Source organism: Streptomyces sp. SD15 (assembly GCF_054462255.1).
On the sequence record NZ_JBTLMO010000019.1, the window covers coordinates 55,762 to 160,830 of the forward strand.

Here is a 105,069-nt window from a genome sequence, read left to right on the forward strand (position 1 = left end):
ATCGTCGCCACGGTCCTCTTGAACCGGCGGCTGCCCCCCACCGGGTGGGTGGCCGTCGCGCTCGTGGTGGTGGGCCTCGGTGTGGCGCTCGCCGCCGCCGACCCCAGCGGTGACCGCACGTACGTACCGACCGACCGCTGGATTGCCGCCCTCGCCGTCTGCGCCGGCGTGATCGTCGTCCTCTCCGCCGCGGCGCTGCGCCGCCCCGAGGGCCGGGTCCGCGCGGCCTGCCTGGGTGCGGCCTGCGCGGTCAGTTACGCGATGACCGCGGCGCTGATGAAGGCGGTGACGCACATCCTGGACGACCATGGTGTGGCGGCGTTCTTCACCGCCTGGCAGACGTACGTCTTCGCCGTGGCCGGCGGCACCGCACTCTTCCTGCTGGAGAACGCGCTACAGGCGGGCCCGCTGGTCGCCTCCCAGCCGGCGATCACGCTCGGCGACGCGACGGTGAGCCTCGCGCTCGGCGTCACGCTGTACGGGGAGCATGTGCGCACCGGCTGGTGGCTGCTGCCGCAGCTGCTCGGCCTCGGACTGATCGCCACAGGCGTGGTGATGCTCGCCCGTATCCCGCTGACCGAGTCGGTCGTGACCGCCGAAAAGGCGCCCTAGTGCGAGCGAACCGGACGTTCTGGACCCTCCGAGCCCTTCGGGCGAGCGGGGGTCCAGGGGGCGCAGCGCCCCTGGCGGGGGTCCGGGGGCGGAGCCCCCAGGAAGGGATGGGACGGGTAGGGGCGGCGGGGGCGAACAAACTCGCCGCTCACGCCCGCGGATAGCGAGCCAACCACCCCGGCGACGACCCACCCGGCCCGTGCAACGCCGGCCCCTGCGTCATCTCCATCGCGAAGTCGTCCGCCAGGACCAGCATCGTGGGACGGCCCTCCAGCTCGGCCAGCCAGGCCGGCGGCAGGGCCGTCTCGCCGTGCAGCGCACCCACCAGCCCCCCGGTGAGGGCCCCCGCCGCCCCGGAGGGCCCACCGTGGTTCACCGCGAGGCACAGCCCGTGCCGGATGTCCTCACCGACCAGCGCGCAGTACACGGCGACGGCGAGCAGCCTCTCCGCCGTCCCCTCCCCCGCGAGTTCCTCGACCCGCCCCGCGCTGGGCATCCCCTGCCGTACGGCGCCCAGCGCGTGCTGGAGCGCGTCCGTGACGGGCTGCTGCCCCGGGCGCGCGGCGAGTATCGCCAGCGCGCGCTGCACGGCCGCGTCGAGGCTCTCGCCGCGGGCCAGCGCGTGCACGATGACGGCGTACGCGCCCGCCGCCAGGTACGCCGTGGGGTGCCCGTGCGTCTGCGCGGCGCACTCGACGGCGAGCTGCATCACGAGTTGCGGCTCCCAGCCGACGAGCAGCCCGAAGGGCGCGGAACGGGCGACGACCTCGGCGCCGAGCTCGCCGGGGTTCTTGGGCGCGTCCAGCGTGCCCATGGTCTCGTCGCCGAGGCCGGTCAGACATGCATGGGCGGGGTCGCGGCGGGCGTACAGCCACTCCTCGCGGGCCAGCCAGCCGTCGTCCTTGCGGCGCTCGTCCGGGCCCCAGTCGCTCTGGGTGGCCGCCCAGCGGCGGTAGGCCCGGTGGAGGTCGGTCGGCGGATGCCAGGCGCCGGTGTCGCGGCGTACCTGGGCGCGTATCAGCCCGTCGAGGGTGAACAGCGTGAGCTGCGTGAGGTCGGTGACGGCGCCGCGACGGCCGTATCCGAAGGCGAGATCGGCCAGGCCCTCGGCGCCGTACGCCTCCCGTATCTCCTCCAGGGTCAGCCCGTCGAGGGGCGAGCCCAGGGCGTCGCCGACGGCCGCGCCCAGCAGGGTTCCGCGCACCCTGCTGCGGAAGTCCTGCTGTTCGGCCCGGCCCCAGACGGCACCGGCTGTCGCACCCACCGAGACCTCCCAGGCACCGTCCGTACGTCCGACAGCTCAGCACTGTAACCGAACGGGAATGGTCGGCTGAGGGGGCGGATCGGTATGCGGGGTGTGGGTGAAGTGGCCGTAAATGGTCAGGTTTGGGCGCTTGTGGAGAGGTCCCGGCCGCGGCGATCAGCCGTACCAGGTGACATTGCAGACGCACACACACTCATGACGTGGTACGGCCAGGAAACCGATGAACCCCCGACCGCCGAGAATGTCGAATTCGCGCAACCCGCGTCCTGCTTCCTCGGTGATCAGGCCCTCGCATCGGGATGGCAGTCCCGTCGGGGGCCGATTCATGTGTGCGGTTGTGTCGCCGACGCTGCACCACGGAGTCCCTTGCGCGCCAGCGGAGTTGGTGATTTTCACCCCTGGTGTGAGCGTCGGGGACGGTGGGGGTCGGGTCGGCGCTCTCCCCGGTTCTTGGTTCTTTGGCGTCGGGCCCTACCAGGTCACGGTTCCGTGCGATCCGGCGCCAGTTCGGCCCACACCGTCTTGCCGTGAGCGGGCGCCTCGTCGACGCCCCAACGGTCCGCGTACGCCGCCACGATCCGCAGCCCCCGCCCCGCTTCCGCCTCGTCGCCCACCGGGTCCGGAATCCGCGGGACCCGGTCTCCCCGGGCGTCGGCCACCTCGATACGGAGGGCGCCGTCGGCGTGGAGCATGAGCGCGAGCCGGAAGTCCCGGCCCGGTACGCGGCGCCGCGCCTTGCTTGGCGAACTGCGCACTGATCGCCGCCATCGCCTCCGGCACGCTGCGCACGGTCTCGTCCGTGCAGGCGGTGAGCGCCTTGCGCTGCGCAGCCATGGCCTCCAGTTCACGGACCAGTGAGGACTTGCCCACTCCCGCCGTGCCGTGGACATGAAAGACGAAACTGTGCCGCTCGTCCTCCGGCGAGGTGTCGAAGTTGGCGCGGAAGAGGTCGAGCTCGCTGCGACGACCGACGAAACCCGCGCGTTTACGGCGCCCGATCAGCTCCTGCATCGACGGCCGCGTCGACCCCATCCGCCCCACCCCCGTAGCCGGTCCGACTGAATTCTGGCAGAGGACTCGAGCGCCCGGACAGACACTCGACGATTGACTTCGGAATACGTTCCGAAGTATCGTCGAGTCATGTCCACTCCCACGGTCGCCTTCTCTGAGCTCTCGAAGAACTCGAAGCGAGTCGCGGACACGCTGGACCGGACTCCGCGTGTACACATCACGCGTCGGGACGGCGAGGATCTCTACCTGACGACAGCACGCCATGACCAGCAGCGCGAGGAGACGGCGGACATCACGGCCCGCCTTCTCGCCGCCCTCGTGCGCAGCGATGCCGGCGAGCGGGCCATACTGCGGGCGCTTCCCTCAGTCTTCCCATGGGTTCGTCATCTGTCGGCGGACGAACTGAAGGAGTTCGTGGCCGAGCTCATCGACGCCACGTACGACGCGGCCCAGCTGGACGTCCATGGCAATCTCCACCGAGTCGTCGTCGAATGGCGCGCGACGGCACGTGTCCTCGCCGACCCCGAGCTCACCGCGCAGCTCACCCGTCGGCTGCCGGACGAGGACCACGGCGAGGTGACCGCGCCGTGAGCCCGAAGCGGGGCGACGACGTCGCGTCACCGCCGGTGGGCGAGGAGTGGCGCCTGCGATTCGCGACGAACGAGGCGGCGAAGGGATGGGGCGAGCTGGGCGCGGAGGCGCCGGGCAACACTCGGCGCTGCTTCGAGGCGCTGCGCAGCGACCCGCTGTCCCGAGCGGATCCCGACCGCCAGCACCGGCTGCGCGGTCGTCTGGCCACGGGCAACCTTGGCGGCCAGGAGTATCCCCAGTGGGAGTACGAGGTGACCGCGGGGGGTCGCGTGCGCTATCTCGTCGACGAAACACGCCGCACCGTCCACCTCGTGTACGCGTCCACCCGCCACCCCAAGGACAGCGAGTAGCTTGTTCCCGGGCGGGAGGCTCCAACTCCCGCACCAGGAACGTCATTCCGTAAGGCCACCCCTCATTCTGACCCAATGTGTACGGGACTTGGCGGGCCACTGCTCCCACCTCGCGCACCCTCCCCCTCACGGTAACCGTCGCCCTCTACATCACCCTCGTCGCCTTCGGGAACATCACGGACTTCGGCACCAACCAGCAGTTCGTCCGCCATGTCCTCGCGATGGACACGACCTTCAAGGACGACGATCTGATGTGGCGGGCCGTCACCTCGCACGCCTGGCAGGACGCGGCGTACGTCACGATCATCGTGTGGGAGACGATCGCCGCGCTCGTCCTCATCGCCGGGACGTATCTGTGGGCCCGCGCAACTATCCGCAGGCCCGGCGGATCTCCACCCTCGGCCTGCTGATGCTTCTGCTGCTCTTCGGCGCCGGGTTCATCGGCATCGGCGGCGAGTGGTTCGCCATGTGGCAGTCGGAGGACTGGAACGGGCTCGACGCCGCCACACGCGTCTTCATACTCAGCGGGATCGTGCTGCTGGTCATCCATCTGCCGTGGGGTGGAGCGGCGGGCTCGACCGACGACTGATCGCCCGGCCGCTACTTGACCACCGAGACCGCGGTCCCCTTCGCGCCGAACTCCCAGACGGCATCCCCGTCGGCGCTGGGCATGCGGATCGCCCCGGTCTGCACGCCCGCCGCGGGCTGGGGCGAGGAGCCGTCCTGCGCGTTGGAGAACGCGATGTTCACTCCGGACGCGACGGTGAAGTAGACGATGTTCTCGACCTTCGTACCGTCGGTGCCCGTGGTCGAAGGGAGTCTGGAGGAGACCGCGTACGTACCCGGTGCCGGGCTCACCGTGCCCGGCCACACCGCGAAGCTGCGCCGGGTGGTCTCGCCCGTGTCGACCAGCCACACCCGCCGCTGCGCGAGGGAGTAGACGATGCGCCGGCCCGTGCCCGAGCCGTCGGGTACGGCGGCCACCGCCGTCTTCTTGGGTGAGGCGGATGCGGAGGGCCGCGCGCTCGCCGACGCGGACGGCTTCGACTTGGCGGCGGAGGCGGTCGGGTGCACCCCCTGGTCGGCCTGCGCGGCGAGCGCGCCCACCGCTACGATCGCCGCCGCGGTCAGTCCGGTGACCCAGGCCCAGGAGGGAAGCCGTCGGGCAGGCACGGGCACGCAACTCCTCAGCGTCTGACCCCTCCACCGGGGGTCGGATCATCGTACTCCGACCCCCATGCGTACCCTTCCGTCACTCCAGAACCGGCAGCAGCTCCGGCAGATGCCCGTCCGACGCCGACGCGGCCCGCTGCCGCTCCTCGGACACCGCCCCGTACAGGGTGGTGCGCGGCTTCGCCGGACGCCCCGCCGCCTCCGCGACGGCGATGAGGTCCTTGACGGACTTGTACGAGCCGTAGGACGAGCCCGCCATCCGGGAGATGGTCTCCTCCATCAGGGTCCCGCCGAGGTCGTTGGCGCCGGAGCGCAGCATCTCCGCCGCGCCCTCCGCCCCCAGCTTCACCCAGCTGGTCTGGATGTTGGGGATGTGCGGGTGGAGGAGAAGGCGGGCCATCGCCGTCACCGCGCGGTTGTCGCGGACCGTGGGGCCCGGGCGGGAGATGCCCGCGAGGTACACCGGCGCGTTGGTGTGGATGAACGGGAGCGTCACGAACTCCGTGAAGCCGCCGGTCTGTTGCTGGATACGGGCGAGGGTGCGGAAGTGGCCGAGCCAGTGCCGGGGCTGGTCCACATGGCCGTACATCATCGTCGACGAGGACCGGATGCCCAACTCGTGCGCCGTCGTGACGACCTCGATCCAGGTTGCCGTGGGCAGCTTGCCCTTGGTGAGGACCCAGCGGACCTCGTCGTCGAGGATCTCGGCCGCCGTGCCGGGGATGGTGTCGAGCCCGGCCTCCTTCGCCGCGGTCAGCCACTCGCGGATGGACATCCCCGTACGTGTCGCGCCGTTGACGACCTCCATCGGGGAGAAGGCGTGCACATGCATGCCGGGGACACGCGCCTTCACCGCCTTCGCGATGTCGAAGTACGCCGTGCCCGGCAGGTCCGGGTGGATGCCGCCCTGCATGCAGACCTCTACGGCGCCCACGTCCCAGGCCTGTTGGGCGCGGTCGGCCACCTGGTCCAGCGACAGCGTGTAGGCGTCCGCGTCGGTGCGGCGCTGGGCGAAGGCGCAGAAGCGGCAGCCGGTGTAGCAGACGTTGGTGAAGTTGATGTTCCGGGTGACGATGTAGGTGACGTCGTCCCCGACGACGGACTTGCGCACGTCGTCCGCGATCCGGCAGAGGGCGTCGAGAGCCGGGCCGTCCGCGTGCAGAAGAGCCAGCGCCTCGTCGTCGGTCAGCCGGGTCGGGTCGTCGGCGGCCGTCGCCAGCGCGGCCCGTACATCCGTGTCGATGCGGGACGGCACCATGCCGGGCGCCGCCGCCTCGCGCAGCTCCTCCCAGTCGCCGTAGACGAGGTCGAAGTCGTCCCGGCGGTCGCCGGTGCGCCCGTCGGTGTCGATGGTGCGGTGCAGGTCGGTACGGCCGGACGCCGTGAAGGCCTCTTCCGGCTCCTGCCACGGATGCCCCTCGACGACGGCGTCCTGCCGCGCAAGCCCCGTCTCCGGGTCGGCCAGCGCCCGTACGTGCGGCAGCAGCCGCGGATCCAGCCAGGGCTCACCGCGCCGCACGAACTCGGGGTAGACGCACAGCCGTTCGCGCAGCTCGAAGCCGGCCTCCGCCGACTGCTCCCGCAGGAGGTCGATCTGCGGCCACGGGCGCTCGGGGTTGACGTGATCGATGGTGAGCGGCGAGACACCGCCCCAGTCGTCGATCCCCGCGCCGATGAGCCGCCCGTACTCGGAGTCCACCAGGTTCGGCGGCGCCTGGAGACAGGCCGCCGGTCCCATGATGTGCCGGGCCACGGCCACCGTGGCGACCAGCTCGTCCAGCTCCGCGTCGGGCATCCCCCGCATCGCCGTGTCCGGCTTGGCGCGGAAGTTCTGGATGATCAGCTCCTGGACGCCGTGGTAGGCGCGGGAGACTTTCCGCAGCGCGAACAGCGAGTCGGCGCGCTCCTCGTACGTCTCGCCGATGCCGATGAGGATCCCGCTGGTGAAGGGAACGGAGGACCGGCCCGCGTCCTCGAGCACCCGCAGCCGTACGGCGGGCTCCTTGTCCGGCGATCCGTAGTGCGGCCCGCCCGGCTCGCTCCACAGCCGGGTCGCCGTCGTCTCCAGCATCATGCCCATGCTCGGCGCGACGGGCTTGAGCCGCTGGAAGTCGGTCCACGACATGACCCCGGGGTTGAGGTGCGGGAGCAGCCCCGTCTCCTCCAGGATGCGGATGGAGATGGCCCGTACGTACGCGATCGTGTCGTCGTACCCGTGCGCGTCCAGCCACTCCCGGGCCTCGGGCCAGCGGTCCTCCGGCTTGTCGCCGAGGGTGATGAGGGCTTCCTTGCAGCCGAGTTCGGCGCCGCGCCGGGCGATGTCGAGTACCTCGTCCGGGGACATGAACATCCCGTGCCCCGCCCGGCGCAGCTTGCCCGGCACGGTCACGAAGGTGCAGTAGTGGCATGTGTCCCGGCACAGCCGGGTGAGCGGGATGAACACGCTCTTCGAGTACGTGATGACACCGGACCGGCCCGCCGCCTCGAGCCCCGCGTCACGCACCCGCGCGGCGGACGCGGCAAGGTCGTCGAGGTCCTCGCCGCGCGCCTGCAACAGCACCGCCGCCTCGTTGACGTCGAGCGCGACGCCGTCCCGCGCACGCCTCAGCGCGCGCCGCATGGAGTTCGCCGTCGGCCCGGTTCCGGGAGTCGCGGAAGTCGTCATCCTTCGAGCATACGTTTGCGGTGATCAGGCACTACAGAGCGTCGGCGTAATCCTCCGGCGCGGCAGTTCGTTACAGGTTGCCTCTGGCACGGCCTGGAAAGCTGCCGCTTCCTTTCCCTTGCGCCCCTGTTCACTCCCGAGGACCAGAGTGGTACGCCCCTCTTGCACCACTCCACCCATGTCAGGTCACTCACCCCACGACACCTTGGGAGCAGCAGCATGTGCGAGGACGACCACGGCCCAGGCAGACGCACTCTGTTCGTGACCGGAGCCGCCGCCGCGCTTACGTTGGGAAGCGTGAGCTTCGCGAGCGGCGCCGATGCGGCCGACGGTACCGGGACCCCGACGAGCGGTACCGAGACCCGGACGGTGAGCGGCACCCTGCCGACCGGTTCGCCGGACTTCGTGTACCTCCCGGTCGAGGTCCCGCGCGGTGTGCGGGAGATCCGCGTCGTGTACCGCTACGAGAGGCCCACCGTCCCGGCCGGCACCGCGGGCAACGCCCTCGACATCGGCCTCTTCGACGAGCGCGGCACGGAGCTGGGCGGTGAGGGCTTCCGCGGCTGGTCGGGCGGGGCGCGCACGGAGTTCTTCGTCCGCGCGGACGACGCGACACCGGGCTATATCCCGGGGGTCATCAAGTCCGGCACCTGGTACATCGCGCTCGGCCCGTACACGGTCGCGCCGCAGGGCCTGTCGTACGAGGTCACCATCACGCTCACGTACGGGGACCAGGACAAAACCCCCGCCCCGAAGTACCCCCCGTCGCGTGCGAAGGGCCGCGGCCGGGCCTGGTACCGCGGCGACTGCCACCTGCACTCCTGGTACTCGGACGGCCGCCGCACCCCCGCGGAGATCGCGGCGCTGGCCCGTGCCGCGGGCCTGGACTTCATCAACACGTCGGAGCACAACACCCACTCCTCCCACCCGCATTGGGCGGACCAGGCGGGCGACGACCTCCTGATCATGCTCGGCGAGGAGGTCACGACACGCAACGGCCATGTGCTGGCGCTCGGCACGGACCCCGGCACCTTCGTCGACTGGCGTTACCGAGCCCGCGACAACCGCTTTGCGCGCTTCGCCCGCCAGATCCATCGCGCCGGAGGCCTGGTCGTCCCGGCCCACCCACACGCCACCTGCATCGGCTGCGGCTGGAAGTTCGGGTTCGGGGAGGCGGACGCGGTCGAGGTGTGGAACGGCCCGTACACCCCGGACGACGAGGTGTCGCTCGCGGAGTGGGACAACACGCTCGTGGCCTCCGTCCGCTCCGGCTCCCGCTCCTGGCTCCCGGCGATGGGCAACAGCGACGCCCACCGCGACCCCGACCCGGTCGGCACCCCGCAGACGGTCGTCCTCGCCGACGACCTGACCCGCGAGGCCATCCAGGAGGGCCTCCGCGCGGGCCGCTCGTACGTGGCGGAGTCGAAGCTGGTCTCGGTTTCGTTCACGGCATCGGGCGCGCGGGGCGAACACGCGGGAATCGGCGGGCGGTTGAAGGTGGACAAGGAGTCTCCGGTCACCGTCCGCCTGGAGGCCACCGGCGCCCCCGGCTGCACGATCCGCTTCGTCACCGACCAAGGGGTGCTGTTCACGAGCGCGCCGCTGCCGGTGTCCGGGTCCGGGACGGTGGAGTGGAGTACGACGGCGTCGTACGCGGCGTACGTACGGGCGGAACTGCGGCATGAGGCGACGGCGGCACCGCTGCCGGGGGCGCTGGCGGCGTTCACGAACCCCATTTTCCTGGGGAAGTGAGCGGGCGGATCCGTGGCCGCCTGTCCTCCCTCGATGGGCAGGCGGCCACGGGTTCTGGGATCAGTGCCGGGGGGACGGCCGCCGCCCGGGTGTGCATCTCGGGCGGCGGCCGTAGCCGTCCGGTCCGTCGACCGCTATTCAACCAGTCGGTTGACAATGCCACAGGCTCGGCCGTAGGTTTATTCAACCGATTGGTTGAATATGCGAGGTGCGAGATGGCCACCGACCGGCTGTCCCGGGTGTTCTCCGCTCTGGCCGACCCGACCCGGCGCGACATCGTGGCCAGGCTGGCCGCCGGGGACGCCACGGTCAACGAACTGGCCGAGCCGTACGACGTGACCGTGCAGGCCGTGTCCAAGCACATCAGGGTCCTGGAAGACGCCGGTCTGGTCAGTCGCAGCAGGGACGCCCAGCGGCGGCCCTGCCGCCTGGAGGGAGAGGTCTTCGACCTGATGACGAGATGGATCGAGCGTTACCGGCGCGAGGCGGAGAACCGTTTCCGTCAGCTCGATGCCGTCCTCGAGCAGATGAAGGAACAGCCGGTGACGGGCACCCCGACGAAGGAGGCGGCATCATGAGCACCACGAAGGCGAACCGTCGGCACGAGACGCAGATCGTGGCCGACCCGGCTCTGCCCACCATCCTCATCATCCGGGAGTTCGACGCTTCGCCGGGGCGCGTGTTCCGGTCGTACACCGATCCTGACCTGGTCGTCCAGTGGCTCGGCCCGCGTCGGCTCACCATGCGGATCGACGAGTACGACACGCGCAGCGGTGGGTCGTACCGCTATGTGCATCGCGAGGACGACGGGACGGAGTACGGCTTCCGCGGCGTGTTCCACGAGGTACGCCTCAACGAGCGCATCGTGCAGACCTTCGCCTTCGACGGCTTCCCGGACGGCGTCAGCCTGGAGACAACCGCCTTCGAGGACCTCGGCAGTCGCACCCGGGTCACCACCAAATCCCTCATGGACTCCATCGAAGCCCGCGACTCGATGATCAAGAGCGGCATGCAACGCGGCGTCCGCGAAGGCCACGAGCGGCTTGACGAGCTGCTCAGCGGCCGCCAGAGCAACGCCGACCGACGTACCGAGATGGAAGGCTTGAGATCATGACGAAGGCAGCCGATGAGCACCGCACCGTCGCAGTGGTATTCACGGACCGCGTGCGCGGAGTGCGTCCCGGGGCATGGGACAACCCAGCGCCGTGCGAGGGGTGGGTCGCCCGGGATGTGGTGCGCCACCTTGTCGAGTGGTTCCCGGACTTCCTGAAGGCCGGCGCCGGAGTCGAACTGCCGAAAGGGCCGTCGGTGGACGACGACCCGGTGGCGGCCTGGAGGGTGCACAGCGACGGGGTGCAGGCCCTCCTCGACGATCCGGCCACGGCGCAGAGGATGCTGTCGAACCCGCACATCGGAGAGGTCCCGCTGGACCAGGCGGTCGACCGGTTCTACACCGCCGACGTCTTCATGCACACCTGGGACCTCGCGCGGGCCACCAGCCAGGAGGAGCGCCTCGACCCCGGCAGGTGCGCCCAGTTGCTCGACGGGATGCTGCCGCTCGACGACGTGCTCCGCAAGAGCGGGCAGTACGGACCACGGACCGAGGTACCCGAAAGCGCCGACGTACAGACTCGCTTGCTCGCCTTCATCGGCCGTAAGCCCTGAGTGTGTCTCGTGCTGCCCAAGAGGCGGGTGGCGGAACGGAGTTCGTAGAAGCCGCGCTTATCGAAGCCCTCGTCGCCATGCTCGGAGAGCGCAAGCGCGGGTGGTGGGAGGAGTACCGCGACATCCTCCCGCCCAAGTTGCTCGATCTGGCGGAGATCGAACACCACGGCACGAGCCTGTACGCCGCGCACAGCATGCACATCCCCGGCCTGCTTCAGACCGTCGACCACGCACGCGAGATCTACCGCCAGGCCGTGCCCGAGCTGTCCCCACCGGAGATCGAGCATCGAGTCTCATTCCGGGTCAAGCGCCAAGCCGTGCTCTACCGGGACCGTCCCGTCCCCTACCGGGCAGTGATCCACGAAGCGGCCCTGCGCATGAAGTTCGGCGGTCCGGATGTGGCACGCGCCCAACTTCAGCACCTGCTCAAGGTGAGCGAGCACGGCCACGTTTCAATCCGTGTGATCCCGTTCGACGCAGGCTCCTACCCCGGCTCGGGCCAGTCGGTGTTCTATGTGAGCGGCCCCGTACCGGCGCTCGACACAGCCCAGCTGGACCAGTCCCACGGCCCGGTGTTCATCGACTCCGAGGCCCAACTGGCTCAGTACCGGATGCTCCTCGACCGTCTGGAGGCTGCAGCCCTCGCCCCTTCGGAGTCCCAGGACCTCATCCACAACATCGCCCAACACCTGTGAAGGGACCGAAGATGCGCACCAGCACCTGGCAGAAGTCGTCCTACTGCGCCCAGGGCGAGGCCTGCCTCCATGTCGCCGCCCCCACCGCCAAAACGGTTCACCTCACCGAAAGCGGCGACCCCACCCACTCCATACTCTCGACCACCCCAGCCGCCTTCGGCGCCCTCCTCCGCATACTCAAGAACACGCACGGCTGATCGCCGGCCAAGCAGATGACCGCGCCGGTGACGTCCCAGCGGTCGGGCCGGAATCCGTCCGGGCGGCCAGACGGCCAGGACGGACAACAAGAGAGAACGCGCGCGCTGTCACAACGATCGGTCACGCGGTGTCTTGAGGCCGAACCCCCTTGAAGCGGAGGAGACACCATGACCGAGAACACCGATGTGGTCGTGATCGGCGGCGGATACGCGGGCGTCATGGCCGCCAATCGTCTGACGCAGCGCGACGACGTGACAGTGACGCTGATCAACCCGCGCCCGAGCTTCGTCGAGCGGATCCGCCTGCACCAACTGGTGGGCGGCTCCCACGACGCGGTCGTCGACTACCGAAAGGTGCTGACCGAGGGCGTTCGGCTGGTCGTCGACACCGTGACACGGATCGACACCTCCGAGCGCAGCGTGAGGTTGGCGACCGGCGGCACGGTCGGCTACGACTACCTGATCTACGCGGTGGGCAGTGGCAGCGCCGACCCGCGCGTGCCCGGAGCGGCCGAGTTCGCCTATCCGATCGCCGGCCTGGAGGAGGCGGAGCGGCTGCGGCCGGTCGTCGACGCCGCGCCTGCATCGGCCGCGGTGACGGTGGTCGGAGCCGGTCCGACCGGCATCGAGACCGCCGCCGAGCTGGCGGAGGAGGGCCGCACCGTGACCCTGGTGTGCGGCGAGGTGCTCGGCCCGTATCTGCATCCTCGGGGTCGACGCTCGGTTGCCAAGCGGCTGGCCAGGCTCGGTGTGACCGTGCTCGAAGGCCCCGACACGAAGGTGACGGCTGTGGCGCGCGATGCCGTGCGGCTCAGTGACGGCCGCGAGCTGCCGAGCCAGGTGACCATCTGGACCGCCGGGTTCGGTGTGCCGGACCTGGCCGCGCGCAGCGGGCTGAGCACCGACGCACTGGGCCGCCTGCTCACGGACGAGACGTTGACGAGCGTGGACGACGTGCGCATCGTCGCGGCCGGGGATTCGGCGGCGCCGTCGGACCTGCCGCTGCGGATGAGCTGCCAGGCCGCGATGCCGCTGGGCGCGCGGGCCGCCGACACGGTGCTCAGCCGGATCGCGGGTGAGCAGCCCTCGCCCCTCAACCAGGTGTTCGCCGGCCAGTGCATCAGCCTGGGCCGACGCGCCGGCATCTTCCAGTTCGCCCACAGGTACGACGTCGCGCTGTGGCTCCACATCGACGGTCGCCCTGGCGCGAGGCTCAAGGAGTTCGTGTGCAGGAGCATCGTCAAGCACCTGGCCGACGAGGCACACAAGCCCGGTTCGTACAGCTTGCACCGCGTCTCAGGAGGTGCCAAGCGCCGGCAGCTGCTGCAGGCCGAGCGCGACAAGGCGCCGGCCACCGCTGAACGGGCAGCCAAGGCGGTCCTCTGAGCAACGGATCGTCGGTCGCTCGGCGTGTCACAACGGTGGGCCGTCCGGTGTCTCCATGCCGGACGGCTTCCCAAGACACCGAAATCACCTGCACAAGGCAAGGAGGGATCCCATGAACGTCACTCTTTGGATCGCCACCGGACTGCTGGCCGCGGTCGCCCTGGCCGGCGGCATCAGCAAGGCGTTCGTGCCGAAGGAGAAACTGGCTGCGCAGCATGGCGGGGAATGGACCGAACGCGTCGGCGTCGGCTTCGTCAAGCGCCTGGGGGTCCTCGAGCTCCTCGCTGCGGTCGGTCTGATCCTGCCCGCCGTGCTCGACATCGCACCGGTCATGGTGCCGGTGACTGCCGTCTGCTGGGTTCTGCTCATGGTCGGCGCGATGATCACCCATGGCCGCCTAGGCCAGTTCAACTTCGTGATGCTGAACTCGGTCTATCTGGCGCTCGCGGCCTTCATCGCGTGGGGCCGCTTCGGCCTTGAGCCTTTCACCGGCTGACGAAAGAACCTTGCTGTGGATGCACGTTCAAAGGCCTTCGGCAACCAGGGCCGGCGGCGAAGGAGAGGGATCGAGATATGAGCGAGCACGCCACCGACCCGGCGACCGAGGCATTCGTCGCCCACCGCAACCTGCTCTTCACCGTCGCCTACGAGATGCTCGGATCGGCGGCCGACGCCGAAGACGTCCTCCAGGAAACCTGGCTGCGGTGGGTCAAGGTCGACCTGGAGCAGGTGCGCGACCAGCGTGCCTACCTGGTCCGGATCACGACCCGGCAGTCGCTCAACCGGCTGCGCACCATGACGCGCCGCAAGGAGACGTACGTCGGCCCGTGGTTGCCCGAGCCGCTGCTCACCGCCCCGGACGTGGCCGAGGACGTCGAGCTCGCCGAGAGCGTGTCGATGGCGCTGATGCTCGTTCTCGAGACGCTCTCGCCGACGGAGCGCGCCGTCTTCGTGCTGCGCGAGGTCTTCGATGTCAGCTACGACGAGATCGCGGCCGCCGTCGACAAGAGCCCCACGACCGTCCGCCAGATCGCGCACCGCGCCCGACGGCACGTCGATGCCCGCCGCCCTCGCCAGGTGGTCTCCCCCGGCGAGACCCGGGCGGCTCTGGAGTCGTTCCGGCGCGTACTCGAGACCGGGGACCCGCAGGGCCTCCTTGACGTGCTCGCCCCGGATGTCGTCCTGGTGAGCGACGGCGGCGGCATCAAGCAGGCCGCGCTGCGGCCGATCACCGGCGCCGACAAGGTGGCCCGCTTCATGGTCGGTGGTCTCGGCAAGCACGAGCACTCGATCACCGTCGCTCCCACCGTGGTCAACGGCAACCCGGCACTCCTCGTCCACCTGAACGGCGAGCTCGACGGCGTACTGGCGATCCGGGTCGAGGACGCCCGCGTCACCGGCCTCTACTACGTCCGCAACCCCGAGAAGCTGTCCCGCGTCGCATCCGAGACCCCGCTCACCCTGGGATGACTGTGCCCGTGCCCGCTTCGGCCGCTACTCGCCTACCCGCCCTCGTACAACCGCCGATGCCACCAGGCGTACGGCCGTCCGCTCCAGTCCGTCCAGTGGGCCGGATCGGGGTCCGGAAGCGTGCGGCGGCGGAACTCGGTGTCGAGAACCGTGAGCACTTCTCTCCATTCTGTTCGCGATTCTGTTCGCGCTCGCGGAGGGAGCGCCCGGACGACGTCCCCCAACGCGTCCATTGACCATCCCCGGCTGTCAAGGCAAGAGCAATAGGCGACTCACCCCGGCCAGACGATCGCCTGCGTCTCGCTGTACGCGTGCAGCGCGTACGAGCCCACGTCCCGTCCCACCCCGCTCTTCTTGAAGCCGCCGAACGGCGCCTCCATGTTGCGGCCGACCGTGTTCACGCCCACCCCGCCGGCCCGCAGCCGCCGGGCGACGCGGAAGGCGCGGGCCACGTCGCCGGACCAGACGTAGTCGATGAGGCCGTAGTCGGAGTCGTTGGCGAGGGCGATCGCCTCCTCCTCGTCGTCGAAGGGAAGGACGACGACGACCGGGCCGAAGATCTCCTCGCGGACCACCCGCATGTCCGGGGTGCAGTCCGCGAGGAGGGTGGGAGCGACATAGAAGCCGTGCTCCGGAGGGGGCCGGACGCCGCCCGTGACCACCCGTGCCCCCTCCTTCCGCCCGAGGTCGACGTACGCCTCCACCCGGTCCCGGTGCGCCGCCGAGATCACCGGCCCGACGACCGTCCCCGGCTCCCGCGGATCACCGACCGGCAACCGGCCCGCGTACGCCGCCAGTTGCTCGATCAGCCGGTCATGCAGACCCCGCTGCACCAGCACCCGCGTCGGCGCCGTACAGATCTGCCCGCTGTAGAACGAGAACGTCGTGCCGATCCCCGATACCGCCGACTCCACGTCCGCGTCGTCGAAGACGACCGCCGCGCCCTTCCCGCCCAGCTCCATCAGCTGCCGCTTCATGTCGCGCCCGCACACCTCGGCGATCCGCTGCCCGACCGCCGTCGAGCCGGTGAAGCTGACCATGTCGACGTCGCGGCAGTCCACGGCCGCCTCGCCGACCTCCGCGCGCGAACCACTCACCACGTTCACCACCCCCGGCGGAACGCCCGCCGCCTCCAGCGCCTCCGCCATCCGGTACACGGACAACGGGTCCTGCGGGGCGGGCTTCACGACCACCGTGTTGCCCATGGCGAGGGCGGGGGCGATCTTTCCGGCCGGGTTCGCCCAGGGGTTGTTGCAGGAGGTGACGCAGGTGACGACGCCGACCGGGTGGCGGACGGCGAGGGCGCCCATGACCGCCGCCTTCCCGAACGGCCCGGCCTCGTTGACCTGCGGGGGCAGCGGCTGCTCGACGGGCTCCACGCGCGCGTAGCGCCGGAAACGGGCCGCGCCCACCCCCACCTGCATCCCGCGCGCCGTCCCGGTCGTGGCGCCGCTCTCGGCCTGGGCGAGTTCGGCGTACGGGAGGAAGTTGCGCTGGATGACATCCGCCGCGCGGGCGAGTACCGCCGCGCGCTCCTGTGCCGACGTCCGGGACCACGCCTCGAAGGCCTCGCGGGCCGCGGCCGCCGCCGCGTACACCTGCTCCCGCGAGGCCTCCGGAGCCAGCCCGACGACCTCCTCGGTCGCCGGGTCGATCACCTCGTAATGTCCGTCGTCGGGCGGGACCCACGAGCCGCCGATGAACAACGACTGCGCGTCCCTCACCTGGTGCTCACCGTCTTCGTGTCCCGCCCGGAACGGAGCACCTTCCCGGGTACGGCCCCGGTCACCACGTCGTCCCGGATCGCCTCGACCCCGTTGACCCACACGGCCCGTATCCCGAGCGCCTTGGAGTCCAGCCGCGGGCTGTCTCCCGGCAGGTCGTGCACCAGGGTGGCCTTGCCGGCGTCGATCCGCTCCGGGTCGAAGAGCACGAGGTCCGCATGGAAGCCCTCCGCGACCCGCCCGCGCTCCCTCAGTCCGAAGAGCCGCGCCGGGTCGTCCGTCAGCATCCGCACGGCCTGCTCCAGCGTCGCCAGCTTCCGGCCGCGCAGACAGTCCCCGAGGAAGCGGGTCGTGTACGGGGCTCCGCACATGCGGTCCAGATGGGCGCCCGCGTCGGAGCCGCCGAGCAGGACGTCCTCGTGGCGCCAGGTCTCGGCGCGCAGCGCCCACGAGTCGGGGTCGTTGTCGGTGGGCATGGGCCACAGCACCGTGCGCAGTTCGTCGGCCGCGCAGATCTCGACGAGGCAGGCGAAGGGCTCCTGGCCGCGCTCGGCCGCGATGTCTTCGACGACCCGCCCGGTCAGGCCCTCGTTCGCCGCGCTGTACGTGTCCCCGACGACGTACCGCCCGAAGTTCGCGAGCCGCCGGAAGACGCCCGCCTCCTTGCTGTTCGCGCGTCGCAGCATCTCCGCCCGGACCTCCGGATCACGCAGCCGCGCGATCCGCTCCGGGACGGGCAGCCCCAGCACCTCGCCCCACCCGGGGATCAGGTTGAGCGCGCAGAAGGTGCCCAGGGACATGTTCATCGGGGTGAGGATCGGCATGGTGAGGGCCACCACCCGGCCGCCCGCCTTCCGCGCCCGCTCGCTCGCGACCAGCTGCCGGGGGACGCGCTCGGGTACGGCGGCGTCGATGGTCAGGACGTTCCAGTTCAGGGGCCGGCCCGCCGCCGCGCTCATCTCCACGAACAGATCGATCTCGTCGTCGCTGAACTGGTCGAGACACCCGGCCACGATCGCCTCGATCTGGGTGCCCTCGTGATCGCCGACGGCCCGCGAGAGTGCCAGCAGCTCCGCCGGTTTCGCATGCCGGGACGCGACCGGTTTCCCGTCCCCGTCGGAGTGCGTGGAGGACTGGGTGGTGGACAGGCCCCAGGCGCCGGCGGCCATCGCGTCGTGGAAGAGGGCGAGCATCCGCGACAGCTGCTCCTCGGTCGGCTGCCCGCCCACCGCGTCCGCGCCCATGACGTACCGCCGCAGCGCGCAATGCCCCACCATGAAGCCCGCGTTGACGGCGATCCGGCCCTCCAGGGCGTCCAGATACTCACCGAAGGTGTGCCAGCTCCAGGGCGCGCCCTCCTCCAGGGCGATCAGCGACATCCCTTCGACCTTGGACATCATGCGGCGCGTGTAGTCGGCGTCGCCGGGGCGGTCGGGGTTCAGGGGCGCGAGCGTGAAGCCGCAGTTGCCGCCCGCGACCGTCGTCACGCCGTGGTTGAGGGACGGGGTCGCGTACGGGTCCCAGAAGAGCTGGGCGTCGTAGTGCGTGTGCGGGTCGACGAAACCGGGGGCGAGGACGAGACCGGCGGCGTCCTCGCCGGTGCGGGACGACTCCGTCACCGTACCGATCACGGCGATACGGCCGTCGCGTATCCCCAGGTCCGCTGTGTACGCGGGCGCGCCCGTGCCGTCGACGACGGTCGCGCCCTTGATGACGTGGTCGAGCATGGCACGGCCCCCTAAGCCGCTTGGCGGAACCGGGTCGTCCGGTGCACCGGATCCGTATCGATCTTCGGAATCACGTGCTCGCCGATCAGTTTGATCGTCTGGAGCGTGTACTCGGGCGGCACCCCGACCGGCAGCCCGAAGGAGAGCTGGTCGGCGCCCGCCTGCTCCCACCGCTTGCACTGGGTGAGCACCTCGTCCGGGTCGCCGCAGATCAACAGCTCCTCCTCGATGAGGAGTTCGACGAACTCCTCGTTGTACTCGGGGAGCGTCTCGGGCCAGACGGGGAAGCCCTCGGGGCGCGGGAAGGTGTCGTGATAGCGGAAGACGAGGGAGGGGAGGTAGTGCAGTCCGCCGCCGACCGCGATCCGTATCGCCTCCTCGTGCGTCGGCGCGCAGATGGCGGTGGTCGTCACCATCACGTTGTCGTTGACGAAGTCCCCGATGGGCTCGGCGTCGACCACGGCGGTCTTGTACTGCTCCAGCACCCACTCCATGTCGGAGACCTTCTGCACGCTGAAGCCGAGCACGCCGAGCCCCTTCTTCGCGGCCATGGCGTACGAGGGCGGCGACCCGGCGGCGTACCACATGGCGGGGTGCGACTTCCCGTACGGCTTCGGCAGCACCTTGCGCGGCGGGAGCTGCCAGTGCTTGCCCTGGAACCCGACGTACTCGTCCTGGAGCCACATCTTCGGGAACTCGGCGATGGTCTCTTCCCAGATCTCCTTGGTGTGGTTCATGTCGGTGATGCCGGGCAGGAAGCCGAGGATCTCGTGGCTGCCCGCGCCCCGCCCGCTGCCGAACTCGAAACGGTTCTGGGAGAGATGGTCGAGCATGGCGACCTTCTCGGCGACCTTCACGGGGTGGTTGACCTGGGCGAGCGGGTTGAAGATGCCCGAGCCGAGGTGGATCCGCTCCGTCGCGTGCGCCAGATACCCGAGGTAGACGTCGTTCGCCGAGAGGTGCGAGTACTCCTCCAGGAAGTGGTGCTCGGACGCCCAGGCGTACTTGAAGCCGGACTTGTCCGCCTGGATGACGTACTCGGTCTCCTCCATCAGCGCCTTGTGCTCCGCGAGCGGGTCGGTCTCGGCGCGCTTGCCCACGTATCCCTGTACAAAGAGCCCGAATTCCAAGGAGGTTCACCGTCCCCAAGAGTGCCAAGAGTTCCAGGTAGTTCTATCTATCTGACGTATCGTCAGATTCACACAGCCGAACTGTTCCACCGCCTCCGTGAAGCGTCAATAGCTGATGGATCGTCAGAGAACGTCAGAGAACACTCACCCCCGCCAGCCACCCCCCGTCGATCACGAACGGCTGCCCCGTGATGTACGAGGAGTCCTCCCCGGTGAGGAAGAGGGCGAGGCGGGCCACCTCCTCCGGCCGCCCGATCCGCCCGAGCGGCACGAGCTTGCGGTACAGCTCGTCCAGCGCCGCCGAGGTCTCCTCGGTGTTCACGTCCGGGTCGAGCTGAGCCGGGTTGCTCATGGCCGTGTCGATGGCCCCCGGGCAGACGGCGTTGACGCGGATCTTCTTGGCGGCCAGTTCGAGGGCGGCGACGCGGGTCAGCCCGATGATGGCGTGCTTGGTCGCGGAGTAGGCGCCCACGCACGCCATGCCCGTGACCCCCGCGTACGAGGCCGTGTTGACGATCGTGCCCCCGCCGGCCGCCGCGATCTCGGGCGCGACGGTCTTGATGCCGAGGAAGACGCCGACCTGGTTGACCCGCACGATCTGCTGGAACTCGTCGAGGGGCGTGTCGACCAGCTCGTTGAAGCGCAGGATGCCGGCGTTGCTGACCAGCCCGTCGATCCGACCGTAGGCGTCCTTCGCCGCCGCCACGGCAGCGTGCCAGTCGCCCTCCTCGCTCACGTCGAGGTGGACGTAGCGCGCGCCGATCTCCTTGGCGAGGGCCTCCCCCTGGTCGTCGAGCACATCCGCGACGACGACCCGCGCCCCCTCCGCCACGAAGAGCCGCGCCTCCTGCTCACCCTGCCCGCGCGCCGCGCCCGTGATGAGAACGACGCGTCCGTCCAGCTTGCCCATGTCTCTCCTTCAGCCGAGGTGAGGTGCGACGTCGGCGCCGAACGCCGTTATCTGGTCGGTGAGTTCGGTACGGCTCCTGCTGCGGAACCGCACCTGGATCTGGTGCACACCCATCGCGCGATACGCCCGCAGCGACTCGGCGAGCGCCTCGGGCGCCCCGTGCAGCGTGCGCCGTCCGACGTCCCAGCCGGGGGTGCCGACGTACAGGGGCTCGGTGATGGCGCCGACGACGACGGGGGCGTCGACCCCCGCTTCCGCCCTGATCCGGTGCAGCTTGGCGATCTGCTCCGGCAGCCGCTCCCGCGGATCCCCCTGCGGCAGCCATCCGTCGCCCCGGACGGCGGCCCGGCGCACGGCGGCGGGCGAGGAGCCGCCCACCCACACGGGCACCCGCTCCTGCGCGGGCCGGGGCCGCTGCCCGAGCCCCTCGAAGTCGTACACCTTGCCGTGATGGACGGGGAATTCCTCCGGACCGAGCGCGGCTCGCAACGCGTCGATCGCCTCGTCGAGCACCGCCCCCCGCCGCTCGAAGTCGGCCCCCACCGCCTCGAACTCCTCCCGCACATGCCCGGCCCCGACCCCGAGGATCAGCCGGCCTCCGGAGAGGTGGTCGAGCGTCGCGTACTGCTTGGCCGTGACGAGCGGATGCCGCAGCCCGACGATCGCGACATGACTGAGCAGCCGTACGCGCCCGGTCACGCCCGCGAGGAAGGCGAGGGTGGCGACGGGGTCGTACCAGGTGGTGCCCATCGCGGGGGCGAGGCGGCGCGGGATGGCGACATGGTCGCAGCTCGCGACGTACGCGAAGCCTGCCCGGTCGGCGGCGCGGGCGATCTCGACGAGGTCGGCGGGGGTCCCGCTCGCTTCCCAGGGCTCGGCGTAGATCGTGCTCTGGGACTGGATCGGGAGCTGCATCCCATAGAGGAGCGGGCTCATGGCGCGACTCATGGCGCCCACAGCCCGTCCTGTGTCAGCCCGAGCAGCTCGATCGCGTTGCCCCGCACGATCCGCTCGACCACGTCCGCCTCGAGGTGCCCCATCTGGGCCTCGCCGACCTGCCTGGAGTCGGGCCAGGTGGAGTCGGAGTGGGGGTAGTCGGTCTCGTAGAGCACATTGCCGACCCCGATGGCGTCGAGGTTCCTCAGCCCGAAGGCGTCGTCGAAGAAGCAGCCGTAGACGTGCTCGGCGAAGAGCTCGGACGGCGGACGGTGGACCTTGTCGGCGACGCCGCCCCAGCCGCGGTTCTCCTCCCACACCACATCCGCGCGTTCAAGGATGTACGGGATCCAGCCGATCTGCCCCTCCGCGTACATGACCTTCAGGTTCGGGAAGCGTTCGAACTTCCCGCTCATCAGCCAGTCCACCATCGAGAAACAGCAGTTGGCGAAGGTGATGGTGGAGCCGACGGCGGGCGGCGCGTCGGCGGACGTCGACGGCATACGGCTGCTGGACCCGATATGCATGGCGACGACCGTGCCGGTCTCGTCGCAGGCCGCGAGGAAGGGGTCCCACTCGTCGGTGTGGACGGAGGGGAGCCCGAGGTGCGGCGGTATCTCGGAGAAGGCGACCGCGCGTACGCCACGGGCGGCATTGCGGCGTACTTCCTCCGCCGCGAGTACGGGGTCCCAGAGGGGGACGAGCGTGAGCGGAATGAGCCGGCCGTGCGCCGCCGGTCCGCACCACTCCTCCACCATCCAGTCGTTGTAGGCGCGCACCCCGAGCAGACCCAGCTCACGGTCCTTGGCCTCGGTGAACGTCTGCCCGCAGAACCGGGGGAAGGTGGGGAAACAGAGGGCGGACTGGACGTGGTTGACGTCCATGTCGGCGAGGCGCTGCGGGACGTCGTACGACCCCGGCCGCATCTGCTCGTACGTGATGACTTCGAGCCGTATCTCGTCCCTGTCGTAGCCGACGGCGGTGTCGAGGCGGGTGAGCGGCCGGTGCAGGTCCTCGTACACCCACCAGTCGCCGATCGGCCCGTCGTCGCCGGGCCTGCCCATCACCGGGGCGAACCTGCCGCCGAGGAAGGTCATTTCCTTCAGCGGTGCGCGGACTATGCGGGGCCCGGTGTCCTGGTACTTCGCCGGGAGCCGGTCCCGCCAGACGCCGGGCGGTTCCACGGTGTGGTCGTCGACGGAGATGATCTTCGGGAAGGTTTTCGGGGCGGTTTCCGGGACGGTCGGGAGTGTCTCGATGGTCTCCATACGGCTCACGGTAGCGCCGATCTGACGACCCGTCAGCTACCTGTCGGCTCCTCTCCCCGGGCATCCGGATCGATCGAGCCTGTGCGGTTGTGTGGGGAGACCGTGTGAGGACGTTGTGGTGTCCCGTGCGGCCGCCTGTGATCGCTGTCTCGCACAGCTGACGCATCCGCCATGAACAAGGCAAACTGGCCTCGTTGTACTGATGTATTGACGGCTCGGCAGGGGGACAGCGATGGACGGTGTGCCGCGAGTACCGAAGCAGCGGGGTCGCGAGGAATCGGCGGCCTTGCGCTTCAGCGTGCTCGGCCCGGTGCGCGCCTGGCGCGGGGAGGATCTCCTGCCGGCGGGGTCCCCGCAGCAACGCGCCCTGCTGGCGGTCCTCCTGCTCCGCGAGGGACGTACGGCCACGGCCGCGGAGCTGATCGACGCCCTGTGGGGGGACGAGCCCCCGCTCCAGGCACTGGCCACCGTCCGTACGTACGCGTCACGGCTCAGGAAGACGCTGGGACCCGAGATCCTGGTCAGCGAGTCCGGCGGTTACGCGATCCGGCTGTCCGGAAGCGGCGGCACACTGGACCTCGCGCTGGCCCAGGAACTCGCGGCCGACGCCGAGAAGGCTCGCAACGCCGGCGACCTCTGCCACGCCCGCGATGTGCTGAGGCGGGCGCTGAGCCTGTGGGAGGGGGAGCCGCTGGCAAACATGCCGGGCCCTTCCGCGGACACGCAGCGGGCGCGCCTGGAGGAGTTCCGCCTTCAACTCCTGGAAACCTGCCTGGACATGGACCTGGAGCAGGGCTGCCACGCGGAGGCCGTGTCGGAGCTGACCGCGCTCACGGCCGCGCATCCGCTCCGAGAGCGCCTGCGCGAGCTGCTGATGCTCGCGCTGTACCGGAGCGGGCGGCAGGCGGAGGCGTTGGCCGTGTACGCGGACACGCGGCGCCTGCTCGCCGACGAACTGGGCGTGGACCCACGCGCGGATCTGAAGGAACTCCAGCAGCGCATCCTCCAGGCCGACCCGGGCCTGGCCGAACCCTCCGCCCCGGCGGCGGAGCCCGCGACAGCACTGGTCCGCCCCGCCCAACTCCCCGCCACAGTCACCGACTTCACCGGCCGCGCCTCCTTCGTGAACGAGCTGAGCGACGTCCTGGCCGCCGCCTCGTCCGAGGATGGCCGGGTCATGGCCGTATCGGCGCTGGCGGGGATCGGGGGCGTGGGCAAGACGACCCTCGCGGTACATGTGGCGCACCAGGCCCGGGGGGCGTTCCCCGACGGGCAGTTGTACGTGGACCTGCAGGGGGCGGGGTCGAGGGCGGCGGAACCGGAGACGGTACTCGGCGCCTTCCTGCGCGCGCTCGGCACGGCGGACTCCGCCATCCCCGACTCCCTGGAGGAACGCTCGGCGCTGTACCGCTCCGTCCTGGACGGCCGCCGGGTCCTGGTCCTGCTGGACAACGCACGGGACGCGGCACAGGTGCGGCCCCTACTCCCCGGCACGGAGGGCTGCGCGGCTCTCGTCACGTCCCGGATGCGGATGGTGGACCTGGCCGGGGCGCACCTCGTCGACCTGGACGTGATGTCCCCCGAGGAGGCGTTGCAGCTCTTCACGAAGATCGTCGGCGAGGAGCGGGTGGCATCGGAGCGCAAGGCGGCCCTCGACGTGGTCGCGGCCTGCGGCTTCCTCCCCCTGGCCATCCGCATCGCCGCGTCTCGGCTGGCGGCCCGGCGTACGTGGACGGTGTCCGTACTGGCGGCGAAGCTCGGGGACGAGCGGCGACGGCTGGACGAGCTCCAGGCGGGCGACCTCGCGGTCAAGGCGACGTTCGAGCTGGGGTATGGGCAGTTGGAGCCCGCGCAGGCCCGGGCGTTCCGGTTGTTGGGGCTGGCGGACGGGCCGGACGTCTCCCTGGCCGCGGCCGCGGCTGTGCTGGATCTTCCGGTGGAGGAAACGGAGGACTTGCTTGAGTCCCTCGTCGACACGTCGTTGCTGGAGTCGGCGGCGCCTGGTCGGTACCGGTATCACGACCTGGTGCGGCTCTACGCGCGTGCTTGTGCGGAGAGGGATGAGCAGCCGCCAAGTGAGCGGGATGCGGCTATGTCTCGGCTGCTGGACTTCTATCTGGCCACCGCCGCGGGGGTTTACGCGATTGAGCGGCCCGGGGACCGGCTGGTGGATCACCTGGAGCCGACCGCACACGAAGGGTTGCGGTTCACCGAAGGAGCGGCTGCCCTGGACTGGCTGTACAACGAGGCGGCTCCGCTGCTGGCCTGCGTACGGCAGTCCGCGGAGACGGACAGACTCCGGCGTGCAGTCGATCTCCTTTGGGCCGCCAAGGACCTCACCGAGTCGGGGGCCAACTCCCACCAGTACGAGACGACCGCGAGGGCGGCGTGCGAGGCCACGCAGGCTGCCGGGGACGCCCACGCAGAGGGCAGAGCACGGACGACCCTCACCAATGTCCTCCTGGTCTCCGGCCGCATCCAGCAGGCGGAGGAGCAGGCACAGCTCGCCATGGAACGTGCTGCCTCCGCGCAGGACGACATCGCCATTAGCTGGGCGGCCAACGACCGAGGGCTCATCTCCCTGCACCAGGGACGGTATGCGGACGGCAAGACCTTCTTCGAGCAGTCGATCGAGGGCTATCACGCGGACGGCAACAGGCTCAACGAAGCCGTCACGCTGGCCAATCTCTCCCGCGCCTACCTGGGGATGGGCAACGTTGCGAAGGCGATCGAGATCGCACAACACAGCCTCGCTGTCCACGCCGAGATGGGCAGGCCGATGCGCCGCGCCAACGCGCACTTCGCCCTGGGCTTGGCGCTGACCAAGGCCGACCGTCACACGGAGGCCCTCAACCAGTACTCCGACGCCCAGAGCATCTTCGCCGAGCATCGGCAGCGGCTCTGGGAGGGGAACACCCACTTCCGGATCGCCGAGGTCCATCTCGCCGCCCGCCATCCCGCACGAGCGGCCCAGCACGCCGAACAGGCCCTCGCCCTGGGCTGCGTCGGCGGCGACCGAATGCGGGGCAACATCCATACGCTCCTCGGGCGAGCACTCACCACCCTGGGGCAACGTGACCGGGCCAGGGCCTGCTGGCAGGAGGCGCTCAACCTCTATGAGCAGAGCGGTGCCGAGGAGGCAGAGGAGGTACGCGCGCTGCTCACACCACCCGCGGCAGTGGCATAGATGCCAGGCTCCGCACGAGGCGACTGCGGACGTTCAGCATTCGTTTATCGGCGCCCGGCACTCTCTTACCAGTCACACCGTCGCGTCGGGGGGCAGACGGTCTGACCAGGGGCCAACCCGCTAGTGTGTGCGGCTCCGAAACGCCCGTCCAGCAGCCCTCGGGGGAGCCTCTGGGCGGGCGTTCCTCACTCCACTGTCACAACAGCAGAGGATCTGAATCCATGAGCGACAAGAAGAAGGAAGCGGACGCCAAGCCGCTGGACAACAGCATGCCCACTCCGCCGACGACGGACGAGACCATCACCACGATGGACAACAGCATGCCCACTCCGCCGGCGACGGACGGCACTGTCACCACGCTGGACAACAGCATGCCCAGTGAACCCGCCAAGGACACGACCATCACCACGATGGACAACAGCATGCCCGCCCCGCCGTCGTTGGGCCTGGACAACAAGTAGACCTTCATCCTGACGGGGATCGGCCGCGGTGGCGCGGAGGGGGAGCCACCGCGGCCGAGGCATGTCCGGGACATGCCCAGCAGGAGGTTCAGGTCAATCCATGGCGGGAACCGTTCGAGCCCCTCGAACAATCGCCCCCCCCTGTCGCTAGCGTCACTTGGTGTCCGGCAGTCCCCTCTCCCACAGGAGCTGGAATGACCCGCACCAAGAAGATCGTCGCCACCATCGCCCTGGTGCTCGGCGCCACCGCCGCCGCCGCGAGCCCGGCACTGGCCGACAACCACGCACCCGCGAGCCCGCAGGACACCGTCGTAGCCCCGCTGGACTCGCACGCCCCGTAACTCAGCCACTCCCCGATGGGGGCCGAGCCCACCTGGCTCGGCCCCCATCGACACGTTCGGCCGCGCCCGCCCTACAGCCCCCTGACCGCCACCCGCGCCCCGCACAGCTTCTTCATGTCGTCCTCGTCCGACGTATAGAGCGCCACGTTCCCGGCCTGTCGCCCCGCGATCACCGCCAGCGCCGCATCGATCGCGTACTTGTGACCGTGCAGCCCGGAGTTCTCCAGCAAGGCGATGGCGGCATCGGCGACCTCGCGCGTCACGGGTTCCACGACAATGCGGGACATCGCCCACGCCCAAGCCGGACGTCGGACCTGGCTGTGATAGGCCTCGATCAGGGTCATTGAGCTGGTCACCACACGGAGGCCCTTCCCATGGGCGGCCGCGAGCAAAGCTGTCATCGAGCGCTCACGCAGGGCCGCCCGCGACAGCCCCTCGCTGTCCAGCACCAGGCAGTCGATTCCCATCAGCCCGCCAACGGAAGGCCGCCGCCAGAGGCATCACGCTCGGCGAACTGCCGCTCGGCCTCGCGCAGCTCGGCCTCGGCCACCGCCAGTTCTTCCTCGGTGAGCGGCCCGCCCTCTTCCTGCATCCACGCCACCAGCTCCCCCAGCCGGTCCTGCTCCCGCTGACGCTCTATGGCGTGAGTGACGTAGGCACTGAACCCGCCGGGCCCGACCTCCTGCCGGATCTCCTCGGCGAGTTCCTCCGGCAGCGTCACGGTGTACTTCTTCGTTGCCATACCACTCACCATACCGATCCGCGGCGAAGTCTGCCCACCGCGATCCAGGTCGTCGATCAGCCCGCCGTACTGATCAGGAACCGCCCTGGCCCCGGCCATGAAGGCTTCCCGCTCCCGCCCGCGACTCACCACAGCTCCCCCACCTCGCACCACACGGTCTTGCCCGCCGCCCCCTGCTGCACACCCCACCGCAGCGTCACGGCGTCGAGCAGAGCCAGCCCCCGCCCCGACTCGTCGTCCCCCGTGGCACACAGGAGCACGGGTAGGGCGCGCGGGTCGGGATCGGACACCTCGACCCGGACCCGGCCGCCGCAAGTGCGCGCCACCCGTACGCGGACGGGAGTGCCCTCCCCCACGTGCCGGACCACATTGCCGACCAGCTCGGTGACGCACAGCTGAACATCGGCACATGGTGCGCCCAGGTACTGGCGCACGGTACGACGCAGGTCGGGAACGGCCTTGGGGAGGGCGAGCAGGTAGAGCTCGAGGTGCGGCGGTGCAGTCACTGTTCGGCCGCCTTCCGGAGCACGGCGGTGAGCCGGCGCGCGGTGGCGGTGTTGCAGTTGCCGAGTGCGACCAGCCCTGCCGGTGGCGGGTACGTACCCGCGAAGCTCGGCAGGTCCACGCGCAGGGAGGGGAGCGTGATGCCGTGGGCGGCGAGGGTGGCGCGGAGTTCGTCCACGCTGCGTTCCACGTCGTCGGCGGTGGGGGGATCGGCGGGCTGGGGGTCGTGCATGGGGTACGCCTCCGGTGCGTGCATACGTACGTTGCGTGATGAACTGGTCACACACTGGCGTGGAGTTGCGTACCGTAAAAGGGGTTTGGGTTGCGCAGAGCAATTGGCAAATGGCGGTGGTGAGTTGTGCCCTCCCGTAAGGATCCCGACGCGTCGGCGAACGTTCCCTCCTTCTACGGCGCCGAGTTGCGCTACCAGCGGGAGCTGGCCGGCCTGACTCTCGAACAGTTGGCGGAGGGAAGCTTCCGAGGCGTGCCCTTCCTGAGCCAGATCGAGCGCGGGGAGCGGCGCATGACCTTGGATCTGGCCCAGCACGTCGACAAGCAGCTCGGCACGGACGGCTTTTTCGAGCGGCGTTGTGAAGATGCGCGCAGGGCACGACAGTCCGGGCACGCGGAGTACTTCGCGGACGTGGCGGAGATGGAGCGGCGTGCGGAGACGATCGAGGAGTGGGCACCGATGCTGGTGCCTGGGCTTCTACAGACAGCGTCCTACGCGCGGGCGATCGTACGGGCGGCCATGCCCCGGGCCTCGGACGAGGAGGTCGAGAAGAAGGTGAACGCCCGGATGGCACGGGCGGAACTCTTCGACTCGGAGAACCCGCCGAAGTTCTGGGCGATCCTCGACGAATCGCTGATCCGTCGCCCGGCCCTCCCGGACAAGCAGATGACAGAGCTGCTGGGGCACATCGCAGAGCTGGTCAGGACCACGCGCTCCATTTTGCAGATCGTTCCGGAAACCACCGCCGCCCATCCGTTCATGATGGGCATGACCAAGGTCATGACCTTCACCGACGCCCCTCCTGTGGTGTACGCCGAGAGTCTGCACAGCGGCCAACTCATCGACTATCCGGCGCTCGTGAAGCAGTACCGGGAGTCGTACGATCTGCTCAGGGCCGTCGCACTGCCGCCTGAGGCGTCCCTGGCTATGGTCGAGGCAGCGGCAGAGGACTATCGAAATGACAAGCAGCGAGATTGACTTGCGCGCCGCGAGCTGGCGCAAGAGCAGCTACAGCAACGGAACCGGCGGCGACTGCGTCGAGATCGCCCCCGGCCACCCCGACGTCACCCCCGTCCGCGACTCCAAGTCCCCAGAGGGCCCCGTACTCCTCTTCCCGACCACCACCTGGACCGCCTTCATCGCAGCAATTGGCACCTTTGGGCCAAGTCGCACCCCCTGATCCCGCCTGATCACGCACCCACGCTGGCCCAAATTCCCCAATTACCGCCTGCCCTAGGGGTTCGGGTGGTTATCCACAGGCGAGTGCTGGGGCACTGGGATTCTGCGATCTTGGGCGGGTGAAGCGTGGGGAGTTGCACGAGTTGGCCGAGGGAGGTGTTGTGCTCACCTCCCGCGCTCTTGAAGCCGGTTGGCCGCGGCGGAGTCTCACTCGGGCTCTGCGGAGCGAGGGGTGGGCCCGGGTCCAGCGCGGCGCCTGGGCGCAGTCGGCGTCCGCGAGCAATCTCGTCACCCGGCTCCGGGCGGTGCAGCTCCTCCACCCCCGGCTCGTGGTGAGTCACCGTTCCGCGGCCCCGCTCTGGCTGATCGAGACGCTCACCCATCCCTCCGACGCTCCCCTGGAGTTCACCGACCCCGAGCTCACCCAGCGCCGCAAGGACAAGGGTGTGCGTGTGCACCGCGTCCCCCTCGCCATCGACGACGTGGCAGAACGGGACGGCCTCCGCTTCACCAGCGTCCATCGCACCCTCGCCGACCTGCTGCGGGCCGGGCCGAGGGACGAGGCTCTCGTCGCCGTCGACTCGGCACTCTCCCGGCGTACGGTCGGCCAGGTGCGCCGCGCTTCCCTCGCCACCCTCACCGCAGTCGCCGCCGCGCTGGACACCTCCCTCCAGGGCACGTCCAGGGCCCGCAACTGGCTGGAGCTGGCCGACCCGCGCTCCGGGTCACCGGCCGAGACGATCGCCCGGCTGCGCATGCACGACGCGGGCCTTCACCCCGAGAGCCAGGCCGAGCTGCGCACCCCCGACGGGCGCCGCTGCTTCTTGGACTTCCTGTTCCGGGCGGAGGGCCTGGCCGTCGAGATCGAGGGCTACGCCTACCACGGCACCCGCGACTCCCACCGCCGGGACGTGTACCGCTTCAACCAGATCCTCCAGTGCCCCGCGGTCCGCACGCTGCTGCGTTACACCGCGGAGGACGTCTTCCACCGGCCCGCGAAAATGCTTGCCGAGATCCACTCCACCCTGGGTACGACCGGTCCCGACAGCGGCTCCGGCTGTCAGGCGGCGCCGCTCACCGTGAGTGGCCGCAATCATGCGGAAGGAGCGGTCGGGCATCACCGCCCCCGCAACTCCCCCTTCACCACCTTCCCACTCGCGTTCCGAGGCAGCTCGCCCACGAACTCCACCACCCGCGGCACCTTGTAGTTCGCCATCTCGCGACGCGACCAGGCGATCAGGTCGTCGCCCGTGACCACAGACCCGGGCCGGCGGACCACGTACGCCTTGCCGACCTCGCCGAGGCGGCCGTCCGGTACGCCGATCACCGCCACGTCGGCCACATCCGGATGCAGCCCGAGCAGCTGCTCGATCTCGGCGGGGTAGGCGTTGAAGCCCCCCACGATGAACATGTCCTTGATGCGGTCGGTGATACGGAGGTTCCCGGCCGCATCCAGCACCCCCACATCGCCCGTCCGCAGCCAGCCGTCCGCTCCCAGAACGGCGGCCGTCGCCTCCGCGTCCTCGAAGTAGCCCTGCATGACGTGGAAACCGCGGACCAGGATCTCCCCGGGGGAGCCGGTATCGACCGGGGCGCCCGAGGGTCCCACCACCCGTACCTCCGTGTCCGGGATCGCCCGTCCCGAGGTGGAGGCGATCACCGTCGGGGCGTCTCCCCGGCGGCACATCGTGACGATGCCGCTCGCCTCCGACAGCCCGTACGCCGTCAGAACCGTTTCGATCTTGAGCTCCGACTTCAGCCGTTCCACGAGGCGGAGAGGGACCACGGCCGCGCCCGTCACGACCAGCCGCAGGGCCGAGAGGTCGTACGCGTCCCGGGAGGGGTGGTCCAGCAGGGACTGGTGGAGGGTGGGCGGGCCCGGGAGGACCGATATCCGTTCCGAGGCCACATTCGCGAGGACCGTGTCGACGTTGAACACCGGTTGCGGAACCATCGTCGCGCCGCGCATCAGGCAGGCCACGATCCCCGCCTTGTAGCCGAAGGTGTGGAAGAAGGGGTTCACGATCAGGTAGCGGTCGCCCTCGCGCAGGCCCGCGAGCTCGCTCCAGATCGCGTAGCCGCGCAGTGTCTGCGCGTGGGTGATCACCGCGCCCTTCGGGCGGCCCGTCGTCCCGGACGTGAAGACGATGTCGGAGGGGGAGGTTCCGGAGAGGGCGGCCTCCCGCTCCCGTACCTCGGCCGCTCCCACCCCCTCCCCGCTCGCCAGGAAGTCCTTCCAGGTACGGAAGTCGGCGGGGGCGTCGTCCGAGAGCACGACCACCTGGTCGAGGTGCGGGAGGCCGGGGAGAGGGCCCGCGCCGTCCCCCTCCCCCGCGGCCCGCCGCAGCGACGCCACGTACGACGTGCCCAGGAAGGTGCCCGTCACGAACAGCAGCCGAGCCCGGCTGCGGACCAGTACGTACGCCGCTTCCGTCCCCTTGAAGCGCGTGTTCAGCGGGACCAGGACCGCCCCCGCCGACACCGCGCCCAGGGCGGAGACGATCCAGTCCAGCGTGTTCGGGGCCCAGATGGCGACCCGGTCACCCAGCCGTACCCCGCTCGCGATGGAGGCCGCCGCCGCGCGTTCCACGCGGGCGCCCAACTCGGCGTACGAGATGCGCGTACGGCCCTCGACGACCGCCTCGCGGTCCGCGAAGCGCGTCGCTGCCGCCCGTACCAGTCCCGGGATGCTGCCCCATTCCAGGTCTCCGCGCATCGCCCGCCTCCCACCGAAGGACGCCTACCTGACTGACCGTCAGATTAGCTGTAGCCTGACGACCTGTCAGCAGTAGGGGCCTGTGCGGAGGTGCACCCATGCCGGGGATCAAGGACGCGACCGCCATCGTCGGCATCGGACAGACCCCCTTCGCCAAGCAACTTCCCGAGCCCGAGAAGACCTTGGCCTGTCGGGCGATCCTCGCCGCCCTCGACGACGCCGGGATCGCGCCCGCGGAGGTCGACGGGCTCGCCTCCTTCACCATGGAGGAGACGGACGAGGTGGAGGTGGCGAAGGCCGTCGGGTTCGGCGACCTCAGCTTCTTCAGCAAAGTGGGGTACGGAGGGGGCGGTTCGTGCGCCACCGTCGCGCACCTCGCCGCGGCCATCGCCGCCGGACAGGCGACGGCGGGCGTGGCCTGGCGGTCGCGGAAGAGGGGGTCAGGGCCACGGCCGTGGAAGAACACCGCCGCCCAACTCCCGACCCCGGCCCAGTGGACCCGCCCGTTCGGACTCCTCAGACCGGCCGACGAGATCGGCATGCTGGCCCGCCGCTACATGCACGAGTACGGCGCGACACGGGATCACCTCTTCAACGTCGCCCTCGCCTGCCGGAACCGGGCCAATCAGAACCCCGCCGCGATGATGTACGAGCGGCCGCTGACCCGCGAGATGTACATGACCTCCCGCTGGATCAGCGAACCCCTCTGCCTCTTCGACAACTGCCTCGAGACGGACGGGGCGTTGGCGTGCGTCGTCGTGTCGGCCGAGCGGGCGCGGGACTGCCGGCGGCGGCCCGTGTACGTCCACTCCGCCGCCCAGGGTCTGCCCGCCCAGCACCACGGCATGGTCAACTACTGGAACGACGACCCACTCACCGGCCCCGCGTGGACCGCCGCCCGACACCTCTGGAAACACGCCGACTTCACGCCGGAGGACGTGGACGTGGCGCAGATCTACGACGCGTTCACGCCCCTCATACCGCTCTCGCTGGAGGGGTACGGCTTCTGCGGGCGCGGGGAAGGCGCCGCCTTCACGGAGGGCGGCACACTGGAGATCGGGGGGCGGCTGCCCCTCAATACGGGGGGCGGCGGGCTCAGCGAGGCGTACGTGCACGGCTTCAACCTCATCACCGAGGGCGTGAAGCAGTTACGGGGCACGAGTACCGCCCAGGTCCCCGGGGCCGCCACCTGCCTGGTCACGGCGGGGGAAGGAGTCCCCACCTCCGCGATCCTGCTGAGGAGTTGAGGAACTGACATGCCGCAATCTCCGGAAACCCTTCTCTCCCCGCTCGTCGACGACGACGGCGCACCCTTCTGGGGGTACGCCGCCCAGGGCGAGCTCAGAATCCAGGCGTGCGCCGACTGCGGCGAACTCCGCTTCCCGCCCCGCCCCTGCTGTCCCCACTGCCAGTCCTTCAGCTGCAAATGGCGGCGGATGAGCGGCCAGGGCCGCGTCTGGTCGTACGTCGTCCCACACCCGCCGCTCCTGCCGGCCTACGCGGCGCTGGCGCCGTACAACGCGGTCGTCGTCGAACTGGCCGAGGCCCCGCACATCCGCCTCGTCGGGAACCTGGTCACCGGGCCGGACGCGCCGCTGAACTCGCTTCCGGTGGACCGGATTCGCATCGGCGGCCGGGTGCGGGTCGTATTCAGCGCCGAGGGTCTGCCGCAGTGGGTCCTGGAGCGGCCATGAGCGAGGGTCTGCGGATCGCCTCCGACAAGGACACCGGCGTCGCCGTCCTCACCCTCGACCGGCCCGAGAAGCTCAACGCCATCGATGTCGACCTGGCCGCCGAACTCGCCGCGGCCTGGCGGGCGTTCAGGTTCGACGACGCCGTACGGGCGGTGGTCGTCACCGGGGCGGGTGAGCGGGCCTTCTGTACCGGGCTCGACCGCGGCGTCGAGGTTCCGCAGCCCACTTCCCCCTACATGGTGGACGATCCGCTCCTCGGCATCGGCCCGAAGGCCAACGACCTCTGGAAGCCCGTCATCGCCGCCGTGCACGGGATGGCCTGCGGAGGCGCCTTCTACCTGCTGGGAGAGGCGGAGTTCATCGTCGCCGACGAGACCGCGACCTTCTTCGATCCGCACACGACGTACGGCATGGTCAGCGCGTACGAGTCCGTCTACATGGCGCACCGGATGCCGTACGGGGAGGCGGCGCGGATGGCTCTCATGGGGACCGCCGAGCGGATCTCCGCGCGGCGTGCCTACGACACCGGGCTGGTGTCCGAACTCACGCCGCCCGGGGGTGCGTTGGACGCCGCCGTGCGCTGTGCCACCGTCATCGCGGCCTGTCCGCCGGAGGGTGTGCAGGGGACCGTGCGGGCCCTGTGGACGGCGCACGGGGCTGCGCGGGCCCACGCCTTTGCGCAGGCGGCGCAGCTCATCTCGCTCGGCAATCTCCCGTTGGAACGGCAGGCGGAACTGTTCTCGACGCGGCGTTCGGACGGGTTCCGAGTGCGGTGAGCCCACCCGGGCCGGCAGGTGTTTTCGCCCCCGCCGCCCCTACCCGTCCCGTCCCCGGGGGCTCCGCCCCCGGACCCCCGGCAGGTGGTTTCTTTGGCTGCGGGAAGGTGGGGGCTGGGCGCGCAGTTCCCCGCGCCCCTGGGCATCTCAGCCCGTCCGGCGTTTGAGGACGAGGCCGTCCAGGCCGAACGGGGGTCTGGGGGCGGAGCCCCCAGGTAGGGATGGGACGGGTAGGGGCGGCGGGGGCGAAACCCTCACGTCGTCCGGGCCGTCCCCGTCCCCTTCTCCGCGTCCAACGCGTACACGCACCGATCCTTGCTGCACGCGTACACCACACCGTCCTTGACGACCGGCGCCCCGGTGATCTCGCCGCCGGTGGCCAGCTTCCACCGCAGGCGGCCGTCGTCCGCCTTGAGGGTGTAGAGGAGATGGTCGGTGGAGCCGAAGTGGATCCGGCCCTCGGCGACGGCGGGAGCGCCGACGAGGTCACCGCCCGCTTGGAAGCGCCACTTGGGCGTACCGGTCACGGCGTCGAGGGTGTAGAGCCCCTTGCCGCTGCCGACATGGACGTGCCCGGCGGCGACAAGGACGGGGTCGATCGAGGCACGGGACTCGGTGGCGATGCGCCAGCGGTCGCGTCCGTCCGTCGCGTCGAGGGCGTACACCGTGCCGAGGTAGTCGGCGAGGTACACGCCGCCGCCCGTGACCGCGGGCCCCGGTACGAACGTCGGCGGGCTGAGGAAGACCGCCGGCGCCTCGAAGTGCCAGCGGACGTGCCCGCTCGCGGCGTCGATGGCCAGGACCCGGGTGCCGGCGGAGACGTACACGTATCCGTCGGCCGCCTGCGCGATCCGCACCGGCACGCCGCCGCACGACGCCGCGTCGCCGATCGGATACGACCAGCGCTCATCCCCCGTACGGGCCTCCAGGGCGCGCAGCCGGGCGTCCTTCCAGATGTACACCGTGCCGTCGTGGACGGCGGGACCGGCCTCCGGGGACTCGAAGTCGGTCTGGGCGCCGGTGACCTCCCAGAGCTTCTGACCGTTGGAGGCCTCCCAGGCCTGGACGCCGCCACCGCGTGTGCCGGTGACCACCATCCCCCGGTCGGCCTTGAGGGAGTACACCCAGGCGTCCGTGGAAAGGCGCCAGAGGTCGCCGCCCTCCCGGGCGTCCAGCGCGAAGAGCGTAGGCCCGTCGGAGGCGTGGATACGGCCGTCCGCCACCGTCATCGACCAGGCCACGTCCCGCGTCTTGAAGCGGCGCCGGCCGGTGGCCACATCCAGCGCGTGGACCTCGAAGGAGGTGACGTAGACGAGGTCGCCGGCGACGGAGGCCTTCCCCCAGACGTCGTTCGACATGCGGAAACGCCACGGCCGCCAGCCGGACGGCGAGTCCGGGGCGGGAACGGGCGGCGCGACGTTGGGCGCGGGATCGGCGCCGTTGACGCCGACGCGCGGCCGGGACCAGGAGGCGGCGAGGCCCGCCTCCGGGGGAGGTGCCTTGACGGCGGCGGCGCGGGCGTCGGCGACACGCGGCCCGGGGCCGATGGGCACCTGGGCGCCGGCCAGCCGCACCGGACCGGCGTCGGGCGCTCCGACGGGCGCGGGGGCGTGCGGGGGAGGGGGAGGCACGACCGCGCGCCCCCCACCACTCCGGCCCCCGGTCTGCGGCTTCACCGGCGGACGGCCCCCACGGCGCGACTCGATCAGGCCCACCGCCCGCTCGGGCAGCCACGCCGACGCCGTACCGCTGTCGTCGGAGCCGGAGCCGAAGAGATGGGGAGCCAGCTGGGCCTGGAGGTCGGCGGGGTTGGGGCGGCCGGTCGCCTCCATCTGCATACAGGACTCGATCAGCGGCCTCAGCTCGTCGGGGAGTCCCTCGAGGTTCGGGCCCTCCCTGAGCAGCATGAAGACCGTCTCGACCGGGTTGGCCCCGTGGAAGGGGGCGTGCCCGGTGGCGGCGAAGACAAGCATGGAGCCCAGCGAGAACACGTCGCTCGCGCCGGTCACGCTGCGCGAGTCCTTCGCCTGTTCGGGCGACATGTAGGCGGGCGTACCGACGGCGACGTTCGTCATCGTCAGACGGGTGTTCGAGACGCCGGACGCGATACCGAAGTCGATGACCCGCGGTCCGTCCTCGACGACGAGGACGTTCGAGGGTTTCAGGTCGCGGTGGACCAGGCCCGCGCCGTGGATGGACTGCAGCGCCTCGGCGACGCCCGCCGCGAGCCAGCGGACCGCCTGGGCCGGCATCGGCCCGCACTCGGTCACTATTTCCTCGAGCGAGGGCGCGGGCACGTACGCGGTGGCGAGCCACGGCACGGCCGCGCGCGGGTCGGCGTCGACGACCGCGGCCGTGTAGAAGCCGGAGACGGCCCGGGCCGCCTCCACCTCACGCGTGAAGCGGACCCGGAACAGCTGGTCCTCGGCGAGCTCCGTCCTGACCGTCTTGATCGCCACCCGCCGGCCTGAAGCCGAGCGCGCGAGATAGACCAGCCCCATGCCGCCGGCACCCAGCCGTCCCAGCACCTCGAACGGCCCGATCCGCCGCGGATCGTGCTGTGTCAGCTGATCCACCACTTGCCTGCCACCTCCCCGTACGAGCCACGTCATCCACGTATGAACGCGGCCCCGTGCAGCGTCTCACCACCGCACCGCCATGGCGGCACGCACCCCGATTCTTCCTGTCCGAGCCACCGGTTGCGAACCCGGGGGCGGATCGGGGTGTCTCGGGATATAACGGCGCCCCCAACCGAGACCCCCGACGGCATCCCCTCACCGGCTACGACGACTCACCGCTGAAGTACGGCGAACGACGCCCCTTGATTGTCCGTGACAACAGCCGCTCTTCCGTACGAGGTGTCGAAGGGAGGCACCTGGACCCGGCCGCCGAGCCGGTTCACCGTCCCGAGTACCGCGTCGCAGTCCTCGACACCGAAGTGGACGACGAAGTGCGGCGGCATTTCGGCCGGGAAGACGTCGGAGACCGTTGCGCGGCCGAAGTCGGGGGAGGCTTCGGGGCCGAAGAGGACGTCGTGGAAGAGGGTGCCGTAGAACTGGTCGACGGCCGCCGTGTCCCGCGCGTACAGCTCGGCCCAGCAGAAGGAGCCCGGCTCGTGCCGCTTGCCGAAGCCGGGGTGGGTACCGGCCTGCCAGAGGCCGAAGACGGCGCCCTCGGGGTCCGCCGCGAGAACCGCCGTGCCGAAGGAGCCGACCTGGGTGGGCGCAGTGATCACCTGTCCGCCCGCCACCCCGATCGCGCGCGCCAGTGCGGCGGCGTCCGGGGTCGCGAAGTACACCGTCCAGACGGTGGGCATCCGACCGTCCCGCTTGGGGACGAGTGCGGCGACGGGCTCACCGTGATGACGCGCCCATACGGACGAGCCGTGTCCCTCGTGCCCGTCGTCGACGCCGGGCTCCTCCGCGAACCCTTCGCCGAAGGTCCAGCCGAAGAGCTCACCGTAGAAGCGCTTGCCCGCGGCCACGTCGGGCAGCTGCGCGTCGACCCAGCACGGAACACCTTCGCGGAAAACGGCTGAATCGGCCATGCGGCCAAGTTAACGTTCCCGCACGCATCCCGCAGAGCAGCCGTACCGCGCGCACCACTCGCCGCAGCACTGCCGCACCACTCGCCGCAGCACTCGCCGCACCACTGCCGCACCACTCCCCGTAGCACGCCTCACACCCCCCGTAGCACGCCTCACAACCCCCGCCGGACAGCCGCGCACCCCATTTGCAGTCGGCCGAATCGCGCTCCGATCACCCCTCGGTAAGCTGACGGCATGACAGGACAAGTGCGTACCGTCGACGGCCGCGTGGCCGGACGGCGTGGGCAGGCGACCAGGCAGAAGCTGCTCGACTGCCTCAGCGAGATGCTCAGCTCCTCGCCTTACCGGGACGTCAAAGTCATTGATGTCGCCCGGAAGGCGGGCACTTCACCGGCGACTTTTTACCAGTACTTTCCGGACGTCGAGGGCGCCGTCCTGGAGATCGCCGAGCAAATGGCCGCGGAGGGCGCCGGGTTGACCCAGTTGCTCGAAGGGCGATCATGGGTCGGCAAGGCCGGCTGGCAGACCGCGCAGGAACTCGTCGACGGATTCCTGGAGTTCTGGCGGAAGAACGACGCGATCCTGCGCGTCGTGGACCTGGGCGCCGCCGAGGGCGACAAGCGGTTCTACAAGATTCGCATGAAGATCCTGAACTCGGTGAACAACTCCCTTACGGACACGGTCATCGAGCTCCAGTCCAAGGGCAAGATCGACAAGGACGTGAACCCCGCGGCGATGGCCGGTTCCCTCGTCGCGATGCTCGCGGCGGTGGCCTCGCACCAGAAGGGCTTCCAGACCTGGGGCGTCAAGCAGGCTGAACTCAAGCCCAATCTTGCCCTGTTGGTTTACCTCGGCGTGACCGGCAAGAAGCCGACGAAGTAGCCCGCGCTTATTTCTCCTGCCCCAGTCTCTTGCCCCCACTCCTGTCATGCGCGCGGCAGTCCACCGGTGTGGACTGCCGCCCGCTGCGCTATGCGGGCCGGCGGCGTCGCACGATCCGGAACAGCCGGATCTCCCGGTCGATCCGCGCCTGGTACGTGGCGTACGGCGGCCAGAACGCCAGCACCGCCTTCCACGCCGCGTCCCGCTCCTCCCCTTCAAGAAGATGAGCGGTTACGGCGATGTCCTCGCCCTTCCAGCTGACCTCGGCGTCCGGATGCGCGAGGAGATTGGCGGTCCAGGCCGGGTGATCGGCGCGGCCGAAGTTGGAGCCGATAAGGATCCAGCTCGCCACCGCCGCGTCGCCGGACTCCCCCGGGCCCTCGGGCATGCAGGCCAGCGGAGTACGCCGTACCAGCCCGCTGCGGGCGCCGCGTGCGGTGAGGACCACCCCCGGCAGCATCTGTGCGCTGAGCAGCACCTTGCCGCGGGTCAGCCGGTGCACGACGCGGTCGAGGGCGGGAATGAGGTGCGGGGCGATCCGTGCGAAGGTCCGGGTCGAGGACACCTTCTGCACCAGCCGGACTCCGGGGACCGTTCCTCGGGCCATCAGACCGCCACCTCCTCAGTGCCGGTGTCGAAGAGCCGCGCCGCGTCGGCCGCGTACGCCCGCAGCCGGTGCACCGGCCCGAAGAGCAGTTCGTCGCCGGACGCCCGCTTGAAGTACAGATGGGCCTCGTGTTCCCAGGTGAAGCCGATGCCGCCGTGCAGCTGGATGCCCTCGGACGCGGCCGCCCGCAGCGCCTCCAGGGCCTGGGCGAGCGCGAGTCCGCCCACTCGCTCACCACCCGTACCGCTCGCCCACGCCGCGTAGTACGCCGCCGAGCGCGCCGCCTGCACGCCCACATAGACATCCGCCAGCCGATGCTTCACCGCCTGGAAGGATCCGATCGCCCGCCCGAACTGCTCCCGCTGCCGTACGTATGCGACGGTCCGCTCCAGCGCGCGGTCGGCGGCGCCCACAGCCTCCGTGGCGAGTACGGCGGCGGCCGTGTCCCCGACGGCGGCGAGCGCACCGAACACGTCACCGTCCTCCCGTCCCAGCAACTCGGCCTCCACATCTCGTAGTTGAATCCGTGCCTGCGTCCGCGTCTCGTCCAACGACGTCTGCCGCACCCGTACGAGACCCGCTGCGCCCTCCGCCACGAGGAACAGCAGCGTCCGCGACCGGGTGAAGCCGCCCGTGTGCGCCGCCGCCACGAGAAGACCCGCGCTGTGTCCGTCGAGCACCTGCTCCACCTGCCCGTACAACCGCCATCCGTCCCCGTCCCGCCTGGCCTGTACGCCACCGGCGCGACCGCCGCCCGCCCAGTCGCCGTGGTTGTCGCCGACCAGGCCGAGGGTGGTGGCGAGCTCGGCGCCGGGGACGGCGAGGGCCGCGGTGAGGGCACCGGACGCGATCCGGGGCAGCAGGTCGGCGCGCTGGGTGTCGGTGCCGAGGGCGAGAAGCAGCGGGGCGGCGAGTACGGCCGTGGAGAGGAGCGGCGAGGGGGCGAGGAAGCGGCCCGACTCCTCGCAGGCGAGGGCGAGTTCGGTGGCCGAGCAGCCGACACCGCCGTACGTCTCGGGGAGGGCGAGCCCCGGCAGTCCGAGCTGGTGCGCGAGCGCGTCCCACAGTCCGGGATCATGTCCGGTGGGGGTCCGTGCGGCGGCCCGCAGCTCCTCCGGACCGCAGCGCTTGAGCAGCAACTCCCGCAGGGTGCGGCGGATCTCGTCCTGTTCGGCGGTGAGGCGGGCATCCATGGGCGGGGCTCCTCCCGATCTGACGGTCCGTCATATTAGAGCGCGCGAAGGAGCAGATGCCCAGGGCGGCGCACGGGACGTTCACGCACCCCGTTCTCCTCATCTGATGTACCGTCAGATTCATGACTTCAGGGAGCCGGAAAGTCGCCGTGGTCGGCATATCCCTCTCCGACTGCGGCCGGGTGGACGACGCGACCCCCTACGCCCTGCACGCCCAGGCCGCCCGCCGCGCACTGGCGGACGCGGGCCTCGACCGGGCGCTGGTCGACGGCTTCGCGTCGGCGGGCCTCGGCACGCTGCCCCCGGTCGAGGTGGCCGAGTACCTGGGCCTGCGCCCCACCTGGGTCGACTCCACCTCCGTCGGCGGCGCCACCTGGGAGGTCATGGCGGCCCACGCGGCGGACGCGATCGCGGCCGGCCGCGCGAACGCCGTACTCCTCGTGTACGGCTCGACGGCCCGCGCGGACATCAAGGCGGGCCGCCGCACCGGCAACCTGTCCTTCGGCGCCCGGGGACCACTCCAGTTCGAGGTCCCGTACGGCCACACGCTGATCGCCAAGTACGCGATGGCCGCGCGCCGCCACATGCACCAGTACGGCACGACGCTCGAACAGCTCGCCTCGGTCGCGGTCCAGGCCCGCGCGAACGCCGCGGCGAACCCGGACGCGATGTTCCGCGACCCGATCACGGTCGACGACGTCCTGTCCGGCCCGATGATCGCCGACCCCTTCACCAAGCTGCACTGCTGCATCCGCTCCGACGGCGGCGCGGCGGTCCTGCTGGCGGCCGAGGAGTACGTACGGGACTGCCGGACCGCCCCCGTCTGGGTCCTCGGCACCGGAGAGCACGTCTCCCACGCCACCATGTCCGAGTGGGACGACTTCACGGTGTCCCCGGCGGCGGTCAGCGGACGGATCGCCTTCGAGCGGGCGGGGGTGCGGCCGGACGACATCGACGTCGCCGAGATCTATGACGCCTTCACCTACATGACGCTGGTGACGCTGGAGGATCTGGGCTTCTGCGCGAAGGGTGAGGGCGGAGCATTCGTGGAGAAGGGGCGGCTGCTGGTGGGCGGGGAGCTGCCGGTGAACACCGACGGCGGCGGCCTTTCGGCCCAGCACCCAGGCATGCGGGGGCTGTTCCTTCTCGTGGAAGCGGTTCGGCAGCTGCGCGGGGAGGCGGGCGAGCGGCAGGTACACAGGGCCGACGGCGCCCCGCCCGCGCTCGCCGTGGCCTCCGGTACGGGGGGCTGGTTCTGCTCGTCGGGAACGGTGATCCTGGGGCGCGGGTAGGAGCCCGCGGTCCCGTCATACGGGGTGTCGCCGCTCAACGCGTACGTGGCGAAGTGAGCGGGGGCGGTCCGTCCACCGTCTCCCGAGCAATACTCGGCCCATGGAACCGGATCTTCATGAGCTGCTCAGGTCGCTGCGTGTGTGGGACCCCGACGTCACGGAACTGCCGCCCTTCGAGCCGGACGAGGCACCCGAGGAGCCGCTGACGCTCTTCGTGCGCTGGTTCGCGGAGGTGGTGGCGGCCGGGCAGACCGAGCCGCACACGGTGGCACTGGCGACGGCGGACGAGGACGGGCTCCCGGACGTCCGGACGGTGATGCTGCACGGCGCCGACGCGAACGGCTGGTCGTTCGCGTCACACGCCACGAGCCGCAAGGGAAGGCAACTGGGCGCCCGCCCCTACGCGGCCCTCGGCTTCTACTGGCCCGCGCAGGGCCGCCAGATCCGCCTCCGTGGCCCCGTCACCGCCGCGTCGGCAGCTCAGAGCCAGGCCGACCTGCACGCCCGTTCCACGGGCGCGCTCGCCGCCGCTCTGGTGGGCCACCAAAGCGATGTCCTGCCCTCGTACGAGGAGTTGGATCGCGCGTCGGACGCGGCGTGGGACCGGGCCCAGCGGGAGCCGGACGCCCAGGCCCCGACCTGGACCCTGTACCAACTCCACCCGGAAGAAGTCGAGTTCTTCCAGGGAGACGCACGGCGCCGACACGTTCGCCTCACCTACCGGCGCGTGGACGATGACTGGATCAAGGAGCTGTTGTGGCCGTGACGCCGGCCACGAAGTCGTACGTCGCGAAGTCGGCGACGGGGCGATAACCGAGGCGCCGGTAGAGGCCGTGCCGCGCCTCCGCTTCACGGCTGGACGTCGCCCTCGGCTTCCTTCGCCGGTGTCGGAAACGTCGGCGCCGGATCCGTGGCGAGCCGTGCGTGCAGATGCACGTCCCGGAACGCGTCGTACCGCCCCGCCTCGAACATCGCCCCCCGCAGCGTCCCCTCGTACCGGAACCCGCAGCGTTCGGCGATCCGGCAGGACGCGTCGTGGTCGAGGGCGTGGCCGAGTTCGAGACGGTGCAGCCGGATGGCACCGAAGGCGTAGCGGGCGGCCAGAGCGAGTGCGCGACCGGCCACCTGGCGGCCGCGGGCCTCGGGCAGGACCCAGTAGCCGACGCGGGCGACGCGCATGACGTGGTCGATCTCTTGGATGCCTATGTGGCCGAGCGTCGTTCCACCGACCGCGTCCGTGACGCAGAGGAAGACGCCGGTGCCGTCGGCGACGCTCTCGGCGCGCGAGCGGAGTGACTCGCGGGCGCCGTCGATGTCCCGGACGATCCGGAGTGGGGTGTTCCAGCGCTGGAACTCCGGGTCGGACAGCCCGCGCAGCCACGCCTCGACGTCGGCGTCGGACTCCGCGTCCCAGAGACGCAGCCGCAGGCCGTACCCCTCCAGCACGGGGAAGGGGTGGGATTGGGGCTGCTCGTCGACGTCGGCCATCCAGCCATTGAAACCCGCCCGCACACCCGCATCACACCCGGGGCTCCTTAGGGCCTGTCCGGCGGATCATGCCGGAGACGCGGGGAGGTGGGCCGGGGCCGGAAAACCGGCACTCCCGCACGGAAGGCGGCCTCCAGTTCCCTCCCGATCCGCAGCTCGCTCTCCGCGCATTCCACCACCTCGGTCATCATCCGCGGGCCCTCCGCGAGGTCGACGACCGCGGCGACGTACGGCACCCGCTCGCCGAACGGCGGGAGGTCGTTGCGGTGGACGACGGACCAGGTGTAGAGCGTGGCGTGGCCGCTCGCGGGACGCCAGCTCACGTCCTCGCTCCAGCAGTGGGGGCAGAACTCGCGGGGGTAGTGGTGGGACCGCCCGCAGGCCGCGCAGTGGCGCAGCAGCAACCGCCCCGCCGCGGCCGCGTCCCAGTACGGCCGGGTGAAGGCGTCCACCTCGGGTACGTCGAACCGCGCACCGCTCACGAGACCAGCCCCTTCACTCGAACAACCCCCTCACGCGAACAGCCCCCTCATGAGAACCATCCGATCGCGCTGTCCAGCGACCACGTCTGCCACGCCATCCCGAACAGCCCGACGGCCGAGATCAGCGCCATCATCGCGTTCTGCCCCTGCTCGGCCCAGTCGTGGATCATGAGGACGAGGTAGAGGAGATTGAGGAGCAGCCCGCCCACCAGGGCAACCGGGGTCAACAGGCCGACCACCAGCCCCAGCCCCACCGCCAGCTCCGCGTACACGACGACATACGCCATCGCCCGCGGGCGCGGCGCGACGACCGCCTCGAAACCGGACCGCACCGCGTTCCACCGGTGTTTGGCCGCGACGTCCGCCGCCCACGCGATCCCGGTCCCCCGCTCGAACCAGCCCTTCTTGTCCTTGTGCCGCCAGCTCTCCAGCCACCACAGCCCGAGCCCGATCCGGAGCACGGCCAGCCATTCCGCCCCGCCGAGCCAGATCGTGTCCATGCGCTCCATGCGCTCCCCTGCCGTCGCCGGGATCTGACGGTATGTCAGTTCAGCGTACGGAGAAGGTCCGCGCAAGAGGCGTGCGCCCTCACACCCCTCCACCACAACCAAGTGACCTACGCCACCGATCCCACCCACTCCCCCCACAGCCGTGATCCGTTCGCAACCGATTCCGGTCTTGACCGAGACCTATCAAGCGAGGACGTGATTACGCTCGCGCTCATGGCCGACTCGACTGCTCCCTCGACGCCCCGCCCGGTGCCGTCCCACGAAGACCGCCCCGTGTACGTGATCGGCGGCGGCCCCGGCGGCCTCGCGGCGGCGTACGCACTGCGTGCCCAGGGCGTACGGGCCGTCGTACTGGAGAAGTCCGACCAGGTCGGGGCATCCTGGCGCCGCCACTACGACCGGCTGCACCTGCACACCACCCGGCGGCTGTCCGCCCTCCCGGGCCTCGCGATACCGCGCTCCTTCGGCCGCTGGGTGTCGCGGGACAACGTGGTGCGCTATCTGGAGAAGTACGCCGAGCACCACCAGCTGGAGATCGTGACGGGCGTGGAGGTCTCGCGCATCGAGCCCGCCCCGGGCGGCGACGGCTGGCTGCTGCGTGCCAGCGGCGGCCGGGAGCTGACCGGCAGCGCGGTGGTCGTCGCCACCGGCTTCAACCACACGCCCCACCTCCCCGACTGGGCCGACCGCGACACGTTCACAGGTGAACTCCTGCACGCCGCCCACTACCGCAACCCCGCCCCCTACACCGGCCGTGACGTCCTCGTCGTCGGCGTCGGCAACACGGGAGCCGAAATCGCCGTGGACCTGATCGAGGGCGGCGCCGCGCGCGTGCGCCTCGCGGTCCGCACGGCGCCGCACATCGTGCGCCGCTCGACGGCGGGCTGGCCCGCCCAGCTCACCGGCATCCTGTGCCGCAGGCTGCCGGTCGGCCTCGTCGACCGGCTGGCCGGGCCGATGGCCAAGCTGAGCGTGCCGGACCTGTCGGCGCAGGGACTGCCCCGCCCCGACACCGGGCTCTACTCCCGCGTCAACGAGGGCTCGATTCCCGTCCAGGACGTCGGCCTCATCGACGCCGTCCACAAGGGACGGCTCGAGATCGTGGCCGCGGTGGACGGTTTCGAGGAGGGCAAGGTCGTCCTCGCCGACGGGAAGCGGATCGGGCCGGACGTCGTGATCGCCGCGACGGGGTACCGGCGCGCCCTGGAGGGCCTCGTCGGACACCTCGGCGTCCTCGACGGCCGGGGACGCCCGGTCGTGCACGGCGCCCGCACGCCGAAGAACACACCCGGCCTCTACTTCACCGGCTTCACCAACCCCATCAGCGGCATGTTCCGCGAACTGGCCCTCGACGCCGAGAAGATCGCGAAGGCGGTCGCCCGCTCCGCGCCCCGCAAACCTTCACCGACCGCCCACTGAACCAGCCACACACACCTCCCCACACACCTCCCCGGACCCGCGAGGCACGCCCGAGTCACGCCCCGAGGCACGCCCCAAGTCACTCCGACGCTTTCCGGTCGGGCGTGTCCCGGTCCGACACGCGCCCCCGTCCGACACGCGTCCCCGTCCGACACGCGTCCCCGTCCGACACGCGTTCCGGTCCGACACGCGTCCCCGTCCGACACGCGTTCCGGTCCGACACGTGGCGGGTACGAACCAGGTGCCCGCCACGCGCCTTCGCGCACCCGGCCATCCGACCAATCCCCCTCCGGGCGCACAGTCACGGTCGCCCGCGCACCTGATTGCTTGCACAACAATGCCTGCACGACGGTTCCTGACGACGCGTCAGTTAAGTAATCTGACACTGCGTCAGTTAATTGGCTGTCACACAGGAGCGGGCGGACCGATGCTTGGATCAACCCACGGCACCCTCACCACCGACTCCCGCCGGGCCCGGGTCATCGCCTGCGGCGAGCAGCCCTCACCGGTCGTGCACGGCAGGCCGGCCGAGCCGGACGACCTGGACGTCAGCGGCCGTCCGCTGTACGCCGGCGTACCCGATCTGGACCGCCTCTTCCGCCCCGAGTCCGTGGCCGTCATCGGCGCCTCGGACGCCGAGGGGCGGCCGAACACCGGCATCACCCGACAGCTGATCGCCTGGGCCGAACGCGTCGGTGCCCGGCTGCACCCGGTTCACCCCAGCCGTCAGTCCGTCTTCGGCATCCCCTGCTCCCCTTCCGTCGCGGACCTGCCCGAGCAGGTCGACCTCGCCGTGCTTCTCGTCGGCGACCCCCTCCCCCTGATCGGGGAACTGGCCGAGGCCAAGGTGAAGTTCGCCGTCGCCTTCGCCTCCGGGTTCGCCGAGACCGGCACCGAGGGCGCGGCCGCGCAGGCCCGGCTCGCCACCGCCGTCCGCCGCTCCGGCCTCCGGCTGCTCGGACCCAACACCAACCTCAACGCCTTCGAGAAGTTCCGCGACGATCTCGACGGCCCCGCGATCGCCCTCATCACCCAGTCCGGGCACCAGGGACGGCCGGTGTTCGCGATGCAGGAACTCGGCGTGCGGCTCTCCCACTGGGCGCCCACCGGCAACGAGGCCGACCTCGAGACCGCCGACTTCATCTCCTACTTCTCCGAGCGTCCCGAGGTCGGCGCCATCGCCTGCTATGTCGAGGGCCTCAAGGACGGCCGCTCCTTTCTGCTCGCCGCCGACCGCGCCGCCCGCCGCGGGGTACCCGTCGTCGCCGTCAAGGTCGGCCGCACCGAGACCGGCGCCCGCACCGCCGCCTCACATACCGGCAAACTGACCGGCGCCGACACGGTGGTGGACGCCGCGATGCGGCAGTACGGCGTGATCCGGGTCGACGGGCTGGACGAACTTGAGGACACCGCCGCCCTGTTGGCCCGCGCCCGTCCCCCTCGGGCCGACGGGGTCGTCGTCTATTCGATCTCGGGCGGCACGGGCGCGCACTTCTCGGACCTGGCGACCGAGGCGGGGCTGTCCCTGCCCGCCCTGTCCGCCGCCAAGCAGGCCGAGCTGCATCAGTGGATACCCCCGTACCTGAGCGTGGCCAATCCCGTCGACAACGGCGGGCACCCGGTCGGCGACTGGCGCGGCCGGAAGATCATCGACGCGCTCCTCGCCGACCCGGAGGTCGGGGTGCTGATCTGCCCGATCACCGGGCCCTTTCCGCCCATGAGTGACAAGCTCGCACAGGATCTGGTGGACGCAGCGGAGCAGACGGACAAGCTGGTGTGCGTGGTGTGGGGATCTCCGGTCGGCACGGAGGCCGCGTACCGCGAGACGCTGCTCGGGTCGTCGCGGGTGGCCACCTTCCGTACGTTCGCCAACTGCATCACGGCTGTGCGTGCCTACCTGGAGCACCATCGGTTCGTCGCCGCCTACCGCTCGCCCTTCGACGAGGCGCCGCGCACCCCCTCGCCGTCCTTCCGCAAGGCGCAGGCGCTGATGCGGCCCGGGCAGCAGCTGAGCGAGCACGCGGCGAAGCAGCTGCTGCGGGCGTACGGGATCCGGGTGCCGCGCGAGCAGTTGGTGACCAGCGCGGCGGCCTCCGTGCGCGCGGCCGGTCTCGTCGGCTACCCGGTGGTCATGAAGGCCTCCGGCGCGCAGATCGCCCACAAGACCGAACTCGGCCTGGTGAAGATCGGGCTGACCTCCGCCAGCCAGGTCAGGGACGCCTATCGCGAGCTGACCGACATCGCGCGCTACGAGGGGATCTCGCTCGACGGGGTGCTGGTGTGCCAGATGGTCGAGCGGGGTGTCGAGATGGTCGTGGGTGTCACGCACGACGAGCTCTTCGGGCCGACCGTGACCGTGGGGCTCGGCGGCGTCCTCGTCGAGGTGCTGCGGGACGCGGCCGTCCGCGTGCCGCCCTTCGGTGAGGACCAGGCGCGGGGGATGCTCCGCGAGCTGCGGGGGCGGGCGCTCCTCGACGGCGTGCGCGGGGCTCCGCCCGTGGACGTGGACGCACTGGTCGAGGTCGTGATCCGGGTGCAGCGGATGGCGCTCGAACTCGGGGACGACATCGCGGAGCTCGACATCAATCCGCTGATGGTGCTGCCCAGGGGGCAGGGGGCGGTGGCGCTGGACGCGCTGGTGGTGTGCCACTGAGCAGCCAGGCCTCCTCCGCAAGAGGCTCAGCCATCCCCGTACGAAACGGAGCACCCCCATGTCCGACTCCCCCCGTGAATCACATACATCTGCCGATAATTCCCTCGACTCATTGATACTTCACGCCACTGACAACGCCGTCTCGTGGATCACCCTCAACCGGCCCGAGACGTTGAACGCCCTCACCTGGGACCAGCGGGAACGCGTGATCGCGCTGCTCGCGGACGCGTCCGCCGACCCTGCCGTACGGGCCGTCGTGATCACGGCGACGGGCCGCGGCTTCTGTGCGGGCGCGGACCTGCGCGGCGGGCCGCCGGCCGGAGAACGGCTGTCCGGCGACGTCGCCCGCACCATCCGCCGCGGCGCCCAGCGCCTGATCGCCGCCGTCCTCGACTGCGAGAAACCGGTGATCGCGGCGGTCAACGGCACGGCGGCCGGGATCGGCGCGCACCTCGCGTTCGCCTGCGACCTCGTACTGGCCGCCGAACCGGCCAGGTTCATCGAGGTGTTCGTGCGCCGCGGTCTCGTCCCGGACGGCGGCGGTGCCTATCTGCTCCCCCGTCTCGTCGGCCCGCAGCGCGCCAAGGAGCTGATGTTCTTCGGCGACGCCCTGACGGCCGCCGACGCGGAGCGGATCGGGCTCGTCAACAGGGTCGTACCGCCGGAGGAGTTGGACAAGACCGCCCGCGAATGGGCCGAGCGCCTGGCCACCGGCCCGACCCGTGCCCTCGCCCTCACCAAGCAGCTGGTCAACGCCTCCCTCGACTCCGACCGCGCCACCGCCTTCACCGCCGAGGCGGCCGCGCAGGAGATCAACATGACGACGGCGGACGCCACCGAGGGCGTCACAAGCTTCGCGGAGCGGCGGAGCCCCCAGTACCGGGGCCGCTGAGTCCGCACCTGCGCCGGGGCGCCGAGTCAGTCCCGCTTCAGGGTGCGCAGATTCACCCAGTCGTCGGCCGCGCGGTGCCCGCCGCCGCGCGAAGGTACGCGCGGCGGCGGGGTTCGTACCGGCCCCCACCCCTTCCTATCTGACACCCCGTCAGCTTCAATGGTCGATGTGATGGGACACGCAGGAATGGCGGCTGCCGCCGTCCGTTATCTCAGGTCGGCCGGGGCCCCCACCGTCGCGGGGCCCGTCGAGGCGTTGCCGCGCCCCGAGCTGCGCGCGGTCGGTGACGACGAGCGGGCGCCGGTCGATCAGGCCGAATTCCGGCGGGTGTTGGGGAACTTCGCGACCGGCGTGACCGTGGTCACCGCTCCTGCCGCCGAGGCCGCCGACGGCCCGGCCGGCTTCGCCTGTCAGTCCTTCGCCTCCCTCTCGCTCGACCCCCCGCTGATCTGCTTCATGGTCGGCCGTACGTCGACGACCTGGCCGCGGATCGCCCGCGCGGGCGTCTTCTGCGTCAACATCCTGGCGGCGCACCAGGGCGAGCTGTGCCGCGGGTTCGCGGTGAGCGGGGCGGACAAGTTCGCCGGGGTCGGGTACGACGCGGCGCCCGTCTCCGGCTCCCCCCGCCTCGCGGGCGCCGCCGCCTGGATCGACTGCACGATCCAGGCGGTGCACACGGGCGGCGACCATCTGATCGTGGTCGGCCGGGTGGACGCGCTCGGCGCGAGCGACGCCGACGTGGCGCCGCTGCTGTTCCACAAGGGACGGTTCGCCCAGGGGAGCCGGCAGTAGGCGGTCGGCCGGCAGTCCGGGTCCTGATACGGATCCGCCCTCAGGCGGCCGCCGTCGGCACCGGCGCCGACATCGCCCGAACCGGCCGTCGCCGGATCACCAGCGCCATCAGCGCCGCCGCCGCGCACAGCGCGCCCGAGGCGTACCAGACCAAGTCGTACGAGCCGAACGTGTCCCGCGCGACGCCGCCGAGGAACGCGACGAGCGCGGCGCCGACCTGGTGGGAGGCGAGGACCCAGCCGAAGACGATCGCGCTGTCCTCGCCGTACTGCTCACGGCACAGGGCCAGCGTGGGCGGGACCGTGGCGACCCAGTCGAGGCCGTAGAAGACGATGAAGAAGATCATCGGGGGGCGCACGGTCGGGGCCAGGAGCATGGGGAGGAAGAGGAGCGAGATACCGCGCAGGGCGTAGTAGACCGCAAGCAGACGTCGCGGTTCGAAGCGGTCGGTGAACCAGCCGGAGGCGATGGTGCCGACCACGTCGAAGACGCCGATGACCGCGAGCAGCGAGGCCGCCGCCGTGATCGGCATCTCATGGTCGTGGGCCGCGGGCACGAAGTGCGTCTGGATCAGACCGTTCGTCGAGGCGCCGCAGATCGCGAAGGTACCGGCCAGCAGCCAGAAGGGGCCGGTGCGGACCGCGGAGAGAAGGACGGTCACGGCACGCCGGGCCGCACCCGGCACCGGCGCGGGTTTCGCCACGAACTCCTCGGACCCGTACGGCTTCTGGCCCACGTCCGCCGGATGGTCCCGCAGCAGCAGCCATACGAAGGGGACGACCGCGAGCGCCGCGAGGGACACCGTCACCGCCGCCGGGCGCCAGTCGTGCTCCGTGACGATCCAGGAGAGCAGCGGCAGGAAGATCAGCTGGCCGGAGGCCGAGGCCGCCGTCAGGATGCCCGTGACCAGGCCCTTCCGTGCCGTGAACCAGCGGTTGGTGACCGTCGCCGCGAAGGCCAGGGCCATCGAACCGGAGCCCAGGCCCACCAGCAGCCCCCAGCAGAGCAGCAACTGCCAGACCGCCGTCATCCACACCGTCAGGCCCGAGCCGAGCGCGATCACCACGAGGGCGACCGCGACCACGCGCCGGATGCCGAACCGGTCCATCAACGCGGCCGCGAAGGGCGCCGTCAGTCCGTACAACGCGAGGTTGATCGACACCGCCGCGCCGATCGTGCCGCGCGACCAGTGGAACTCCTGGTGCAGCGGGTCGATCAGCAGTCCCGGCAGCGAACGGAAGGCCGCCGCCCCGATGATCGTCACGAAGGTGACGGCGGCGACGAACCACGCGCGGTGGATGCGGTGAGCGGAGGGGCGAGTGGGTCGGGGTTCCTGTGCGGCGGTGGCGGTTTCGGTTGTCTGGGTCACGACATAGAGCTTCAGGCCTGCGTTCTCCACGAACGAGTGGCCCGAAGGACAGCATTCGTTAGAATCGGGCCATGGCCGCACAGCAGGCACGGCAGCAGGCACACCAACGGGCACAGCAGCAGGCTCCCTCGCAGGGCGCACGCCCCAGGCATCGCGTCGTCGTCCTCGCCCTCGACGGGCTGATGCCGTTCGAGCTCGGCATACCGCAGCGCATCTTCGGCAAGGCCGGGGACGCGGACGAACGCAAGCTCTACGACGTCGTCACCTGCTCGATCCGGTCACCGGGCCCCGTCGAGACGGACGCCGACTTCGCCGTCCTCGTGGCGAACGGACCGGAGGCCCTCGCCACCGCCGACACCGTCGTCATCCCCACCTCTTACGAGCTCGGCCCGGTCTACGACGAGGGCGTCCTGACCCCCGAACTGGACGCCGCCCTCGCCCACATCCGCCCCGGCACCCGCCTCGTCTCCATCTGCACCGGCGGATACGTCCTCGCCGCCGCCGGATACCTCGACGGCCGCCGGGCCACCACGCACTGGATGCACGCGGAACACTTCCAGCGGCTGTTCCCGAAGGTCGAGGTCGACGCCGATGTGCTCTTCGTCGACGACGGCGACGTGCTCACCTCGGCGGGCGTCGCCGCCGGGATCGACCTGTGCCTCCATCTCGTACGCCGCGATCACGGCACCGCCGTCGCCAACGAGGTGGCCCGCCGCACCGTCGTACCGCCGCACCGCGACGGCGGCCAGGCCCAGTACATCCAGCGGCCCGTGCCACAGCCGCAGGCGGCGACCACGACCACCGCCCGTGCGTGGGCGCTGGGACGCCTCGACGAGCCGATCCAGCTGCGCGACCTGGCCGAACAGGAGTCCCTGTCCGTACGCACCTTCACGCGCCGCTTCCGCGAGGAGGTCGGCGTCAGCCCCGGGCAGTGGCTCACTCAGCAGCGCGTCGAACGGGCCCGGCACCTGCTGGAGTCCAGCGACCTGTCGATCGACCAGGTGGCGCGGGACGCCGGCTTCGGGACGGCCCAGTCGATGCGACAGCACCTACAGGCGGCGGTCGGGGTCACCCCCACCGCATATCGACGCACCTTCCGGTCCGGGAACGTCGGCGGGATCGGTGACACCCGACTCGACACCGCTCCGCTCGACAACGCTCCCCTCGACACCGTCAGTTGACCCCACCCCGCCCCCGAGCCTCGTTCCACCACCGCGCTCGCCCAGGGCGCCCACAAAGGTGAGCAGCAGGGTGAGTCCGACGCCGGCCAGGATCGCGGTCGAGGGCGCGACGAAGTGGAGCAGGGCGCCCGCGAGGGAGCCCGTCGCGGCGTAACCCGCGCCCACCGCCGCGTACATCACGGAGTACCCCGCCGCCAGCGCGCTCGGCGGGAGCATCTCGCGCAGCGACAGATTGCGGGTGAGCATCGCGCCCGCCTGCAGAACGCCCGCGACCACGAGCGCGGCCGCCATCCAGACGAGGCCCGGTATCAGCGCGACCAGCGCCAGGCACGCCGCGAGGCCGCAGGTCAGCACCACGCTGCGGGTGCTCAGTCGCCCCGGCCAGGAGCGCAGCCCGTACAGGAACGCGCCCACCGCCGCGCCCAGCGACAGCCCCGTGAGCAGCGGGCCCGCCCAGCCGACGCCTATCGCACGCTGTTCGAGGAGGGCGGGCAGGACGAGTTCGGCCAAAGCGAGCAGCGAGAGACCTGCCGCGCCCATGACGTACGCCGGCCATGCCCTGGCCAGGATGCGCGGCATCGACTCGCCGGCCCGGTCCGCCTCGTCCGCGTGCCAGCCCGCGGGCAGCAGCCACAGGCCCGCGACGGACGATGCCATCAGGGCGGCGGCAAGCAGCAGCGGGACCCTGGGGGCGACGCCGAGCGCCAGGCCGGTGACCGCCGCCGGGGTCAGGGACCATATGCCGAAGGTCAGCATCGACTCGGTGGACAGCGCCTGGGCGACGGCCCGCTTCGGGACCAGGCTGGTGAGCAGGGCGCGGAGCCCTCCGGGGGCCGCCGCGGGGGCGGCGCCGGCCAGTGCGGCGAACGCCGCGAGGATCGCCGGGTGCGCCTGCGGTAACGCGCCCAGGCCCGCGAAGCCGACCGAGCCCGCCGCGAGGCCGACGGCCAGGTGGGGGCGGGCTCGGTCCGGGCGCAGGCGCGTGCCGAGGAGGGGGGCGCCGGCGATCTCGCCGATCACGTACGCCGCCGCCAGGGCCGCGCCCAGCGAGTAGCCGCCGGGGCGCTCGCGGACCAGGAAGACCAGAGCCAGGGGGGCCATGGCGACCGGCATACGGGCGGCGATGGCCACGGTGGCCCAGGCCAGGACCTGTTTGGACGCGACGTCTCGGTAGCTCATGCCACGACGTTAGGGGACGCCGCCGACAGTGGCCCACGGGATTTCCTGGCCTGTGGATAACTTCGGGTGGCGGTGCGTATGCGGGTGCCGTGGGGGGATTTCGCCCCCGCCGCCCCTACCCGTCCCATCCCCGGGGGCTCCGCCCCCGGACCCCCGCTTCGCCCGAAGGGCTCGTCCTCAAACGCCGGACGGGCTGATGGTGCAGGCCTGGGCTGAAAGGTTGCCGACTGCACTGAAAGATCCCGCTTCTCAACTGAGAGATCCCGTTTCTAAAACGTCAGCACCGCCCTCGCCACCCTCCCCTCCCTCGCGTCCTGCACCGCCTTGTCGAAGTCCTCGATCGGATAGGTCTCCGTCACCAACTCGTCCAGCAGCAACCGCCCCTCCCGGTACAACTCCGCGTAGAGCGCGATGTCCCGCTGGGGGCGGGAGGAGCCGTAGCGGCAGCCCAGGATGGACTTGTCGAGGTACATCGACGAGACGAGGAAGGACGCCTCGGCGGTCGCCGGGGGTACGCCGAGGAGCACCGCCTGGCCGTGCCGTCCCAGCAGGTCGATGGCCTGGCGGATGAGTTCGACGCGGCCGACGCACTCGAAGGCGTGGTCCGCGCCCGCGGGGAGGATGTCCGGCACGGCCTCCGTAGAGGTGAGGAAGTGCGTCGCGCCGAACCGGCGGGCCATGGACTCCTTCGCGGGGTTGGAGTCGACCGCGACGATCTTCAGGGCGCCCGCGATCCGGGCGCCCTGGATGACGTTGAGCCCGATTCCGCCCGTGCCGATGACAAGGACGCTGTCGCCCCGGTCCACTCGCGCGCGGTTCAGCACCGCCCCCACGCCCGTCAGCACACCGCATCCGATCAGCGCGGCGGACGGCAGCGGGATGTCCTGGGGAATCGGGACCGCCTGGACGGCCTTCACCAACGTCCGTTCCGCGAAGGCCGAGTTGGACGCGAACTGGTACAGCGGTTGCCCGCCCCGCGCGAACGGCTGCTGCGGCATCCCGATCGCCTTTCGGCACATCGTCGGCCGTCCCCGGTCGCACTCGGCGCACGCACCGCAGCTGGCGAGCGTGGACAGCGACACATGGTCCCCTGGCCGGACGTGGGTGACGCCCGCGCCCACCGCCTCGACGACCCCCGCGCCCTCATGGCCCAGCACCACGGGAACGGGAAAAGGTATGGTCCCGTCCACCACGGAGAGGTCGCTGTGGCAGAGTCCGGCCGCGGAGATCGCGACCCGCACCTCGCCGGGTCCGGGATCCCGTATCTCCAAGTCGTCCACGACCTGGGTCCGCTTCCCGTCGAAGATCACGCCTCGCATCGCGTCCCGCATCACGCCACTCATCGCGTCACTCAGCCTTTCGGTTCTCTCGGCAGGCCGAGCACGCGCTCGGCGATGATGGTGCGCTGGATCTCGTCCGAGCCGCCGTAGATGGTGTCGGCCCGGCTGAACAGGAACAGGTGCTGGAACGCGTCGAGTTCGTACGGTGACGTCGGCGACCAGTCCACGGGCCCGGTCGCGGCTTCGGGACCCCGTATCTGCACCGCGAGTTCGCCGAGCCGTTGGTGCCAGCGGCCCCACAGCAGCTTGGCGACGCTGGGAGCGCCCGCGTCGCCACAACCACCCAGTGTCCGCAGGGCGTTCCAGCGCATCGCGCGGAGCTCGGCCCACTGGCGTACGAGGCGGTCGCGTACGACGGGATCGGCGACCGCGCCGTTCGCGACGGCCGTCTCCACCACCTGCCCCAACTCCTCCGCGAACCCGATCTGTTGGGCCAGCGTGGAGACGCCGCGCTCGTAGCCGAGGAGGCTCATGGCCACGCGCCAGCCGTTTCCCTCGCCGCCGACGACGTGCTCGGCGCGCGCCCGGGCTCCGTCGAAGAAGACCTCGTTGAACTCGCTCGTACCGGTGAGCTGGCGGATCGGACGGACCTCGACGCGGCCCGGCTGGTCCATCGGGAGGAGGAGGAAGGACAGACCGTGGTGGCGGGTCGACTCCGGTCGCGTCCGGGCCAGGACGAAGCACCAGTGCGCGTCGCGGGCGAGGGAGGTCCAGATCTTCTGGCCGGTGACGCGGTACGTGTCTCCCTCCAGCAGCGCGGTGGTGCGCAGGCCCGCCAGGTCCGAGCCCGCGCCGGGCTCGCTGTAGCCCTGGCACCAGAGTTCCTCGCCGCGAGCGATGGGGGGCAGGAAGCGGGCCTTCTGTTCCGGTGTCCCGTGCGCGATGAGGGTGGGGGCCAGCAGGTTCTCGCCGATGTGGCCCGAGCGGGCGGGCGCCTTCGAACGGGCGTACTCCTCGGCCCAGACGACCTGTTGGGTCAGGCTCGCCCGCCGGTTCCCGTACCCGTCCTCACTCCACCCGAGGCCGATCCAGCCTCCGCGGCCCAGCTCCCGCTCCCAGTCCTGCCGGGCCCCCGGGCCATCATCGAGATGCGCCGTCAGCCAGTCCCGCGCCGCTCGCCGGAAGACCTCGTCCTCGGCATCGAATCCGAACTCCACGCGCTTCCCCTCCCGACCTGCCCGCACCACGGCACCCTCACGCGTTCGGTCGCGCCTTCTCCGCCGCCGCCCGCGCCATCGCCTCCACCTGCTCCAGCAACGGCATCGGATCCACCCCCACCGTCCCCGGCAGGAAGTCCGCGATCCGCTCCGGAGTCCAAGGGCCCTCCGCGTACCCCGCTCGCAGCTCCCGCGGCTGCGCCCACACCGCGATCTTCGGCCCGGCGATCGTGTAGACCTGCCCGGTGATCCGCTCCTTTCGGGCGCGGTCCGACAACAGGTAGACCACCAGCGCGGCCACGTCCTCCGGTTCGCCGATCTCCTTGAGCTCCATGGGGACGTTCGCCGACATTCGTGTACGGGCGACCGGTGCCACCGCGTTCGCCGTCACCCCGTACTTGTGCAGCCCGAGCGCCGCGCTCCGCACCAACGAGATGATCCCGCCCTTGGCGGCGCTGTAGTTCGCCTGCGCGACCGAGCCCTGGTGATTGCCGCTGGTGAAGCCGATCAGGGTGCCCGAACCCTGCTTGCGCATGACCGCCGAAGCCGCCCGGAAGACCGTGAACGTGCCCTTCAGGTGGGTCGCGACGACCGGGTCCCACTCCTGTTCGGACATGTTGAAGAGCATCCGCTCGCGCAGAATGCCGGCCACGCACACCACTCCGTCGATGCGCCCGTACGACGTCAGCGCCGCGTCGACGACCCGCTGCCCGCCCGCCATCGTCGAGATGTCGTCGGCCACCGCGACCGCTTCCCCGCCCGCCGCCTCGATCTCCTTGACCACGGCGTCGGCGACGGAACTCGTCGGCTCGCCACCCTCGACGGACACCCCGTAGTCGTTGACGACGACGCGCGCCCCCTCCGCCGCGGCGGCGAGGGCGACGGCGCGGCCGATTCCCCGGCCCGCCCCCGTCACGGCGATGACCTTGCCTGCCAAGAAGTTCCCCATGCCCGGCCCCTTCCCGCAGTTTCTGACGGTCCGTTAGATTCGATCCGACTCAGATTCTACGACCCGTCAGATGCCTGGAGACAAGCCCCGGGGAGGACTCATGTCACTGCCGCCGCTCCGTCCGGAGTTCCATGACATCGCCAAGCGCGTGAACAACTGGGGGCGTTGGGGGGCCGATGACGAGATCGGGACGCTGAATCTCATCACCGACGAGGTCGTGCGCGAGGCGGCGGCGAGCGTGCGCACGGGCCGCCGCGTCCCTCTCGCGCTCCCCCTCCAGCAGGACGGGGTCCAGACCGGGATGATCCCCGGGCGGGTCAATCCGCTGCACGTCATGGTGCAGATCAATCAGGAGATCTTCGGACCCGGCACCGTCGCGTGCAGCGACGACGCCGTGACCCTGGGCCTCCAGGCGGCCACCCATTGGGACGCGCTCACCCATGTCTCGCACTCCGGGAAGCTCTACAACGGGCGCCCGGCCGACACGATCACCCCGCACGGCGGCGCCGAGTTCAGCGGAATCGACAAGCCCCGGCACATCGTCTCGCGGGGCGTGCTGCTCGACATCGCCCGCACCCGCGGGGTCGACCGCCTCGACGGCGGGTACGCCGTGACCCCCGAGGACCTGGACGCGGCGGAGGAGTTGGCGGGCACGCGCGTGCGCCCCGGCGACATCGTGCTCGTACGGACCGGGCAGATGCAGGTCTACCTGGCGGGCGACAAGCACGCGTACGCGTATCCGTCGCCCGGGCTCTCGGTTCGCACGCCCGAGTGGTTCCACGCGCGCGATGTCGCGGCCGTCGCGAACGACACTCTCACCTTTGAGATCTTTCCTCCCGAAATCGAGGACCTGTGGCTGCCCGTGCACGCGCTCGATCTGGTCGAGATGGGGATGCTGCAGGGTCAGAACTGGAATCTCGAAGAGTTGTCCACAGCCTGTGGACAAGAGAAGCGCTACGCGTTCCTCCTGTCGGCGATGCCCGAACCCTTCGTGGGCGGCACGGGAACCCCCGTGGCACCGGTCGCCATCCTCTGAGACGAGCCCCCCGATCAGGTCGGCCGGCGGCGCGCCACTGCCCGCCCCGAGCACGGCACCGCGCACCACCGGCCGGTTCCGGCGCACCCACCCTGCTCCCTCTGACCCCGGTAGGAGCTGACGCCGAATCACGACCCGCACTCGCCGAGGGTCCCCGTCACCGGAACCCTCGCCGTCCCCTCGCGGCGAATCGCTGAACACAAGCGTGATCAAACGGACACGCCACGTCAACACCCGTTCGGTGATTCGTCACTTACGACCGATTTGTGAAGGCGCGCACAGAAGCACACCCCGGCGCACTCAGCCCTGCCCGAGGTCACGGAAACGGAATTCGTGCATAGATGCACGAACTCGAGAACAACTGCCGCGAACAAGAACCGACAACAGGAGCCGCGAACCGCGAACGGGGACCTGGACGGCCACAAAAGAACAGGAGCCCGGGCGGCCGCAAAAACCTAGACGGCCTCGTACGCCTCGTACGCGAAATCCCCGTACGCCGAGGTCGTGTACACGGCCCTCGTCGTCGCACCCGGCGTACAGCGGTCCACCTCGCACCAGATGCTCTTGCCGGCGCCCTCGAGGTTCCAGCCCCAGCGGTCCGCGAGGCCGTCGACCAGTTCCAGGCCGCGCCCGTTCGTCTCGTCGCCGTCGGCGTGCCGGGGCGTCGGGGGGCAGGCGCTGGAGTCGGCCACCTCCAGGCGGACGGTGCCGATGGACTCGCCGGGAACGCCCGGCAGAGTCAGCCGCAGCACGGCCGGACAGCCGGTGTGCACCACGGCGTTGGTGACGAGTTCGGAGACGAGCAGGATCAGCGTCTCGGCGAGCGGTTCATCGGCCTCTATCCCGGACCCGGCGAGCCGCGAACGGGCCCATCGCCGGGCTCGCCCCACCTCCGCGGGGTCGGGCCGGATCTCCAGCTGCACTTGAAGCACCTGCACCGCTCACACCATCCGAACCGGCGGACACATCGCCTCGCGCCTCACGAGGGCCACGATTGTGGCCATGACCTGCATGACCAGAACCAGGGTCACGGAACGTGATTCCCTTGAGAGACAGCATGGTTGACGTACAGTCACCCCAACAAGCGCTTCGGGCATATTCCAGCGCGAAGAAGTACGCGTGCGGCATACTGTGCGACGCTCGCCGTGGGGAGTCGAACAGGCGATCGCGGGAGTCCGCACCGCCTTGCGAGCGGCGAGCATCGCCGGATCCGGCGCCGCCTCAGGGGCAACACCGGGATGGCTCAGTCTCGGAACCACTCGCATCTCACACAAGGTACCGGAGCCCGACGCCGACTCCGGGCCGTGACAAGTCACGCCTAGGACACAACCCGATATCAACGCTCCGTAATTCCGGTATGCCACGATCCGCGACATTCATTTCGCCGCTTACCGGAGCGCGCCTGGACAGAGCCCTATTGGGCCGTTCCGGCCAACAGGTCGGCCGCCAGCAAATCCTCACTCTCCGTGTCCGAACCTCCACGTTGGGTCCGCACCCACGCCCGCTTCAGATACAGATGGACGTCGGACTCCCAGGTGAAGCCCATGCCGCCGTGCACCTGGAGGCAGTCGCGGGCTCCGCGCACGGCGGCCTCGTCGGCGAGCAGCCGGGCCGCCGCGACGTCCAGCGGGTCGGCGGTCACAGCGGCCGCGTAGACCGCGGCGCGTGCCACCTCCACCCGCACCAGCATCCGGGCGCACAGGTGCTGCACCGCCTGGAAGGCCCCGATCGGCCGCCCGAACTGCTCGCGCGTCCGGGCGTGTTGCACCGCCATCTCGCAGGTACGGGCAGCGGTACCGAGCTGTTCGGCGGCGGTGAGGAGGGAGGTGAGGAGTACGTCCGTGGAGGCGGCCACGACGGAGACGGACGCCCCGTGCGGTGCGGCCACAGGCACGCGGTGCAGCGGCGTCAGCGGGTCAACCGACCGCAACGGCTCGGCACCCACCACGTCTCCTCGCACGACACCCGCGTCCCGTACGACATTCCCGTCCCGTACGACACCCGCCTCCCCTACGACATCCCCGTCCCGTACGACACCCCCGTCCCGTCCCTCACCCACCCCTCGTACGACATCCGCCTCCTCCAGCCACTCCACCAGCCCCCCGCCGTCGACGGCCGTCACCACGGCCTCCCCGGTCGCCGCCCCGGCCGCCACGCCCGCGGCGAGATGGGTGGCGACGAGGGGACCGGGCAGCAGTACCCGCCCCGCCTCCTCGAAAGCCAACACCGCTTCCGGGAGGCCGAGTCCGACGCCGCCGTCCGCCTCCGGCAGCCGCAGCGCGAAGAACCCCGCCTCGCCGAGCTCGCGCCACAGCGCCCCGTCGAGGCGTGGGCGCCCGTCGGGCCGATCGCGCACGGCGGCGCGCAGCTGTTCGGGGCCGAACCGCGCGGTCAGCAGCTCGCGCACGCCCGCCCGCAACGCCCGCTGGTCGTCATTGGGTTGGAAGTCCACGGAGAGAACGTCACCGCCCCTTCGGCAGGCCCAGGATCCGCTCGGCCACGATGTTGTGCTGGATCTGCGAGGTGCCGGCCGCGATGGTGTACGACAGGGAGGTGAGCCGGTCGAGGGTCCACTCCCGGCCGAGGTCGAGGGATTCGGGGCCGAGCACCTCGGCGGCGGCGTCGTACAGCTCCTGCCGCGCCTGCGAGTACCGGAGCTTGAAGACCGACCCGCCGACGCCCGGCACTCCCCCCGTCCGCTGCGACTCGCTGACGTTCCACTGCGTGAGCCGCCACAGCGCGCGGAACTCGGCGTTGAGCCTGCCCAGCCGCCGCCGTAGCGCCGCGTCGTCCCAGCGGCCGTTCCTCCGCGCCTCGCGGGCGACTTCGCCCAGCACGCGTCGGCAGGCGACGACTTCGCCGACGAAGGCGGTACCGCGCTCGTACGACAAGGTCACCATCGTCACCCGCCAGCCGTCGTTCTCGGCGCCGACCCGGTGGGCGACCGGCACCCGCACCTCGTCGAGGAAGACCTCCGCGAACTCGGTCGAGCCCGCGAGCGTACGCAGCGGACGGACCGTGATCCCCGGCGCGTCCATGGGCATCGCCAGCCACGTGATGCCGCGGTGTTTCGGGGCGGCCGGGTCGGTGCGGACCAGCAGTTCGCACCAGTCGGCGACCTCGGCGTGGGAGGTCCAGATCTTGGACCCGCTCACCACGTAGTGGTCGCCGTCCCGCCACGCGCGCGTGCGCAGTGCCGCGAGGTCCGAGCCGGCGTCCGGCTCGCTGAACCCCTGGCACCAGACCTCCTCGCCGCGCAGCACGGGCGGAAGCCAGCGCGCCCGCTGTTCGGGGCTCCCCTCGGCGGCGATGGTCGGCCCGGCGTGCAGCAGCCCGACGAAATTGGCCCCTACGTAGGGGGCACCCGCGTTTTCCGTCTCCTCCAGATAGATGAGGTGCTGGGTGGGGGTGGCTCCCCGGCCGCCCGCGTCGACGGGCCAGTGCAGCCCCGCGTACCCGGCGTCGTACAGCATCCGCTGCCACCCGAGGTCGTACGCCCGTCTGCCCGGCCAGTCGTCCGGGGACGGCTTCGGGGGCAGCGACGGGAGCACCTTGGCGAGCCACTCCCGCAGCCGCGCCCGGAACTCCTCCTCTTCAGGCGTGTACGCGAGGTCCACTACAGGTGCCGGTCCAGATCCAGGTCCAGCATGCGGATGGCGTTGCCCCGCATCAGCTTGTGGATCGTCTCGTCGTCCAGGCCCTTCACATGATCGAGGGCGACCTCCTTGGTGTGCGGGAAGGTCGAGTCGACGTGCGGGTAGTCGGTCTCGAAGGTCGCGTTGTCCCGTCCCACCACGTCCAGGGACGCGACGCCGTGCTTGTCGCGGAAGAAGCAGCAGAAGATCTGCCGGTAGTAGTACGTCGACGGGGGCTCGGGGATGAGGTCGCGCACCCCGCCCCAGGCGCGGTGCTCGTCCCAGACGTCGTCGGCGCGCTCCAGGGCGTACGGGATCCAGCCCATCTGTCCTTCGGAGTAGGCGAGTTTGAGGCGCGGGAACTTCACCAGGACACCGCTGAACAGGAAGTCCATCATCGAGGCCATCGCGTTGTTGAAGGACAGCGAGGCCTGGACGGCGGGCGGGGCGTCCGGGGAGGCGGCCGGCATCTGGGAGCTGCTGCCGATGTGCATGTTCACGACCGTGCCCGTCTCCTGGCAGATCGCGAAGAAGGGGTCCCAGTAGCCGGAGTGGATGGAGGGAAGCCCCAGGTAGGTGGGGATCTCCGAGAAGGTCACGGCCTTCACGCCCCGGGCCGCGTTGCGCCGGATCTCGGCGACCGCCAGGTCGATGTCCCACAGCGGGATCAGGCACAGCGGGATCAGCCGGCCGCCGCTGTCGCCGCACCACTCCTCGACCATCCAGTCGTTGTACGCGCGTACGCAGGCCAGGGCCACTTCCTTGTCGTGCGCCTCGGCGAAGGTCTGCCCGCAGAAGCGGGGGAAGGTCGGGAAGCAGAGGCTGGCCTCGACGTGGTTGAGGTCCATGTCCTTGAGGCGCTCGACGGGGTCCCAGCAGCCGCGCCGCATCTCCGCGCGCGTGATGCCCTCCAGCGTCATCTCGTCGCGGTCGAAGCCGACGGCGGCGATGTTGCGCTTGTACGGGAACTTGAGGTCCTCGTAGATCCACCAGTCGGTGGGCGGACCGTCCGGGTCCATCGTGATCCGGTACTTGCCGCCGACGTAGGCGAGCTCGCCGATCCCGGCCGTGAGGGGCTTCGGCCCACGGTCGCGGTACTTGCTCGGCAGCCAGGTGTCGAAGAGGTGCGCGGGCTCGATCACATGATCGTCGACGCTGACGATCCGCGGCAGTTCCGTCATGAGTGGCCTCCGCCTGGGCTGCGTATCCGCATACGCACCCGATCCGAATCTGATGACCCGTCAGAAAGGTGTCACAAAGGAGGCTAGCCCCGCACCCCTGGACCGACAAGGCGGTGCGGCCTACGCTCTGGCCAATATCTGACAGCCCGTCAGCTGGCGTTGACCACAGGGGGCCGCCGTGAAGGACACCGACACCGACACCGCCCATGCTCTGGCCGCATCGCGCACCCTCTGGGAACTGGTCGCCCGCCGCGCCGACCTCACCCCCGACCGGCCCGTCCTCCTCCAGGACGACCGCTCCCTGACCTTCGGCGCGCTGCGCGAGCGCGCCGAGCGGGTGGCGGCCGGCCTGTACGACATGGGCGTACGCCCCGGCACGGTGGTCGCCTGGCAGCTGCCCACCCGCGTCGAGACCGCGCTGCTGTCCTTCGCGCTGGCCCGCCTCGGGGCCGTGCAGTCGCCGATCATCCCCTTCTACCGGGACCACGAAGTCGGATTCGCGGTCCGGGAGTCCAAGGCGGAGTACTTCGCCGTGCCGGGCGAGTGGCGGGGCTTCGACCACACGGCGATGGCCCGGCGGCTCGGTGCGAAGGGGGTGTTCGAGGCGTACGACGTCCTGCCGGACGGTGATCCCGCCGTACTCCCCGGTCCGCCCTCCGACGGCACCGCGGTCCGCTGGATCTACTGGACCTCGGGCACCACCTCCGACCCCAAGGGCGTCCTGCACACGGACCGTTCCCTCATCGCGGGCGGCTCGTGCCTCGCGCACGCGCTGCGGCTCTCGGCCGACGACGTGGGCTCGATCGCCTTCCCCTACGCGCACATCGGCGGGCCCGACTACCTGGTGATGCTGCTGCTGTACGGCTTCCCCGCGGTGATGTTCGAGCACTTCGCGCTGCCGGACGCGCTGGAGGGATACCGGAAGCACGGGGTGACGGTGGCGGGCGGTTCGACGGCCTTCTACTCGATGTTCCTCGCCGAGCAGCGCAAGCGGCCACAGGAGCCGGTCATCCCCACGCTGCGGCTGCTGGCGGGGGGTGGCGCTCCCAAGCCGCCCGAGGTCTACCACTCCGTCGTACGGGAGATGGGCGTGCAGCTCACCCATGGGTACGGGATGACCGAGGTCCCGATGATCACGATGGGGGCGCCGGACGACACGGTCGAGAACCTGGCGACGACGGAGGGGCGGCCGCCGGAGGGGATGGAGATACGGATCGTGGACGGGGAGGTGCGGTTGCGCGGGGAAGCGGTCTGTCAGGGGTATCTGGACCCGGCGCAGACCGCCGAGGCCTTCGACGCGGACGGGTTCCTGATCACGGGTGATGTGGGGCACCTGACGGAGAGCGGGCACCTCGTCCTTACCGGGCGCCTGAAGGACGTCATCATCCGCAAGGGCGAGAACATCTCGGCGAAGGAGATCGAGGATCTGCTGCACCGGCACCCGGCCGTCTCGGACGTCGCGGTGATCGGTCTGCCGGACGCCGAGCGCGGCGAGCGGGTCTGCGCGGTGGTCGAGCAGCCGCCGGACGCCGACTCGCTGACCCTGCCCGCCGTGACGTCCTACCTGCGCGCGGCAGGCCTCTCCGTACACAAACTGCCGGAACAGCTGGAGGTACTGGACGCCCTCCCCCGCAACGAGACCCTACGGAAGATACTCAAGTACAGGCTGAGGGAGCAGTTTTCGGGGGGTACGGGGCGCGAGGAGGTCCGGTAGTCCCGGCGCCGGAAACCTCAGGAGGCCGCAAAGGGGCGCCAGGAAGTCCCTGAGGCCCGGAAACGGGAGGCCCGGAGCCCGGAAACCGAGAAGCCCGGAGGCCGCGAGGCCAGGGAAGCCAGGGAAGCCATAAGGTTCGGGAGTTGCCGGTGCTTCGGCGAGTCCGGGCACCCCCGAAAGCCCAAACACTGCGGAAGACCCGGGCCTTCCGAAGCTGCGGAAGGCCCGGGGAGCCCGGGAACCCAGGTCGCGGAGAGCCCGGCCCGGAAAGCCCGGCGGGAGCAGAGGGTGCGGGCGGATCGGGGCCGGGCCCGCTACTCCGGGACGGTGAAGTAGCGGGCGAACGCGGTCACGATCTCCGCTTCGCCGATTCGGCCGTCGGCGTCCGTGTCGAGGGCCGCGGCCGCCGCGGCGGCGACGTCGTCGCGTACGCCCAGGGCCTTGAGTACGCGCACGGTCTCCTCGACGGTGACCGCGCCGTCCCCGTCGGTGTCCGCGACGGCGAGGGCCGCGTGCAGGAAGGGGCGGGCGATCTCCCCGAAGCCGTCCGGGTTGTCGTGCAGCCGCTTCACGGCTCCGCTGACGAACTCCTCGCGGGAGATCCGCTGGTCTCCGTCCCGGTCCGCTATCCCGGCCATGCCCTGCCAGAAGGCCTCCGCGCCGATGTACAGGGCCTGGCCCTTGTCCGACCGGGCGGTGGTACCGAACTCGGCGAGGACCGCCTTCGCCGCGGCGTTGAAGTCCTTCCGGTCGATGTAACCGTTGCCGTCCTGGTCGAAGCCGGCGAACCGCCTGGCGATCCTGCGTTCGTACTCGATGCTGACCATGTCTTTCGGGCCTGCCTTACGTCACGTGGGGTGCATCTGGCACGGAGCGTACGACGACCGGGGCCACCAGGGAGCGGGAAAACGACGCTTGTGCCAAGACCGGAGGAATACTGCGACAACGATGTGGCCCCGACGTGACGTTGCCCGGCCGCGGACGTGACGCCGATCACGCCGACAGAGGACTCGCCTCCTCGTCGACGGCCGAGCGGATGTCCGGATAGACGTCGAAGAGACGGCGGACGCCGAGGGCGGCGAGGACGCGGTTGACGTGGGAGGCGTCGGTGACGCTCTGGGCCGGCAGGATCAGCCGCAGGCGGCCCTGGCAGGAGCGGACCAGGCGGCGGGTGGCGATCAGGACGCCGACGCCGCTGGAGTCGCAGAAGAGGACCTCGGAGAGGTCGAGGACGAGACTGCGGCGGCCCTCCGCCACCGCGTCGTGCACCCGCTGGCGCAGCACGGGCGATGTCACCAGATCCATCTCGCCGGACACCTGGAGCACCGCCCACTCGCCCTCTTCGCCGTCGGTCACCTTGAGCGCCACTGCCACGCCTCTCGCTCGCCTTGCTCGCCGGAAACGGAAGGAGTTCCTACGCTTCCTTTCAGCGCGGCTGCCCCGCCGTCGTTCCATGAAACACCGGTTCGGGACCGATGAAACGTCGGTCTACGGTCGAAAATGCTGGACGGGCGAGCGATTTCGGTCGCTTACTGGTCACATACGGACTGATTCGATCGAACCTGAGGGGGCAAGTGATGGGCTTCTACCATCAGCGCCCCGCCCAGGGGCGCACATTGACGTAAAGGGGCGTGCGCTCTCACACGTGCCGACTACATTCAACACAGCAGTGCACACACGCTGAACAGGTACAGCCAGCGGTAGAAGAGGGACAGGCGCCGGGCACGAGCAGGGGTGAGGGGTGAGGGGGCCGCATGGCGAAGAAGGACGCACCGCCGCGCTGGGATCGCAAGATGCAGCAGCGGCTCGCACGCGGGGAGGCGGCCGCGCTCGGTGAGCTCTACGACCGGTTCGCCTCGCTCGTACACGGCCTCGCCCACCGCGTACTCGGCGACGAGCGCGCCGCCGACGGCATCACCCGCGAGGTGTTCGCCCACGTCTGGGAGAACCCGGAGTCGTACGACCCGAAGCAGGGCCCCCTGCGCTCCTGGGTCGCCACGCTGGCCCACCGGCTCGCCGTGCAGCGGCTGCGCGTGACCGAGACCGCCGCGCTCGCCCTGGACGGCGGAGGTACCACCGAGGAGTTGGAGCGCAAGGTGCACAGCGCGTCCGTGGCCGCCCGCGCGGACTACATCGTCACGTCCATGCCCACGCCCCTGCGGGCCGCTCTGGAGCTGGCGTACTTCCAGCGCCGCGACTACCGACAGGCCGCCGCCGACCTCGGCGTCACCGAGGACGAGGCCCGCCGCCGGCTCCGCCTCGGCCTCCAACTGCTGTCCACCGCCCACGACGCCGGGCCCACCGGCGCACCGCCCGAATACGGAGGTGCGCGGTGAAGGGAGGAGCGGACCGGTTCGAGGCGTTCGACGAGCACGAGGAGCCTCCCGAGGAGCACGAGAAGTACGAGGGGTACGAGGGGAAGGACGGGGACGACGAAGAGGCGGACGTCGAGGGTGGTGGCGTAGACCCCGAGGGGGCCGGAGCGTCGGAGTCCGGGCCCGCATGGGGCTCGGGCCGTGGCCCCGGCGGGCCCGAGGGCGGCAGCACCGGGGAGCCCGCCGATCCGGGGCGGCCGCCGCGCATACCCATGCCGCGTCTCTCCGTCGAGGACACCGGGCTGCCGCTGCCCGAACCGACCCCCGCCCCGGTCCCCGAGCGCGCGCCGCTCGTCCTCGAGCACCGGGTACTGAAGGCGCTGCTCGGCGCCTGGGCGCTGGCCGCCTGCTCGACGGAGGAGACCGCAGCGGTCGAGGAGCACCTCGGGGACTGCGGATCCTGCGCGGACGAGGCGCTGCGGCTGCGCGAGGCGGTCGGACTGCTGCACCCGCCGGAGAGCCTCGACCTCGACCCGACGCTGCGCACCCGGGTCCTGGAGAGCTGCCTCGACCGGCGGCCACCGCGGATCCCGGTGCCCGAGTGGGCAGCCGCCTACGACGCGGAGACCGCGCGGCTCGACGCGCTGCTGCAGGACATAGGCGATGCCGAATGGCACGCGCCCGTGCGACTGCGCTGGTTCGAGGGCAACGGGCCCACCAGCCGTCGTACGACCGTCGCCGGGGTCATCGCGCATCTGCTCACCGTGGACGGGCTGGTCGGCCTCGCGCTGGGCCTGGAGGACCCGCTCGGTGCCGCGGCCGTGAAGGACCCGACGCCGAAGGACGCGACCCCCTCGGGCCGCACCGAGGCCTACTGGCGTACCTCGCACTTCCCGCCCACCCGGGCCGTGCGCGGGCCCTGGCGGGAGCAGAGCCACCACATCATCCGGACGGTGTCGTTCGCGGGCGGAGGCTCCGGGCGGCTCGCCGTGTCGTACGGCGGCTTCGAGCTGCCGCTGCGCGACTCGATGCTGGACCGCGCCTTTGAGTGCTGGGTCCACGCGGGGGACATCGCCGACGCGGTGGACTATCCGTACGAGCCGCCGGCGCCGCGCCATCTGCACCGGATGATCGATCTGGCGGCGCGGATGCTGCCCGGCTCGCTCGCCGAGCGCCGCCGGGCGGGACTGTCGGCTCCGCCGCCGCGTCGTCTCGTCGCGGCGGGCGCGCCGGGGCGCAGCCTGCGCCTGGAGATCGAGGGGTTCGGGGGCGGCGAGTGGCTCATCCCGCTCGACGCTCCTGGCGCCGTCGCATCCGCCGAGCACGAGGTCGCGCATGTCGCACTGGACGGCGTGGAGTTCTGTCGCCTGGCGGCGGGACATGTGTCGCCCGAGGAGGCGGCCGCCGGACAGGACGGGGACCGGGAAGCGATCAGGGACGTGCTGTTCGCCGCGGCGTCGTTGAGCCGGATGTAGGTTGCCGCCCGCTGATCCGTTGCCCGGCACGCGGGCGGGGGCGGGGGCGGGGGCGGGGGCGGGGGCGGGCGGGCGCCCCTGGGGGCTCCGCCCCCAGGGATATGACCGTCCTCGCTACGCGAAGATCACCGTGCGTCGCCCGTTCAGCAGGATGCGGCGCTCCGCGTGCCACTTCACCGCGCGCGCCAGCGCCTGGCACTCCACGTCGCGGCCGATGGCGACGAGCTGGTCGGGGGTCACACCGTGGGCGACGCGCTCGACCTCCTGCTCGATGATCGGGCCCTCGTCGAGGTCGGCCGTGACGTAGTGGGCGGTGGCTCCGATGAGCTTGACGCCCCGGGCGTGTGCCTGGTGGTACGGCTTGGCGCCCTTGAAGCTCGGCAGGAAGGAGTGGTGGATGTTGATGATCCGGCCGCTGAGCTGCTTGCACAGGTCGTCGGAGAGCACCTGCATATAGCGGGCCAGGACGACGAGTTCCACCTGCTCCGCGCGGACCAGCTCCAGGAACTGCGCCTCGGCCTCGGCCTTCGTGTCCTTCGTCACCGGAATGTGATGGAAGGGGATGTCGTACGACGCCACGAGCTCGGCGAAGTCCGTGTGGTTGGACACCACGGCCGCGATCTCGACGGGCAGCGCTCCGGTCCGCGCGCGGAAGAGCAGGTCGTTCAGGCAGTGGCCGAACTTGCTGACCATCAGCACGATCCGCATCTTGTCCTCGACCCGGTGGAGCTGCCAGTCCATGTGGAAGGAGTCACCGATCGCCGCGAAGCTCGCCCGCAGCTTGTCCAGGGTCACCGGCGCCTCCGCCGAGAAGTGGACGCGCATGAAGAACAGTCCCGTGTCGTGGTCGCCGAACTGCTGGCTGTCCTCGATGTTGCAGCCGGTCATGAAGAGGTAGCTCGAGACGGCGTGCACGATTCCCTGCTTGTCCGGGCAGGACAGGGTGAGGACGTACTGCTCGGCGGGCCCGGCGGCGCGGACGGACTGCTCATTCATGCAGGACAGGGTCCCATATCCGGGTCACCCGACGGATAGCCGTCCCGCCACACGGACCCCGGAATGGACACAGCCGACACAATGGACACAGCCGACACGGCCGACCCGTCCGAAGCGTCCGAAGCGTCCGGCACACCCGCACCGACCCGCACGAGCCCCTTACGCCGACCGCGTCATGATCCGCAGCACGTCCAGCGTCCGCGGCGGTACGTCCGCATCGTCCCCGTCGCTCACCGCCAGACGTACATGCGCGTCCCGCGCCGCCCGTACCGCCTCCGGCCACGCCTCGTGGTTGAGGTACGCCGAGACGGGCGCGTCGGGTCCGACCTGGTGCATGATCCGCAGGACGCGCAGCACGGCGCCGTCGACGAGGGCCGCTTCCTGGGAGTCCCGGAAGATCGTGCCGACGTATTTCTCGGCCGACCAGTTGTCCAGCCAGGTGTCCTCGACCAGGCGGTACACGGCGTCGGTGACGTCGCCGTAGCCGTCGATTCCGGCGAGCCAGACGTCGCGCTGGAAGACGGGGTCGGAAAGCATGTGCAGCGCGGAGCGCACATTGCTGCGCCAGCGCCACCACGGCATGTCATTCAGTGGCATGTCGCCCATGGTGGATGAGCGACGGCCACGACGGGAAGAGTTCTCCGAACCTTGCACAGTCGTCGATCGTACGTTCCCTGTGAAAAACAGATCATCACCCCCTGTAATTCACCTCTACGTCACCTCACATTGACCGCGGGTCACTCCCGGGTTAGTGATGTGGGGGAATCGTGCGTATCTATGACCGGCAGGCAACGCACCAGTAGCACGTCATCCAAACTCTCCCCGCGTGTGAGGACCGCGCTGCTGTCCGCGGGCGCGCTGGCCGCGTGTGCGTCGATCGCCGTCGGATGCGGTGTCATCCCTGGTGCCACGGGGGGCTCCGGGGACGACCCCATCACCGTGATGACCTGGGCGCCCCAGGAGACCGGAGCGACCAACAAGCCCGGCATGCCCGCGATGGCGCAGGCCTACGCGCGCTGGGTCAACACGCACGGCGGCCTCAACGGCCACAAGCTCAACGTCCTCATCTGCAACGACCGCAACGACACCGTGTTCGCCGCGAAGTGCGCCCGGCGCGCGGCCAGCGAGAACGTGGTCGCGGTCGTCGGCTCGTACAGCCAGCACGGCCGCTCGTTCCTCGCCCCGCTCGAGGCCGCGGGCATCCCGTACATCGGCGGCTACGGCGTCACCGAGGACGAGTTCGCCAGCCCGCTCTCCTATCCGATCAACGGCGGCGACCCCGCCCTGCTGGCCGGGCTCGGGGAGCAGCTCGGCGGCAAGTGCGGCCCGGTGGCGCTCATCCGCCCCGACACCGTGGCCGGCGACCAGCTCCCGGTCCTGCTCGACTCCGGTCTGAAGTCGAAGGGTCACACGTCCGCCACGGACCAGCGGGCCGCCGAGGACGCCACCGAGTACTCCGGGCAGACGCAGCTGGCGCTCGACCGCGCGACCTCCGACTCCCTGAACAAGGGCTGCGTGGTGCCGGCGCTCGGGGACCGCACGAGCACCTTCATGGACTCCTTCCGGCGTGCCCGCCAGGACTATCCGACGGTGGGTACGGGCACGGTGCTGGGCAGCGTCGACCAGTCGCGGATCAATGCCAGCGGCGGCAAGTCGAGCCCGTACGAAGGCTCGTACGTCACCGGCTGGTACCCGGCGGCGAGCGACCCGAGCTGGGACCCGATGCGCGAGGTGATCAAGGAGAAGGCCTTCGGCGACAACCGGATCGACCCCGCGGACCCCGGCGTGCAGACCACCTGGATCGCGTACAACGTGCTCAAGGCGGTCGTCACGTCGATCGGTGACGGCGAGGTGACCGAGCTCACGATCCGGCAGGCCCTCGACGACGGTCTCAAGGTGAACACGGGCGGGCTCACGCCGACGCTCAGTTGGCGCTACGAGGACCTGATCGCGGCCGTCGACTTCCCGCGCCTGGTCAACGCCAACGTCACCTTCCAGGTCGTACGCCAGGGTCAACTGGTGGCGGCGCGACGAGGGTTCGTCAACGTGTCGAAGACACTGGAGAACGCCGGCTGACGGCGCGGACCGGGGCCCAGGAGGGCCACCGGGCCGCGACGGCTCACAGCTGGATCGGCGTGCGCTGCGTCAGTCCGTACGTCGACGCGATGGAGTTCCACAGCGTCGCGGCCTTCGCCTTCTGCGTGCTCGCGGTAACGCTCGCCGCGTTGCCCGCCTGGGTCTGGCCCGTGGTGCGGGCCTCGCCCTTCCTGCAGCCCTTCTTGCCGCCGGCCTGGTCGGCCCAGGCCGCATAGTGGTTGTCCGCCGACGCGGACGCCTTCCAGGCGCTGGTCAGCGAGGTGGTCAGCGCGGCGTTGTTCGGGAGCTTGTCGACCGGGAGGGCGGCGAGCCGGGTCACCAGCTCGGTCCGCTGCTTGGCCGCGTCGCGCAGATCGGTGGCCGCCTGGGCCAGGTTGTTGCACGCCTTCACGTTCGCCACGGCCTTGACCACCGAGTCGCGGCTGCTGTTGCTGTCCGCCAGGAGCTTGTCCAGCTCGACCGCCTGCGCCTTCGCCGGGTCGACGGACGCCGACGGGGAGTCGTCCGTGGTCGGGGCCGTCGCCGACACGGTCTTGCTGTTGTCGTCCGTGCTGTCGCCACCCCCGCCGCTGCTGAGCAGGGCGCCGGCACCGATGCCGAGCACGGCGATACCGACGCCGATGGCCGCGATCAACGGGACGCGCGAGCCGCTGCGGCCACCGCGCCCGCCGCCGTGCCCACCACCATGCCCGCCACCGTCACCGCTTCCGCCGTCGGCCGCGCCACGCCGCGTGGCGGCCCGCCCGCCCGGTGCTCCGGGCATCCCCGGGGCGTGCGGGGACGGCGGCTCGAACCGCGGCAACTGCTGCGTGGACGCGGGCCCCTCCGGCTCGCCCGGCCCGCTGCGGAACAGGCTGTCGAACTCCGCCGGCGGCTGCCGGTCCTCCGGCGCACCCGGGCGTATCCCGTACGGCGCGGCGCCCGGCTGTGCGGGCACGGGAGCGATGTACTGCGTGGCCTCGGCGTCGGAGTGCGCGGCGGAAGGCAGCGGTCCGGCACCGGTTCCCCCCTGGGGCGCGCGCCCCAGGAACTGCGTCGCGTCCGCGGGCACCTCGGGCGGCAGGGCACCCGGGCCCACCGGCGGTATGTACTGCGTGGCCCCCTCGGCGGGCGCCGCGGGGACGGGCGGCAGGAACTGGGTCGCGCCCTCGTCTGCGGCCGGGACGGGCGGAATGTACTGCGTGGCGCCCTCGCCGACGGCGGGCGGCAGAGCACTCGGAGCGGCGGAGGGCAGGGAGGCCGCGGACCCTACGGCGCCGTACGCGTCCGGTGTCTGCGGGAGGCCGGGCCTGGCGTGCCCGGGGCCCTGCGGGAGCGCGTGCCCGGACTGCGGAGGCTGCCCGGCCGCCTGGCCCGGGGCCGCGTGCGCGCCAGGCCCCTGCTGCGGGGCAGGGCCACCCTGGCCGCCGTACGAAAGGGACTGCTGGTCGCCACCGTACGAAGGGGCAGCCTGCTGACCCCCATATGACGGGGTCTGCTGTCCCGCGCCGTACGACGGACCCTGCTGACCCCCGTACGACTGCGGCGGCGCGCCCTCGGCCGGCAGTGGCCCGGCAGCGGGCGCGTCCTGCGCACCGTACGTCGGCGGCGGTCCGAAGCCCTGCGGCTGCTGAACCGCGTGCGGGTCCTGCTGCTGGGCCGTGCCCCAGCCCTGTTCGGGGGCCGACGGCGTGGCCCAGCCCTGGGACGACGCGTCGGGGGTGCCCCAGTCCGGGGTGGGCGCGGCGGGCTGGGACGGTTCGGGCGCACCCCAGGTCTGGGTGCCGTTCATGGGCGGTCCCCAGCCGTCACCGGGCTGCGGGGCCGGCGCCGCCGACTGGTCGGGGCCCCACGGCCGGTCCCAGGCCTGGCCGTCCGCGGGGACCGCCGCCGGGACCGCGCGGTCACCCGTCGTGCCCGGCATCAGGGGCGCGCCGCCGTCCGAGGGCAGCACGATGCCTTCGCGCGCGGGGCGCGCCGAGGGCTGCTCGCCCTGTCCACTCTGCGTCACCGGGACTCCTACTAATGGGGGACCTTCGGAACCGTCGGCTCACGCTACCGGGTCCCCACAACCCGATGCCACGCAGCACAGGACCTGACCCCTCTCCCCTGTGACAGGGGTAACGAATGGGCCCCTCCGGACGCTGTATTAGCCTCCTCCCACACCAGGCGCTGTCGTTTCCCTCATGTTCACGCCCGCGCACGCCATACGTTCACACCCGCGCCCGCGCCTCGCTCACACCTCCACCGCGCTCCCGGCCTCGCTCACACCTCCACCGCGCTCCCGGCCGCGCTCACGCCGCCGTCTGCAGATCGAGTCGCGCTCCGAACTCCCGTACCACCGGCTCGTTCTGGTACGGCTCGAGTCGCTGCTGGAAGTCGTCCAGATACTCGGCGCCGCGGTTGGAGCGGAGCGTGCCGAGCAGTTCGACCGCCCGCAGGCCGGTGTGGCAGGCCTGCTCCACCTCGCGCTGCTGGACCTGCGCGGTGGCGAGCAGCACATAGCCGATGGCCCGGCGGCGGGCCCGCGACTCGGGATGCCCGGCGAGGGACTCCTCGGCACATCGCGCGGCCGCCTCCGCCTGCCCCAGGTCCCGGTGGCAGTGCGCCAGCTCGTCGGCGAGATACGCCTCGTCGAAGTGCGCGATCCACGTCGGGTCGTCCCCGGAGGCGGCGTCGGCGGACTCCAGCGCGGTGATCGCCCGCCCGGACGCCACCTGGGCGGCCTGCGCGTCGCCCAGCAGCGCGTGCCCGCGCGCCTCCGCGGCGTGGAACATCGACTCCGCGCGCGGAGTCACCCGCCCACGCGCCCCCTCCTGCGCCGCGCGCGCCAACTGCGCGATCTCACGCGGGTTGCCGAGCTGCGCCGCCAAGTGGCTCATGGACGCGGCGAGCACGTACGCGCCGTACCCCCGGTCCCCGGCCGCCTGGGCGAGCCGCAACGCCTGGATGTAGTACCGCTGGGCGAGGCCTGGCTGCCCGGTGTCGATCGCCATGTAGCCGGCGAGTTCCGTCAGCCGGGACACCGCGGCGAACAGCTCGCGCCCGACCGCCTCCCGGTAGGAGCCCGCGAGCAGCCCGGAGACGACGCTGTTGAGGTAGTGCACGACGACCGGACGTACATGCCCGCTGCCGTACTGGTGGTCCAAATCCACGAGTGCCTGGGTCATCGCGCGGACCGCCGCCACGTCCGAGAGACCTACTCGCGGCCCGGCCGCGCGCGCCACCTGCGCGTCCGGCCCGGAGATCAGCCAGTCGCGGCTGGGCTCGACGAGCGCGGAGGCGGCGACGGACGAGCCGGAGAGGAAGTCCCTGCGGCCGACGTCACTGCGCCACAGCTCACACACCTGCTCGATGGCACCGAGGACGGTCGGCGAGAACTGCAGCCCCACACCCGACGCCAGGTTCTTGCCGTTGGCCATGCCGATCTCGTCGATCGTGACCGTACGGCCCAGCTTGCGCCCGAGTGCCTCGGCGATGATCGCCGGAGCGCGTCCACGCGGCTGCTGACCGCGCAGCCAGCGCGCCACCGACGTCTTGTCGTAGCGCAGATCGAGACCGTGCTCCGCACCGCACATGTTGACCCGGCGGGCCAGCCCGGCGTTGGAACAGCCCGCTTCTTGGATGAGCGCCTGCAGCCGTTCGTTCGGCTGCCGCGCGACGAGAGGCCTTGCGGCCATGGCGTACCCCCTGTGGCTGCGGTGCCTGCCCACGCACCGAGTTGATGTGTCCTCATCGGCCGACCCCACCGAAAGAAGTCGGCCATGAAGATCAATGCCCCGCAGACATAACGAAGATGCGGGACATGTGAGGCTTGCCGGGGTAAAGGCGGTTGCCCGACCCCTCCCCTGGTTACCCAGCCCCCGCTGCCGTTCCCCATGCGCGCCCCCACCCATGCATCCATGCGCCCCAGATGCGAAAACGATGCTCCTCCCCCGCGCATGTGCCGCCCGTAACCCAAGGTGGCCCCCAGAGTTGAGTTCATCGTGGACAAGACCATCGCGAGGCCCGAGACCGCCCAAATCCCGAAGCAGCGCGGCGAATCGCTGCTGGACACCGCCGTGCGTTATGCCGAGGAGCGCCACTGGGACGTGTTCCCCGGCACCTGGCTGGAAGCCGTCGACGGGGTGCAGTGCTGCTCCTGCGGCAAGGCCTCGTGCTCCACGCCCGGCGCACATCCGGCGCGCGAGGACTGGGCGAACCAGGCGACCGGCAGCGCGACCGTTGCGCGCCGCATGTGGTCGAAGCAGCCGACGGCGTCGATCCTGCTGCCCACGGGGCGTACGTTCGACGCGATCGACGTGTCCGAGACGGCCGGCTTCCTCGCGCTCGCCCGCATGGAGCGCATGGAGCTGACGCTCGGGCCGGTCACCTGCACCCCGGACCGGCGCATGCATTTCTTCGTGCTCCCCGGTGCGGGGGCGAAAGTCCCTGATCTCGTACGCAAGCTGGGCTGGCCGCCGGCCTCGCTCGACCTCGTCGCGCTCGGGGAGGGGTCGTATGTGGCGGCTCCGCCGACGCGGTTCGGATCTCGGGGTGCGGTGCAGTGGGCTTGCCGCCCGACTCCGGCGAATCGGTGGCTGCCGGATGCGGAGGAGTTGATCTCGCCGCTCGCCTACGCGTGCGGGCGGGATCGGTGACGGTGGCTCCGCGCCGTCTTCGTCTGCGGGTTCGCCGTGGCTGGTCGCGCCCACGCGGCAGAGCCGCATAGTGCCACCGTCCCGCGCCCCTGAAGACAGCCCTGCTTGCCCTTAGGGTGCTCACATGACCGAGCGAGCAGGGGCGGCTGCGCCCGCCGTACGCGTGCAGGGGCTCTGGAAGCGGTTCGGGGAGCAGGTTGCCGTCGCCGGGATCGATCTGGCGCTGCCCGCGGGGCGGTTCATCGGGCTCGTCGGTCCGAACGGGGCCGGGAAGACCACCACCCTCTCGATGGCGACCGGGCTGCTCAGGCCCGACCAGGGCACCGTCGAGGTCGTCGGCCACGACGTGTGGCGCGACCCGGCGGCGGTGAAGGCCCGGATCGGCGTCCTGCCCGAGGGACTCCGGCTCTTCGAACGACTCTCCGGACGTGAACTCCTCGCGTACACCGGCCGGTTGCGCGGCCTGCCCGGCGCCGAGGTCGACAAACGCGCCACCCAGCTCCTCGACGTACTCGACCTCGCGGGCGCCCAGCACAAACTCGTCGTCGACTACTCGACGGGCATGCGCAAGAAGATCGGTCTCGCCGCCGCGCTCCTCCACAACCCCGAAGTTCTCTTCCTCGACGAGCCGTTCGAGGGTGTCGACCCCGTCTCCGCGCAGACCATCCGCGGTGTCCTGGAGCGCTACACGGGATCGGGCGCCACGGTCGTCTTCTCCTCCCATGTGATGGAGCTGGTCGAGTCGCTGTGCGACTGGGTCGCCGTCATGGTCGCCGGCCGCATCCGCGCCCACGGCCCGCTCGCGGACGTCCGCGGCAGCGCGCCCTCGCTCCAGCAGGCGTTCCTGGAACTGGTCGGCGCGCACGGCCGCGACGCCGGAGCCGACCTGGACTGGCTGGGCGGCGGGGCGCGATGAGCACTCCCGGCGTCAGCACTGCCGACGTCAGCACCCCCGACGTCAGGACCCCCGGCATCACACCGGTTGTCGTACGGCTGAAGCTGTCGCTCCTGCGCAACGGGCTGCGGCAGTCGGCCGGACGGCGGGCCGCCTACCTCACCTCGGCCGTCCTCGTCCTCCTCTTCGCCGCCCTCCAGCTGCTCGGCCTGATCGCCCTGCGCGGCAACGCGCACGCCGCCTCCGTCACCGTCCTGCTCGTGGCGATCCTGGCGCTCGGCTGGGCCGTGATGCCGCTGTTCTTCTCCAGCGGCGACGAGACGCTCGACCCGACCCGGCTGGTGATGCTGCCGCTGCAACCCCGTGCGCTGGTCCGCGCGCTGCTCGCGGCCTCGCTGGTGGGCATCGGGCCGCTGTTCACCCTGAGCCTGCTCGCCGGGTCCGTCATCTCCGTGGCGCACGGCGCGGCGGCGTACGTCACCGCCGTCGTCGCCCTGATCCTGGCCCTGCTCGTCTGCGTGGCCCTCGCACGGGCCGTCGCGGCCGCCAACATCCGGCTGCTGTCCAGCCGCAAGGGCCGCGACCTGGCGGTGCTGAGCGGTCTCGTCATCGCGATCGGTGTGCAGCTGGTCAACTTCGGCGCGCAGCGGCTCGGTTCGGCGGGCGGGCTCTCGCAGCTCGACCCGGCGGCGGACGTCCTGCGCTGGGTGCCGCCCGCGTCGGCGATCGGCGCCGTGGATTCGGTGAGTGAGGGGTCGTACGGGGTCGGAGTCGTCCAACTGGCCTTGAGCGTGGCCGCGCTGGTGGGACTGCTGGCGCTGTGGTCGCGGAGTCTGACCCGGTTGATGACCTCACCGGACGGGTCGACGCTGCAGGCGGCCGAGCCCGCGGCCCGGGAGAGGACGTCGACGGGCCTGAGCCGGCTCCTGCCCACGGGGCGCACCGGGACCGTCATGGAGCGCAGCCTGCGCTATGTGTGGCGCGACCCGAAGACCAAGGCGGCGTGGGTGACCTCGCTGGCGATCGGGCTGATCGTGCCCGTCTTCAACGCGCTGCAGGGCACCGGCTCGATCTACTTCGCGTGCTTCGCGGCCGGGATGCTCGGCATCCTGATGTACAACCAGTTCGGGCAGGACACGTCCGCGTTCTGGATGGTCGCGATGACGATCGCGTCCCCGCACGACGCGTACGTCGAACTGCGCGGGCGCGCACTGGCGCTGCTGGTGATCACCCTGCCGTACGCGACCCTCGTGACCGTCCTGACGACCGCGATGCTCGGCGACTGGCCCAGGCTGCCCGAGGTGCTCGGCCTGTCCTTCGCGCTGCTCGGCGCGATGCTGGCCACCGGCGCGTGGTCGTCGGCCCGCTTCCCCTACTCGATCCCGCAGGAGGGCTACAAGAACGTGGCCCCGGGGCAGGCCGGACTCGCCTGGATCTCCGTCTTCGGCGGGATGGTCTCGGCGGCGCTGCTGTCCGCCCCCGTCATCGCGCTCACGATCTGGCTGAACGTGACGGCGGACGGGGACCGGTGGAGCTGGCTGCTGCTGCCGCTGGGAGCGGGGTACGGGGCTCTGCTGACGGTGTTCGGGCTGCGGATGGCGGCGCCGCGGACGGCTCGGCGGCTGCCGGAGATCCTGGCGGCGGTGAGCAAGGGCTGAGCCGGGGTGCGCCCGGGTGAGGCTGGATGTGCCCGGGTGAGTCCGGCTAGCTGCTGGTGAAGACGCCGTCCAGGAACGGCTCGATCGCCGCGCGCCAGGCCTCCGGCTGGTCGTAGTGCACCAGGTGACCGGCGTCGGCCACCTCGGCGTACTGGCCGTTCGGCAGGACGCGGACCATCTCCTGGGACTCGGCCCGGCCGAGCTCGCCGTCGAGGCCCCGTAGGACCAGCGCGGGGCACTGGACCTGCGCGAGCTCCTCCCAGTGGGCGTCGTACACCCAGGTCTGGCGGGACTTGAGCATCTCCTCGGGTTCGAAGACCGGGCGCCAGCCGTCGGCGGACTCGTGCATCACCTCGGCGTAGAACTCGCCTCGGGACGGGTTCGGGCGCTCCACCCAGGGGTCGTCCTCGCCGAACCACTTCCGTACGTCGGCGAGCGTGGCGAAGGGCATGGGCCAGGCCTTGAACCAGTCCTCCCACTCACGCTGGGACGCGGCCCCTAACGCCGAGGCCCGCATGTCGCAGATGATCAGGCCGCGGACGAGGTCGGGGCGCTTGGCGGCGAGTTGCCAGGCGGTCAGTGCGCCCATGGCGTGACCGATGAGGACGGCCGGGGCGAGGCCGAGCTGTTCGAGGGCGGCCTCGGCGTCCTCGATGTACGCCTCGCGGGTGTACTCCGCCTCGGGCGCCTTGTCGCTCTGGCCGTGACCGCGCTGGTCGAGCGCGACCGCACGGTGCCGCTCGGAGAGCCAACGGGCGGTGGACGCCCAGTGGGAGGCGCGGCCCATGAGGCCGTGCAGCAACAGCACGCCGGGGGGCGACGAGGTCCTGGAGAGATCGTTCGTCGAGGGGTCGGTCCTGGAGGGATCAGCCTGGGAGGGATCGGCCTGGGAGGGTTCGGCCTGCGAAGGGCCAATCTGGGAGGGAACAATCTTGGGAGCTTCTGCGAACTCCCACGCGGCCAGCCGAAGGCCCCCCGCGCCCGTCACATCGATGCGCCGCACCATAGGTCTGGCACCCCCCTAGCTCGCTCGGACCGCTCGCTCCCGCTCGAGCCGACCGGTCCACTCGTACCGTTTCCTACCGCTGTCGTACCACTGCTCCTGCTGGTTTGTTGCTCTCCATGTAACCCGATATGCCCGCGCTCCGCCGCCACGCTATCGAATGGGCATTCGAAAATGGTCTTCTTGGCGATAACACCCCTCGTACGAGTGACCACGCCCAAGGATTGACCGCCGCCGCCGAGGGGAGATCTTCAGCGGGAGGCGGACCGCTCGGGGAAACCGGTCCGAAGGGGATGACCCTGGGAGCTCGGGGCTCCGGGTCAGCACAGGGGAGGACAGGCCCCGGCGCCATATGGCGCCGGGGCCCTCTCCATGTCTGCGGCACATCTTCCCGCCCCCCAGCCCTAGGGTCATATGCCTCACGCGCCAGCCTCGCACGCAAACGGTCCCGGCGCTGCGATTCCGCACACTGTTTTTTGGTATCGGTGACGTCGCGAAAACATCACAACTGCCACTGTGGTCACGGGAGTTGACAGGATTGAGATGGCCGGGTGACAGGTGAGCCACCTGGGGCTCCGGGCCGAACGCCGCGCCACGCGGCGGATGCCGAACGCCCCGTCACGGCGGGCTCCCGGGAGTCGACCCCGGGATTCGGCCGATGCCGGACCCCGCGGCCCGCCCCCGGGAGCTGCCCCTCGCGGGCCCAGGGCCGGATGCCGGCGCCGCGCGCCGAACACCGCTCAACACCACTCTTGTCCGTGCCTGCCGACCGCCGACCATCCGCCCGCGCCCAGCGGCGATCAGCCGGGCGTCAGCGCTTCGCGACGAACACGTGGGACGCGACGTCCGACTCCAGCTCCGCCGCCTCGCCGCCGCTGCCGACGAGCACGCCGCCCGCCGACTCCGTCACGCTCACCACGGAGCCGGGCTGCACGCCCGCCCGCCGCAGTGTGTACATCAGCTGCGCATCGGTCTGGATCGGCTCGCCGATCCGCCGTACGACCACGGTCTTGCCGTCCGAACCCGGGTCGAGCTCGGCCAGCGACACCATGCCCTCGTCCAGGAACGGGTCGGCGCCGTCCTTCTCGCCCAGCTCCTCCAGACCCGGGATCGGATTGCCGTACGGCGACTCGGTCGGGTGACGCAGCAGCTCTAGGACGCGCCGCTCGACGGCCTCGCTCATCACGTGCTCCCAGCGACACGCCTCGGCGTGCACCTGCTCCCACTCCAGGCCGATCACGTCGACGAGCAGGCACTCCGCGAGTCGGTGCTTGCGCATCACGCGGGTGGCGAGGCGGCGCCCCTCCTCGGTGAACTCCAGGTGCCGGTCGCTGGCGACCGCGACCAGACCGTCGCGCTCCATGCGCGCCACCGTCTGGCTGACCGTCGGCCCGCTCTGGTCGAGCCGCTCGGCGATCCGGGCGCGCATGGGGACCACACCTTCCTCCTCCAGCTCGAGGATGGTGCGGAGATACATCTCCGTGGTGTCGATCAGTCCGGACATACGTGCCCCTCGATTAGCTCTGCCGGAGGCTCGGTGGCTCACCGGCGTGTGCGCTGGCCCTGAACTCAATTCTGACGCATACCACCGACAACCGTGCCTCGCCGTTGAAACCACGCGGTGACGACTGCCGCCGCGGCGAGGCAGGCCCGGGGAACCCGCTCCCAGTGTCGCCCCTGCGGGCCGTATTGACACAGCACTGGTCCAGACCGCAACGTGATCCGCGACACGACGGACCAGGCTGTGCCGGACCGCCGGTTCAACCGCGAGACACCGACAACAAGACACCGTCAAGACGACACCGACAAGCCGACAGGACACCGACCTCGAAGGGGCAGCACCGATGAGCGACAGCACGCCGGCCAGGCAGTTCCTGGACGCCGCGATCGGCCTGCTGCAGCGGGTACGGGACGAGGACGCCGCGGCCGTCGAGGCGGCCGGAACCCTCATCGCCGACACCGTCGCGGCCGGCGGCCGACTCTTCGCCTTCGGCGCCGGGCACTCCTCGCTCGCCGCCCAGGACGTCGTCTACCGCGCCGGCGGCCTCGCCCTGATGAACCTGCTCGCCGTGCCGGGCGTGGTCGGCGTCGATGTCATGCCGGCGACACTCGGCTCGGCCCTGGAGCGCGTCGACGGCCTGGCGAGCGCCGTCCTGGACTCCAGCCCGCTCCGCTCCGGCGACCTGCTCGTGATCGTCTCCCTCTCCGGCCGCAACGCGCTGCCCGTGGAAATGGCCATGAACGCCCGCGCGCTGGGCGTACGCGTCATCGGCGTCACCTCGGTCGCGTACGCCTCGGAGACGACGTCCCGGCATGTCTCGGGGACGTACCTGAATGACCACTGCGACATCGTCCTCGACTCGAAGATCGCGGTCGGCGACGCGGAACTGACCCTGGACACCATCGAGGCCCCCTTCGCCCCCGCCTCCACGGTCGTCACGACGGCCCTCCTCCAGGCCGTCATGGCCACGGCGGCGGGCGCACTGGCCGACCGCGGCATCGAGCCGCCCCTGCTGCGCTCGGGCAACGTCGACGGCGGCCACGAATGGAACGACCGGGTGATGACGGAGTACGGGGACCGGATCTTCTACCGCCGCTGAGCCGACCGAGTCCTACGGCCGACCGAGTCCTAGCGCCGGTCCGAGTCCTACGGCTGACCGAGCCTCACGACCGCCCCGTCGGCCCCGCCAACCCCTCCAGGTCCAGGGCCATGGCGATCCGCACGGCCACGTCCTCCGCGTACGTCGCGTCCGTACGCTCGAACTGGCTGCGCCCCGCCGCGCGCAGGAACGTCACGACGCCCAGCGTGCGCCCCCGGCTGCGCAGCACCGCGCACAGCGCGTGCACGGAGTCGGGCGGCCACTGGCGTGCCACGGCCCACTCCCGCGTCCGCTCGGGCGTGGACTCGGCGCAGCCGGCCCGCACGGACCCGGCCCGCTCCACGCACTGGAGGGCGGGATGCCCCTCGGCGTACCGCACGGGCAGTCCGGCCTTGCCGGTGAGAAGGCTCGGCCCCGGCGCCCCGGCGGGCGTGGCGGCGGCGCGTACGAGCCGTACGGGCCCCTCTCCGTCGACCACCGATCCCCCCGCCACGCGGTCGATCAGCGCGTGATCGGCGAATCCGGCGAGCGAGAAGTCCAGGTGGACGGTGGCCGCCTCGCCCGGGTCCTCGCACTCGGCCGCGGCCCGCGCGGCCCGGTGCAGCTGGTTGGCCCGGAACCGCAGCAGCGCCGCCTCCTGCTCGGTCTGCTTGGCCTCGGTCACGTCCTGGAAGAGCCACCCGACACCCAGCGGTACCGGCTCCTCCGCAAGCGGCGAGGCAAGCCGCAGGAACCCGCTCCGCCAGCACCGGCGCTCCCCGCCCTCCGCCGACCGCACAGTCACCCACATCTCGGCGGGCGCGGGCGGCGCGCCCTCGGCCAGCACATGCGTCAGCGCACTCTCCAGCTCCTCGACCCCCTGGGAGAGCAAGTCCCCCAGTGGCCTCCCCAGAACCGCCGTACGCCCGCTTCCGAGGGCCCGAGCCGCGTGAGCGTTGACCACGGCGGGCCGCAGATCGGCGTCCACCAGCACCACGCCCCAGCTGGCGTCCTCGAACAGTGCCTCACTCAACGCAATGGACCGCTCGAGATCGATCTGCGCATGCACCTCGCTGAAGGCGCAGTACACCCCCGCGGGCTTCCCGTCGGTCCCGCGCACGGCGGCGGACTGGGTCCGCACGAGCACCCGCCCGCCGTTCTTGGTGAGGAGGGCGAACTCATGCACCTGCCGCCCGGGAGCCTCCATGGCGGACAGCAGCCGCGCCTCGACCTCCTCGGCGTCCGCGGTCCGCACGGCCCACCCGGCGAACCCCTGCCGCCCCACCGCCTCGGCCGCGGTCCACCCGAGAATGCGCTCGGCCTCCCGATTCCAGTGGGTCACGACCCCCTGGGCATCGAAGGCGCACAACGCCGCGTCCATCCCGTCCAGCAGCGCGGCAAGAAGATCCGAACCATCCCGCTCGGGCTCATCCGGCCCCAGCTCGTCGGTGGTCCCACTACGCCGGGAAGCACTCACCTGGACCCCCTGCAGGCTGCGTCCGCACGTACGGCGCGACAGTTCGCTCACTCGCAATCATTCAACTCGAACGTGACCCAGCCCACACCAGGTTCCCCAAAGATTGGACGAAATCGTTGTACGCGGGATATCCGTCCCACCGGCCCCACGACTCCGCGGAGGTCTACGAAACCGCCGGGTCAGCGGCTCACGCCAACATCTCGAAAAATGGGTTGAGCGGTGCCCGAACGGTTCCTAGGGTGTGGGGCACACGAGAGAGGAGGTGGTTCGGCAGATGTATGGAAACCGGACGCGTGAGGTGGCTGCGGGCTAGCGGCCCGTCACCACATCCAGTGCGGTGCCGGACCAGCGCGTGATACCAGCGTGCAGCCGGCCCAATCTCCAGCAGTCACCCGACCCGCGGGCTCGCCGGTACGTCCGGCCGGCTCCCTCGCCGTCAGGCGGGGGGACCCGAGCTCGCGGGTCGTCTGCGTTGTGCAGGGGGGTTGTGTGGGAAATTCCGTCGCCACAGGTCAGGCCTGATGGTGTGCGACGCCCCAGAACGCCGCAGCGCGGGCGGTCCGGACAGAGGCCGGATGGTCCGCTTTGTCAGTGGCCGGAGGTCTCGCCGATCTTGTCCACGACGCCGGCGTCCAGCAGCGCTACCTCGTCGGAGCCGAGGTAGCGGAGCGTCTTGCTGTTGAAGACCCACACATCACGGCCGTCGCCGCTTCCGAAGGCAAGCCCGATACCGCTTCGGCCGGCAGCGTCCTCGGCGCGCTTGACCACGGAGACGCCGGGGACTCTGGCTGCGGCGCGGTAGAGGGCCGCGTCCACCTCGGGCAGCAAGCTCGCCTTGTTCAGCATCGCGCCGATGGCCTCCAGTGCCGCCTCCTCGTGGGTCGGTCCCTGGCCGTCGGTGTCGGCCCAGATCTTGCGGTAGAGCGCGTCCGGGTCGGTCGGCAGGGCCTGCAGTTCCCGGTAGGTCACGGCGTTCGGGTCGGCGTCCAGCCGCATGTTCTTCGTTCCCGGGCCGGAGGGACCGGACAACACGGTGATCCGGGCGAGTCCGGTCCGCTTGCCGTCGACGGCCTGCCAGTCCGAGCGGCGGAAGGTGTCCTTGCCCTCGTCCATGATCTGCTGGGTGCCCTGGACCCGGGTGTACACGTACTGGTCGTCGCGCACCGGCACGGCGTCCTCGGCCTCCGCGACCGTGGCGATGCGGTTGAGCAGCCCCACGGCTTCCTGGTCGGTCACGGGGGCGCCGGGCCCGCCGCCCGCCCCGTCGGCGAGGACCGTGGCGAGGACGGCCGCGGCGGTGGCCAGCGGCACAGCGATCAGGGCCAGCCGACGCCGTCGCCGGGGTTCAGGCCGGGCCTCGGCCCGGAAGCCGGCGGCGGCTTCCCTGCTGATCTCCTGCATCAGATGGTCACTGAGCTGGAGGTGGCGGTCGCCCGGCAGGGCCGGGTCCCCCGGGAACGTACGGTGCTGGCCGGTACGCCCAGGGCCTCGGCCGCGTCGGCATAGCTCAGCCCCGACCAGACGCACAGCGCGAAGACGTCCCGTTCGTGCCTGCGCAGCTGCCAGGCCTCCAGGAAGGTCAGCGAGACCACGTCTGCTCTCCCCCGCCCGCTGCGGCAACCGTGCCCGGGTCGCGCGCTACTACCGACGCCATAAGCACCCCGCAGACGGGCAGCAGTGAACGCCAAGACCAGCTGGGGGCATGGCGCCCGACCCGATCGAGGTCGCGTCACCCCTTGCGTGAGAACTGTCGTTCTCATACAGTTGGACCCACTGGCGAGAACGTTCATTCTCGGCGATGGCCCGCGCCAACGGAACACGCACCCGTCGGCGGCGATACGGCACAACCCAAGGAAGCAACATGACTGACCACCCACGTCCTCCGCTCCCGCCGTTCACCCGGGAGACCGCCATCGAAAAGGTCCGCCTGGCAGAAGACGGCTGGAACTCCCGCGATCCGGAGAAGGTCGCTCTGGCGTACACCGTGGACTCGCGCTGGAGGAACCGCGCGGAGTTCGCCACCGGCCGCGATGAGATCATCGCCCTCCTCACCCGCAAGTGGAACCGGGAGCTGGAGTACCGGCTCATCAAGGAGCTGTGGGCCTTCGACGGCAACCGCATCGCCGTGCGCTTCGCCTACGAATGCCGCGATGATTCACACAACTGGTTCCGCTCCTACGGCAACGAGAACTGGGAGTTCGACGACAACGGCCTGATGCGACGACGCTATGCCTGCATCAACGACCGCCCCATCAAGGAGTCGGAGCGCAAGTTCCACTGGCCGCTCGGGCGCCGCCCCGACGGCCACCCCGGCCTGAGCGACCTCGACCTCTGACTGCCCAGCCCCGCGCCGTAGATCCAGGCCCGACGCCGGATCCACGGCGGGCCGCGTGGGCGCGCGACTACGCCTACGGCAGAGATCGTCGCGGAGAACTATCGTTCTCTGGCCTGAGGGCAGGTGCGGAAATAAGCGTTCTCGCTGGAGCCTCACGGCACTGTCGTCGTCGAGCGGGCAGATTGCCAGTTCAGCCGCCGCGAGCGCCCCGGGGCCGCCGCCTCGGCCCTGACGTCGACTCGGCGCCCTCGCCCCACTCTCGCTGCGCCGACGCCTGCGATGAGCACGGCCGCGGCGTGGGCATCATCGAACTCCTGGCGGACTGGACCGAGACACTCGAGGAACGGGATCGCCGACGAGCCGGTCCACGCCCGGGAATGCGCCTTTCGGCAGGGCGCGCTATATCGTAGGAGAACGTTCGTTTTCGACAATAAGGTGAGCGAAGTGGAACTCGAAACGGCTGAGCAGCGGATCCTCGACGCTGCCGAGGAACTGTTCTACGGCCAAGGCATACAGTCGGTGGGAATGGATGCGATTCGCACCGCCTCCGCGGTTCCCCTCAAGCGCCTGTACCAGATCTTCCCTTCCAAGAATTCCCTGGTCGAGGCGTACCTGAGGCGGCGGGACGCAAGGTGGCTCCGCGACCTGGCCCAGTACGTGGATACCTACGACTCACCCCCGCAGCGGATTCTGGCGGTCTTCGACTGGCTGTTCCTCTGGTTCAGCGAGCAGGGCTTCCGCGGCTGCGGCTTCATCAACTCCTTCGGGGAGCTGGGAGCGACCTCCCAGGCTGTGGCCGATATCGCGAAAGCCCACAAGAATGCCTTCCGGCGATATCTCGCCGATCTTGTGGCCGACGCGGACGCGCCCACGTGGCTGACCGACCAGCTCGTTCTCCTCGCCGAGGGTGCGATGACCACAGCGGCCATCTCCGGGTCTCCAGAGCCCGCCCGTCACGCCAAGGACGCCGCACGCATCTTGCTGCGGACCGCTCAAGCAGGCGCCGCCGCCGCTGTCTGAGCGCACGGTCGCCTTCACCCGCAGCTCGCCTCCCGTTTCCCCCGGGGCGCCACCCACCCAGTGAGCAAGGCACACGTGAAGCTGATCCTTCGCCGGGCACCCTGGCCCTTGCGTTCCTCCATCGTCCCGGCTGATCTCGTGGCCGGAGCGAGCCCTCATGCGGCTGTATGCCGACCCGACCGCCATGAGCTACCGGGAACGGCAAGCCCTGCATCCATGTCCTGCGTCTGCACCTCGCGCGCGAGCCGCGGGCGGTGTCCGGGTGGCTGCCGGTCTTGCCGATCCTGCGGTGGCCGCGGTCTTGCGAGCCATGCACGAGGCCCCGGCGCGTCCCTGGACGGTGACCGACTTGCTCACTCCGGGTGCTCGGGGATGGTCTGCTCGACCCAGACGGTCTTGCCGTCCTCGGTGTAGCGGGTGCCCCACCGTCCGGAGCAACGGGCTACGAGGAGCAGTCCCCGGCCGCCCTCGTCGGTGGTACGAGCATGCCGCAACCGTGGAGACGTGCTGCTGCCGTCGGAAACCTCGCAAGTCAATACATGGCTGCGGATGAGTCGCAGTCGCACGGGAGGCTTGGCGTAGCGGATGGCGTTGGTGACGAGCTCACTGGCTATCAGTTCGGTGGTGAACGCCGCTTCGTCCATGTCCCACGCTGTGAGTTGCCGGGTGACGCGTGACCGGGCCTTCGAGACCACGGACGGATCGCTCGGCAGATCCCACGACACCACCCGCGCCGGACCCAGCGTGTGCGTGCGGGCGATCTGAAGAGCGGCATCTTCCCGGAGCGGGTTCGGGACCAGCGCTTCGGTCACCCTGCTGCATGCCTGGCGCACGGAGCCGGAAAACCCGGAGAGAAGGTCGGCCAAGCGCTCACGGCCCCGGTCCTCGGGCTGTTCCTGGAAGAGGCCCGGGGTGTACAGGGCGAGCATCGAGTCCTCAGGTAGGTCGATGTCGATCTTCTCGAACGGCTCATCGGCGCAGGACAGGGGGGCGTGGGCCGGAGGGTCCAGGATCGTCGTCGTGCCGTCAGGGCGCACGACCACGGGCCCGGGGTGACCGGCACTGGACAAAGAACAGCGTCGTGACACGGGATCGTAGATCAGGTAGAGGCACGTCGCGTCGGCCTCGATTCCGTCAGCACGTCGGTCGTCCCCCATAGCCGGCCCGTTGCACCCGATGAGCCGGCGCACCAGGTCGTCGAGCCGCGCGAGCAGTTCATCCGGTTCCAGTTCCAGGTCCGACAGGGTGTGCACCGCCGCGCGGAGCCGCCCTGCGGCCGCGGCGGTCTGTAGACCGTGGCCGGGCACACGGCCGGCGACGAGGGCCACCCGGGCTCCGGAGAGTGGCACGGCGTCGACCCAGTCGCCGCCGGAGCCCGCGTGCACGTACTCGTGCGCCACATCCAGGGCGTGGTCAGGGGGGAGTCCGCCCGGACGCAGGGCGTGCCGCAGTGCGACCAGGGAATTGCGCTCGCGCAGGTATCGGCGGGCGTTGTCCAGGCACGCGGCGGTGCGCAGGGCGAGTTCTCCGGCCAGGGTCAGATCGTCACGTTCGAACGGCCTGCTCTCGCCCCAGCGGCAGAATGTGGCGAGCCCGAGAGCTCGGTACTGGGCGACCAGTGGTACGAGCATCAGCGAGTGGACCTTTTGCCTGTCCGCCCGCAAGCTGTGCAGCGCCTGTTGTCCGAGGGAACTCAGCGGATCGACAATGCGCGGCTCAAGGTCGGTGAGGGCCTCGGCAGCGGCCACTGGCGGCAGCGCGCCGTCCTGGTTGCCCGCCGTCCAGGACTCCGCGTCGTCCCGGGACCGGCATGCCGCCCGACGCAGCACGGTGTCGCGCTGGACGGAACCGGGTTCGAGATCCTCTCCCGCGAGTACCGGTTCCACAACCTCCACCGCCATGCTGTCGGCCAGCCCCGGAACGGATACCTCCGCCAGGCCCCGGACAGTGTCGAGTACATCGAGGGTGGACCCGATGCGTGTACCGGCCTGCGCGAGCACCTTCAGCCGCTCCTGCGCCAGATGGCGGTCGGTGACATCGACAGTGGCGTCGGCGATACCCAGGACTCGGCCGTGATCGTCCTGCAGGCGGAATACGTTGGCCGAATAGACATGATCATGATCGGGATCGCCTGGGGGGCGCATGCGCTTCTCTATGCCGATCACCGGCTCCCCCGTGACGAGCACCTGTTCCATGACCCGTTCCACCGTTTCCGCGGGGAAACCCGGCCACACCTCTGTGGGGCGTTTACCGACGGCTTCTTCGACGGAGGCGCCTTGCATGCCTTCGCCTGCGGGGTTGAACCGGATGAGCCGCAGGCGGGGATCGAGGAGGAACAGACCTACGGGAGAGACAGTGAAGAGGGTTTCCAGGAGTGCCTGGTCGAGTGCGGTCGTCGGGCTTCCGAGTTCCGCAGGGGCGAGCGTCACCGTCCATGCCGTCCCCGCCTCGGTCCGGTGCTCGGGACGGACGGTCAGTCGGCACGGCAGGAGGGCACCGTCCTGGCATCGCAGTGAAATGGCGACGTTCTCGATGGCTGCGAGCGAGCGCCCGGTGGGGTCGACACCGGTGAGCAGGTCCACCACTGGGCGCCCCAGCACGGCATTCGCCGGGTAGCCGAGCAGCCCTTCGGCGGCCGAACTCCATCCGACCACCGTGCCCTGCCGGTCAATGACCATGTGGGCCTGGTGCTCCGCTGAGACGCCATGGTGGGGGCCACTTCGTTTGGTGGCATGAGGTGCACCCATAGTCATCAGCTCTCATTGCCCCAGAACTCGCTACGCTCCTCAGTGTCCTCCAGGACGGGCATCCACGCATCGGAGCCCCCGCTGGTCGCGGACGGTGGCGATGCCGAAGCCGTCGGCCCTGTTCCGCGCCCGTTGCTGCCTGCCAGGGTTCAGTGCCGTCGTGCCACGCGATTCCGAGTCGCATCTACATCACGGGCCGGTCTGGGTCACGGCGGGCCACAGCCTCACGTCGCCTATGCCAGTGTGCCCGCGGGGCCGCGGGCCTCGTGCCCGACCGTCGTCGGCTACGACGTGCGACGGTCTTCAAGGCGAGTCGCTGTCCGGCTCCTTCCTGCGGGAGAGCTGGATGGTGAACACCGCCCCGGCGCCCGGTTCGCTGCGGGCGGTGACGGTTCCGCCGTGTGCCTCGACGAACTGGCGGACGATGGACAGGCCCAGTCCACTGCCGCCCGTGCGTCTGCTGCGGGACTTCTCGGCACGCCAGAAGCGCTCTAAGACGTGGGGCAGGTCCTCGGGCGTGATGCCGCTGCCCGTGTCCTGCACGGTGAGGACGGCCAGTTCGCCACTCTGCCGGGCGGTGAGGGTGACCGTGCCGTTCGCGGGGGTGTGCCGGAGCGCGTTGGAGACGAGGTTGCCCAGGGCCTGTCGCATCCTCACCGGGTCGGCCTCCAGCCAGAGGCCGGGTTCGGTGCGCGTGCGCAGGCGGATGCCCTCCGCCTCGGCGCGGGCGCTGTGGGCCGCCACCACCTGGGTGATGAGTTGGTCCACGGCGACGGGTTCCAGGTGCAGCGTGAGGGTTCCGGCGTCGACGGCGGCGAGGTCCTGCAGGTCGTCGATGATGTGTTGCAGCAGCACGGCCTCGTCGTGCAGGGAAGCGATGAGGTCCGGGTCCGGGTCGAGCAGCCCGTCGCGGGTCACTTCCAGCCAGCCGCGGATGTTGGTCAGCGGGGTCCGTAGCTCGTGGGCGATGTCGCTGACCATGGCCTTGCGCTGCGCTTCCAACTGTTCGCGGCGTGCGGTGAGATCGTTGAAGGCGGCCGCCAGATAACCGGTCTCGTCCCTGGTGGTGACGGGAACGCGTACGTGCTGCTGTGGTGGCTGCTGAGCCGCGGCCGTCAGGGCTCGCAGGGGACGGACGAGGCGGATCGCGACGACCGCGGTGATGGCGACGGTGACGGCCAGAACAAGCCCCGTCACGCCGACGATCTTGGCTTTGTTGGCGGGCGAGAGGTTGAACCCGGTGGCCTGCCGGTCCAGGCTGCCCAGGTAGAGCGTGGCCCTGGGGGCGACGTAGGGGGCAAGCTGTTCGCGGCGCGCGCTGTCGACACAGCTCTGCGCCTTCTGCCGGTCGGGAGCGGCGAGCCAGCGGATTCCGTCGGTCGCAGGGTTGCCGATGCCGGGAACCAGGTCGATGGCGGCGCCGAACACCGGTACTCCCTGTGCGGCGGTGTGGCCAAGGCAGGGGGCGATCAGGGCGTTGAGTTCGTCCAGTGCCTTCTGCTCGGTGCGGGTGGGCGTGTTGAGCGCGCCGTCGAGGCACTCCAGCGGTACGGAAGCCGGTCCGTCGTCGGCGGTGACAACCGTTCGACCACTGGGTACCTGCCGGCTGCTGCCGTTGGTGTCGTAGCGCCGCATGCACGCCAGGCGCTTTTCGGCGAGGGTCTTGACCTGTGTCCGTTCGGCCGGCGGGAGCAGATACGGCCCGACGGCTCGCGGGTCGACCCCTGGGAGCTGAGCCCCCGGTTCGGTGTAGGTGTCGGTGTTCAGCGGTTCGACGGCGGCCGAGGCCCGGGCGGGCAGTGCGGTACCCGGGGCGGCGGAGTCGACGATGACGTACCCGGTCTCGGTCGTGAGGGCGATGCGCCGGCCCGTGGCGCGTGAAAGTTGTCGCACGGTGGTCTGCACGCCGTCCCAGGACGCATGGGTCGCGGCGAAGCCGCTGAGCTGCCGCAGGATGTCGTTGTCGTCGGAGAGCACCTGCCCGCGCTCCTCCTGAAGGGCGTGCGTGGTCGTCTGCACGGCCAGCCAGGCCGTGGCGCCCACGGAGAGGACGGCGATCGTCACAGAGGTGAGCAGAAGCCTTACCGACAGGCTCTTGTGCCAGGGAATACGAGGACTAGGAGACATGGTGCCCACCGACGAGTTTGTAGCCGATGCCGAAGACCGTCAGTAGCCGGACGGGTCTTCGCGGGTCGGGTTCCACCTTCTTGCGCAGGTTCATGATGTGTACGTCGATGGCGCGTTCGGTGGAGGCGCGGTCGTGACCGCGGGTGTGATGCAGCAGTTGACGGCGTGAGAAGACCCGGGTGGGTTCCGCGGCCATGGCGCGGAGGATGGCGAACTCGCCCGGAGTGCAGGTGACCGCGGCGTCGTCGCAGGTCACCAGGTGCCGTACGGGGTCCACGGTGATGCTGCCGACGCGCAGCACCGGGGAGTCTTCGGCGGGCCGCAGAGTGCGGCGCAGCACGATGCGGATGCGGGCCATCAGCTCACGGGCGCTGTACGGCTTGGTCATGTAGTCGTCCGCGCCGAGGTCGAGGCCAAGGAGTACGTCTTCCTCGGTGGAGCGGGCGGTCAGCATCAGGACGGGTATGTCGTCGTCCTGGCGCAGCACACGGCACACGCCGTAACCGTCGATACCGGGCAGCATCAGGTCCAGGACGACGAGGTCGGGTCTACGGCTCTTCGCCTCGTCGATCGCGGCCCGGCCATCGTGGACCACGACGACGGTGTGACCCTCCCGAACCAGCAGACGGCGTATGAGGTCGGCCTGCATCTCGTCGTCCTCGGCCACCAGAATATGTGCGCACACTCGCCGCACTCTATGTGCACCGACTTGCCGCTCGGTCGGATGTGCAACGCTTCCCACACGCTGACAACTTCCTGATATCTGCACGTCAGAGTGGGCGCACTGCCTCTGGTTGCGTGCGGACGCAGCCCCGATCCCAGGCGACTTCGAGTGCGCCCGCGTCGGGGCGCGGGGATGGGGCCACAGTCCCGCCCGCACCCCGACCGACGGATGCCGTCCGTCCCCGAGTGTTGCCCGACAGTGTCGGCATCCAGTCGCTCGCACCCAGGGCCGCGTTCCCACGACTCGGTGGGAACGGTCACTCGACACGCGCGATGGAGTACCCATGAATCCCACCCGCCCCGCATCGGCCCTCGCGGCCCTGTCGGTCTCGGTGTGTCTTCTGGCTGGATGCAGCACCGGACCCGGCGGCGCGGCGACGCCACCGGCCGCTGCGCGCACTGCGGCTTCTGCGCGCATCCACCTGAACGCCGCCGACGGACAGAAGGATGTCTCCGTCGCACGGGGCGGCCGCGTCACGGTCGAGGCGGGCAGGCTCACCAAGGTCTCCCTGACCACCGCGGACGGCCAAGCCGTGCATGGCCGCATCTCCCCGGACAACAAGGTCTGGGCGCCGGACGCCGCGCTCGACCACGGCAGCGCCTACCGGATGACCGTGCTCGCCACCGGCGACGACGGAGGCCAGGAGACGAAGAAGATCGCCTTCACCACCCTCGCCGAGGCCCACCGCTTCACCGGGACGTTCACACCGGACAACGGCTCAACGGTCGGTGTGGGGATGCCCGTCTCGTTCACGTTCGACAAGGCGATCACCGACAAGAAGGCCGTGGAGTCGGCCATCGAGGTCAGCTCCAGCAGCGGACAGCCCGTCGTCGGCCACTGGTTCGGTGCGCAGCGCCTCGATTTCCGGCCGGAGCACTACTGGAAGCCCCATTCCACCATCACTGTCAGGATGCGCCTCGACGGAGTCAAGGGCGCCGAGGGCGCCTACGGCGAACAGGACAAGACGGTGCGGTTCACCGTCGGCCGCAGTCAGGTCTCCACCGTGAACGCCTCCACGCACCGGATGACCGTCGTCCGCGACGGCACGGCCCTGAGGACCATACCCGTCACCGCGGGCGCCGCGAACTCGCCCACGTGGAACGGCCAGATGGTCATCTCCCAGAAGCTGATCACCACACGGATGAACGGGGCGACGGTGGGCTACGCCGGCGAGTACGACATACCTGACGTCCCGCACGCCATGCGCCTGTCCACTTCGGGCACGTTCATCCACGGCAACTACTGGGCCCCCGACTCGGCGTTCGGACGGTCCAACCTCAGCCACGGCTGCGTCGGGCTGAACGACACCAAGGGCGGCGGTGACTCCGGTCAGGACGCCGCCTGGTTCTACGACCGGTCCCTCATCGGTGACGTGGTCGTGGTGCGGAACTCCGCCGATGGGACCATCGCCCCCGACAACGGCCTCAACGGCTGGAACATGCCGTGGAGCCAGTGGAAGGCGGGCTCCGCACGCTGAGCCTGCGGAGCGTCCGCAAGGTGCTGATCGGAACTCGCGGATGAAGCTGATCAGTTCCTCATATCTGCGATCCAGTCTTACCGTCATGGCTTCATCAACCAGTAGCCCGGCCTTCCTCCGACGGCGCCCCCGGGCGCCGCTCGGAACAGGTCGAGCAACCACCTTCACGACCCTCGCACTGCACCGTCAGGGGATAACGGCTGCGGTCGTGGTCCTGTCCGTGACGCTCACCGGATGCGCGGCCATCGGCGCCGAAGCGGGCTACGGCGCCCGGTCGTCGACCTCCGGTACAGCCACAGCATCGGCCCAGGCGTCCGGCGCGTCCAGCACCATCGAGGCGGAACGCGGGCAGACCCCGACCGGGACCGAGGCGTCCGGCACGCCCAGCACCACCGAGTCGGAACGCGGGCAGACTTCGACCGGGGCCAAGACGTCCGGTGTGTCCAGTTCGGCGCAGCTGCCGGGCCTGGGACCACGGACGCTGGCCCAAGTCCCCAAGAACACACGGCAAGTCGTCCTGGTCACCGGTGACGGCAAGGACTCCTCGACGTCGCACGTGGTCCTGTACCGGCGCACGGGCGCGGGCTGGAAGCCAGGAGCCACCTGGCCCGCCCACAACGCGCGCAACGGCTGGACGGATGACCACCGCCTCGGCGATCTCCGTTCGCCCATCGGCGTGTTCACCCTCACCGACGCCGGAGGGCTGCTGCCCGATCCCGGAAGCGAGCTGCCGTACAGCCAGTCATCAAGCTTCACCATCAGCGGCACGGGCTTCAAGGGCGAACCACTCGCAGGCTCCTTCGACTACGTCGTCGCCATCAACTACAACCGCAAGCCCGGAACTTCCCCACTCGACTGGACGCGACCTCTCGGCGCTGCCAAGGGCGGCGGCATCTGGCTGCACGTCGACCACGAAGGACCCACGCACGGCTGCGTGAGCGTGGCGCAGGAACACATGAAAGAGCTGCTGCGCACGCTCGATCCCCACCAGCATCCGGTGATCGTCATGGGGGACGCCGGGTCTCTCGAACGCTGACGTCCGCGGTCGCTGACGTACGGGAAAGCGCCCCCGAAGGTTCGGGGGCGCTTTGCGGACGGGCCGCCGCTCCTTTACGTGGCGACTACTCGTCCTTGGACTCTCCCGGCGAAGGCGCTGCTCCGGGTCGCGGGGATGACCCTGCCGCCTCCGTCGGCCTTACGGGGATCTCGGTGGCAGCCCAGCCCGCCAGGAAGGTCAGGGCCTGCTCGCTCGGCGACTGCGGCTCCGCGGTGTAGACGAGCAGGCTCTGGTCCGTGGAGCCCCGCAGATCCAGCACCTGGAAGTCCAGGCTCAGTTCCCCGGCGATCGCGTGGACGAACTCCTTGCGGCCGGGCCGCTGGGATCGCACCCTGTGGTCGGACCACCATCGGCGGAAGTCGGGGTCCTTCAAGGAGAGTTCCCCGACGAGGCGCGCGAGTTCGGGATCGTTGGGGTAGCGGCCGGCATCCATGCGGAGGTAGGCCACACACTCCTGGGCGACTCTCTCCCAGTTCGCATACAGCCCGCGGACCTCGGGGTCGAGGAAGGTGAGCCATATGTGGTTGCGCCGCTTGGCCGGCAGCCTGGAGTAGTCGGTGAACAGCGCGGCGCTCAGGCTGTTCCACGCCAGGACGTCCATACGACGGCCGAGCACGAACGCCGGGACGTTCACCATGCTGTCCAGAAGGACCTGCGTCGCCTGCGAGACCTGCTGCTTTCTCGATGCGGCCGGCTTCGCCGCGCCGGAGAGGCCCGCCTCCGCCGCGCACCGCAGCAGGTACTCCTCCTCGTCGGGGCGCAGCTCAAGCGCTCTTGCAAGCGCCGTGAGGATGGTGGGCGAAGCCGACTTCACGCGGCCTTGTTCCAGCCTCACGATGTAGTCCACGCTGACGCCCGCCAGCGACGCGAGTTCCTCCCGCCGCAGTCCCGGCACTCGGCGGTACCCGCTCGTGGGCAGCCCCACCTGCTCCGCGGAGATCCGGGCGCGGCATGCGCGCAGGAATTCACCGAGTTCTGTCACGGCAGCCCTCCCTTTCGTTCGACCTGTGCGCCATACGGCGGGTCAGTTGCTGTCTTTCACGTCGTCGTGGTCGGTGGACAGGGCCAGTTCCCGCCAGGTGTCGGTCTCCTCGCGAAGCTGAGCGATCTTCAGGTCCATGGCCGCCGCGCAGTCGCTGCCGAGCTGGGCCCGCAACGGCGGGTTGTCGGCATCGGCGAGGGCGAGGATGGCCGTTGCACCCTTGACAGGGTCACCGGGCTGGGCGCGGTTGAGTCCGGGTACGGCCTGGCGCACGGCGCCGGCGGTGTCGGCGTAGTCGGAGATGACCTGGCCCTCCGTGTGGAGGCTGGTGGCGTCGAGGAAGTCGGTGCGGAAGTATCCCGGCTCCACGATCGTGACCTGGATCCCCAGCGGTGCCAGCTCGGCGCGCATGGCCTCGGAAAGACCCTCCACGGCGAACTTGGTGGAGCAGTAGACGCCGAAGCCCGCCGCGCTGTCGAAGCCTCCGATGGAACTCAGGTTGAGAATGCGGCCCGACCTCTGCCGGCGCATGACCGGCAGCACGGCGCGGGTGACGTTGGCCAGACCGAAGACGTTGGTGTCGTAGACCGAGCGGAACGCCGCGTCGGAGGTTTCCTCCACCGCGCCCAGCACGCCGCGCCCTGCGTTGTTGACCAGGATGTCGATCGTGCCGAACTTCTCGACGGCTGCCTTCACGGCTTCGCGGGCCTGTGCCTCGTCGGTGACGTCCAGGGCGACAGCGAGCAGGCTGTCCTGGTACTGGGAGAGCGCGTCCTGTACGTCCTGGGGCTTGCGGGCCGTCGCCACGACCTTGTCGCCCCGCTCCAGTGCCTGCCGTGCGATCTCCAGGCCGAACCCGCGGGACGCACCAGTGATGAACCAAGTGGACATGCCACTACCTTTCATTTGTTCGATATTAGGAAAATTGGGTCAGATATGGCTAATTCTCGTTTTGACGCGAGGAACCAGCGTTTATAGCTCTCGTTGGCCGGCCGCGCCCCGGCCCAGTCAGGCCTCGGGCCGACCTCGGCGGACAGCGATGGCGCCTGCCACCACGGCGAGCAGCGCCACCAGCAGCCCGAACCCCGAGAAGACAGCGGCAACGCCGAACCGGGAAGCGGCGGCGCCCGCGGCCACCACCGGCACACTCACCGCCAGGTAGGCCAGGGCGAAGAACCCCGGCAGGAGCTGGGGATGGCCCCCGGCGATCACCGCTGCCGTCACGGTGCTCGTGGAGCCCATGAAGCACAGGCCGAAGCCCGCACCGGTGATCGCCGCACCGGAGAAGAACAGCAGGGCGTGAGCCGTGTCGAACCCGGTCACGGACACCCCGACCCCGGCCACGAGCAGCGCGCACCCCGTCACCGACGCCGCCCGGTCGCCCAGCCTCCGCAGCAGCATCGGAGCGATGCCGCCGCAGCCCTGCACCACGAGGATGACCAGCGAGGACAGCGCCCTGTCAGTGGTATGCAGCAGGCCGGCGACCAGATCGACCCCCAGCGCCAGGTACAGGCCGACCACCGCCCAGCCGGCCGTCACGATGGGGGCCACCCGAAGAAGGACCCCTCGTGGCTCCGCACTCATCCGCAGCACCCGGGGGCGCCAGGGCCGTAGCTGTTCCGGCACGATCTGCCAGGTGGGAATGGCCCGCACCAGGACGAGCCCGCCAATGGACAGGACGGTCAGCACGACGAAGGGGGTGACCAGCGGCGCGGGAGCGAACTGAACGGCGAGGCCGGAGAACACCGCACCCAGCGCGATGCCTGTCGAGGTCGCCGCGCTGTTCGCAGCCACTGCGGCCTGGTGACTGCGGTCCCGGTGCAGGTCGGCCAGTGCCGAGCCCGCGCTGCTGGTGAGCAGCCCGACCGCGACACCCTGGATCAGGCGAGCCAGGCACAGTGCCCAGGCTTCCGTGGCCAGAAGGAACGCGAGGAAGCTGACGACGATGATGGCCAGTGCCACCTCGATCGTCCGTTGGGTGCCCAGGCGTTCGGCCAGGCCCCCTGCCAGCAGCAGGGTAAGGACCGCACCGAGGGCGTAGCAGGCGTAGACGGTCGTCGACGTGGTCGTACCGAAGTGCCATTGCTGCTGGTAGATCCCATACAGCGGAGACGGCGCGCTGCTGGCGGCCATGACCACGAAGACGACGCCGACCACGGTGCGAAAGTGCCAGGGACGGTGGGGCCGGTGGTGGTGCGTAGTGGGGTGCCGGCGCCCCCGGGTCTCGAGCGCGGTCGGCATGTCGACGTTCATGATCTTGACATCTCCGATGGGAATCCGACCTCGGCCGTCAGCGGCCGAGGACGACCTTGGTCTCCAGGTACTCCTGCATGCCGTCCGGACCCCACTCACGGCCGTTGCCCGACTCCTTGTAGCCGCCCCAGGGGGCGGTCCAGTCGAAGTCGGCGTTGTTGATGATCACGTAGCCCGCTTCGATGCGGGACGCGACCTCTTCGGCGTCCGCGAGATCACTGCCGGTGACGTAACCGGCGAGGCCGTACCGGCTGTCGTTGGCGATCTGGACAGCCTCGTCCACCGTGTCGTAGGTGATGATCGACATCACCGGGCCGAAGATCTCCTCCTGGGCGATGGTCATGTCGTTGGTGACCCCGGCGAACACCGTGGGCTTGACGAAGTGCCCGTTCTCCAGGCCTTCGGGCTTGCCCAGTCCACCGGTGATCAGCTGGGCCCCCTCGTCCAGGCCGGACTGGACATACCGCTGGACGGTCTGCCACTGCTCACCGGAGATCAGCGGGCCCATGTCGGTACCCTCCGCGCGCGGGTCGCCGATCCTGAGCGCCTCCACCCGCGGGAGCAGCACCGACAGGAACTCCTCCAGCCGCTCGCGCGGCACCAGGGTCCTGCTCGGCGCACTGCAGATCTGGCCGGTGTTGGCCATCAGCCAGGTCAGCACCGTGTCGACCGCGACGTCCAGGTCCGCGTCCGGCATGATCACCTGTGGCGACTTGCCGCCGAGTTCGGTGGCCACGCGCTTGGCGCTCTTGGCCGCGGCGGCGTTCACCTGGAGTGCGGCCTCCCCCGAGCCGGTGAAGGACACGACGGCGACGTCGGGGTGCGAGGCAAGCGCGTTTCCGATCACCGAGCCGCGGCCGGTGACGAGGTTGAAGACACCGGCGGGGACCCCGGCGGCCTCCAGGATCTCAGCCAGGACAACACCCGAGTACGAGGCCAGCTGGGCCGGCTTGAGGACGACGGTGCAGCCGGCCGCCAGCGCCGAGGCGGTCTTGCCGGCCGGCTGAAGGGCGGGGAAGTTCCACGGAGTGATCAGACCCGCCACGCCGATGGCTTCCTTGCGGATGTGGGTGGCGCCACGGTCCTCGGTGAACGCGAACGTCTTGAGCACCTGCGCGGCGGCCCGGAACTGGATCAGCCCGGCGGCGACGTGCATGGCGCGGGACAGCGGCAGCGGACAGCCCAGCTCGGCGGTGACCGCCTGGGCCATGTCCTCGCCTCGCCGCTCGTACTCGTCGGCGATCCGCTCCAGCAGCTCGATACGCTCCTCGCGGGTGGTCCGGGAGAAAGAGGGGAACGCCCGGCCCGCCGCGGCGACCGCCAGGTCGACGTCGGCCTCGCCGCCGAGCGCAACCCGGCCGGACACCTCGCCGGTGGCAGGGTCGGTCAGATCGGCGACTCCGCCGTCGAGGGGCTCGCGCCAGACGCCGTCGATGTACAGCTTGGTGTAGTCACGCATGTTGTCTCCGTCAGATTCGCGGTTCGCCATATGGGCGGCCATGTGACGAAGGCGGCCTTTTGTGTGCGAAGGCGCCTTGTGGAATCCATCGTCACGGCGGAGAGCCCTGGCATACAGGGAGGCCTTTTCCTGGGCACCGGTCCCTGGGAAAGCCAGTACCAGGCACGCCGACCAGCCCGGAGAAACCGAAGCGGGTGGGGGCGGTGGTTGCGTGCCGCGCGCCGGCGCGGCATCCGCCGGGTTCACCGGCATCGAGCGGCCCCGGACGCGCGGAGGGCGGGCCGGCGTCCCGGCGCAGAAGTCAGTCACGTGCGGGTCTTCGACCGCCGGGCGTTCCACTGCCCCGGATCCGGGAAAGGGCCGCCGCTGGACGTCGGTGTCGTCGGCGAGATCGGCAAGAACCCGGGCGACTGACCGACGCCGGACCGGGTCGCCATCCTGCTGCTCCGGAGCGCTTTGACGAGACCGATCGGGAGGTCCTCACCTGCACGGGAGACTTGGACCAGCAGTTCGTCGAACACTCCGTTGGACACCATGTCCAATCGTTCGTATGGTCCTTTCTTGGTGCTGCCGAGTGCGGCGCATTCGTGACCGATCTGAAAGCGGACTTTTCGTGACTGATGGGGTTTCCCGTCCGACCCTGCTCCTCGTGCATGGGGCATGGCACGGCGCGTGGTGCTGGGCAAAGCTGACGTCGGCACTTCACGCCGATGGGTGGCGGCTTCGGACGATCGACCTGCCGAGCGCCGGCGGGCGAGCGGGCTTGATGGACGATGCACAGGCGGTACTGGACGAGCTGAAGCTCATCGATGACCCAGTGGTGGTTGTCGCCCATTCCTACGGAGGCATACCGGTCAGCCAGGTCGCCGCCGCAGCGGGGAACGTGTCGCGCATCGTCTATCTGGCGGCGCTCCAACTCGACGTGGGAGAAAGCCTTTTGGGCTTCTCCGGCGCACCTCTCCCACCGGAGACGCGTGATGTCGAGCCTGTGCCGAATGATCCGATCACGACGTTCTACGCCGACATGCCCCGGTCCGAGGCCGAGGAGGCCGCCAAACAGCTCGTGCCGCAAAGCGCCAAGTCATTCCGAGACGTCCTGACCAAGGCGGCGTGGCACACCATCCCGTCGACGTACATCATCTGCGAGGACGACCAGGCTCTGCCCGCGCAGGCCCAGCAGGCACTGTCGGAAAGGTCCGGCGCGGTCCACCGGATCGCGGGCGACCACTCGCCGTTCCTGTCGAAGCCGGTGGTACTCGCCGCTCTGCTGTCGAAGATCGCGCTCGAGTCGGACGGCTGAGTCGCAGGCCGCAGCCTCACGAGAGCGCTCACCCCGATTGATCACCTGGAAGTGTGCGTCGCCACGCCCTGCCTTCCGGCGGACAGGCGTGCGGATCGGTGGCGTTCCTGTCCCGCAGTACCCGCAGTACCAGTGCAGAAATGGAGAACGTGATGAGCAACAACAGCCGCCAGAACGAGGTGGGTATGCCGACCAAGGAAGAGATCAGGTCCGAACTCGTCGGCAGGGCCATCGCCCTGCAGCCCCTGTTGCGGGACTGTGCCGCGTGCGGCGAGTCGGATCGCGCCCTGCCGATGGAGGTCGTCGACGCCTTGGCCGGTGCGGGCGTCTTCCGGCTCCTGACCCCCAGGCGGTACGGCGGCCATGAGACCGACCTGCGGACCTTGACCGAAGTGTCCGAGGCGCTCGGGGAGGGCGATGGCTCGGCGGCCTGGGTCGGGATGATCATCGCGGTGACCAACTGGATGGCGTGCCTCTTCCCCGACAAGGCGCAGGAGGAAGTGTTCGGGGCCGATCCGGATGCGCGGGTGACCGGTGTGGCCGCGCCGACGGGCATGGGAGAGCGGGTCCCGGGCGGCTGGCGTGTCAACGGCAGGTGGTCGTACAACTCCGGTGCCCCGTATGCCACCTGGGCCGCTGTCGGCGCACTGCTGAAGGACGACAGCGGAGCGGTTGTGGACCAGGCACTTGTCCTGATCCCCGCCTCCGACCTGACCATGGAGGACACCTGGCACACCGCGGGCATGAAGGCAACCGCCAGCAACACCCTGATCGGACAGGACGTGTTCGTTCCCGAGCACCGCGTGCTGTCGGTCCCCGCGGCCGCCGAGGGCAGCTACCCACGCGCGTCCCGGGACGAGACGCTGTACGACTCGACGTTCGGGCCGATGCTGCTGCTGTGCCTGGTCGGACCGCTGCTCGGACTGGGTGCTGCCGCTGTGAATGCGGCGGTGGCGGGAGCCGAGGGGAAGCCGTTGTCGTTCACCGTCCACGGCAGGCAGGCCGACTCGGTAGGTGTCCAGATACAGCTGGCGGAGGCCGCGCTGAAGCTGGAGACGGCCCGCTTGCACACCTACCGAGCCGTCGACGAGGTCGATCGGGCCGCCACATCCGGCAGCCCCTTGGACTACATCGCACGCGCACACATCAGGGCTCGGGCCGGCCTCGCCGCGCAACACGTCATCGATGCGGTCAGCACCCTCCTGAACGTGCACGGCGCGTCCTCCTTCGCCGATACCAGCCCCCTGCAACGCATCTGGCGGGACGCAAACGTCGCGGCGCGTCACGCAGGCCTGATCCCGGCGGTCGGCCTGGAGGTCTACGGCAAGTCTCTCCTCGGTATCGACGAGCGAGTGAGCCTGATGGTCTGAACCCGGCTCCGGCCACACCGTTCGGTGACCCATGAGCGCGCCGTGCGGCGTGGCCGGGCCTCCATCACCCGTGACCTGCGCGGAACACCCGTCCCTTCGGTTCTTTAGGATGCCCGTATGGCTTCCACCACCCGACGACCCTCCAGCGCGGCCGACCGGCGGGCCGCACTGGAAAAGCGGATCCTGTCCGTGCTCGAGGAATGCCTTCGGGACGGTGTGACCTATACCGAGCTGAGCGTGGAACAGATCGCACAAGCCGCCGGAATATCCCGTTCGACGTTCTACCTGTACTTCCGCGACAAGGTGGACGTGCTGCTCCGGCTGAGCGGCTCCCTCAAGAAGGAGACCTATTCGATCGCGGCGTCCTGGAAGCCCAACGGCTCCGACGGAGGTCTCGACGGACTGGCCCGTACCTACGAACTCATCCTGCGGCACTACCGCGAACACGCAGCCCTGCTTGCGGCGATCAACGAAGTGGCCGCGTACGACCCCTTGGTCCGTGAGGCGTGGACGGCCGACCAGGACCGGTTCATCGACAACCTCGTGACGGTCCTGCAGGAGGAGCAGCGGGCCGGTCGCACGCCCGCGGACATCGCCCCTGAACTCGCCGCCAGGGTGATGGTCCAGGGAGGCGGCCAGGTCATCGCGCAGCAGGTCTCCCACGGCGACGGCAGCGGCGATGCCGTCGTGGCCCAGGAGCTGGCTCGTGGCTACTGGTACGGCGTGTACCGCCGCCCGGAGGCCTGACCGCCGACTGACTCCACCACCCGGATCATGGCCCGCAAGACTGTGAGCCTCGCGGCGCACACTGTCGGGATCCCGTCTGGCTGGGCCCGTGCACCTGGGCACCAATTTCAGACACGTTTTCCGACAGATCCCGTGCAGGGGTGTGAGGTGCGGCACCTGTGAATCGGCGGGCCCGCAGTACTCTGGAGCCATGCTTCCGCTGCTCGTTCGACGCCGCCACGTGGACTACGTCCGCGTCACGAGCATGGGCTGTCGGCCTTCCGTCTGACCCAGGCCCCCACTTTCACCTGGCTCCTGTCGGCCCCGCCCTCATACCCGGCGGCTGCCCGGGCAGCCGTACACCCTGCGGACGCTCCCCATGACGAACACATCGCTGCACACGCACGACTACCAGCAGCTTCCGATCATTGATCTCTCCGCGGCCGACCGCGGCCCCGAGGCCCGTGCGCTGCTTCACGCACAGCTGCACAGCGCTGCCCACGACGTGGGGTTCTTCCAGCTCGTCGGGCATGGGATCAGCGAGGGCGAGACCGCCGCCCTGCTCGACGCCATGCATCGGTTCTTCTCGCTTCCCGAGGCCGAGCGGCTGGCTCTCGACAACATCAACTCGCCGCATTTCCGGGGCTATACGCGTACAGGCGACGAGCTGACCGCCGGCAGCCGGGACTGGCGGGATCAGCTCGACATCGGGGCCGAGCGGGCTGCCCGGACCCCCGGTGCCGGCGAGCCCGCCTATTGGTGGCTGGAGGGGCCGAACCAGTGGCCGGCCTCGCTGCCGGAGCTGCGGACCGCCGCGCTGGCGTGGATCGACCGGCTCAGTTCCGTCGCGGCGCGGCTGCTGCGTGAGCTGCTCACCGCCATCGGGGCGCCGGCCGACTTCTACGAGCCCGTCTTCGGGAAGCGGGCCCACCCGCATCTGAAGCTCGTACGGTATCCGGGCAGCGCGGGCGACGGCGCCGACCAGGGTGTCGGCGCGCACAAGGACTACGGGTTCCTGACGCTGCTGCTCCAGGACCAGGTCGGAGGGCTTCAGGTGCAGCGGGAGGACGGAGTCTTCCATGACGTGCCGCCGCTGCCGGGGGCCTTCGTGGTGAACCTCGGTGAGCTGCTGGAGGTAGCCACCAATGGGTATCTCGTCGCCACGAATCACCGGGTCGTCAGCCCGCCCGGGGCCACCGAGCGGTTCTCCGTGCCCTTCTTCTACAACCCGCGCCTCGATGCCCGCGTCGAGCCGCTGCCCTTCCCGCACGCGTCCGCCGCGCCCGGAGTCACCGACGACCCGGCGAACCCGCTGTTCGCGGAGTACGGGTTCAACGAACTCAAGGGCAAGCTGCGAGCCCACCCGCTGGTCGCCGCCCGGCATCACGCGGAGCTGCTCACACCCGCGTGAGCAGCTCCGGCAAGCACGTCGAGGCTTACTGATCGTTTCAGAATGAAATGTGTTGTGGGGCTTGGCAGTTGGGTGTTGTGTCGGCAGGATCTGTTGGATGCCTGCTGATCTT

Annotated in this window: 94 protein-coding genes and 4 pseudogenes (1 of these 98 only partly in view); 48 read left to right on the forward strand and 50 right to left on the reverse strand. The window is 70.5% G+C overall.

What is annotated here, in order from left to right:
- Window positions 1-612: the 3' portion of a DMT family transporter gene (locus tag ACX28W_RS20340; protein WP_459000409.1), read on the forward strand. It extends 267 nt beyond the left edge of the window; 612 of the gene's 879 nt are visible here — the last part of the coding sequence; the start codon falls outside the window, past its left edge; it ends in the stop codon at window positions 610-612.
- 148 nt (window positions 613-760) lie between these two features.
- On the opposite strand, the gene ACX28W_RS20345 is transcribed toward ACX28W_RS20340, so the two are convergent.
- A complete protein-coding gene (locus tag ACX28W_RS20345) occupies window positions 761-1,876 on the reverse strand; it encodes an ADP-ribosylglycohydrolase family protein (protein WP_459000410.1) in 1,116 nt (371 codons plus the stop codon).
- Between the two features lie 479 nt (window positions 1,877-2,355).
- Window positions 2,356-2,601, reverse strand: a pseudogene (locus ACX28W_RS20350) (ATP-binding protein); the annotation flags it as partial.
- Window positions 2,602-3,016: 415 nt separating this feature from the next.
- Here ACX28W_RS20350 and ACX28W_RS20355 point away from each other — a divergent pair.
- The 3 genes and pseudogenes from ACX28W_RS20355 (at window position 3,017) to ACX28W_RS20365 (ending at window position 4,417) form a co-directional block, all read left to right on the forward strand.
- Window positions 3,017-3,478 (forward strand): prevent-host-death family protein, encoded by a 462-nt coding sequence (locus ACX28W_RS20355; RefSeq protein WP_459000411.1) that lies wholly within the window; start codon window positions 3,017-3,019, stop codon window positions 3,476-3,478.
- On the forward strand, window positions 3,475-3,828 hold the full coding sequence (locus ACX28W_RS20360; RefSeq protein WP_459000412.1) for a hypothetical protein: 354 nt from the start codon (window positions 3,475-3,477) through the stop codon (window positions 3,826-3,828). The genes ACX28W_RS20355 and ACX28W_RS20360 overlap by 4 nt, the downstream gene beginning before the upstream one ends.
- 77 nt (window positions 3,829-3,905) lie before the next feature.
- Window positions 3,906-4,417 (forward strand): annotated as a pseudogene (locus ACX28W_RS20365) (DUF2165 domain-containing protein).
- Window positions 4,418-4,428: 11 nt separating this feature from the next.
- Here ACX28W_RS20365 and ACX28W_RS20370 read toward each other — a convergent pair.
- Window positions 4,429-5,007 carry a hypothetical protein gene (locus ACX28W_RS20370; RefSeq protein WP_459000413.1) on the reverse strand — a complete coding sequence of 193 codons (579 nt, stop codon included), beginning with the start codon at window positions 5,005-5,007 and terminating at the stop codon, window positions 4,429-4,431.
- 73 nt (window positions 5,008-5,080) lie between these two features.
- Complete coding sequence (locus ACX28W_RS20375; protein ID WP_459000414.1) at window positions 5,081-7,666, reverse strand: bifunctional FO biosynthesis protein CofGH; 2,586 nt, start codon at window positions 7,664-7,666, stop codon at window positions 5,081-5,083.
- Window positions 7,667-7,885: 219 nt separating this feature from the next.
- On the opposite strand from ACX28W_RS20375, the gene ACX28W_RS20380 reads away from it, so the two are divergent.
- The 9 genes from ACX28W_RS20380 to ACX28W_RS20420 all read left to right on the forward strand — a co-directional run bounded on the left by ACX28W_RS20380 (window position 7,886) and on the right by ACX28W_RS20420 (window position 14,831).
- Window positions 7,886-9,418, forward strand: a complete 1,533-nt coding sequence (locus ACX28W_RS20380; RefSeq protein WP_459000415.1) for a CehA/McbA family metallohydrolase — start codon at window positions 7,886-7,888, stop codon at window positions 9,416-9,418.
- Window positions 9,419-9,633: 215 nt separating this feature from the next.
- On the forward strand, window positions 9,634-9,996 hold the full coding sequence (locus ACX28W_RS20385; protein ID WP_459000416.1) for an ArsR/SmtB family transcription factor: 363 nt from the start codon (window positions 9,634-9,636) through the stop codon (window positions 9,994-9,996).
- Window positions 9,993-10,532 carry an SRPBCC family protein gene (locus ACX28W_RS20390; protein ID WP_459000417.1) on the forward strand — a complete coding sequence of 180 codons (540 nt, stop codon included), beginning with the start codon at window positions 9,993-9,995 and terminating at the stop codon, window positions 10,530-10,532. The genes ACX28W_RS20385 and ACX28W_RS20390 overlap by 4 nt, the downstream gene beginning before the upstream one ends.
- On the forward strand, window positions 10,529-11,083 hold the full coding sequence (locus tag ACX28W_RS20395; protein WP_459000418.1) for a TIGR03086 family metal-binding protein: 555 nt from the start codon (window positions 10,529-10,531) through the stop codon (window positions 11,081-11,083). The genes ACX28W_RS20390 and ACX28W_RS20395 overlap by 4 nt, the downstream gene beginning before the upstream one ends.
- 2 nt (window positions 11,084-11,085) lie before the next feature.
- The gene (locus ACX28W_RS20400) at window positions 11,086-11,778 is read left to right on the forward strand and encodes a DUF5753 domain-containing protein (protein ID WP_459000419.1); all 693 of its coding nucleotides are present in this window, start codon (window positions 11,086-11,088) and stop codon (window positions 11,776-11,778) included.
- An 11-nt stretch (window positions 11,779-11,789) separates the two neighbouring features.
- Window positions 11,790-11,975 carry a DUF397 domain-containing protein gene (locus ACX28W_RS20405; RefSeq protein WP_459000420.1) on the forward strand — a complete coding sequence of 62 codons (186 nt, stop codon included), beginning with the start codon at window positions 11,790-11,792 and terminating at the stop codon, window positions 11,973-11,975.
- A 168-nt stretch (window positions 11,976-12,143) separates the two neighbouring features.
- The gene (locus ACX28W_RS20410; RefSeq protein ID WP_459000421.1) at window positions 12,144-13,361 is read left to right on the forward strand and encodes an NAD(P)/FAD-dependent oxidoreductase; all 1,218 of its coding nucleotides are present in this window, start codon (window positions 12,144-12,146) and stop codon (window positions 13,359-13,361) included.
- Between the two features lie 112 nt (window positions 13,362-13,473).
- Window positions 13,474-13,857 carry a DoxX family protein gene (locus ACX28W_RS20415; protein WP_459000422.1) on the forward strand — a complete coding sequence of 128 codons (384 nt, stop codon included), beginning with the start codon at window positions 13,474-13,476 and terminating at the stop codon, window positions 13,855-13,857.
- 77 nt (window positions 13,858-13,934) lie between these two features.
- The gene (locus ACX28W_RS20420; RefSeq protein WP_459000423.1) at window positions 13,935-14,831 is read left to right on the forward strand and encodes an RNA polymerase sigma-70 factor; all 897 of its coding nucleotides are present in this window, start codon (window positions 13,935-13,937) and stop codon (window positions 14,829-14,831) included.
- 32 nt (window positions 14,832-14,863) lie between these two features.
- Here the strand turns inward: ACX28W_RS20420 and ACX28W_RS20425 are convergent, their stop codons facing one another.
- The 7 genes from ACX28W_RS20425 to ACX28W_RS20455 form a co-directional block, all read right to left on the reverse strand.
- A complete protein-coding gene (locus ACX28W_RS20425) occupies window positions 14,864-14,989 on the reverse strand; it encodes a hypothetical protein (RefSeq protein WP_459000424.1) in 126 nt (41 codons plus the stop codon).
- Window positions 14,990-15,103: 114 nt separating this feature from the next.
- Complete coding sequence (locus ACX28W_RS20430; protein ID WP_459000425.1) at window positions 15,104-16,555, reverse strand: aldehyde dehydrogenase family protein; 1,452 nt, start codon at window positions 16,553-16,555, stop codon at window positions 15,104-15,106.
- Window positions 16,552-18,282, reverse strand: coding sequence for an N-acyl-D-amino-acid deacylase family protein (locus ACX28W_RS20435; RefSeq protein WP_459000426.1), 1,731 nt, complete (start codon window positions 18,280-18,282; stop codon window positions 16,552-16,554). Before ACX28W_RS20435 ends, ACX28W_RS20430 begins: the two co-directional genes overlap by 4 nt.
- Window positions 18,283-18,293: 11 nt before the next feature.
- Window positions 18,294-19,412, reverse strand: a complete 1,119-nt coding sequence (locus ACX28W_RS20440) for an LLM class flavin-dependent oxidoreductase (protein WP_459000427.1) — start codon at window positions 19,410-19,412, stop codon at window positions 18,294-18,296.
- A gap of 133 nt (window positions 19,413-19,545) precedes the next feature.
- Window positions 19,546-20,322: an SDR family NAD(P)-dependent oxidoreductase gene (locus ACX28W_RS20445; RefSeq protein ID WP_459000428.1), complete on the reverse strand. Its 777-nt coding sequence runs from the start codon at window positions 20,320-20,322 to the stop codon at window positions 19,546-19,548.
- 9 nt (window positions 20,323-20,331) lie between these two features.
- A complete protein-coding gene (locus tag ACX28W_RS20450) occupies window positions 20,332-21,258 on the reverse strand; it encodes an LLM class F420-dependent oxidoreductase (protein WP_459000429.1) in 927 nt (308 codons plus the stop codon).
- Between the two features lie 8 nt (window positions 21,259-21,266).
- Window positions 21,267-22,526: an amidohydrolase family protein gene (locus tag ACX28W_RS20455; RefSeq protein ID WP_459000430.1), complete on the reverse strand. Its 1,260-nt coding sequence runs from the start codon at window positions 22,524-22,526 to the stop codon at window positions 21,267-21,269.
- Between the two features lie 232 nt (window positions 22,527-22,758).
- Here ACX28W_RS20455 and ACX28W_RS20460 point away from each other — a divergent pair, with 232 nt between their 5' ends.
- The 3 genes from ACX28W_RS20460 to ACX28W_RS20470 all read left to right on the forward strand — a co-directional run bounded on the left by ACX28W_RS20460 (window position 22,759) and on the right by ACX28W_RS20470 (window position 26,515).
- A complete protein-coding gene (locus tag ACX28W_RS20460; RefSeq protein ID WP_459000431.1) occupies window positions 22,759-25,713 on the forward strand; it encodes an AfsR/SARP family transcriptional regulator in 2,955 nt (984 codons plus the stop codon).
- Window positions 25,714-25,934: 221 nt separating this feature from the next.
- Complete coding sequence (locus ACX28W_RS20465; RefSeq protein ID WP_459000432.1) at window positions 25,935-26,174, forward strand: hypothetical protein; 240 nt, start codon at window positions 25,935-25,937, stop codon at window positions 26,172-26,174.
- 194 nt (window positions 26,175-26,368) lie between these two features.
- Window positions 26,369-26,515 carry a hypothetical protein gene (locus ACX28W_RS20470; RefSeq protein ID WP_459000433.1) on the forward strand — a complete coding sequence of 49 codons (147 nt, stop codon included), beginning with the start codon at window positions 26,369-26,371 and terminating at the stop codon, window positions 26,513-26,515.
- A gap of 71 nt (window positions 26,516-26,586) precedes the next feature.
- On the opposite strand, the gene ACX28W_RS20475 is transcribed toward ACX28W_RS20470, so the two are convergent.
- From ACX28W_RS20475 to ACX28W_RS20490, 4 genes are all read right to left on the reverse strand, one after another.
- On the reverse strand, window positions 26,587-26,982 hold the full coding sequence (locus tag ACX28W_RS20475) for a hypothetical protein (protein ID WP_459000434.1): 396 nt from the start codon (window positions 26,980-26,982) through the stop codon (window positions 26,587-26,589).
- Entirely contained in the window at window positions 26,982-27,257 is a 276-nt protein-coding gene (locus ACX28W_RS20480; protein ID WP_459000435.1) for a ribbon-helix-helix domain-containing protein, read from the reverse strand. The genes ACX28W_RS20475 and ACX28W_RS20480 overlap by 1 nt, the downstream gene beginning before the upstream one ends.
- 125 nt (window positions 27,258-27,382) lie before the next feature.
- Entirely contained in the window at window positions 27,383-27,763 is a 381-nt protein-coding gene (locus ACX28W_RS20485; RefSeq protein WP_459000436.1) for an ATP-binding protein, read from the reverse strand.
- A complete protein-coding gene (locus tag ACX28W_RS20490; protein WP_459000437.1) occupies window positions 27,760-27,993 on the reverse strand; it encodes a hypothetical protein in 234 nt (77 codons plus the stop codon). The genes ACX28W_RS20485 and ACX28W_RS20490 overlap by 4 nt, the downstream gene beginning before the upstream one ends.
- 126 nt (window positions 27,994-28,119) lie before the next feature.
- Here ACX28W_RS20490 and ACX28W_RS20495 point away from each other — a divergent pair, with 126 nt between their 5' ends.
- The 3 genes from ACX28W_RS20495 to ACX28W_RS20505 all read left to right on the forward strand — a co-directional run bounded on the left by ACX28W_RS20495 (window position 28,120) and on the right by ACX28W_RS20505 (window position 30,380).
- Window positions 28,120-28,971: a helix-turn-helix domain-containing protein gene (locus ACX28W_RS20495; RefSeq protein WP_459000438.1), complete on the forward strand. Its 852-nt coding sequence runs from the start codon at window positions 28,120-28,122 to the stop codon at window positions 28,969-28,971.
- On the forward strand, window positions 28,952-29,173 hold the full coding sequence (locus tag ACX28W_RS20500; protein WP_459000439.1) for a DUF397 domain-containing protein: 222 nt from the start codon (window positions 28,952-28,954) through the stop codon (window positions 29,171-29,173). Before ACX28W_RS20495 ends, ACX28W_RS20500 begins: the two co-directional genes overlap by 20 nt.
- Before the next feature lie 160 nt (window positions 29,174-29,333).
- A complete protein-coding gene (locus ACX28W_RS20505) occupies window positions 29,334-30,380 on the forward strand; it encodes a hypothetical protein (protein ID WP_459000440.1) in 1,047 nt (348 codons plus the stop codon).
- Here ACX28W_RS20505 and ACX28W_RS20510 read toward each other — a convergent pair.
- Complete coding sequence (locus ACX28W_RS20510) at window positions 30,290-31,888, reverse strand: FadD3 family acyl-CoA ligase (protein WP_459000441.1); 1,599 nt, start codon at window positions 31,886-31,888, stop codon at window positions 30,290-30,292. The two genes, ACX28W_RS20505 and ACX28W_RS20510, sit on opposite strands and share 91 nt — an antisense overlap.
- 98 nt (window positions 31,889-31,986) lie before the next feature.
- On the opposite strand from ACX28W_RS20510, the gene ACX28W_RS20515 reads away from it, so the two are divergent.
- From ACX28W_RS20515 to ACX28W_RS20525, 3 genes are read left to right on the forward strand one after another with little or no spacing between them, the layout of a single operon-like run.
- Window positions 31,987-33,135 carry a lipid-transfer protein gene (locus ACX28W_RS20515; RefSeq protein ID WP_459000442.1) on the forward strand — a complete coding sequence of 383 codons (1,149 nt, stop codon included), beginning with the start codon at window positions 31,987-31,989 and terminating at the stop codon, window positions 33,133-33,135.
- Window positions 33,136-33,144: 9 nt separating this feature from the next.
- Window positions 33,145-33,582 carry a Zn-ribbon domain-containing OB-fold protein gene (locus ACX28W_RS20520; protein ID WP_459000443.1) on the forward strand — a complete coding sequence of 146 codons (438 nt, stop codon included), beginning with the start codon at window positions 33,145-33,147 and terminating at the stop codon, window positions 33,580-33,582.
- Window positions 33,579-34,358, forward strand: coding sequence for an enoyl-CoA hydratase/isomerase family protein (locus tag ACX28W_RS20525; RefSeq protein WP_459000444.1), 780 nt, complete (start codon window positions 33,579-33,581; stop codon window positions 34,356-34,358). The genes ACX28W_RS20520 and ACX28W_RS20525 overlap by 4 nt, the downstream gene beginning before the upstream one ends.
- A 254-nt stretch (window positions 34,359-34,612) precedes the next feature.
- Here ACX28W_RS20525 and ACX28W_RS20530 read toward each other — a convergent pair whose 3' ends face one another.
- Both ACX28W_RS20530 and ACX28W_RS20535 read right to left on the reverse strand, forming a co-directional pair.
- Window positions 34,613-36,937, reverse strand: coding sequence for an outer membrane protein assembly factor BamB family protein (locus ACX28W_RS20530; RefSeq protein WP_459000445.1), 2,325 nt, complete (start codon window positions 36,935-36,937; stop codon window positions 34,613-34,615).
- Window positions 36,938-37,149: 212 nt separating this feature from the next.
- On the reverse strand, window positions 37,150-37,905 hold the full coding sequence (locus ACX28W_RS20535; protein WP_459000446.1) for a VOC family protein: 756 nt from the start codon (window positions 37,903-37,905) through the stop codon (window positions 37,150-37,152).
- 246 nt (window positions 37,906-38,151) lie between these two features.
- Here ACX28W_RS20535 and ACX28W_RS20540 point away from each other — a divergent pair, with 246 nt between their 5' ends.
- A complete protein-coding gene (locus ACX28W_RS20540) occupies window positions 38,152-38,787 on the forward strand; it encodes a TetR family transcriptional regulator (protein ID WP_459000505.1) in 636 nt (211 codons plus the stop codon).
- 88 nt (window positions 38,788-38,875) lie between these two features.
- Here the strand turns inward: ACX28W_RS20540 and ACX28W_RS20545 are convergent, their stop codons facing one another.
- Window positions 38,876-39,394, reverse strand: a complete 519-nt coding sequence (locus tag ACX28W_RS20545; protein ID WP_459000447.1) for a nitroreductase family deazaflavin-dependent oxidoreductase — start codon at window positions 39,392-39,394, stop codon at window positions 38,876-38,878.
- The gene (locus ACX28W_RS20550) at window positions 39,394-40,587 is read right to left on the reverse strand and encodes an acyl-CoA dehydrogenase family protein (RefSeq protein WP_459000448.1); all 1,194 of its coding nucleotides are present in this window, start codon (window positions 40,585-40,587) and stop codon (window positions 39,394-39,396) included. The genes ACX28W_RS20545 and ACX28W_RS20550 overlap by 1 nt, the downstream gene beginning before the upstream one ends.
- Before the next feature lie 122 nt (window positions 40,588-40,709).
- Here ACX28W_RS20550 and ACX28W_RS20555 point away from each other — a divergent pair, with 122 nt between their 5' ends.
- Window positions 40,710-41,879, forward strand: a complete 1,170-nt coding sequence (locus ACX28W_RS20555; protein ID WP_459000449.1) for a thiolase C-terminal domain-containing protein — start codon at window positions 40,710-40,712, stop codon at window positions 41,877-41,879.
- Between the two features lie 100 nt (window positions 41,880-41,979).
- Complete coding sequence (locus tag ACX28W_RS20560; protein ID WP_459000450.1) at window positions 41,980-42,645, forward strand: pyridoxine/pyridoxamine 5'-phosphate oxidase; 666 nt, start codon at window positions 41,980-41,982, stop codon at window positions 42,643-42,645.
- An 83-nt stretch (window positions 42,646-42,728) separates the two neighbouring features.
- On the opposite strand, the gene ACX28W_RS20565 is transcribed toward ACX28W_RS20560, so the two are convergent.
- From ACX28W_RS20565 to ACX28W_RS20575, 3 genes are read right to left on the reverse strand one after another with little or no spacing between them, the layout of a single operon-like run.
- Entirely contained in the window at window positions 42,729-43,367 is a 639-nt protein-coding gene (locus ACX28W_RS20565) for a GNAT family N-acetyltransferase (RefSeq protein ID WP_459000451.1), read from the reverse strand.
- Between the two features lie 47 nt (window positions 43,368-43,414).
- The gene (locus ACX28W_RS20570; RefSeq protein ID WP_459000452.1) at window positions 43,415-43,849 is read right to left on the reverse strand and encodes a Zn-ribbon domain-containing OB-fold protein; all 435 of its coding nucleotides are present in this window, start codon (window positions 43,847-43,849) and stop codon (window positions 43,415-43,417) included.
- A gap of 47 nt (window positions 43,850-43,896) precedes the next feature.
- Window positions 43,897-44,349: a DoxX family protein gene (locus ACX28W_RS20575; protein WP_459000453.1), complete on the reverse strand. Its 453-nt coding sequence runs from the start codon at window positions 44,347-44,349 to the stop codon at window positions 43,897-43,899.
- A 222-nt stretch (window positions 44,350-44,571) separates the two neighbouring features.
- Here ACX28W_RS20575 and ACX28W_RS20580 point away from each other — a divergent pair, with 222 nt between their 5' ends.
- The 4 genes from ACX28W_RS20580 to ACX28W_RS20595 all read left to right on the forward strand — a co-directional run bounded on the left by ACX28W_RS20580 (window position 44,572) and on the right by ACX28W_RS20595 (window position 50,114).
- The gene (locus ACX28W_RS20580; RefSeq protein ID WP_459000454.1) at window positions 44,572-45,777 is read left to right on the forward strand and encodes a flavin-containing monooxygenase; all 1,206 of its coding nucleotides are present in this window, start codon (window positions 44,572-44,574) and stop codon (window positions 45,775-45,777) included.
- Window positions 45,778-46,204: 427 nt separating this feature from the next.
- Entirely contained in the window at window positions 46,205-48,430 is a 2,226-nt protein-coding gene (locus tag ACX28W_RS20585) for an acetate--CoA ligase family protein (RefSeq protein WP_459000455.1), read from the forward strand.
- A gap of 58 nt (window positions 48,431-48,488) precedes the next feature.
- Window positions 48,489-49,322, forward strand: a complete 834-nt coding sequence (locus tag ACX28W_RS20590) for an enoyl-CoA hydratase/isomerase family protein (protein WP_459000456.1) — start codon at window positions 48,489-48,491, stop codon at window positions 49,320-49,322.
- A gap of 171 nt (window positions 49,323-49,493) precedes the next feature.
- Window positions 49,494-50,114, forward strand: coding sequence for a flavin reductase family protein (locus ACX28W_RS20595; RefSeq protein ID WP_459000457.1), 621 nt, complete (start codon window positions 49,494-49,496; stop codon window positions 50,112-50,114).
- A 40-nt stretch (window positions 50,115-50,154) separates the two neighbouring features.
- On the opposite strand, the gene ACX28W_RS20600 is transcribed toward ACX28W_RS20595, so the two are convergent.
- Entirely contained in the window at window positions 50,155-51,483 is a 1,329-nt protein-coding gene (locus ACX28W_RS20600) for an MFS transporter (protein WP_459000458.1), read from the reverse strand.
- A gap of 182 nt (window positions 51,484-51,665) precedes the next feature.
- Here ACX28W_RS20600 and ACX28W_RS20605 point away from each other — a divergent pair, with 182 nt between their 5' ends.
- Window positions 51,666-52,664 carry a GlxA family transcriptional regulator gene (locus tag ACX28W_RS20605; RefSeq protein WP_459000506.1) on the forward strand — a complete coding sequence of 333 codons (999 nt, stop codon included), beginning with the start codon at window positions 51,666-51,668 and terminating at the stop codon, window positions 52,662-52,664.
- Between the two features lie 33 nt (window positions 52,665-52,697).
- Here ACX28W_RS20605 and ACX28W_RS20610 read toward each other — a convergent pair.
- The 4 genes and pseudogenes from ACX28W_RS20610 to ACX28W_RS20625 form a co-directional block, all read right to left on the reverse strand.
- Window positions 52,698-53,843, reverse strand: a pseudogene (locus ACX28W_RS20610) (MFS transporter); the annotation flags it as partial.
- A gap of 269 nt (window positions 53,844-54,112) precedes the next feature.
- Window positions 54,113-55,162: a Zn-dependent alcohol dehydrogenase gene (locus tag ACX28W_RS20615; protein ID WP_459000508.1), complete on the reverse strand. Its 1,050-nt coding sequence runs from the start codon at window positions 55,160-55,162 to the stop codon at window positions 54,113-54,115.
- A gap of 32 nt (window positions 55,163-55,194) precedes the next feature.
- Entirely contained in the window at window positions 55,195-56,340 is a 1,146-nt protein-coding gene (locus tag ACX28W_RS20620) for an acyl-CoA dehydrogenase family protein (RefSeq protein ID WP_459000459.1), read from the reverse strand.
- 37 nt (window positions 56,341-56,377) lie between these two features.
- Entirely contained in the window at window positions 56,378-57,289 is a 912-nt protein-coding gene (locus ACX28W_RS20625; RefSeq protein WP_459000460.1) for an SDR family oxidoreductase, read from the reverse strand.
- A gap of 100 nt (window positions 57,290-57,389) precedes the next feature.
- On the opposite strand from ACX28W_RS20625, the gene ACX28W_RS20630 reads away from it, so the two are divergent.
- A complete protein-coding gene (locus ACX28W_RS20630) occupies window positions 57,390-58,325 on the forward strand; it encodes a cyclase family protein (protein WP_459000461.1) in 936 nt (311 codons plus the stop codon).
- Window positions 58,326-58,780: 455 nt separating this feature from the next.
- Here ACX28W_RS20630 and ACX28W_RS20635 read toward each other — a convergent pair whose 3' ends face one another.
- From ACX28W_RS20635 to ACX28W_RS20650, 4 genes are all read right to left on the reverse strand, one after another.
- Entirely contained in the window at window positions 58,781-59,263 is a 483-nt protein-coding gene (locus tag ACX28W_RS20635) for an ATP-binding protein (RefSeq protein WP_459000462.1), read from the reverse strand.
- 476 nt (window positions 59,264-59,739) lie between these two features.
- On the reverse strand, window positions 59,740-60,777 hold the full coding sequence (locus ACX28W_RS20640) for an acyl-CoA dehydrogenase family protein (protein ID WP_459000463.1): 1,038 nt from the start codon (window positions 60,775-60,777) through the stop codon (window positions 59,740-59,742).
- A 10-nt stretch (window positions 60,778-60,787) separates the two neighbouring features.
- Window positions 60,788-61,942: an acyl-CoA dehydrogenase family protein gene (locus ACX28W_RS20645; protein ID WP_459000464.1), complete on the reverse strand. Its 1,155-nt coding sequence runs from the start codon at window positions 61,940-61,942 to the stop codon at window positions 60,788-60,790.
- On the reverse strand, window positions 61,942-63,141 hold the full coding sequence (locus ACX28W_RS20650) for an amidohydrolase family protein (protein WP_459000465.1): 1,200 nt from the start codon (window positions 63,139-63,141) through the stop codon (window positions 61,942-61,944). Before ACX28W_RS20650 ends, ACX28W_RS20645 begins: the two co-directional genes overlap by 1 nt.
- Before the next feature lie 178 nt (window positions 63,142-63,319).
- Here ACX28W_RS20650 and ACX28W_RS20655 point away from each other — a divergent pair, with 178 nt between their 5' ends.
- On the forward strand, window positions 63,320-64,855 hold the full coding sequence (locus ACX28W_RS20655) for a class I adenylate-forming enzyme family protein (RefSeq protein ID WP_459000466.1): 1,536 nt from the start codon (window positions 63,320-63,322) through the stop codon (window positions 64,853-64,855).
- Between the two features lie 314 nt (window positions 64,856-65,169).
- Here ACX28W_RS20655 and ACX28W_RS20660 read toward each other — a convergent pair whose 3' ends face one another.
- Entirely contained in the window at window positions 65,170-65,682 is a 513-nt protein-coding gene (locus ACX28W_RS20660; protein WP_459000467.1) for an EF-hand domain-containing protein, read from the reverse strand.
- Window positions 65,683-65,848: 166 nt separating this feature from the next.
- Window positions 65,849-66,229, reverse strand: a complete 381-nt coding sequence (locus ACX28W_RS20665) for an STAS domain-containing protein (protein ID WP_459000468.1) — start codon at window positions 66,227-66,229, stop codon at window positions 65,849-65,851.
- A 380-nt stretch (window positions 66,230-66,609) separates the two neighbouring features.
- On the opposite strand from ACX28W_RS20665, the gene ACX28W_RS20670 reads away from it, so the two are divergent.
- A complete protein-coding gene (locus tag ACX28W_RS20670; RefSeq protein WP_459000469.1) occupies window positions 66,610-67,191 on the forward strand; it encodes a sigma-70 family RNA polymerase sigma factor in 582 nt (193 codons plus the stop codon).
- Window positions 67,188-68,645, forward strand: coding sequence for a zf-HC2 domain-containing protein (locus ACX28W_RS20675; RefSeq protein ID WP_459000470.1), 1,458 nt, complete (start codon window positions 67,188-67,190; stop codon window positions 68,643-68,645). The genes ACX28W_RS20670 and ACX28W_RS20675 overlap by 4 nt, the downstream gene beginning before the upstream one ends.
- A gap of 114 nt (window positions 68,646-68,759) precedes the next feature.
- On the opposite strand, the gene purU is transcribed toward ACX28W_RS20675, so the two are convergent.
- Both purU and ACX28W_RS20685 read right to left on the reverse strand, forming a co-directional pair.
- Window positions 68,760-69,641, reverse strand: coding sequence for a formyltetrahydrofolate deformylase (purU, locus tag ACX28W_RS20680; protein WP_459000471.1), 882 nt, complete (start codon window positions 69,639-69,641; stop codon window positions 68,760-68,762).
- A gap of 159 nt (window positions 69,642-69,800) precedes the next feature.
- Window positions 69,801-70,247: an SCO4402 family protein gene (locus tag ACX28W_RS20685; protein WP_459000472.1), complete on the reverse strand. Its 447-nt coding sequence runs from the start codon at window positions 70,245-70,247 to the stop codon at window positions 69,801-69,803.
- A gap of 171 nt (window positions 70,248-70,418) precedes the next feature.
- Here ACX28W_RS20685 and ACX28W_RS20690 point away from each other — a divergent pair, with 171 nt between their 5' ends.
- Entirely contained in the window at window positions 70,419-71,717 is a 1,299-nt protein-coding gene (locus ACX28W_RS20690) for an ABC transporter substrate-binding protein (RefSeq protein ID WP_459000473.1), read from the forward strand.
- Window positions 71,718-71,760: 43 nt separating this feature from the next.
- Here the strand turns inward: ACX28W_RS20690 and ACX28W_RS20695 are convergent, their stop codons facing one another.
- Window positions 71,761-73,728 (reverse strand): hypothetical protein, encoded by a 1,968-nt coding sequence (locus ACX28W_RS20695; protein ID WP_459000474.1) that lies wholly within the window; start codon window positions 73,726-73,728, stop codon window positions 71,761-71,763.
- A 283-nt stretch (window positions 73,729-74,011) separates the two neighbouring features.
- Entirely contained in the window at window positions 74,012-75,397 is a 1,386-nt protein-coding gene (locus ACX28W_RS20700; protein ID WP_459000475.1) for a transcriptional regulator, read from the reverse strand.
- A gap of 306 nt (window positions 75,398-75,703) precedes the next feature.
- Here ACX28W_RS20700 and ACX28W_RS20705 point away from each other — a divergent pair, with 306 nt between their 5' ends.
- The 3 genes from ACX28W_RS20705 to ACX28W_RS20715 all read left to right on the forward strand — a co-directional run bounded on the left by ACX28W_RS20705 (window position 75,704) and on the right by ACX28W_RS20715 (window position 78,910).
- Window positions 75,704-76,357 (forward strand): bifunctional DNA primase/polymerase, encoded by a 654-nt coding sequence (locus tag ACX28W_RS20705; RefSeq protein WP_459000476.1) that lies wholly within the window; start codon window positions 75,704-75,706, stop codon window positions 76,355-76,357.
- 124 nt (window positions 76,358-76,481) lie between these two features.
- Entirely contained in the window at window positions 76,482-77,273 is a 792-nt protein-coding gene (locus ACX28W_RS20710; protein ID WP_459000477.1) for an ABC transporter ATP-binding protein, read from the forward strand.
- A complete protein-coding gene (locus tag ACX28W_RS20715; RefSeq protein WP_459000478.1) occupies window positions 77,270-78,910 on the forward strand; it encodes a transporter in 1,641 nt (546 codons plus the stop codon). Before ACX28W_RS20710 ends, ACX28W_RS20715 begins: the two co-directional genes overlap by 4 nt.
- A 46-nt stretch (window positions 78,911-78,956) precedes the next feature.
- Here ACX28W_RS20715 and ACX28W_RS20720 read toward each other — a convergent pair whose 3' ends face one another.
- Together ACX28W_RS20720 and ACX28W_RS20725 are read right to left on the reverse strand one after the other, a co-directional pair.
- The gene (locus tag ACX28W_RS20720; RefSeq protein ID WP_459000479.1) at window positions 78,957-79,916 is read right to left on the reverse strand and encodes an alpha/beta fold hydrolase; all 960 of its coding nucleotides are present in this window, start codon (window positions 79,914-79,916) and stop codon (window positions 78,957-78,959) included.
- A gap of 808 nt (window positions 79,917-80,724) precedes the next feature.
- Window positions 80,725-81,417: a metal-dependent transcriptional regulator gene (locus tag ACX28W_RS20725; RefSeq protein ID WP_459000480.1), complete on the reverse strand. Its 693-nt coding sequence runs from the start codon at window positions 81,415-81,417 to the stop codon at window positions 80,725-80,727.
- Window positions 81,418-81,757: 340 nt separating this feature from the next.
- Between ACX28W_RS20725 and ACX28W_RS20730 the strand changes: the two genes are divergently transcribed.
- The gene (locus ACX28W_RS20730) at window positions 81,758-82,513 is read left to right on the forward strand and encodes an SIS domain-containing protein (RefSeq protein ID WP_459000481.1); all 756 of its coding nucleotides are present in this window, start codon (window positions 81,758-81,760) and stop codon (window positions 82,511-82,513) included.
- Window positions 82,514-82,577: 64 nt separating this feature from the next.
- On the opposite strand, the gene ACX28W_RS20735 is transcribed toward ACX28W_RS20730, so the two are convergent.
- The 3 genes from ACX28W_RS20735 to ACX28W_RS20745 form a co-directional block, all read right to left on the reverse strand.
- Window positions 82,578-83,969 (reverse strand): PAS domain-containing protein, encoded by a 1,392-nt coding sequence (locus ACX28W_RS20735; protein ID WP_459000482.1) that lies wholly within the window; start codon window positions 83,967-83,969, stop codon window positions 82,578-82,580.
- Window positions 83,970-84,557: 588 nt separating this feature from the next.
- Complete coding sequence (locus ACX28W_RS20740) at window positions 84,558-85,370, reverse strand: CU044_5270 family protein (protein ID WP_459000483.1); 813 nt, start codon at window positions 85,368-85,370, stop codon at window positions 84,558-84,560.
- Window positions 85,370-85,561, reverse strand: coding sequence for an RNA polymerase sigma factor (locus tag ACX28W_RS20745; RefSeq protein WP_459000484.1), 192 nt, complete (start codon window positions 85,559-85,561; stop codon window positions 85,370-85,372). Before ACX28W_RS20745 ends, ACX28W_RS20740 begins: the two co-directional genes overlap by 1 nt.
- A gap of 269 nt (window positions 85,562-85,830) precedes the next feature.
- Here ACX28W_RS20745 and ACX28W_RS20750 point away from each other — a divergent pair, with 269 nt between their 5' ends.
- From ACX28W_RS20750 to ACX28W_RS20760, 3 genes and pseudogenes are all read left to right on the forward strand, one after another.
- Complete coding sequence (locus ACX28W_RS20750) at window positions 85,831-86,304, forward strand: nuclear transport factor 2 family protein (RefSeq protein ID WP_459000485.1); 474 nt, start codon at window positions 85,831-85,833, stop codon at window positions 86,302-86,304.
- Between the two features lie 444 nt (window positions 86,305-86,748).
- A complete protein-coding gene (locus tag ACX28W_RS20755; RefSeq protein WP_459000486.1) occupies window positions 86,749-87,324 on the forward strand; it encodes a TetR/AcrR family transcriptional regulator in 576 nt (191 codons plus the stop codon).
- Window positions 87,325-87,536: 212 nt separating this feature from the next.
- A pseudogene (locus ACX28W_RS20760) lies at window positions 87,537-87,691 on the forward strand (AraC family transcriptional regulator); the annotation flags it as partial.
- Here the strand turns inward: ACX28W_RS20760 and ACX28W_RS20765 are convergent.
- From ACX28W_RS20765 to ACX28W_RS20775, 3 genes are all read right to left on the reverse strand, one after another.
- Complete coding sequence (locus ACX28W_RS20765; RefSeq protein ID WP_459000487.1) at window positions 87,678-90,002, reverse strand: SpoIIE family protein phosphatase; 2,325 nt, start codon at window positions 90,000-90,002, stop codon at window positions 87,678-87,680. The pseudogene ACX28W_RS20760 and the gene ACX28W_RS20765 sit on opposite strands and share 14 nt — an antisense overlap.
- A 372-nt stretch (window positions 90,003-90,374) precedes the next feature.
- A complete protein-coding gene (locus tag ACX28W_RS20770) occupies window positions 90,375-92,198 on the reverse strand; it encodes a sensor histidine kinase (protein ID WP_459000488.1) in 1,824 nt (607 codons plus the stop codon).
- A complete protein-coding gene (locus ACX28W_RS20775; RefSeq protein ID WP_459000489.1) occupies window positions 92,188-92,883 on the reverse strand; it encodes a response regulator transcription factor in 696 nt (231 codons plus the stop codon). Before ACX28W_RS20775 ends, ACX28W_RS20770 begins: the two co-directional genes overlap by 11 nt.
- 322 nt (window positions 92,884-93,205) lie before the next feature.
- Between ACX28W_RS20775 and ACX28W_RS20780 the strand changes: the two genes are divergently transcribed.
- Together ACX28W_RS20780 and ACX28W_RS20785 are read left to right on the forward strand one after the other, a co-directional pair.
- Window positions 93,206-94,399 (forward strand): L,D-transpeptidase, encoded by a 1,194-nt coding sequence (locus ACX28W_RS20780; RefSeq protein WP_459000490.1) that lies wholly within the window; start codon window positions 93,206-93,208, stop codon window positions 94,397-94,399.
- A 220-nt stretch (window positions 94,400-94,619) separates the two neighbouring features.
- The gene (locus ACX28W_RS20785) at window positions 94,620-95,435 is read left to right on the forward strand and encodes a L,D-transpeptidase family protein (RefSeq protein WP_459000491.1); all 816 of its coding nucleotides are present in this window, start codon (window positions 94,620-94,622) and stop codon (window positions 95,433-95,435) included.
- 85 nt (window positions 95,436-95,520) lie between these two features.
- Here the strand turns inward: ACX28W_RS20785 and ACX28W_RS20790 are convergent, their stop codons facing one another.
- From ACX28W_RS20790 to ACX28W_RS20805, 4 genes are all read right to left on the reverse strand, one after another.
- Window positions 95,521-96,438, reverse strand: a complete 918-nt coding sequence (locus ACX28W_RS20790; protein ID WP_459000492.1) for a helix-turn-helix domain-containing protein — start codon at window positions 96,436-96,438, stop codon at window positions 95,521-95,523.
- Between the two features lie 42 nt (window positions 96,439-96,480).
- A complete protein-coding gene (locus ACX28W_RS20795; protein ID WP_459000493.1) occupies window positions 96,481-97,329 on the reverse strand; it encodes an oxidoreductase in 849 nt (282 codons plus the stop codon).
- Between the two features lie 117 nt (window positions 97,330-97,446).
- Window positions 97,447-98,691 (reverse strand): MFS transporter, encoded by a 1,245-nt coding sequence (locus tag ACX28W_RS20800; RefSeq protein WP_459000494.1) that lies wholly within the window; start codon window positions 98,689-98,691, stop codon window positions 97,447-97,449.
- Between the two features lie 37 nt (window positions 98,692-98,728).
- Complete coding sequence (locus tag ACX28W_RS20805; protein ID WP_459000496.1) at window positions 98,729-100,150, reverse strand: aldehyde dehydrogenase family protein; 1,422 nt, start codon at window positions 100,148-100,150, stop codon at window positions 98,729-98,731.
- Window positions 100,151-100,763: 613 nt separating this feature from the next.
- Here ACX28W_RS20805 and ACX28W_RS20810 point away from each other — a divergent pair.
- From ACX28W_RS20810 to ACX28W_RS20825, 4 genes are all read left to right on the forward strand, one after another.
- Complete coding sequence (locus ACX28W_RS20810; RefSeq protein WP_459000497.1) at window positions 100,764-101,450, forward strand: alpha/beta fold hydrolase; 687 nt, start codon at window positions 100,764-100,766, stop codon at window positions 101,448-101,450.
- Between the two features lie 152 nt (window positions 101,451-101,602).
- Window positions 101,603-102,820 (forward strand): acyl-CoA dehydrogenase family protein, encoded by a 1,218-nt coding sequence (locus ACX28W_RS20815; protein WP_459000498.1) that lies wholly within the window; start codon window positions 101,603-101,605, stop codon window positions 102,818-102,820.
- Between the two features lie 117 nt (window positions 102,821-102,937).
- Entirely contained in the window at window positions 102,938-103,567 is a 630-nt protein-coding gene (locus ACX28W_RS20820) for a TetR/AcrR family transcriptional regulator (RefSeq protein ID WP_459000499.1), read from the forward strand.
- A 358-nt stretch (window positions 103,568-103,925) separates the two neighbouring features.
- Window positions 103,926-104,957, forward strand: a complete 1,032-nt coding sequence (locus tag ACX28W_RS20825) for an isopenicillin N synthase family dioxygenase (protein WP_459000500.1) — start codon at window positions 103,926-103,928, stop codon at window positions 104,955-104,957.
- Window positions 104,958-105,069: the final 112 nt, after the last annotated feature.

Excerpts from the sequence above, each read along its gene's own strand:
- ACX28W_RS20780 (WP_459000490.1), top strand. The coding sequence starts at position 93,206 with ATGAATCCCACCCGCCCCGCATCGGCCCTCGCGGCCCTGTCGGTCTCG.
- purU (WP_459000471.1), bottom strand. The coding sequence starts at position 69,641 with ATGAATGAGCAGTCCGTCCGCGCCGCCGGGCCCGCCGAGCAGTACGTC.
- ACX28W_RS20390 (WP_459000417.1), top strand. The coding sequence starts at position 9,993 with ATGAGCACCACGAAGGCGAACCGTCGGCACGAGACGCAGATCGTGGCC.
- ACX28W_RS20740 (WP_459000483.1), bottom strand. The coding sequence starts at position 85,370 with ATGCAGGAGATCAGCAGGGAAGCCGCCGCCGGCTTCCGGGCCGAGGCC.
- ACX28W_RS20690 (WP_459000473.1), top strand. The coding sequence starts at position 70,419 with ATGACCGGCAGGCAACGCACCAGTAGCACGTCATCCAAACTCTCCCCG.
- ACX28W_RS20585 (WP_459000455.1), top strand. The coding sequence starts at position 46,205 with ATGCTTGGATCAACCCACGGCACCCTCACCACCGACTCCCGCCGGGCC.
- ACX28W_RS20520 (WP_459000443.1), top strand. The coding sequence starts at position 33,145 with ATGCCGCAATCTCCGGAAACCCTTCTCTCCCCGCTCGTCGACGACGAC.
- ACX28W_RS20480 (WP_459000435.1), bottom strand. The coding sequence starts at position 27,257 with ATGGCAACGAAGAAGTACACCGTGACGCTGCCGGAGGAACTCGCCGAG.
- ACX28W_RS20420 (WP_459000423.1), top strand. The coding sequence starts at position 13,935 with ATGAGCGAGCACGCCACCGACCCGGCGACCGAGGCATTCGTCGCCCAC.
- ACX28W_RS20660 (WP_459000467.1), bottom strand. The coding sequence starts at position 65,682 with ATGGTCAGCATCGAGTACGAACGCAGGATCGCCAGGCGGTTCGCCGGC.
- ACX28W_RS20820 (WP_459000499.1), top strand. The coding sequence starts at position 102,938 with ATGGCTTCCACCACCCGACGACCCTCCAGCGCGGCCGACCGGCGGGCC.
- ACX28W_RS20650 (WP_459000465.1), bottom strand. The coding sequence starts at position 63,141 with ATGACGGAACTGCCGCGGATCGTCAGCGTCGACGATCATGTGATCGAG.
- ACX28W_RS20765 (WP_459000487.1), bottom strand. The coding sequence starts at position 90,002 with ATGGTCATTGACCGGCAGGGCACGGTGGTCGGATGGAGTTCGGCCGCC.
- ACX28W_RS20445 (WP_459000428.1), bottom strand. The coding sequence starts at position 20,322 with ATGGGCAAGCTGGACGGACGCGTCGTTCTCATCACGGGCGCGGCGCGC.
- ACX28W_RS20470 (WP_459000433.1), top strand. The coding sequence starts at position 26,369 with ATGACCCGCACCAAGAAGATCGTCGCCACCATCGCCCTGGTGCTCGGC.
- ACX28W_RS20565 (WP_459000451.1), bottom strand. The coding sequence starts at position 43,367 with ATGGCCGACGTCGACGAGCAGCCCCAATCCCACCCCTTCCCCGTGCTG.
- ACX28W_RS20535 (WP_459000446.1), bottom strand. The coding sequence starts at position 37,905 with ATGGCCGATTCAGCCGTTTTCCGCGAAGGTGTTCCGTGCTGGGTCGAC.
- ACX28W_RS20815 (WP_459000498.1), top strand. The coding sequence starts at position 101,603 with ATGAGCAACAACAGCCGCCAGAACGAGGTGGGTATGCCGACCAAGGAA.
- ACX28W_RS20465 (WP_459000432.1), top strand. The coding sequence starts at position 25,935 with ATGAGCGACAAGAAGAAGGAAGCGGACGCCAAGCCGCTGGACAACAGC.
- ACX28W_RS20625 (WP_459000460.1), bottom strand. The coding sequence starts at position 57,289 with ATGGGGAACTTCTTGGCAGGCAAGGTCATCGCCGTGACGGGGGCGGGC.
- ACX28W_RS20605 (WP_459000506.1), top strand. The coding sequence starts at position 51,666 with ATGCCGTTCGAGCTCGGCATACCGCAGCGCATCTTCGGCAAGGCCGGG.
- ACX28W_RS20715 (WP_459000478.1), top strand. The coding sequence starts at position 77,270 with ATGAGCACTCCCGGCGTCAGCACTGCCGACGTCAGCACCCCCGACGTC.
- ACX28W_RS20720 (WP_459000479.1), bottom strand. The coding sequence starts at position 79,916 with ATGGTGCGGCGCATCGATGTGACGGGCGCGGGGGGCCTTCGGCTGGCC.
- ACX28W_RS20415 (WP_459000422.1), top strand. The coding sequence starts at position 13,474 with ATGAACGTCACTCTTTGGATCGCCACCGGACTGCTGGCCGCGGTCGCC.
- ACX28W_RS20700 (WP_459000475.1), bottom strand. The coding sequence starts at position 75,397 with ATGGCCGCAAGGCCTCTCGTCGCGCGGCAGCCGAACGAACGGCTGCAG.
- ACX28W_RS20725 (WP_459000480.1), bottom strand. The coding sequence starts at position 81,417 with ATGTCCGGACTGATCGACACCACGGAGATGTATCTCCGCACCATCCTC.
- ACX28W_RS20405 (WP_459000420.1), top strand. The coding sequence starts at position 11,790 with ATGCGCACCAGCACCTGGCAGAAGTCGTCCTACTGCGCCCAGGGCGAG.
- ACX28W_RS20595 (WP_459000457.1), top strand. The coding sequence starts at position 49,494 with ATGGGACACGCAGGAATGGCGGCTGCCGCCGTCCGTTATCTCAGGTCG.
- ACX28W_RS20825 (WP_459000500.1), top strand. The coding sequence starts at position 103,926 with ATGACGAACACATCGCTGCACACGCACGACTACCAGCAGCTTCCGATC.
- ACX28W_RS20615 (WP_459000508.1), bottom strand. The coding sequence starts at position 55,162 with ATGCGAGGCGTGATCTTCGACGGGAAGCGGACCCAGGTCGTGGACGAC.
- ACX28W_RS20560 (WP_459000450.1), top strand. The coding sequence starts at position 41,980 with ATGGAACCGGATCTTCATGAGCTGCTCAGGTCGCTGCGTGTGTGGGAC.
- ACX28W_RS20550 (WP_459000448.1), bottom strand. The coding sequence starts at position 40,587 with ATGGATGCCCGCCTCACCGCCGAACAGGACGAGATCCGCCGCACCCTG.
- ACX28W_RS20525 (WP_459000444.1), top strand. The coding sequence starts at position 33,579 with ATGAGCGAGGGTCTGCGGATCGCCTCCGACAAGGACACCGGCGTCGCC.
- ACX28W_RS20805 (WP_459000496.1), bottom strand. The coding sequence starts at position 100,150 with ATGCGTGACTACACCAAGCTGTACATCGACGGCGTCTGGCGCGAGCCC.
- ACX28W_RS20730 (WP_459000481.1), top strand. The coding sequence starts at position 81,758 with ATGAGCGACAGCACGCCGGCCAGGCAGTTCCTGGACGCCGCGATCGGC.
- ACX28W_RS20770 (WP_459000488.1), bottom strand. The coding sequence starts at position 92,198 with ATGTCTCCTAGTCCTCGTATTCCCTGGCACAAGAGCCTGTCGGTAAGG.
- ACX28W_RS20395 (WP_459000418.1), top strand. The coding sequence starts at position 10,529 with ATGACGAAGGCAGCCGATGAGCACCGCACCGTCGCAGTGGTATTCACG.
- ACX28W_RS20500 (WP_459000439.1), top strand. The coding sequence starts at position 28,952 with ATGACAAGCAGCGAGATTGACTTGCGCGCCGCGAGCTGGCGCAAGAGC.
- ACX28W_RS20460 (WP_459000431.1), top strand. The coding sequence starts at position 22,759 with ATGGACGGTGTGCCGCGAGTACCGAAGCAGCGGGGTCGCGAGGAATCG.
- ACX28W_RS20355 (WP_459000411.1), top strand. The coding sequence starts at position 3,017 with ATGTCCACTCCCACGGTCGCCTTCTCTGAGCTCTCGAAGAACTCGAAG.
- ACX28W_RS20795 (WP_459000493.1), bottom strand. The coding sequence starts at position 97,329 with ATGTCCACTTGGTTCATCACTGGTGCGTCCCGCGGGTTCGGCCTGGAG.
- ACX28W_RS20555 (WP_459000449.1), top strand. The coding sequence starts at position 40,710 with ATGACTTCAGGGAGCCGGAAAGTCGCCGTGGTCGGCATATCCCTCTCC.
- ACX28W_RS20385 (WP_459000416.1), top strand. The coding sequence starts at position 9,634 with ATGGCCACCGACCGGCTGTCCCGGGTGTTCTCCGCTCTGGCCGACCCG.
- ACX28W_RS20510 (WP_459000441.1), bottom strand. The coding sequence starts at position 31,888 with ATGCGCGGAGACCTGGAATGGGGCAGCATCCCGGGACTGGTACGGGCG.
- ACX28W_RS20800 (WP_459000494.1), bottom strand. The coding sequence starts at position 98,691 with ATGAACGTCGACATGCCGACCGCGCTCGAGACCCGGGGGCGCCGGCAC.
- ACX28W_RS20630 (WP_459000461.1), top strand. The coding sequence starts at position 57,390 with ATGTCACTGCCGCCGCTCCGTCCGGAGTTCCATGACATCGCCAAGCGC.
- ACX28W_RS20515 (WP_459000442.1), top strand. The coding sequence starts at position 31,987 with ATGCCGGGGATCAAGGACGCGACCGCCATCGTCGGCATCGGACAGACC.
- ACX28W_RS20435 (WP_459000426.1), bottom strand. The coding sequence starts at position 18,282 with ATGCTCGACCACGTCATCAAGGGCGCGACCGTCGTCGACGGCACGGGC.
- ACX28W_RS20380 (WP_459000415.1), top strand. The coding sequence starts at position 7,886 with ATGTGCGAGGACGACCACGGCCCAGGCAGACGCACTCTGTTCGTGACC.
- ACX28W_RS20410 (WP_459000421.1), top strand. The coding sequence starts at position 12,144 with ATGACCGAGAACACCGATGTGGTCGTGATCGGCGGCGGATACGCGGGC.
- ACX28W_RS20590 (WP_459000456.1), top strand. The coding sequence starts at position 48,489 with ATGTCCGACTCCCCCCGTGAATCACATACATCTGCCGATAATTCCCTC.
- ACX28W_RS20450 (WP_459000429.1), bottom strand. The coding sequence starts at position 21,258 with ATGAGCCCGCTCCTCTATGGGATGCAGCTCCCGATCCAGTCCCAGAGC.
- ACX28W_RS20575 (WP_459000453.1), bottom strand. The coding sequence starts at position 44,349 with ATGGACACGATCTGGCTCGGCGGGGCGGAATGGCTGGCCGTGCTCCGG.
- ACX28W_RS20670 (WP_459000469.1), top strand. The coding sequence starts at position 66,610 with ATGGCGAAGAAGGACGCACCGCCGCGCTGGGATCGCAAGATGCAGCAG.
- ACX28W_RS20710 (WP_459000477.1), top strand. The coding sequence starts at position 76,482 with ATGACCGAGCGAGCAGGGGCGGCTGCGCCCGCCGTACGCGTGCAGGGG.
- ACX28W_RS20750 (WP_459000485.1), top strand. The coding sequence starts at position 85,831 with ATGACTGACCACCCACGTCCTCCGCTCCCGCCGTTCACCCGGGAGACC.
- ACX28W_RS20475 (WP_459000434.1), bottom strand. The coding sequence starts at position 26,982 with ATGGGAATCGACTGCCTGGTGCTGGACAGCGAGGGGCTGTCGCGGGCG.
- ACX28W_RS20455 (WP_459000430.1), bottom strand. The coding sequence starts at position 22,526 with ATGGAGACCATCGAGACACTCCCGACCGTCCCGGAAACCGCCCCGAAA.
- ACX28W_RS20545 (WP_459000447.1), bottom strand. The coding sequence starts at position 39,394 with ATGGCCCGAGGAACGGTCCCCGGAGTCCGGCTGGTGCAGAAGGTGTCC.
- ACX28W_RS20490 (WP_459000437.1), bottom strand. The coding sequence starts at position 27,993 with ATGCACGACCCCCAGCCCGCCGATCCCCCCACCGCCGACGACGTGGAA.
- ACX28W_RS20375 (WP_459000414.1), bottom strand. The coding sequence starts at position 7,666 with ATGACGACTTCCGCGACTCCCGGAACCGGGCCGACGGCGAACTCCATG.
- ACX28W_RS20580 (WP_459000454.1), top strand. The coding sequence starts at position 44,572 with ATGGCCGACTCGACTGCTCCCTCGACGCCCCGCCCGGTGCCGTCCCAC.
- ACX28W_RS20685 (WP_459000472.1), bottom strand. The coding sequence starts at position 70,247 with ATGGGCGACATGCCACTGAATGACATGCCGTGGTGGCGCTGGCGCAGC.